This window comes from Prescottella equi (assembly GCF_002094305.1).
Lineage (GTDB): Bacteria > Actinomycetota > Actinomycetes > Mycobacteriales > Mycobacteriaceae > Prescottella > Prescottella equi.
Map to the genome: position 1 here is coordinate 1 of NZ_LWTX01000002.1, position 114,035 is coordinate 114,035.

107 protein-coding genes and 1 pseudogene (1 of these 108 running past the window's edge) are annotated in these 114,035 nt (G+C 68.3%); 45 read left to right on the forward strand and 63 right to left on the reverse strand.

Translation table 11 applies throughout. The features are described from left to right. Nucleotides 1–933: pseudogene (locus A6I89_RS05575) on the reverse strand (hypothetical protein); the annotation flags it as partial. Between the two features lie 239 nt (nt 934–1,172). On the opposite strand from A6I89_RS05575, the gene A6I89_RS24345 reads away from it, so the two are divergent. Then, entirely contained in the window at nt 1,173–1,451 is a 279-nt protein-coding gene (locus tag A6I89_RS24345) for a hypothetical protein (RefSeq protein ID WP_139811863.1), read from the forward strand. On the opposite strand, the gene A6I89_RS05580 is transcribed toward A6I89_RS24345, so the two are convergent. From A6I89_RS05580 to A6I89_RS05620, 9 genes are read right to left on the reverse strand one after another with little or no spacing between them, the layout of a single operon-like run. Beyond that, entirely contained in the window at nt 1,448–3,073 is a 1,626-nt protein-coding gene (locus A6I89_RS05580; RefSeq protein WP_022594797.1) for an acyl-CoA synthetase, read from the reverse strand. The genes A6I89_RS24345 and A6I89_RS05580 overlap by 4 nt on opposite strands. Nucleotides 3,074–3,102: 29 nt before the next feature. After that, on the reverse strand, nt 3,103–4,365 hold the full coding sequence (locus A6I89_RS05585; RefSeq protein ID WP_022594795.1) for a hypothetical protein: 1,263 nt from the start codon (nt 4,363–4,365) through the stop codon (nt 3,103–3,105). Continuing rightward, nucleotides 4,359–4,910, reverse strand: coding sequence for a Cif family virulence factor (locus tag A6I89_RS05590; protein WP_022594794.1), 552 nt, complete (start codon nt 4,908–4,910; stop codon nt 4,359–4,361). Before A6I89_RS05590 ends, A6I89_RS05585 begins: the two co-directional genes overlap by 7 nt. 49 nt (nt 4,911–4,959) lie before the next feature. Further along, nucleotides 4,960–5,154 carry a ferredoxin gene (locus A6I89_RS05595; RefSeq protein ID WP_044990670.1) on the reverse strand — a complete coding sequence of 65 codons (195 nt, stop codon included), beginning with the start codon at nt 5,152–5,154 and terminating at the stop codon, nt 4,960–4,962. A gap of 2 nt (nt 5,155–5,156) precedes the next feature. Next, the gene (locus tag A6I89_RS05600; protein ID WP_022594792.1) at nt 5,157–6,578 is read right to left on the reverse strand and encodes a cytochrome P450; all 1,422 of its coding nucleotides are present in this window, start codon (nt 6,576–6,578) and stop codon (nt 5,157–5,159) included. Continuing rightward, a complete protein-coding gene (locus A6I89_RS05605) occupies nt 6,575–7,375 on the reverse strand; it encodes an SDR family oxidoreductase (protein ID WP_005514544.1) in 801 nt (266 codons plus the stop codon). The genes A6I89_RS05600 and A6I89_RS05605 overlap by 4 nt, the downstream gene beginning before the upstream one ends. Then, a complete protein-coding gene (locus A6I89_RS05610) occupies nt 7,375–8,580 on the reverse strand; it encodes a cytochrome P450 (protein ID WP_005514545.1) in 1,206 nt (401 codons plus the stop codon). Before A6I89_RS05610 ends, A6I89_RS05605 begins: the two co-directional genes overlap by 1 nt. A gap of 4 nt (nt 8,581–8,584) precedes the next feature. Beyond that, nucleotides 8,585–9,145, reverse strand: a complete 561-nt coding sequence (locus A6I89_RS05615; RefSeq protein ID WP_022594791.1) for a TetR/AcrR family transcriptional regulator — start codon at nt 9,143–9,145, stop codon at nt 8,585–8,587. A gap of 50 nt (nt 9,146–9,195) precedes the next feature. Then, on the reverse strand, nt 9,196–10,053 hold the full coding sequence (locus A6I89_RS05620) for a mycofactocin-coupled SDR family oxidoreductase (protein WP_022594790.1): 858 nt from the start codon (nt 10,051–10,053) through the stop codon (nt 9,196–9,198). A gap of 119 nt (nt 10,054–10,172) precedes the next feature. On the opposite strand from A6I89_RS05620, the gene A6I89_RS05625 reads away from it, so the two are divergent. The 7 genes from A6I89_RS05625 to A6I89_RS05655 all read left to right on the forward strand — a co-directional run bounded on the left by A6I89_RS05625 (nt 10,173) and on the right by A6I89_RS05655 (nt 18,297). Continuing rightward, nucleotides 10,173–11,645: an aldehyde dehydrogenase gene (locus A6I89_RS05625; RefSeq protein ID WP_022594789.1), complete on the forward strand. Its 1,473-nt coding sequence runs from the start codon at nt 10,173–10,175 to the stop codon at nt 11,643–11,645. A 27-nt stretch (nt 11,646–11,672) separates the two neighbouring features. Next, nucleotides 11,673–12,422, forward strand: coding sequence for an SDR family oxidoreductase (locus A6I89_RS05630; protein ID WP_022594788.1), 750 nt, complete (start codon nt 11,673–11,675; stop codon nt 12,420–12,422). Further along, entirely contained in the window at nt 12,419–13,315 is an 897-nt protein-coding gene (locus A6I89_RS05635; RefSeq protein WP_013415345.1) for an NAD(P)-dependent oxidoreductase, read from the forward strand. The genes A6I89_RS05630 and A6I89_RS05635 overlap by 4 nt, the downstream gene beginning before the upstream one ends. Further along, a complete protein-coding gene (locus tag A6I89_RS05640) occupies nt 13,312–13,728 on the forward strand; it encodes a carboxymuconolactone decarboxylase family protein (RefSeq protein ID WP_005514551.1) in 417 nt (138 codons plus the stop codon). The genes A6I89_RS05635 and A6I89_RS05640 overlap by 4 nt, the downstream gene beginning before the upstream one ends. Before the next feature lie 83 nt (nt 13,729–13,811). Continuing rightward, nucleotides 13,812–15,293 carry an FAD-dependent oxidoreductase gene (locus tag A6I89_RS05645; RefSeq protein ID WP_005514552.1) on the forward strand — a complete coding sequence of 494 codons (1,482 nt, stop codon included), beginning with the start codon at nt 13,812–13,814 and terminating at the stop codon, nt 15,291–15,293. A 140-nt stretch (nt 15,294–15,433) separates the two neighbouring features. Then, nucleotides 15,434–17,116 (forward strand): oxalyl-CoA decarboxylase, encoded by a 1,683-nt coding sequence (gene oxc / locus A6I89_RS05650; protein ID WP_022594787.1) that lies wholly within the window; start codon nt 15,434–15,436, stop codon nt 17,114–17,116. Then, entirely contained in the window at nt 17,113–18,297 is a 1,185-nt protein-coding gene (locus tag A6I89_RS05655) for a CaiB/BaiF CoA transferase family protein (RefSeq protein WP_022594786.1), read from the forward strand. The genes oxc and A6I89_RS05655 overlap by 4 nt, the downstream gene beginning before the upstream one ends. 3 nt (nt 18,298–18,300) lie before the next feature. Here A6I89_RS05655 and A6I89_RS05660 read toward each other — a convergent pair whose 3' ends face one another. Beyond that, nucleotides 18,301–19,722, reverse strand: a complete 1,422-nt coding sequence (locus tag A6I89_RS05660) for a cellulase family glycosylhydrolase (RefSeq protein WP_044990668.1) — start codon at nt 19,720–19,722, stop codon at nt 18,301–18,303. 68 nt (nt 19,723–19,790) lie between these two features. On the opposite strand from A6I89_RS05660, the gene A6I89_RS05665 reads away from it, so the two are divergent. Further along, a complete protein-coding gene (locus A6I89_RS05665) occupies nt 19,791–20,372 on the forward strand; it encodes a hypothetical protein (protein WP_022594784.1) in 582 nt (193 codons plus the stop codon). Nucleotides 20,373–20,632: 260 nt separating this feature from the next. Continuing rightward, nucleotides 20,633–21,409 carry a histidine phosphatase family protein gene (locus tag A6I89_RS05670; protein ID WP_005514559.1) on the forward strand — a complete coding sequence of 259 codons (777 nt, stop codon included), beginning with the start codon at nt 20,633–20,635 and terminating at the stop codon, nt 21,407–21,409. Between the two features lie 92 nt (nt 21,410–21,501). Here A6I89_RS05670 and A6I89_RS05675 read toward each other — a convergent pair whose 3' ends face one another. Beyond that, nucleotides 21,502–21,729 (reverse strand): hypothetical protein, encoded by a 228-nt coding sequence (locus A6I89_RS05675; protein ID WP_139811864.1) that lies wholly within the window; start codon nt 21,727–21,729, stop codon nt 21,502–21,504. A gap of 208 nt (nt 21,730–21,937) precedes the next feature. On the opposite strand from A6I89_RS05675, the gene A6I89_RS05680 reads away from it, so the two are divergent. Continuing rightward, complete coding sequence (locus A6I89_RS05680; protein ID WP_022594781.1) at nt 21,938–22,636, forward strand: hypothetical protein; 699 nt, start codon at nt 21,938–21,940, stop codon at nt 22,634–22,636. Nucleotides 22,637–22,652: 16 nt separating this feature from the next. On the opposite strand, the gene A6I89_RS05685 is transcribed toward A6I89_RS05680, so the two are convergent. From A6I89_RS05685 to A6I89_RS05715, 7 genes are all read right to left on the reverse strand, one after another. Further along, nucleotides 22,653–23,627: an alpha/beta fold hydrolase gene (locus A6I89_RS05685; RefSeq protein ID WP_022594780.1), complete on the reverse strand. Its 975-nt coding sequence runs from the start codon at nt 23,625–23,627 to the stop codon at nt 22,653–22,655. A 19-nt stretch (nt 23,628–23,646) separates the two neighbouring features. Then, nucleotides 23,647–25,110 carry an MFS transporter gene (locus A6I89_RS05690; RefSeq protein ID WP_022594779.1) on the reverse strand — a complete coding sequence of 488 codons (1,464 nt, stop codon included), beginning with the start codon at nt 25,108–25,110 and terminating at the stop codon, nt 23,647–23,649. A gap of 67 nt (nt 25,111–25,177) precedes the next feature. Further along, nucleotides 25,178–26,257 (reverse strand): alcohol dehydrogenase catalytic domain-containing protein, encoded by a 1,080-nt coding sequence (locus A6I89_RS05695; protein WP_022594778.1) that lies wholly within the window; start codon nt 26,255–26,257, stop codon nt 25,178–25,180. A gap of 2 nt (nt 26,258–26,259) precedes the next feature. Then, complete coding sequence (locus tag A6I89_RS05700; protein WP_022594777.1) at nt 26,260–27,444, reverse strand: LLM class flavin-dependent oxidoreductase; 1,185 nt, start codon at nt 27,442–27,444, stop codon at nt 26,260–26,262. Nucleotides 27,445–27,722: 278 nt separating this feature from the next. Then, nucleotides 27,723–28,667: an alpha/beta hydrolase gene (locus A6I89_RS05705; protein WP_022594776.1), complete on the reverse strand. Its 945-nt coding sequence runs from the start codon at nt 28,665–28,667 to the stop codon at nt 27,723–27,725. Nucleotides 28,668–28,792: 125 nt separating this feature from the next. Continuing rightward, nucleotides 28,793–29,431 (reverse strand): TetR/AcrR family transcriptional regulator, encoded by a 639-nt coding sequence (locus A6I89_RS05710; protein WP_022594775.1) that lies wholly within the window; start codon nt 29,429–29,431, stop codon nt 28,793–28,795. A 59-nt stretch (nt 29,432–29,490) separates the two neighbouring features. After that, a complete protein-coding gene (locus A6I89_RS05715; RefSeq protein WP_022594774.1) occupies nt 29,491–31,425 on the reverse strand; it encodes a flavin-containing monooxygenase in 1,935 nt (644 codons plus the stop codon). Between the two features lie 233 nt (nt 31,426–31,658). Between A6I89_RS05715 and A6I89_RS05720 the strand changes: the two genes are divergently transcribed. Both A6I89_RS05720 and A6I89_RS05725 read left to right on the forward strand, forming a co-directional pair. Continuing rightward, entirely contained in the window at nt 31,659–32,594 is a 936-nt protein-coding gene (locus A6I89_RS05720) for an SDR family NAD(P)-dependent oxidoreductase (protein WP_022594773.1), read from the forward strand. A gap of 27 nt (nt 32,595–32,621) precedes the next feature. Then, a complete protein-coding gene (locus tag A6I89_RS05725; RefSeq protein WP_022594772.1) occupies nt 32,622–33,548 on the forward strand; it encodes an alpha/beta hydrolase in 927 nt (308 codons plus the stop codon). A 3-nt stretch (nt 33,549–33,551) separates the two neighbouring features. On the opposite strand, the gene A6I89_RS05730 is transcribed toward A6I89_RS05725, so the two are convergent. Next, nucleotides 33,552–34,148 carry a TetR/AcrR family transcriptional regulator gene (locus A6I89_RS05730; RefSeq protein ID WP_022594771.1) on the reverse strand — a complete coding sequence of 199 codons (597 nt, stop codon included), beginning with the start codon at nt 34,146–34,148 and terminating at the stop codon, nt 33,552–33,554. 56 nt (nt 34,149–34,204) lie between these two features. Here A6I89_RS05730 and A6I89_RS05735 point away from each other — a divergent pair, with 56 nt between their 5' ends. Further along, nucleotides 34,205–35,326 carry a winged helix DNA-binding domain-containing protein gene (locus A6I89_RS05735; protein ID WP_022594770.1) on the forward strand — a complete coding sequence of 374 codons (1,122 nt, stop codon included), beginning with the start codon at nt 34,205–34,207 and terminating at the stop codon, nt 35,324–35,326. A 9-nt stretch (nt 35,327–35,335) separates the two neighbouring features. On the opposite strand, the gene A6I89_RS05740 is transcribed toward A6I89_RS05735, so the two are convergent. From A6I89_RS05740 to A6I89_RS05760, 5 genes are all read right to left on the reverse strand, one after another. After that, nucleotides 35,336–35,989 (reverse strand): hypothetical protein, encoded by a 654-nt coding sequence (locus tag A6I89_RS05740; RefSeq protein WP_005514573.1) that lies wholly within the window; start codon nt 35,987–35,989, stop codon nt 35,336–35,338. Then, nucleotides 35,977–37,716, reverse strand: coding sequence for an FAD-dependent oxidoreductase (locus A6I89_RS05745; protein ID WP_022594769.1), 1,740 nt, complete (start codon nt 37,714–37,716; stop codon nt 35,977–35,979). Before A6I89_RS05745 ends, A6I89_RS05740 begins: the two co-directional genes overlap by 13 nt. Beyond that, on the reverse strand, nt 37,713–39,239 hold the full coding sequence (locus tag A6I89_RS05750; RefSeq protein WP_022594768.1) for a flavin-containing monooxygenase: 1,527 nt from the start codon (nt 39,237–39,239) through the stop codon (nt 37,713–37,715). Before A6I89_RS05750 ends, A6I89_RS05745 begins: the two co-directional genes overlap by 4 nt. Continuing rightward, a complete protein-coding gene (locus A6I89_RS05755; protein WP_041674028.1) occupies nt 39,236–39,811 on the reverse strand; it encodes a TetR/AcrR family transcriptional regulator in 576 nt (191 codons plus the stop codon). Before A6I89_RS05755 ends, A6I89_RS05750 begins: the two co-directional genes overlap by 4 nt. Before the next feature lie 117 nt (nt 39,812–39,928). Continuing rightward, a complete protein-coding gene (locus tag A6I89_RS05760) occupies nt 39,929–40,690 on the reverse strand; it encodes a CPBP family intramembrane glutamic endopeptidase (protein ID WP_005514577.1) in 762 nt (253 codons plus the stop codon). 233 nt (nt 40,691–40,923) lie between these two features. On the opposite strand from A6I89_RS05760, the gene A6I89_RS05765 reads away from it, so the two are divergent. Continuing rightward, nucleotides 40,924–42,621 carry a fumarate hydratase gene (locus tag A6I89_RS05765; protein WP_022594766.1) on the forward strand — a complete coding sequence of 566 codons (1,698 nt, stop codon included), beginning with the start codon at nt 40,924–40,926 and terminating at the stop codon, nt 42,619–42,621. Between the two features lie 160 nt (nt 42,622–42,781). Further along, nucleotides 42,782–43,795 (forward strand): alcohol dehydrogenase catalytic domain-containing protein, encoded by a 1,014-nt coding sequence (locus A6I89_RS05770; RefSeq protein ID WP_005514579.1) that lies wholly within the window; start codon nt 42,782–42,784, stop codon nt 43,793–43,795. A 15-nt stretch (nt 43,796–43,810) separates the two neighbouring features. Here the strand turns inward: A6I89_RS05770 and A6I89_RS05775 are convergent, their stop codons facing one another. From A6I89_RS05775 to A6I89_RS05790, 4 genes are all read right to left on the reverse strand, one after another. Further along, on the reverse strand, nt 43,811–44,404 hold the full coding sequence (locus A6I89_RS05775; protein WP_044990685.1) for a TlpA disulfide reductase family protein: 594 nt from the start codon (nt 44,402–44,404) through the stop codon (nt 43,811–43,813). 60 nt (nt 44,405–44,464) lie between these two features. Then, a complete protein-coding gene (locus A6I89_RS05780; RefSeq protein WP_005514581.1) occupies nt 44,465–45,067 on the reverse strand; it encodes a methyltransferase family protein in 603 nt (200 codons plus the stop codon). Nucleotides 45,068–45,140: 73 nt separating this feature from the next. Then, nucleotides 45,141–45,710 carry a mismatch-specific DNA-glycosylase gene (locus tag A6I89_RS05785; protein ID WP_022594764.1) on the reverse strand — a complete coding sequence of 190 codons (570 nt, stop codon included), beginning with the start codon at nt 45,708–45,710 and terminating at the stop codon, nt 45,141–45,143. Nucleotides 45,711–45,750: 40 nt separating this feature from the next. Then, nucleotides 45,751–46,227, reverse strand: coding sequence for a VOC family protein (locus A6I89_RS05790; protein WP_022594763.1), 477 nt, complete (start codon nt 46,225–46,227; stop codon nt 45,751–45,753). 190 nt (nt 46,228–46,417) lie between these two features. Here A6I89_RS05790 and A6I89_RS05795 point away from each other — a divergent pair, with 190 nt between their 5' ends. Together A6I89_RS05795 and A6I89_RS05800 are read left to right on the forward strand one after the other, a co-directional pair. Continuing rightward, complete coding sequence (locus A6I89_RS05795; RefSeq protein WP_005514586.1) at nt 46,418–47,338, forward strand: SDR family oxidoreductase; 921 nt, start codon at nt 46,418–46,420, stop codon at nt 47,336–47,338. Nucleotides 47,339–47,359: 21 nt separating this feature from the next. Then, nucleotides 47,360–47,839, forward strand: coding sequence for an SRPBCC family protein (locus tag A6I89_RS05800; RefSeq protein ID WP_022594762.1), 480 nt, complete (start codon nt 47,360–47,362; stop codon nt 47,837–47,839). Nucleotides 47,840–48,126: 287 nt separating this feature from the next. Here A6I89_RS05800 and A6I89_RS05805 read toward each other — a convergent pair whose 3' ends face one another. Further along, entirely contained in the window at nt 48,127–49,323 is a 1,197-nt protein-coding gene (locus tag A6I89_RS05805) for an RtcB family protein (protein ID WP_022594761.1), read from the reverse strand. Nucleotides 49,324–49,491: 168 nt separating this feature from the next. Here A6I89_RS05805 and A6I89_RS05810 point away from each other — a divergent pair, with 168 nt between their 5' ends. Continuing rightward, nucleotides 49,492–50,382: a carboxymuconolactone decarboxylase family protein gene (locus A6I89_RS05810; RefSeq protein WP_022594760.1), complete on the forward strand. Its 891-nt coding sequence runs from the start codon at nt 49,492–49,494 to the stop codon at nt 50,380–50,382. A 10-nt stretch (nt 50,383–50,392) separates the two neighbouring features. Here the strand turns inward: A6I89_RS05810 and A6I89_RS05815 are convergent, their stop codons facing one another. The 5 genes from A6I89_RS05815 to A6I89_RS05835 form a co-directional block, all read right to left on the reverse strand. Beyond that, complete coding sequence (locus A6I89_RS05815) at nt 50,393–50,881, reverse strand: FBP domain-containing protein (RefSeq protein WP_022594759.1); 489 nt, start codon at nt 50,879–50,881, stop codon at nt 50,393–50,395. A gap of 84 nt (nt 50,882–50,965) precedes the next feature. Next, the gene (locus A6I89_RS05820) at nt 50,966–52,063 is read right to left on the reverse strand and encodes an LLM class flavin-dependent oxidoreductase (RefSeq protein WP_005514593.1); all 1,098 of its coding nucleotides are present in this window, start codon (nt 52,061–52,063) and stop codon (nt 50,966–50,968) included. Continuing rightward, nucleotides 52,060–52,794 carry an ABC transporter ATP-binding protein gene (locus A6I89_RS05825; protein ID WP_005514594.1) on the reverse strand — a complete coding sequence of 245 codons (735 nt, stop codon included), beginning with the start codon at nt 52,792–52,794 and terminating at the stop codon, nt 52,060–52,062. Before A6I89_RS05825 ends, A6I89_RS05820 begins: the two co-directional genes overlap by 4 nt. After that, complete coding sequence (locus A6I89_RS05830) at nt 52,767–53,609, reverse strand: ABC transporter permease (RefSeq protein WP_005514595.1); 843 nt, start codon at nt 53,607–53,609, stop codon at nt 52,767–52,769. The genes A6I89_RS05825 and A6I89_RS05830 overlap by 28 nt, the downstream gene beginning before the upstream one ends. Continuing rightward, nucleotides 53,606–54,616: an ABC transporter substrate-binding protein gene (locus tag A6I89_RS05835; RefSeq protein ID WP_022594757.1), complete on the reverse strand. Its 1,011-nt coding sequence runs from the start codon at nt 54,614–54,616 to the stop codon at nt 53,606–53,608. Before A6I89_RS05835 ends, A6I89_RS05830 begins: the two co-directional genes overlap by 4 nt. Before the next feature lie 363 nt (nt 54,617–54,979). Between A6I89_RS05835 and A6I89_RS05840 the strand changes: the two genes are divergently transcribed. The 3 genes from A6I89_RS05840 to A6I89_RS05850 all read left to right on the forward strand — a co-directional run bounded on the left by A6I89_RS05840 (nt 54,980) and on the right by A6I89_RS05850 (nt 57,547). Further along, entirely contained in the window at nt 54,980–55,249 is a 270-nt protein-coding gene (locus A6I89_RS05840; protein ID WP_005514598.1) for a GlsB/YeaQ/YmgE family stress response membrane protein, read from the forward strand. Nucleotides 55,250–55,388: 139 nt separating this feature from the next. Next, nucleotides 55,389–56,459, forward strand: coding sequence for a GmrSD restriction endonuclease domain-containing protein (locus A6I89_RS05845; protein ID WP_022594756.1), 1,071 nt, complete (start codon nt 55,389–55,391; stop codon nt 56,457–56,459). A gap of 89 nt (nt 56,460–56,548) precedes the next feature. Next, the gene (locus A6I89_RS05850; RefSeq protein ID WP_044990661.1) at nt 56,549–57,547 is read left to right on the forward strand and encodes a pseudouridine synthase; all 999 of its coding nucleotides are present in this window, start codon (nt 56,549–56,551) and stop codon (nt 57,545–57,547) included. Here A6I89_RS05850 and A6I89_RS05855 read toward each other — a convergent pair. The 3 genes from A6I89_RS05855 to A6I89_RS05865 all read right to left on the reverse strand — a co-directional run bounded on the left by A6I89_RS05855 (nt 57,483) and on the right by A6I89_RS05865 (nt 61,022). Beyond that, nucleotides 57,483–58,895 carry an FAD-dependent oxidoreductase gene (locus tag A6I89_RS05855; protein WP_022594754.1) on the reverse strand — a complete coding sequence of 471 codons (1,413 nt, stop codon included), beginning with the start codon at nt 58,893–58,895 and terminating at the stop codon, nt 57,483–57,485. The two genes, A6I89_RS05850 and A6I89_RS05855, sit on opposite strands and share 65 nt — an antisense overlap. Nucleotides 58,896–58,907: 12 nt before the next feature. Next, complete coding sequence (locus A6I89_RS05860) at nt 58,908–59,795, reverse strand: AurF N-oxygenase family protein (protein ID WP_005514603.1); 888 nt, start codon at nt 59,793–59,795, stop codon at nt 58,908–58,910. Between the two features lie 240 nt (nt 59,796–60,035). Next, complete coding sequence (locus A6I89_RS05865; RefSeq protein WP_044990683.1) at nt 60,036–61,022, reverse strand: glycoside hydrolase family 43 protein; 987 nt, start codon at nt 61,020–61,022, stop codon at nt 60,036–60,038. A 450-nt stretch (nt 61,023–61,472) separates the two neighbouring features. Here A6I89_RS05865 and A6I89_RS24790 point away from each other — a divergent pair, with 450 nt between their 5' ends. After that, nucleotides 61,473–61,880, forward strand: a complete 408-nt coding sequence (locus A6I89_RS24790; protein ID WP_080668376.1) for a hypothetical protein — start codon at nt 61,473–61,475, stop codon at nt 61,878–61,880. 390 nt (nt 61,881–62,270) lie between these two features. Next, entirely contained in the window at nt 62,271–63,062 is a 792-nt protein-coding gene (locus tag A6I89_RS05875) for a hypothetical protein (protein WP_022594751.1), read from the forward strand. Between the two features lie 156 nt (nt 63,063–63,218). Here A6I89_RS05875 and ychF read toward each other — a convergent pair whose 3' ends face one another. The 6 genes from ychF to A6I89_RS05905 form a co-directional block, all read right to left on the reverse strand. After that, on the reverse strand, nt 63,219–64,298 hold the full coding sequence (ychF, locus tag A6I89_RS05880; protein ID WP_005514607.1) for a redox-regulated ATPase YchF: 1,080 nt from the start codon (nt 64,296–64,298) through the stop codon (nt 63,219–63,221). 73 nt (nt 64,299–64,371) lie between these two features. Beyond that, nucleotides 64,372–64,776, reverse strand: a complete 405-nt coding sequence (locus A6I89_RS05885; protein ID WP_022594750.1) for a CD225/dispanin family protein — start codon at nt 64,774–64,776, stop codon at nt 64,372–64,374. Nucleotides 64,777–64,842: 66 nt separating this feature from the next. Continuing rightward, nucleotides 64,843–65,430, reverse strand: a complete 588-nt coding sequence (locus tag A6I89_RS05890; RefSeq protein ID WP_044990681.1) for a class I SAM-dependent DNA methyltransferase — start codon at nt 65,428–65,430, stop codon at nt 64,843–64,845. A gap of 83 nt (nt 65,431–65,513) precedes the next feature. Beyond that, nucleotides 65,514–67,133: an MDR family MFS transporter gene (locus tag A6I89_RS05895; protein WP_462362598.1), complete on the reverse strand. Its 1,620-nt coding sequence runs from the start codon at nt 67,131–67,133 to the stop codon at nt 65,514–65,516. A 127-nt stretch (nt 67,134–67,260) separates the two neighbouring features. Next, complete coding sequence (locus A6I89_RS05900) at nt 67,261–67,716, reverse strand: MarR family winged helix-turn-helix transcriptional regulator (RefSeq protein WP_005514612.1); 456 nt, start codon at nt 67,714–67,716, stop codon at nt 67,261–67,263. Nucleotides 67,717–67,793: 77 nt separating this feature from the next. Then, nucleotides 67,794–68,225 carry a MarR family winged helix-turn-helix transcriptional regulator gene (locus A6I89_RS05905; protein WP_005514613.1) on the reverse strand — a complete coding sequence of 144 codons (432 nt, stop codon included), beginning with the start codon at nt 68,223–68,225 and terminating at the stop codon, nt 67,794–67,796. A 98-nt stretch (nt 68,226–68,323) separates the two neighbouring features. On the opposite strand from A6I89_RS05905, the gene A6I89_RS05910 reads away from it, so the two are divergent. Next, entirely contained in the window at nt 68,324–69,901 is a 1,578-nt protein-coding gene (locus A6I89_RS05910; RefSeq protein ID WP_022594747.1) for an FMN-binding glutamate synthase family protein, read from the forward strand. 28 nt (nt 69,902–69,929) lie between these two features. Here A6I89_RS05910 and A6I89_RS05915 read toward each other — a convergent pair whose 3' ends face one another. Next, complete coding sequence (locus tag A6I89_RS05915) at nt 69,930–70,427, reverse strand: hypothetical protein (protein WP_005514615.1); 498 nt, start codon at nt 70,425–70,427, stop codon at nt 69,930–69,932. Between the two features lie 142 nt (nt 70,428–70,569). Between A6I89_RS05915 and A6I89_RS05920 the strand changes: the two genes are divergently transcribed. Then, a complete protein-coding gene (locus A6I89_RS05920; protein WP_013415306.1) occupies nt 70,570–71,811 on the forward strand; it encodes an AI-2E family transporter in 1,242 nt (413 codons plus the stop codon). Here the strand turns inward: A6I89_RS05920 and A6I89_RS05925 are convergent. Together A6I89_RS05925 and A6I89_RS05930 are read right to left on the reverse strand one after the other, a co-directional pair. Beyond that, nucleotides 71,808–74,789, reverse strand: coding sequence for an AAA family ATPase (locus tag A6I89_RS05925; RefSeq protein ID WP_084978810.1), 2,982 nt, complete (start codon nt 74,787–74,789; stop codon nt 71,808–71,810). The genes A6I89_RS05920 and A6I89_RS05925 overlap by 4 nt on opposite strands. Continuing rightward, nucleotides 74,786–75,979 carry a metallophosphoesterase family protein gene (locus A6I89_RS05930; protein ID WP_013415304.1) on the reverse strand — a complete coding sequence of 398 codons (1,194 nt, stop codon included), beginning with the start codon at nt 75,977–75,979 and terminating at the stop codon, nt 74,786–74,788. Before A6I89_RS05930 ends, A6I89_RS05925 begins: the two co-directional genes overlap by 4 nt. 116 nt (nt 75,980–76,095) lie before the next feature. On the opposite strand from A6I89_RS05930, the gene A6I89_RS05935 reads away from it, so the two are divergent. Beyond that, nucleotides 76,096–77,019: a DUF6542 domain-containing protein gene (locus A6I89_RS05935; protein WP_172504517.1), complete on the forward strand. Its 924-nt coding sequence runs from the start codon at nt 76,096–76,098 to the stop codon at nt 77,017–77,019. A 12-nt stretch (nt 77,020–77,031) separates the two neighbouring features. Here the strand turns inward: A6I89_RS05935 and A6I89_RS05940 are convergent, their stop codons facing one another. After that, nucleotides 77,032–78,036, reverse strand: a complete 1,005-nt coding sequence (locus tag A6I89_RS05940) for a 4-hydroxy-3-methylbut-2-enyl diphosphate reductase (protein WP_005514623.1) — start codon at nt 78,034–78,036, stop codon at nt 77,032–77,034. A 119-nt stretch (nt 78,037–78,155) separates the two neighbouring features. On the opposite strand from A6I89_RS05940, the gene A6I89_RS05945 reads away from it, so the two are divergent. The 3 genes from A6I89_RS05945 to A6I89_RS05955 are packed head-to-tail and all read left to right on the forward strand — an operon-like array spanning nt 78,156 to nt 80,238. Continuing rightward, nucleotides 78,156–78,758, forward strand: a complete 603-nt coding sequence (locus A6I89_RS05945) for a lipid droplet-associated protein (RefSeq protein ID WP_022594744.1) — start codon at nt 78,156–78,158, stop codon at nt 78,756–78,758. Then, nucleotides 78,755–80,011 (forward strand): exodeoxyribonuclease VII large subunit, encoded by a 1,257-nt coding sequence (gene xseA / locus A6I89_RS05950; protein ID WP_044990654.1) that lies wholly within the window; start codon nt 78,755–78,757, stop codon nt 80,009–80,011. The genes A6I89_RS05945 and xseA overlap by 4 nt, the downstream gene beginning before the upstream one ends. Then, complete coding sequence (locus A6I89_RS05955) at nt 80,008–80,238, forward strand: exodeoxyribonuclease VII small subunit (protein ID WP_005514626.1); 231 nt, start codon at nt 80,008–80,010, stop codon at nt 80,236–80,238. The genes xseA and A6I89_RS05955 overlap by 4 nt, the downstream gene beginning before the upstream one ends. A gap of 19 nt (nt 80,239–80,257) precedes the next feature. Here the strand turns inward: A6I89_RS05955 and A6I89_RS05960 are convergent, their stop codons facing one another. Beyond that, on the reverse strand, nt 80,258–80,824 hold the full coding sequence (locus tag A6I89_RS05960) for a DUF4245 domain-containing protein (protein ID WP_013415300.1): 567 nt from the start codon (nt 80,822–80,824) through the stop codon (nt 80,258–80,260). Nucleotides 80,825–81,003: 179 nt separating this feature from the next. On the opposite strand from A6I89_RS05960, the gene glpX reads away from it, so the two are divergent. The 4 genes from glpX (at nt 81,004) to A6I89_RS05980 (ending at nt 84,470) form a co-directional block, all read left to right on the forward strand. Beyond that, entirely contained in the window at nt 81,004–82,044 is a 1,041-nt protein-coding gene (glpX, locus tag A6I89_RS05965) for a class II fructose-bisphosphatase (protein WP_005514628.1), read from the forward strand. A 93-nt stretch (nt 82,045–82,137) separates the two neighbouring features. Beyond that, nucleotides 82,138–83,544, forward strand: coding sequence for a class II fumarate hydratase (locus tag A6I89_RS05970; RefSeq protein WP_022594742.1), 1,407 nt, complete (start codon nt 82,138–82,140; stop codon nt 83,542–83,544). 28 nt (nt 83,545–83,572) lie between these two features. Continuing rightward, on the forward strand, nt 83,573–83,995 hold the full coding sequence (locus tag A6I89_RS05975; protein WP_022594741.1) for a limonene-1,2-epoxide hydrolase family protein: 423 nt from the start codon (nt 83,573–83,575) through the stop codon (nt 83,993–83,995). A 64-nt stretch (nt 83,996–84,059) separates the two neighbouring features. Next, nucleotides 84,060–84,470 (forward strand): carboxymuconolactone decarboxylase family protein, encoded by a 411-nt coding sequence (locus tag A6I89_RS05980; RefSeq protein ID WP_022594740.1) that lies wholly within the window; start codon nt 84,060–84,062, stop codon nt 84,468–84,470. Here A6I89_RS05980 and kstD read toward each other — a convergent pair. Beyond that, nucleotides 84,457–86,160, reverse strand: coding sequence for a 3-oxosteroid 1-dehydrogenase (kstD, locus tag A6I89_RS05985; protein ID WP_044990679.1), 1,704 nt, complete (start codon nt 86,158–86,160; stop codon nt 84,457–84,459). The two genes, A6I89_RS05980 and kstD, sit on opposite strands and share 14 nt — an antisense overlap. Before the next feature lie 377 nt (nt 86,161–86,537). Then, nucleotides 86,538–87,845, reverse strand: coding sequence for a PhoH family protein (locus tag A6I89_RS05990; protein WP_005514633.1), 1,308 nt, complete (start codon nt 87,843–87,845; stop codon nt 86,538–86,540). A gap of 297 nt (nt 87,846–88,142) precedes the next feature. On the opposite strand from A6I89_RS05990, the gene A6I89_RS05995 reads away from it, so the two are divergent. Beyond that, nucleotides 88,143–88,757, forward strand: coding sequence for a nucleoside/nucleotide kinase family protein (locus tag A6I89_RS05995; RefSeq protein ID WP_005514634.1), 615 nt, complete (start codon nt 88,143–88,145; stop codon nt 88,755–88,757). Nucleotides 88,758–88,808: 51 nt separating this feature from the next. On the opposite strand, the gene glyA is transcribed toward A6I89_RS05995, so the two are convergent. Both glyA and A6I89_RS06005 read right to left on the reverse strand, forming a co-directional pair. Beyond that, the gene (glyA, locus tag A6I89_RS06000; RefSeq protein WP_005514635.1) at nt 88,809–90,119 is read right to left on the reverse strand and encodes a serine hydroxymethyltransferase; all 1,311 of its coding nucleotides are present in this window, start codon (nt 90,117–90,119) and stop codon (nt 88,809–88,811) included. 42 nt (nt 90,120–90,161) lie between these two features. Continuing rightward, the gene (locus tag A6I89_RS06005) at nt 90,162–91,406 is read right to left on the reverse strand and encodes a hypothetical protein (RefSeq protein WP_022594738.1); all 1,245 of its coding nucleotides are present in this window, start codon (nt 91,404–91,406) and stop codon (nt 90,162–90,164) included. Nucleotides 91,407–91,589: 183 nt separating this feature from the next. Between A6I89_RS06005 and coaA the strand changes: the two genes are divergently transcribed. After that, nucleotides 91,590–92,522, forward strand: coding sequence for a type I pantothenate kinase (gene coaA / locus A6I89_RS06010; RefSeq protein ID WP_005514637.1), 933 nt, complete (start codon nt 91,590–91,592; stop codon nt 92,520–92,522). 48 nt (nt 92,523–92,570) lie between these two features. Here coaA and A6I89_RS06015 read toward each other — a convergent pair whose 3' ends face one another. Together A6I89_RS06015 and A6I89_RS06020 are read right to left on the reverse strand one after the other, a co-directional pair. After that, nucleotides 92,571–93,710 (reverse strand): EstA family serine hydrolase, encoded by a 1,140-nt coding sequence (locus A6I89_RS06015; protein ID WP_022594737.1) that lies wholly within the window; start codon nt 93,708–93,710, stop codon nt 92,571–92,573. Continuing rightward, nucleotides 93,707–95,041 carry a flavin-containing monooxygenase gene (locus A6I89_RS06020; RefSeq protein WP_022594736.1) on the reverse strand — a complete coding sequence of 445 codons (1,335 nt, stop codon included), beginning with the start codon at nt 95,039–95,041 and terminating at the stop codon, nt 93,707–93,709. The genes A6I89_RS06015 and A6I89_RS06020 overlap by 4 nt, the downstream gene beginning before the upstream one ends. Nucleotides 95,042–95,187: 146 nt before the next feature. On the opposite strand from A6I89_RS06020, the gene A6I89_RS06025 reads away from it, so the two are divergent. Further along, nucleotides 95,188–95,817: a TetR/AcrR family transcriptional regulator gene (locus A6I89_RS06025; RefSeq protein WP_005514641.1), complete on the forward strand. Its 630-nt coding sequence runs from the start codon at nt 95,188–95,190 to the stop codon at nt 95,815–95,817. 33 nt (nt 95,818–95,850) lie between these two features. Here A6I89_RS06025 and A6I89_RS06030 read toward each other — a convergent pair whose 3' ends face one another. Beyond that, nucleotides 95,851–96,618, reverse strand: a complete 768-nt coding sequence (locus tag A6I89_RS06030; RefSeq protein ID WP_005514642.1) for an isoprenyl transferase — start codon at nt 96,616–96,618, stop codon at nt 95,851–95,853. A gap of 177 nt (nt 96,619–96,795) precedes the next feature. Here A6I89_RS06030 and trhA point away from each other — a divergent pair, with 177 nt between their 5' ends. The 5 genes from trhA (at nt 96,796) to A6I89_RS24570 (ending at nt 102,159) form a co-directional block, all read left to right on the forward strand. Then, nucleotides 96,796–97,464 carry a PAQR family membrane homeostasis protein TrhA gene (gene trhA, locus A6I89_RS06035; RefSeq protein ID WP_022594734.1) on the forward strand — a complete coding sequence of 223 codons (669 nt, stop codon included), beginning with the start codon at nt 96,796–96,798 and terminating at the stop codon, nt 97,462–97,464. Nucleotides 97,465–97,541: 77 nt separating this feature from the next. Next, entirely contained in the window at nt 97,542–99,059 is a 1,518-nt protein-coding gene (locus A6I89_RS06040; protein WP_022594732.1) for a wax ester/triacylglycerol synthase domain-containing protein, read from the forward strand. Between the two features lie 125 nt (nt 99,060–99,184). Next, nucleotides 99,185–99,379 carry a hypothetical protein gene (locus A6I89_RS24350; RefSeq protein WP_022594730.1) on the forward strand — a complete coding sequence of 65 codons (195 nt, stop codon included), beginning with the start codon at nt 99,185–99,187 and terminating at the stop codon, nt 99,377–99,379. A 393-nt stretch (nt 99,380–99,772) separates the two neighbouring features. Further along, a complete protein-coding gene (locus tag A6I89_RS06045; RefSeq protein WP_022594728.1) occupies nt 99,773–100,804 on the forward strand; it encodes an alpha/beta hydrolase in 1,032 nt (343 codons plus the stop codon). Nucleotides 100,805–102,012: 1,208 nt separating this feature from the next. Further along, nucleotides 102,013–102,159, forward strand: a complete 147-nt coding sequence (locus tag A6I89_RS24570; protein ID WP_005514648.1) for a hypothetical protein — start codon at nt 102,013–102,015, stop codon at nt 102,157–102,159. A 48-nt stretch (nt 102,160–102,207) separates the two neighbouring features. Here the strand turns inward: A6I89_RS24570 and A6I89_RS06050 are convergent, their stop codons facing one another. Genes A6I89_RS06050 through mca form a run of 3 tightly spaced genes read right to left on the reverse strand, consistent with a single transcriptional unit; the run spans nt 102,208 to nt 105,454 of the window. Further along, nucleotides 102,208–104,232 carry a thioredoxin domain-containing protein gene (locus A6I89_RS06050; RefSeq protein ID WP_022594724.1) on the reverse strand — a complete coding sequence of 675 codons (2,025 nt, stop codon included), beginning with the start codon at nt 104,230–104,232 and terminating at the stop codon, nt 102,208–102,210. Nucleotides 104,233–104,240: 8 nt separating this feature from the next. Continuing rightward, complete coding sequence (locus A6I89_RS06055) at nt 104,241–104,576, reverse strand: hypothetical protein (protein WP_005514650.1); 336 nt, start codon at nt 104,574–104,576, stop codon at nt 104,241–104,243. Beyond that, nucleotides 104,576–105,454: a mycothiol conjugate amidase Mca gene (mca, locus tag A6I89_RS06060; RefSeq protein WP_005514651.1), complete on the reverse strand. Its 879-nt coding sequence runs from the start codon at nt 105,452–105,454 to the stop codon at nt 104,576–104,578. The genes A6I89_RS06055 and mca overlap by 1 nt, the downstream gene beginning before the upstream one ends. A gap of 206 nt (nt 105,455–105,660) precedes the next feature. On the opposite strand from mca, the gene A6I89_RS06065 reads away from it, so the two are divergent. Beyond that, complete coding sequence (locus A6I89_RS06065; RefSeq protein ID WP_005514652.1) at nt 105,661–106,086, forward strand: DUF4307 domain-containing protein; 426 nt, start codon at nt 105,661–105,663, stop codon at nt 106,084–106,086. A 246-nt stretch (nt 106,087–106,332) separates the two neighbouring features. Continuing rightward, nucleotides 106,333–106,827 (forward strand): transcription elongation factor GreA, encoded by a 495-nt coding sequence (gene greA / locus A6I89_RS06070; protein WP_005514653.1) that lies wholly within the window; start codon nt 106,333–106,335, stop codon nt 106,825–106,827. 71 nt (nt 106,828–106,898) lie between these two features. On the opposite strand, the gene A6I89_RS06075 is transcribed toward greA, so the two are convergent. From A6I89_RS06075 to A6I89_RS06090, 4 genes are all read right to left on the reverse strand, one after another. Next, nucleotides 106,899–108,770 carry an SEC-C domain-containing protein gene (locus tag A6I89_RS06075; RefSeq protein WP_022594722.1) on the reverse strand — a complete coding sequence of 624 codons (1,872 nt, stop codon included), beginning with the start codon at nt 108,768–108,770 and terminating at the stop codon, nt 106,899–106,901. A gap of 9 nt (nt 108,771–108,779) precedes the next feature. Next, a complete protein-coding gene (locus A6I89_RS06080; RefSeq protein WP_080668374.1) occupies nt 108,780–110,144 on the reverse strand; it encodes a C40 family peptidase in 1,365 nt (454 codons plus the stop codon). 162 nt (nt 110,145–110,306) lie between these two features. Continuing rightward, nucleotides 110,307–111,461, reverse strand: a complete 1,155-nt coding sequence (locus A6I89_RS06085) for a cystathionine gamma-synthase (protein ID WP_013415280.1) — start codon at nt 111,459–111,461, stop codon at nt 110,307–110,309. A gap of 125 nt (nt 111,462–111,586) precedes the next feature. Further along, complete coding sequence (locus A6I89_RS06090; protein ID WP_013415279.1) at nt 111,587–112,969, reverse strand: cystathionine beta-synthase; 1,383 nt, start codon at nt 112,967–112,969, stop codon at nt 111,587–111,589. 140 nt (nt 112,970–113,109) lie between these two features. Here A6I89_RS06090 and A6I89_RS06095 point away from each other — a divergent pair, with 140 nt between their 5' ends. Next, nucleotides 113,110–114,035, forward strand: partial view of an SGNH/GDSL hydrolase family protein gene (locus A6I89_RS06095; protein WP_022594718.1) — the 5' portion only. It continues 52 nt past the right edge of the window; 926 of the gene's 978 nt are visible here — the first part of the coding sequence; it begins with the start codon at nt 113,110–113,112; the stop codon falls past the right edge of the window.

Consider the following 114,035-nt stretch of genomic DNA (forward strand, 5'->3'; position numbering starts at 1 on the left):
ACTACCGACAACCGGCAGAGCCAAACTCCCGAACGGAAGCGCCAAACTCCCCAGCGCAGCCTCACCCAAGCTGCCCGGATCCAGGTCGCCGCTGCCCGCGGCGAGATCGCCACTTCCGGCAGGTAGGTCCACGCTCCCCGGGGCCAACTCGGCCAAGCTGCCCAAGTCGAGGGTCGGCTCGGCGCTGCCGGCGGGCAGTCCCAGGCTGCCGAGTGCCAGGTCCGCGAGGCTTCCGAGGTCGACTCCGCCGTCGCCGGAGCTGCCCAGCGCCAGCTGCGCCAAAGCGGCCAGGTCGAGGTTGCCGCTTCCCGAGCCCAGATCAGCGAGGCTTCCGGCATCGCCGCTCCCGGAGGCGTCGCTGCCGGTATCGGCGCTACCGCCCCCGACCTCCCCGGCGCTGCCTGCGGTCAGGTCACCGATGACACCGAGTCCTAGTTCGAGGCTGCCCGCGCCCGGAGCCGCTCCGGCACTGCCGGCTCCCGAGTCGCTTCCGGTGTCGCCCAGGCTGCCGGCATCCGCCTCGCCGAGGCTGCCGACGCCGAGTTCGGGCATCGCATCCGTCACGCTCCCGGCGTCGATCCCGCCGCCGAGGCTGCCTGTGCCCAGATTCGCGAGGCTGCCCAACGCGGTCTGTGCGAGGTTCGCCAAGTCGAGGTTACCGGCGCTGCCCGCGTCGACGCCCCCGTTGGCGCCTCCGGGCCCCGCGGCGCTACCGAAGCCGGCGTCACCGTTCCCGCCGATGCTCCTGCCCAGACCCGAGAGTCCGCCGTTTGCGCCGCCGTTCGCGCTGCTCCCGAGTCCGTTCTGGGGAGCGGGCTGGGCCTCGCCGACCGCCGGCGTGGCAATCGTCAAAGCCCCGACTGCGGTGGCCGCGACCATGATCCGGCTCTTCATCCGCAGTGTTCTCGAGTTGCGGGCTCTGTGGGTAGACATCGTTCCTCATCCTCCTCGATCGGCATGCCAGCGACGCACAACAAACACCCACCGCATGAAGACAGAAAACAGGTGAAGAAACGCCCCCCGAAAAATCCGTCAGACCCCCATCTGAACGGATAGCAAACCCCCAGCCACATGCATACAGGCGTGATGAAGATAGCATCTCGAACTTATATCGAAAGCCATCCCTTTCCACGGATCCGAGCAGATTCGATTCGCATTACTAACCAAAGATCGTGGCGCACGAGGCCCATCTGCAGCTTTCCATCCCGATGCGCCGCGCACCGAAGGAGATTTCACCCCGACGTTCACCCTACGACCGTCGACTCGCGGCAGACCCGCAGGAAGACGCGCATTTTCCCTGTAACGGCCGCGCCTCGAAATACGATAACGCGCGCCCGAAAGCGTATTCGGCGGCGACGGTTCTGCTGCCGGCATCCATTTCCGAGCTCCGACAGCCGCGCGGTTACTGCACAGATGGCGGTATTTCTCCGGCCGCCGGCGCCGACGTCTAATCGATCCGGTACGCGTGCGCGTGTGCGCCCGCGTGCCCCTTGGCCCAGCCATAGTCCGGCTTGCCACTCGGGGTGCGCAGCACCTCGTCGGCGATCCAGTAGGTTCGCGGGATCTTGTAACCGGCGAGCCGGCTTCGGGTGTGCTTCTCCACGGACTCGAAGTCCGGGTCGACGCCGTCGCGCACCCGGACGACCGTGGCCACGCGACTGCCCCAACGGTCGTCGGGTACGCCGATGACGATCGCGTCGTAGATGTCGGGGTGCGACTTGACGACGGCCTCGACTTCCTCCGCGAACACCTTCTCGCCGCCGGTGTTGACGACCATGTTTCCGCGCCCCAACAGCGTGATCGATCCGTCGTCCTCAATTCGCGCACGGTCGCCCGTGACCACCGCGCGCTGCCCGTCGACGACGCGGAAGATCTCGGCCGATCTGACTGGGTCGTTGTAGTACCCGACGGGGACGTTGCCCAGTTTCGCCAACCAGCCTTCGGCTCCGGAACCCGGTACGAGGATGCGGTTCTCGTCGTCGACGACAACCGAGTACTTGTTCGCACCGACCTTCGGTCCACCGTGCTGCTCGAACCCCTTGGTTGCGAATCCGATTCCGCCGAAGCCGGTTTCGGACGATCCGACCGAGTCGGAGATCATCAGGTTCGGCATCACCTCGAAGAAGGCATCCTTGACCGCGGCGGAGAACAGCGCTGCGCCGGACGCGAGCACGGCCAGGCTGGACGTGTCCCCCTCCTGTTCGCGATAGGCCTCGACGAGGGGCCGTCCCATCGCGTCGCCGGTGATGACCATGACCTGCGGCCGGTGTTCGGCTACGACCGCCCAGACACGGCCCGGATCGAACTTCGGTTCCATGATGACGGTGTTGCCGGAGAAGAACGCCGTGAAGGTCGGCATCATCGCCGACGTGTGGATCAACGGCGGCAGCATCACCCAGCGCATCGCCTCGCCCGCTGCCACCCCTGCCCGGGACTGCTGGAACTCGTCGAGGATCGGTTCGCCCGTGTAGAAGTCCAGTCCCCCGCCCAGAACCCGCCAGATGTCCTCGTGGCGCCACACCACGCCCTTCGGTCGACCGGTGGTTCCACCGGTGTAGAAGATGTAGTGATCGTCGGGGCTGCGCTTCCCGAAGCCGCGCTCTGCACTTCCCGACGCGAGCGCGTCCCGGTATTCGACAGCCCCGGTGACCTCGCACTCGTCGCCGCAGGCCAGGACATCGGGAACCGAGACGAGGTGCCGGATGCGCGGAAGTTCGGGCAGCACCTCGGCGATCCGGTCGGCGAATCCCTGGTGGAACACCAGCCCCTCGAGGTCGGCATTGTCGTACAGATACCGCAGTTCGTCGGAGGTGTATCGGTAGTTCACCGTCACCGGAACGGCCCGGAGTTTGAAAGACGCGATGATCGAGACCATCGTCTCGATCGAGTTGTGCATGTGGACTCCGATGTGGGCGCCCACGCCGAAACCCGCTCCCGCGAGGTGGTGCGCGAGCCGGTTCGCTCGCTCGTCCAGTTCTCGGTAGGTGACCTGCTCGTCGCCGACGATCATGGCGAGGCGGTCCGGCATCGCATCCACCGAATGCTCGAACAAGTCAGCGAACGTGTAGGCCATGCGAAGATCCCCTTGTCTGGGTCGGTCGATCAGATCACATAGAGCGGCAACGGAATTCCACGGTCCTCGAACGCGAAGGCGGCACCGGTGCTCACCTTGGTGATCACGACCTCGACGCATTCGGGCGCGGGGTCGGTGGTGACGTCGACGGTGACGTGCAGCCCGGCGGCGCCGTCACCGACGACCCGTACGGTGAAGCGCGGATTGACCCCGCGTACCAGGGCCTGCAGCGCTTCGAGGTGCTCGGCATCGATCAGCGTGGGCCAGCCACCGTCGACGTCCACGAGCCCGGTCCGTCGAATCACGAGCTCCAGTTGCTGTCCGTCGAAACGAATTTCGCTGTCCACGTACTGCGTGGGGTTCAGCAGTGGGTGCAGTGCCAGCACGGTCGCGAGGCCTTCGAGGTCGTCCGGCAGACCGAGCGCGTCGCGAATTCGTTGCGCGGTGACGCCGGCGATGCCGGTGAGCTGTTTGCGGGTGATCTCGCGGGTCTTGTCCTCGTCCGCGCGCTTGCGGACCGCGATCAGGAAGCCGAGGGCGAGCAGGTGTTGCTGCAGGCACACCTCCTCGGCGATCCGCACGAGAGCGGACTGCGAGAAGTCCTGGAACCGCAGGTCGGCGAGCAACGGTCCCGCGTAGTCGTGGTTGCCGTCGCCGCCGTTGTCGATCGGGCTGAGTTCGACCGTGTTGGCGGCGGTTCGGCCGATCTGCTCGGTGTGCGGCTGCATCGTCGGCGGGACGTGCTTCTCGTCGATGACGACGGTCCACGCGCAGTGCGGGTGACGGTCCGCCGGTCGGCGCGGGGGACGATGGATCGGACGGACCTGCGCGTGCGCATTGGTGGCCAGTGCCGTGGCGTCGAATGTGGGGTCCTCGATGTCGTGGCACATCGCGGTCACGTACTCGTCGCCCAGCGGTTCGACGTCCATCAGCGCACCACAGTGGTCGAGCCAGAACTCGCCGTGCTGCGGATCGTCGACCCGGAAGCGGAAGTCCATGAATTGCGGCGGCGCCCCGATGTCGAGCTGCAGGCCCTTGAAGATGGTGACGACGTCGTCGCCCTCGTAGCGCAATGCACGCTGCATGCGCCGGGTGTACCAGGGACTCGCCGCCTGCCATTCCTCGATCGCGACCTGAGCCATGCCCTCCCGCCCGAATTCGACGATCAGGTGGGCCATCCCGGATCGGTCGATCAACTGGCCGCACAGCAGCAGTTCCGGCACCAGTGCCGCCAGGTCCGTCCGCGACAGCGCCGCGAACGAGGGTGACCGCTGCGCCTCGGTGCTCACCACAGCGGGACCGGCGCCTGGCCGACCGGGTACCAGCCCGGCAGCTTCTCTCCGGAGATCGAGCGCTGGATGCGGGACTGCATACCCGTCGACAGCGCATTGTTCTGAATCATCTCCATGAACAGTGCCGAGACATTGCCGAAGTCGAAGAAGTCACGCTGCCAGGACCACTGGAAGTTCCCGCCGTACCGGAACCAGCTGCCACCGACGCCGTACACCGCATAGTTGGTGCCGTCCGGACGCGCCGCGTCGGAGATCTGCTTCCACAGCCCGATCACGTTGCCACTGCGCTCGTCGATCACGAACTCCTGGTAGGGATACTCCCAACCCTCGAGCCCCTGCATCTCCAGTCCGAGCGCGACGTCGCGGATCTCGTCACGCCCCACTGCCATGAAGTCCTGCTTGGGGCCGTAGTTCCAGCCGTAGGTGGCGTCCTCGGTATAGAAGTCCGCCAGCGGCTTCCAGTCGCCGGCCGCCTCGGCCTTCTTGTTGGCGTCCACCCAGCGCTGGACCATCTCGTCCAGTTCGCCACGGTCGAATCCGGTCATGTCGTCGTCTCCTTCGATGGTTCTGGTGTGGTGCGTGCGCGAAACGCCGTCAGTCCTCGACGATCCGCAGGGCTTGCGTCGGGCAGTACCGGACCGCGCTCTCGACGTCGGCCCGCAACGGCTCCGGCGGATTCGCTTCGAGGACGGTGACCTTGCCGCGCTTGGGCACGGTGAACACGTCGGGTGCCTCCATCTCGCATGCGGCGTGCCCTTGGCAGAGATCGAGATCAGCTTCGACGCGCATCGTCAGGCCTCACTGGGGTGGGCGACCGGGCACCCAGTCGGAGCCGCTGCCGCCGCTCCGACGGACGCCGCCCGGACGGTGCGCCGGCGATAGCGGACGCGGCACGGCTGCTGCAACTGCACCACCATCTTGCTGTGGTCGTTGCGGTACGAGTCCGCCGGCTGCGCCATCTCGAACTCGAAGTCGCGCAGCAGGATCGAGAAGATCGCCTTCAGCTGCATCTGCGCGAACGCCGCCCCGACACAACGGTGACGACCCGCACCGAAGGGGATCCACGTCCAACGGTTCGCGGTGTCCTCCTGGTTGGGGTCGATGTACCGACCCGGGTGGAAGGAGTCGGGTTCGGGGAAGTCCTCCGGGATCCGGTTCGAGATCGCCGGCGTGGCCGCCACCAGGTTGCCCTCGTGGATCGAGAACCCGCCCACCTCGAAGTCGCCGCGGGCGACCCGGAGCAGGATGATCAGCGGCGGATGCAGCCGGAGGGTTTCCTTGATCACGGCCTCGAGGACCGGGATCTGCCGCAGCGCATGGAAACTGATGTCGGCACCGTCGGCATACAGCTCGTCCAGTTCGGCGGTGACCTGCTGCATCGTGTCCGGATGCCGCAGTAGCTCGATGAGCGACCACGCCGCGGTGCCGGACGTGGTGTGGTGGCCGGCGAACATCATCGAGATGAAGATTCCGGTGATCTCGTCCGCGCTGAAGCGCAGGTTGCCCTCGTCGTCCCTGATCGAGACCAGGACGTCGAGCATGTCGCGATCCTCCTTGCCCCGGGGAGGATTGGCGACGCGCCCGTTCATGATGCCCTGGACGAGCTCGACGAGGGCGACGCGAGCGGCGTCGCGGCGACGAAAACTCTCGATCGGCGCGTACGGGTCGACGAAGGCGATCGCGTCGGTGCCCTGTTCGAGTTCGTGGTAGAGCTTGGCGAACCGGTCGTCGAGTTCGTCTCGGAACTTCTTGCCGATCAGGCACGCCGAGGACGTGTAGATCGTCAGTTCGGCGAAGAACTCGAGCAGATCGATCTCGCCCTCGTCTCCCCACCGGGACACCATGTCCTCGACCTCGCCGCCGATCGTCGTCGCATGACCCCGCATCTGTTCGCCGCGCAGTGCGGAGTTGTGCAGCATCTCCGACCGGCGCTCGGGGCTCGCGTCGAACACCACGCCCTCGCCGAAGATCGGCTTCATGAACGGGTAGGCGGCCTGCTGGTCCAGATCCTCGTCGGAGGAGCGGAAGAAGAACTCGTTGGCCTCGGCCCCGGTCAAGAGCACCACGTCGCGATCGACCAACCGGAACACCCCGACGTCGCCGCACTCCTCGCGCACGCGGCGCATCAGGGCGATCGGGTCGGTGCGCAGTTCCTCGAGGTGTCCGTGTTCGTGGAGTCCTCCGGACACGCGGGGCGGATCGGGCAGGGTCATTTCGACTCCTCGGAACTTGGAAGGGGCGCGAGCGGCGCCTCGGGCTGGACTTCGATGAGGACGAGGTGGACACCGCGCGGGGCGCCCACCACCGCGACGACGGCGTTCGCCATGTCCGATGCGCGCAGCATGTATCCGTGGCGGGCGAAACCCCACTTGCCCCACAGCTCGGCGACGGGCGCGAGGATCTCGGGAGTGGAGTTCATGCCCATGCCCGTGAAGGTGGGACCGGGCCGCACGATCGAGGCTCGAATTCCGGTTCCCTCGAGTTCCATTCGCATTTGGCGCCCCATCGCCTCGAGGCCGGCCTTGGCGGCGTCGTACGCACCCATCATCGGGCGTTGGCGGTCGGCGCAATCCGAGCCGATGAGCACGAAGTCGCCGCGGCGGCGTTCACGCATCCCGGGTAGGACGCGGTGTGCGAGCCGCTGCGCGCCGACGAGGTGCACGTCGATCTGCTTGGCGAAGCTGGCCGGGTCCATCTGGTCGGCGGCACCGAACTCGAGGTCGCCCGCACCGGAGACGACGATCTCGGCGGGGCCCAGGGCCTCCTCGGCGGCCGTGACGAACGCGTCCACCGAGGCGTCGTCGGTGACGTCGAGGAAGTGGGCGAACGCCTCTCCCCCGTTGCTGCGGATCTTGTCCGCGATCGCCTCCGTCTCCGCGACCCGGCGGGCACCGAGCGCGACCGGGTGCCCCAGGTCGGCGAGCGCGTATGCGACCGCCTCGCCGATTCCGGACGACGCGCCGCTGACCAAGGTCGGCCTGCGGGTGGGGTTGGGTTCGAAACGGGGCATCAGCGCACCTGCACCTTCATCGGCAGGGCCGCGAAGCCCCGCACGTTCGTGGAATGGACACGTTCGATTCCGGACTCGTCGACCTCGAAATGCCTCACGCTCTTGGCGAATTCGGCGAGGGCGATGTTCGCCTCGAGCCGGGCGAGGTGTGCGCCGAGGCAGAAGTGCACACCGCCACCGAAGCTGACGAGTTTGTTGGTCGAGTCCCGGCCGATCCGGTAGCGGTCGCCGTCCTCGAACACGTCCTCGTCGCGGTTCGCGGAACCGATCAGCAGCAGCATCTTCTCTCCTGCCGGAACCGTCTGCCCGTAGTACTCGAGATCCACGGCGGTGGTGCGGGCGACGATCTGGCTCGAAGTGTCGAATCGCAGCGTCTCCTCGACCCAATCCGTCACCCGCGCCGGGTCGTTCAGCACCTGCGCGACCTGATCGGGATTGTGGGCGCCCCAGTACGCCGCGTTGCCGAGCAGCTTGGTCGTAGTCTCGTTGCCGGCGACCACCATCAGGAACAGGAACCCGAGAACCTCCTGGTCCGACAGCTTGTCGCCGTCGATCTCGGCGTCGAGCAACGCCGACGTCAGGTCCTCGGTACGCGAGCGTCGACGCTGCTCGATCATCTCCTTGTAGTAGGTCATAAGGCTCAGCGACGCCTCGACCGACGCCGGCGGCACGTCGAGGACGCCGTCCTCCCGGTGAACCACCAGGTCCGCGAGCCGTCGAAGTTCCGCGCGGTCGGCCTCCGGCACGCCCATCAGTTCGGAGATGACGTCCATCGGGAGCTTGCCCGCAACCTCGGCGATCCAGTCGAATTCACCGGCTTCCAGAGCCGGCTCGAGGTACTGACGGGTGAGTTCGAGGATCCGCCCGTCGAGCTCGGCCACACGGCGCGGAGTGAATCCGCGGGAAACCAACTGGCGCAGGCGTGCGTGCCGCGGGTCGTCCATCGCGAGGAAGGACATCACCAGGTGCGCGTGCGGCCCGTACGCGGCAGGGTCGAGGGAGACCCCGTTGGCACTCGACAGCCGGGTGCTGTCCCGAAAGGCACGCAGCACGTCGGAGTGACGCGACAGCGCCCAGAATCCGATCTCCGGATTGTGGTAGAGCGGGGACTCGTCGCGCAGCCGGGCGTAGATCGGGTACGGGTCGTCGTGGAAGTCGTAGTCGTAGGGATTGAAGACCACCGGGTCGACCAGCGCTTCGGTCATGTGATCACTCCAGAATCATTGTGGCGGAACGCTCCAACTGACCGGCGAGGCCTTGGTAGGAGCCGTACCCGATGCCGGCCCGGAGCAGCGCTCCGGCGTACAGGAGGTCGAGGGTCTCGAGAAGTTCGGGATCGGCGGGCTTCCCCAGCGCCTCTTCGAGGCGGCCGCGGATGTCGATGCCGATTCGCACCCGCAAGTGCTCGACGTCGGGGTCGCTCCCGAGGAGTGCGTTGGTGACGGCGCTCGACAAGCCGGGCTCGTCGGCGAGCAGGAGGGCGATGCCGCGCAGCACCGCTACGACGCGACCGGTCCGGTCGAGCCCGTCGGACTCCGGCCGCGGTGACTGCGAGAGCCGGCGCCAGAAGACCTCGGCCACCAGGTGTTCCTTGGACGAGAAGTACGTGTAAGCGGTGGCGGGCCCGACGCCGGCCCGCGAGGCGACCGCGCGAACGGTGAGACCGGCGAAATCCTCCTGCCGCAGCACCTGCACTGCGGACTCGCACAGTCGGTCGACGGTATCGGCCTGCTTCGGCGTAAGGCGCCGGCGCGTGGACTCGAAACTCATACTAGACACATGTCCGGACACTACTACAGTTTCCTGTCTGTCGGCAGAGATCAGAGGCCGATCTTCATGCCGGCTCCGGCGTCGATCCTCAGTTGCTGCCCGGTGACGTAACGCGATTCGTCGGAGGCCAGGTACACCACGGCGTGCGAGATGTCCTCCGGCTCGACCCACGGGATCGGCATGGCCTGCATGTACGGGAAGGTCACCGCAGCATCCTCCGCAGTGGGGTTCTCGAGGTCGGGCCGGAAGGTCTTGTACATGGGCGTGCTCTGCAGCATGTCGGTGTTGCAGTTGGTCGGGTGGATCGCATTGACCCGGATCGAATCGGGACCGAGAGTCAGCGCCAGCGAGTTCGTGTAGGTCTGGATCATCTTCTTGGCCAACCCGTATCCGTCGCCGCCGGGCCCCTGGAGCGCCTGCTGACCGTTGAAGCCGGTCTGCGGCACCAGTCCCGCGACCGACCCGATCGCGATCACCGAGGCGCCCTCCCCCAGGTACGGCAGCGCCGCGTGCACGGTGTTGACGACGCCCACGAAGTCGACGTCGAACGCGTCGACGAACGCCTGCGCCGGCAAATGCTTGCCGAGCGGACAGATACCCGCGTTGGCCACCACGACATCGAGGCGGCCCAATTGCGCGACGGCGTCGGCCAGGCACACCTCGAGCGCTGCCCGATCCCGGACGTCCACCTCGGCCGCGACGATCCTGCCGCCGGCCTTCTCGACGAGCCGCGCGGTCTCGTCCAGATCCGCCCCGGTCGCCAGCGGGTACTCGTTGGTTCCGATGTCGGCACAGACGTCGAAAGCGATCACGTCGGCGCCCTCCTCCGCCAGCCGAACCGCATGACTGCGCCCCTGACCGCGGGCGGCACCGGTGACCAGGACAACTTTCCCGGCAACTCTCCCCATGACTGCTCCCTTGCACTACTGCAATGGATTCCGAATGACATTCCATCGGAACGGCATTGCTGGCGACATTTGTTCGTACTATAGTCCAGACACCTGTCCAGTCAGAAAGGTTCTGCGCAATGACGCTTCGACCGACCGACAGCTCCGCGCTCCTGATCGACGGCAAACTGGTTCCCGGTTCGGGCGGCGTGTTCGAGGTGCTCGCGCCCGCCACCGAGGAGGTGGTGGGCCACGCGGCAGAGGGCACGGCCGCCGACATGGACGCGGCGATCGCGGCGGCCCGCCGGGCCTTCGACGAGACGTCCTGGTCGCGCGATCACAGTTTCCGCGCACGGTGTCTGCGTCAGCTGCGCGATGCCCTGCAGTCGCACATCGAGGAGCTGCGCGAGATCACGATCGCCGAGGTGGGCGCACCCCGCATGCTCACCGCCGGGCCGCAGCTCGAGGGCCCGATCGCGGATCTCGGCTACTTCGCCGACCTCGCCGAGTCGTACGCTTGGGAGTCCGATCTGGGCGTCGCGGCGCCGATGGGTATCAGAACGCGGCGCCGGGTCCTCAAAGAGGGCGTCGGCGTCGTCGGAGCGGTCACGCCCTGGAACTTTCCGCACCAGATCAACTTCGCGAAGCTCGGGCCCGCGCTCGCGGCCGGCAACACCGTCGTCCTCAAGCCGGCTCCCGATACACCCTGGTGCGCGGCATTGGTCGGCAAGGTCATCGCGGAGGAGACCGACATCCCGGCGGGCGTCGTCAACATCGTCACCTCGACCGACCATCGGCTCGGCGCGCAGCTCGCCGAGGATCCACGCGTCGACCTGATCTCCTTCACCGGCTCCACCGCGACCGGCAAAGCCGTCATGACCGCGGCCGCACAATCACTGAAGAAGGTGTTCCTCGAGCTGGGCGGGAAGTCCGCGTTCGTCGTCCTGGACGACGCCGACCTCGCCGCCGCCTGCGCGATCGCCGCGTTCACGGTGTGCACCCATGCCGGTCAGGGGTGCGCGATCACGACCCGCCTGCTGGTGCCCCGCGAACGCTACGACGAGGCCGTCACGGCCACCGCCCGCACGATGGCGGGGATCCGGCCCGGCGACCCCGACGAACGCGGAACCGTCTGCGGCCCATTGATCTCCGCCCGTCAGCGTGCACGCGTCGAGAGCTACCTGAAGCTCGCGGTGGAGGAGGGCGGGACGATCGTCGTGGGCGGCGGACGGCCCGCCGAGCACGAGCGTGGCTTCTTCGTCGAACCCACCCTGATCTCGGGTCTCGACAACTCGTCCCGCGTCGCCCAGGAGGAGATCTTCGGGCCGGTACTGGTAATCCTCCCCCACGACGGCGACGACGACGCGATTCGCATCGCGAACGACTCGCCCTACGGCCTCTCCGGATCCGTGTGGGGCACCGATCCCGATCGCGTCCGGCATGTCGTGGAGGGCGTCCGCACCGGAACGCTCGCCGTCAACGGAGGCGTCTGGTACGCGGCGGATGCACCGTTCGGCGGCTACAAGCAGTCCGGAATCGGCCGGGAGATGGGCGTGGCCGGCTTCGAGGAGTACCTGGAGACCAAGCTCGTCGCGGAACCCGCTACCGCTTAGCCGAATTCGACGACAGGAGACATGCAGATGGGACGTTTCGACGGACGCACCGCCATTGTCACCGGCGCCGCCCAGGGCATCGGCGAGGGGTATGCCCGGGCACTTGCCGCCGAAGGCGCCGACGTGGTCGTCGCCGATCTCAACCGTGAGCTGGGCGAGACGGTCGCCAAACAGATCACCTCCGACGGCGGTTCCGCCGTCTTCAAGGAAGTCGATGTGGCCGAACCGGACTCGGCCCTGGATCTGGCGTCGTTCACGATCGAGAGGTTCGGCCGCATCGACCACCTCGTGAACAACGCGGCGATCTACGGCGGCATGAAACTCGACTCGCTGCTCACGGTGCCGTGGCACTACTACAAGAAATTCATGAGCGTCAACATGGACGGTGCGCTCAACGTGTGTCGGGCCGTCGTGCCGCACATGCGCGAGGGCGGCGGGTCGATCGTCAACCAGTCGTCCACCGCCGCGTGGGTGTACTCCAACTTCTACGGTCTGGCGAAGGTCGGGATCAACGGCCTCACCCAGCAGCTCGCGTTCGAACTCGGCTGGTCGAACATCCGGATCAACGCGATCGCCCCGGGCCCGATCGACACCGAGGCCACCCGGACGGTCACGCCCGGCAACATCGTCGCCGATATGGTGAAGCGGATTCCCCTGCAGCGCATGGGCACTCCCGAGGACCTGGTCGGCATGTGCCTGTTCCTGCTGTCCGACGAGGCGAGCTGGATCACCGGCCAGATCTTCAACGTGGACGGCGGGCAGGTGATCCGGTCGTGAGCGAACCCACCCGCGCGGTCGGCTACATCGGTCTGGGGAACATGGGCGCCCCGATGGCCACCCGACTGCTCGAACGTCCGGGCACGCTGGTCGTGTGCGACGCCCGCGCCGAGGCCGTCGAACCGTTCACGACGGCGGGCGCGACCGCGGTGTCGACGCCGGCGCAGGTCGCCGATCGCGCGTCGGTCATCTCGGTGACCGTCCTCGACGACGGCCAGGTCCGCGACGTCGTCGCCGGACCGGACGGCATCCTGTCCACGGCCCGGCCCGGCACGGTGATCGCGGTGCACTCCACGATCAGCGACACGACGGCGACCGAACTGGCCGCAACCTGCAGGGCCAAGGGGGTCGACCTGATTGACGCACCGGTCAGCGGCGGAGCGCCGGGAGCACAGCAGGGCCGGCTCGCCGTCATGGTCGGAGGCAGCGACGAGGCATTCGAGGCGGTCCGCGAACCGTTCGGCTACTTCGCCGAGCTGGTGGTCCATGCCGGGCCGGTGGGCGCCGGAACCCGGATGAAGCTGGCGCGCAACCTACTCCACTTCGTGTCGTTCACCGCGGCGTGCGAGGCGGCGCGCCTGGCCGAGGCAGCCGGCATCGACATCCGCAAGCTCGGCAAGGTGGTCCGCCACACCGACGCGATCACCGGGGGCGCGGGGGCGATCATGCTCCGCGACACGACCGCTCCGGTCGCGGACGACGACCCGTGGTTCTCGATCCTGTCCCACGTCCGCAACCTCGGGGAGAAGGATCTCGCGCTGGCGCTCGATCTGGGCGACCGGTTCGACGTCGACCTGCCCCTCGGCGCCCGGGCCCTCGCCGGCCTCGGCCCCGGACTCGGTGTCGGGACTGGAACGGTCGCCGACCGCGCCCACCACAAGGAGAACGCATGACCGACCACAACGGCGACGCCACCACGTCGGAACGACGCAAGCGCGGCGTCGCGATGATGAACCAGGTGTACGGCTGGGAGATGCCGTCGGACGTGCCGGGCGACTTCTTCGCCGTCACCGCCGACCACCTGTTCGCCGACATCTGGACGCGTCCGGGCCTGAGCCTGCGCGATCGGCGCCTGCTGCTGCTCGGAGCGATCGCGGCGCAAGGGCAGACCGATGTCGCGAAGATCCAGATCAACGCCGCGCTGGGCAACGAGGAGTTGACCGAACAGCAGATCGAGGAGGCCGCGATCTTCCTCTGCCACTACGTCGGCTGGCCGTTGGGCACCGGACTGAACAACGCGCTGATCGCGGTCAAGGCCGATCGTCGTAAGGCCGCGCGCGCCGCGGAGAAGCAGCGCTCCGAGTAGTCCGCCCGATTCGGGCACGCCGGCCGCCCGATACGCTACTGATTTATAGAACACGTTCTACCCAGTCGAAAGGATCCACCCACATGTCACAGCCGGTGTCCGGGGCCACCCCGGTCCGTCCCCTGTCCGCCGAGAGCATCGACGTCTGGGACTACGAGGCCGATGTCGTGATCGCGGGCTACGGTATCGCCGGCGTCAGCGCCGCGGTCGAGGCTGCCCGCGCCGGCGCCGAGGTCCTCGTACTCGAGCGGGCCGGCGGGTGGGGCGGTGCGGCCTCGTTGGCGGGCGGATTCATCTACATGGGTGGCGGCACCCCGCTGCAGAAGGCACTCGGGTTCGAGGACACCCCCGAGAACATGAAGACGTTCATGATGGCGGCACTCGGGCCCGGCGCCGACGAAGCGAAGATCACCGAATACTGCGAGGGCAGCGTCGACCACTACAACTGGCTGGTCGACTGCGGCGTCCCGTTCAAGGAGAGCTTCTACGGACAGCCCGGCTGGGAGACTCCGTTCGACGACGGCCTGATGTACTCGGGCGGCGAGAACTCGGCGCCGTTCAACACGATTGCCACACCCGCCCCGCGCGGCCACATCCCGCAGATGGCGGACAAGAAGGTGGGCGAGAAGGGCGGCGGCTACATGCTCATGAAGCCGCTGGTCGAGACGGCCGAGAAACTCGGGGTGCAAGCCCAGTACGACATGCGGGTCCAGACCCTGGTCACCGATGCCACCGGCCGCGTCGTCGGCGTGCAGGCCAAGCAGTACGGCAAGGACGTGGTGGTGCGCGCCCGCAAGGGCGTCGTGCTCGCCACCGGTAGCTTCGCTTACAACAAGGACATGGTCGAGGCGTTTGCGCCCCGCCTCATCGGACGTCCCGGCGCCGCGATCGAGGAGCACGACGGCCGGTCGATCCGGATGGCGCAGGCCCTCGGCGCCGACCTGGCGCACATGGACGCTACCGAGGTCGCCTTCTTCGGTGATCCGCAGATGATGGTCCGCGGCATCCTGGTCAACGGTCGCGGTCAGCGCTATGTCAACGAGGACACCTATCCGGGACGGATCGGTCAGCTCACGCTGCTGCAGAACGACAATCAGGCGTACCTGATCATCGACGAGGACGCGTACGAGGAGGCGAAGACTACGCCGAGTTCGACGCCGTTCTTCCGCTTCCAGCCCAAGTGGGTGGCCGAGACCGTCGAGGAACTCGAGGCCGAGATGGGGCTGCCGGAGGGCACACTGCAGGCGACGGTCGAGGTCTACAACAAACATGCCGCGAACGGGCAGGATCCGGTGCTCGGGAAGAAGCCCGAGTGGGTCAAGCCGATCGGCTCGCCGGTCGCAGCACTGGACCTGCGCAACTTCACCGCCGGATTCACGCTGGGTGGTCTGCGCACCAACACTGCCTCGGAGGTGCTGCACGTGTCGGGCGATCCGATTCCCGGCCTCTTCGCGGCCGGTCGCTGCACCGCCGGCGTCTGCGCATGGGGCTACGCGTCGGGCACCTCGCTCGGCGACGGCAGCTTCTTCGGTCGTCGCGCCGGCATCAGCGCCGCGAAGGGCTGAGCGTGAACTGACACTGCGGACATGCCGGATCATTCGGTCCGGCATGTCGGCAGCTGCTGACCCAGGCCGTTCGAAGGTGGATACTCGGAGAAGACCGGGCCCCCGTACGGGGCCGAGTCCAGCCGTTCGGGGATGCACCCATGACCGACGTCGAGACTGTCGACGGAAACGAACTCGTCGTCGACGCGCTCGAAAATGTCGGGGTCACAACGATCTACGGCGTCGTGGGGATACCGGTCACCGATCTCGCCCGGACCGCGCAGGCCCGCGGCATCCGCTACCTCGGGTTCCGCAACGAGCAGGCCGCCGGGCACGCGGCCGCCGCGGCGGGATTCCTCACCGGCCGGCCCGGCGTCTGTCTCACGGTGTCCGCGCCAGGATTCCTCAACGGGCTCGTTGCGCTCGCGAACGCCACCACCGACTGTTTCCCGATGATCCAGATCAGCGGGTCCAGCGAGCGATCGATCGTCGATCTACAGCAGGGCGACTACGAGGAGCTCGACCAACTCGCCACCGCCCGGCCGTTCGCGAAGGCCGCGTACCGGGTCGACTCCCCTGAACTCATCGGGATCGGCATCGGCCGGGCCTTTCGCGCCGCGGTGTCCGGACGCCCGGGCGGGGTGTACCTCGACCTGCCGGCCCGGGTGCTGGCCGCGACCGCGCCCCGCACGCCACGTCCACCGTTGGTCGATCCCGCGCCGCGCCAATTGCCCGCGCCCGAGTCGGTCGAGCGGGCAGTTGCGCTCCTCGAACGCGCCGAGCGTCCCCTGATCCTGCTCGGCAAGGGTGCCGCGTATGCCCGCGCCGACAAGGAGATTCGCGCGTTCGTCGAGGCAACCGGAGCCCCGTTCCTTCCGATGTCGATGGCCAAGGGGCTGCTGCCCGACGACCACCCGCAGTCCGCGGCCGCGGCCCGGTCGCTGGTGCTCCGGAGCGCGGATGTGGTCACTCTCGTCGGCGCACGCCTCAACTGGATGCTCGAGCACGGCCGCCCGCCGCAGTGGGCGCCCGATGCAGGGTTCGTCCAACTCGACATCTGTCCCACCGAGTTCGACAGCAACCGGCCGATCGCCGCCCCGGTCGCCGGTGACATCGCGTCCTCGATGACGGCGTTGCTGGCGGCGTTGCGCCCCGGCGCGGTCGCGCCTGCGTCGCAGTGGCTCGACGAGATCGCCGCGAAGAAGCAGGCGAACGCCACGAAGATGGAGGCGCGCCTGCACGCCCACGCGCATCCGATGAACTTCGCGACCGCGCTCGGTGCCGTGCGCGACGCCCTGGCCGCGCGACCGGACGTGATCGTGGTCAGCGAGGGCGCGAACACCCTCGACAACGCACGCAACATCATTCCGATCCACCGGCCGCGCCACCGCCTGGACACCGGGACGTGGGGCGTGATGGGCGTGGGTCTCGGATACGCGATCGCGGCAGCCGTCGAGACCGGGTCGCCGGTGGTCGCGATCGAGGGCGACAGCGCGTTCGGGTTCAGCGGCATGGAGATCGAGACGATCTGCCGGTACCGACTGCCCGTCGTCGTGCTCGTGTTCAACAACGGCGGCGTGTACCGGGGCGACGAGACCAACACGCACTCGGCCGATCCGGCGCCGACGGTGCTGCTGCACTCGAGCCGGTACGACACGCTGATCGAGGCGTTCGGCGGCGTCGGGTACCACGCGGAGACGCCCGACGAGGTGGCCGCGGCGGTGCGGTCGGCACTGGCGTCGAGTGAGCCCGCACTCGTCGACTGCGTGATCGACCCGGCCGACGGCACCGAGAGCGGCCACCTGCAGAAGCTGAACCGTCCGGCGCACGAGGAGGAACCATGACCGAACACGACCCCGGCGGACATCTCGACCCCACCAAACCGCAGGCGCTCGAGGGCATCACGGTCGTCGACTTCACCCACGTGCTCGCCGGACCGACCTGCACGCGGATGCTCGCCGACGCGGGTGCCCGGGTCATCAAGATCGAGCGCCCCGGGATCGGCGACGACACCCGGCAGATGGGCCCGTTCGCCGACGACGGCGGCTCGGAGTACTACCGGCTGGCGAACGTCGGCAAGGAGAGCATCGCGCTGAACCTGAAGGACGCCGACGACATGGCGTTGGTGCGCTCGATGATCAAGCACGCCGACGTGGTGGTGGAGAACTTCCGCCCGGGCGTGATGGCGCATCTCGGTCTCGCGCCGGACGACCTGGTTGCCGAGCATCCGCGACTGATCGTCTGTTCGATCTCCGGGTTCGGCCAGTACGGGCCGATGCATCAGGAATCGGCCTACGACACCGTGATCCAGGCGCTGTCGGGGATCATGGACGCCACCGGATGGCCGGACGGCCCGGCCACCCGGGTGGGCACCTCGATCTCGGACATCACCGCCGGCATCATGGGGTACTGCGGAATCCTCACCGCCCTCGTCGCCCGGGATCGGACGGGGCGCGGCACCACAGTGGACATCGCGATGCTCGACAGCACGTTCTCGTTGATGGAGCACGGGCTCATGGATGCCCTCGGCCCCCGGGTACGCCCCACTCGTCTGGGGAACCGGCACCCGTTCATGTATCCGTTCGACACGTTCGAGTGCAGCGACCGCCCGATCGCGATCGCGGTCGGCAACGACCACCTCTTCGAACTCATGTGCGGCGCAATGGGCCTCACCCACCTACCCGAGGACACCCGGTTCGCCACCAACGTCGACCGCTGCGCCAACCACACCGACCTCAAGACCGCGATGGAGGATGTGTTGCGCACCGACACCGGCGAGGCGTGGCGGGGCCGCCTCATCGAGGCCGGTGTGCCGGTCGGAATCGTCCTCAACGTCGACGACACCCGCAAACTCGACCAGATCGCGGTCCGCGGAATGATCAAGAACGTGGGCGGGTTCGACGTTCCGGGCACACCGCTGAAGTTCGGGACATGGGATTCGCTCGGGGCGACGATCCCGTCACCCGAACTCGACGACTGCGGCGACATGCTGCGCACGGAGTTCGCGCCGCGCCCCGATGCGTGACGGTCAGCCGCGCGGTGTGACGGTGACCGTGACCTCCTGCCGGGTGGCCGGCGCGCGCAAGGTCAGGATTCGGGTCTCGGGATTCCAGTTTGCAACGTGCGCACCGTCGACGTCGGGACCGTCCGGGAAGGTCCGCACCGGCAGGTACACCTCGGTGGGTGCAGTGATCGACAGGTTCGGCACATAGGAGAATTCGAGGCGGTCCGCGTCGGCCGCCCATCGGACGGGTTGCCCGGCGATCGCCCGCGGGTACGGCTCGTCCAGCGTCGCAACCAGATTCCGCTCGGTGCCGTCCTCCTCGTACGGACCCCAGGGCCCGGGGTCCCGCGACCAGTAGGAGACACCGGCACCCATCTCGCGGGCGGTGTCGTAGATCCGGTTCACGTAGTCCAGGGCACCGGGCAGTGTGGTGTCGAGTCCGAACTCTCCCAAAATGATCGGCACGTTCCCGAGTTCTGCCGCGGTGCGCAGGACGTTGCCGCGCCACGCGTCGATCGTCGCGTCCACCTGGGTCCGGGAACTGCCGGTATATCCGCCGCCGAGATCCATCGGCAGCGGGTAGATGTGCGGGCAGTACGCGACGCGCTGCTCGCCGTCACGGGCGTCGTCGATGGGGCGCAGTCCGCTGGGCGTGCCCCAGTTGGTGCCCATCGCCTGCGGGGCGACGCACACCCAGGTGTCCTGGTCGACTTCGCGGATCGCGTCGGACGTCTTCTGGTACAGCGCCGTCAGCGGCCCGGCCTCGAACGCCGGCCCCTGCAGGGTGCCGCCGTACGGCTCGTTCATCAGGTCGTACGCGACCACCGCGGGGTTGCCGGCGAAACGTTCGGCGACCGCGCGCCACGCGTTCGCGTAGTGGTCGGTGAGTTCCGGATGCTTGCCGGTGGTGTTCCAGAAGTTGTCGAACGCCCGGATCACGCCGGGCTCGAGGTAGTACATCTCCCACATGTCGTTGTCGCCCACGGGCAGCCCGTCCAGGTACGTCGCCCACGCCGGCGCTCCGTTGCCGTTCTGTCCGCTCGGGGTGATGGCGCTCGAGTACAGGTCCTGGTGCATGTCGAGCATGACGCTGTAGCCGCGTTCGGCGTACCAGTCGACGCGTTCGGCGACGCGGTCCAGATACTCCTGGCTGTACACACCGGGTTCGGGTTCCACCGACCGCCACGAGATGAGGAACCGCACGAAGTTGGTGCCCATGTCGGTGTGCTCGCGGTCGAGGTCCGCCTCGGTGAACGTCGGCATGCCGTCCGGCGTGCTCTTGGCGCTCGATGCGGTGTTGAAGCCGTTGAGGATCAGCGCACGGCCGGCGTCGTCGGTGAGGTATGCGGTCGACGGTGCCGGGTCTGCCCGGAGCGCGGCACCGATGCCCCCGGCGAGGACCAGTGCCCCGACGGCCGCCAAGGACAGCACCCTCACACGTCCCACCGCTCCACCACTCACTTTCGCACGCAAAACCTGGACGATCGTCCTACTTACTGGGCTAATGTTGCGCCATGTCTGTCCAGTCCGGGGCGTTTTCGGCAAGGCCGCTGATCCAGCGGATCGCGGCGGGTCCGTGGCCCGCGACCGCGACGCTCGTCCTCGCGTCGATCCTGTTCGGCACGTGGTCGATCACCGGCCGGGTCCTCACGTTCACCCCGGAGTTGCTGATCCCCAGCGCGATCGGGTTGCCGTTCGGGATCCCGCCGCTGCGCCTGTTCCCGTTGGGCGACACCACGTGGACGTTCTGGTTCGTCGACGTCGTCGCCGCCCTCGTGATGATCGCGACGGCCTGGTTCCGGTTGTCCGCGAGCCGGCGCCGCCCGTTCCTCGCCGGCCTGCTCGCCACCATGCTCGGTGTCGCGGTCGGCAACCTCGTGCGCATCGTGTATCTCAGCTTCGAGACCCATCAGGGCCTCGGAACGTATGCCCTCGCAGTCATTCTCGGCCTGGTCGTCTCCGCGCTGTGGGGCGCCGCCGTCGGGATTGTCGTCGGGCTGGCGCACCTGCTCGACGACCGGCTCCGACGTCCCGTCGAACCGGTGCCGGCGAAGACTCGCGCTGCGGGGCGTCGCGTCAGGGCCGGATCGCGCTGAGCCGGAGCGTCACCGACCATCAGTCGGTACGACATGGGGGTGATCGACCGGACCGTCCGGGGCGTCCGCAGCCGCCAATCGCATCGGCCGCACCATCCGCTGATTCACCTGATGCGCCGCAGACTCACGCGCGCGGTCCGGCGTACGCGGGCTCCCATTGGATGGGAGACCCCGTAGTCGGTCCCGACCACGAGCTGCTTCTGTGATCTTCGACACCCCGCAATTCGGTCCTTCGGCACACCTGAAGTGGGGTCCCCCCGATGAAAGGCTTTCTCACCATGCGAATCCGACCTCTCCGGCTGTCCGTTGCGGTGATGGCGACCGCGGTCGCGGCCACAACCGCTGCCACCGGCGTCGCGTCCGCCGACATCTCCTTCGGAAGTCTCGGAGGCAGCTTCGGCAGCAGTTTCGGCAGCAGCGACGGCGATATGGTCATCACCCTGGTGCGCCACGCCGAGTCCGCCGGCAACCTCTCCGGACTGGTCGATACCAAGGTGCCCGGACCCGATCTGACGCCACGTGGCCGGACGCAGGCCGACAATCTGGCCGTCCAGCTGGCCGACCAGAATTTCGACTGCGGCTTCGCGTCCAACATGGTGCGTACCGCGCAGACTGCGGCACCGACCGTCGCCGAGCACGACCTGAGCCTCGACATTCAGCCCGGTTTCCGGGAGATCGAGGCAGGCGACTACGAGGGCACCCCGGAGGCCGAGGCGCTGTCCGGTTATCTGCAGGCGCCGATCAAGTGGCTCTCCGGCGACCTGAACGCACGGATTCCAGGCTCCATCGACGGCAACGAGTTCGACGACCGATTCGATGAGGCACTGCTCGATGTGCAGCGCCGCGGCTGCACCAACCCGGTGATCTTCTCGCACGGCGGCACGATCATGTTCTGGTCCATGATGAACGCCGACAACGCCGACATGAGCAAGCTCGGCACCGATCCGATGCGTAACGGCGGCCACGTCACCCTCGAAGGCAGCCCGCAGAAGGGCTGGACGATCGTCGACTGGGTCGGCCACCCGGACCTCGGCTGATTCACCCCTTCCGCGCCCCGGTCGTCATCGACACAATCGATGGCACCGGGGCGCAGTCGTATCCCGGCCGGGTGTGCCGCCTCGCCTCGCGGTCAGCGGCTGTCGAGGACGTCGAGCAGCAGCCGCAACACCTCGACCTCCTCACGCAGTTTGCCGACACCGTGAGCGGTGATCCGGATCCAGGAACGGACGCGACGACCGGTGTACTCGCGGTGCACCTCGACGCAACCGGCCCCGAGCACCAGAAGGTTCGGCGCGCCGAACGAGCAGTCGGAGCGCCACATGACGTATGACCCCGCGGTGTGAGAGCGTCTCGACATGGGCAGAACCAACACCTGGCCGGTGCTCGACCGCGGGACGCGACTGTGGTGAAGGACAGTTGGCCGCCGCATCGATCTCGAAGGTGACCACGCGTGGCTGGCCGCGCCGGTCTCCGGGCGCGGCGCCGTCGCCGACCGTTGGCTCCCCGCCGAGGCCGAACGCATCGGCGGTCGAATCGACCGCGACCCCGACCCGTGGTCCGGGCTATTGCCCAGTCTGGACGCTCTGGCCGGTCCCGGCTTCGATCCGGCAGCGGTGCATCCGGCGCTCCGAGACTTCTACGAACACACCTCGGCGTGGCGAATGGACGCGTGGACGAAGTGGTCTCGCGGATTCGCCGGACCGGGGGCCGTGATCGAGTCGCTGTACGGCAAACGCCTGCAGCAACTCGCGCTACCCGTGGATGCACTGGCCGTCGCGCACGGCGTCGACAGCGAGATCGTGCGGATCGTCGGACCGGACGGCACGCACGCCGGGTCGGCGTGGCTCCGTACTCTGCGCAAGACCGGTGACTACATGTTCAGCGGTTACTACCGGGTCGGCCGGCTTCCCGGTCACGATCAGCCCAGCGTCCACGTCAGCTTCCCGCTCGAGCAGGGCAACGTGCAGGTGTATCTCCGCCCGTCGAACGGGCCCGGCGGCGCGATGACGCTGTCGTCACCGCCCGGGCCGTTCGGCGACGACGGTGCGTACGTCATGGTGATCGACGATGGACGGACGTATGCCGCCCGCGTGCCGGTGCACGAGGAATTCCGGCTCTACGTCGACGACGAGGGCATCGCCCGGACGGACCATGTCCTGAAGCTGTGGGGCGCCACGGCTGTTCGCCTGCACTACCGCCTGGTTCCGGTCCCCGACGCGCACTCGATCTCGGCTGCCGCCCGTGCAGCAGCCGAGATCGACTGAACGGCATCCACTACGGTCAGAAGTGCCGGTTGAGCCACTCGACGAGAATCTCGTTGGTGCCCTGTGGATCCTCGAGTTGCGTCCAGTGCCCGGTATCGATCATGCGGCGCTCGAAGGTCTCGAAGTACTGCAGCAGGTTGTCGGTGAGCATCGGATGGCAGATCGGGTCGTGTCGCGCCGCGACCAGCAGCGCGGGAACCCCGACCTTGGGCACGACGCCGTCCGGGAACAGTTCGGTGTGCACCTCCCAGTTGCGGATGATGCTGTGGTACCAGCTCAGTCCTCCACCGAAGCCGGTGCGCGCATAGGATTCCGCGTAGTAGCGCAGCTCTTGCGTGTCGAGGACGACCTCGCCCGGCCACGTCGACTCGTCGTCGGCGAGCCAGTGGATGTAGCTCATCGACTCGGGATCGTGCGTCCCGGAGCGGGACAGGTTGGTCCCCGACCCGGTGTCGCGCCGCATGAAGAACCGGAAGGTGCGCTCGGCGTCCTTGTCGAGGAGTTCCTCACATTCGGGAGTCTGGAAGTGCGCCACGTAGTTTCGCGGGCCGTACGCCTGCTCGTACTTCTCGATCGGGTTCTCGCGCGAGTACCCGAACGGCGTGTTGAGCGTGATGACACCCGCCACGGAGTCGGGCTGCAGGTAGGGCATCATCCACGACACCATGCCACCGAAGTCGTGACCCACCACGACGGCCTTCTCGTAACCGGCGTCGGCGACGAGTGCGGCGACGTCGGCGGTGGTCTCGGCGATGCTGTAGGCGCGGCGGTCGGCGGGGCCGGACGACTGTCCATAGCCCCGCATGTCCGGGGCCATGACGTGGAACCCGGCGTCGGCGATGGGTTGCAGCTGGTGCCGCCACGAAGCGGCCAGCTCGGGAAATCCGTGGCACAGCACGACACACACGTCGCGGGTGTCGTGCTCGGGGATCGCCTCGAAGACGGCGAGGCGGGCGCCGTCCGTGTCGACGAATCTCGGCTCGGGAAGCATGTCTACAAGTCCTTTCGGGTCAGTGAGTGTGCGAGGCAACGGCTCGCTCGTTACGCGGGATCGCGAGCGAGACCAGCGCGCCGATCGCAGCGGCGCCCGCCGCAACCAGGAACGCACTGCGGAAGCCGGCGGACTCGTACGCGACGCCGTGGCCGTCGGTGGCCACGACGTAGTGCGCGAGCACCGTGAATCCGACGGTGGAGATCAGCGTCCCGGCCAGTGTCTGGGCGACGCCGACGAAGTTGGATCCGACGGCGCGCTCGGTCTCGGGGAGGGCGAGCAGCGCGAGGTTCGGGACGGCCGCGTAGATCATGCAGCCGAGGCCGAACACCACCCACGCGAGCACTATCACCGCCGGGACGGTCGGCACCGCCGACAGCACCGCGGCCGCGGTCGCGATGAACACCGCACCGAACACCAGGTGGTTGTGGAAACCGATCCGCTTGGCGGTGGCGCCGACGATGAATCCGCTTGCGACGATCATCAACTGGCCCGGCAGTAGCCAGCCGGCCATCTCCGTCGCAGACAAACCGAACCCGTACGAGGTGCTCTCGGGGGCCTGCAGCAGCATCGGCGTGAGGCTTGCGAGCAGCGTCGTGGCGCCGTATGCGATGCCGCCGCCGATGAGTGTGTACCGCAGGGCCGGCTTCGCGATGAGGTCGAGACGGATCAGTGGCTCGTCGGTGCGGCGCTCCCACCACACCCAGACGGCGAAGCCGACGAGCGCGACCGCGACACACGTGATCGTGCGACCGTCGGTCAGTCCCCACTCCTTGCCGCGCGATAGCCCGACCATGATGACGAACATGCTCGCCGCCAGCAGCACCGCACCGAGCCAGTCGATGCGCGCGTGCGACCGGATCGGCGTCTCCGGCACGAAAAAGAACGTCAGCAGCGCACCGATCGCGCAGAAGCCGAACGCGAACCAGAACACCGACCGGACGCCGAGATGGTCGATGAGTACACCGGCGACGAGCAGCGCCCCGACACCGACGGCGCCGACGCCGGTGTTCGCGATGCTGATCGAGATGGGTTGCAACCGCGCTGGGAACGTGTCGCGAATGAGCGTGTACCCCAAGGCGAGGCAGGCGAAGCCGGCGCCCGACAGGAAGCGCCCCGCAACCAGCACCGGGAAGATCGGTGCGGTCGCGGAGATCAGGGCGCCGAGCGCACCGATCGCCGCGGTGACGACGAGCATCTTCTTCTTGCCGTACAGATCGGCGAGCTTGCCGATGATGGGCGACGCGACCGCGCCCGACAGTGTGAAGGCCGTCATCACCCACACGACCTGCGTGGTCTGGAACTCCGCCGCGACCTTGGGCAGCGTGGGTGCGAACAGTGAGAATCCCAGCGCCGACTGCTCGGTGAGCAGCAGCAGAATCAGAAGGGCGCGCACCCAGTACCGGGTGGGCCGCTCGATCGTGTCCGTCGACGCCGGGCCGACGCGTTGTTCATCCGGTCCGTCGTTGGTCCGCAAAGACATGGAAACCTCGCTCGAATGAGTAGGGACAGAACTGGATCGAAGTCCGCACGTGAAGTGCGGTCGGGGCTCACGCCGAGCCGACGCCCCGCGGCAGGACCATGATCTTGACGTGGTCGTCCGGCGCCCGGAGAGCATCGAATGCGGACGCGACCCCGCCGAGATCCACCCTGCCGGTGATGATCGCGTCGGCGTCGATCTCTCCGGAAGCGAGGCGTTGGAGCACGATCTCGTAGCCGCGCTCGGTGGGGCCGTGCCCGAAGTTGATCGCGATCCGGCGCAGTTGGCCGATGACCGGGATGATCGTCTCGTCGGCGAACGGTGCGGCCAGGACCTGGATCCGGGAGTCGTAGGGCAGGTTCCGCAGGAGCATGTCGAGCATCCCCTGGCGTCCGCTGCATTCGTAGGCGATGAGGATTCCCCCGCCGCCGCGCTCCGGGTCGTTGTGGCCGCCGGCGACCATGCGGTTCCACACCTCGATCGGATCGTCCTCGGACGGGTCGACCACGACGTCCGCGCCCATCCTCAGGGCGAGTTCCCGACGCTTCGGTGAGGGCTCGGACGCGATCACGGTGTGGGCGCCGCGCGCCTTGGCCGCGACGATCGCGCCGAGACCGATCGTGCCGCAGCCCAGCACGAGAGCCGAGTCCAGGTCGGTCAACCCGGAACGTTGCATGTGCAGTTCGCCGACGTGCAGCGGTTCCGCGAGGGCGGCGTGCTCGAACGACAACCCGTCCGGGATGCGGCGCACCCACACCGCGTCGACGAGGATCTGATCACCGAACCCGCCGTGGTACGTGTTCGAGTACCCGATGATCTTCGGGATGCCCGTGGAGGTGTCGGTGACGATCCCGAGTCCCGCCACTCGATCACCGACCGCGAAACCGGTGACGCCCGCGCCGATTTCGGCGACGACGCCGGCGTACTCGTGGCCGAGCACCACCGGACGATCGTGGTCGAACGTGGCGAGGGGGTAACGTGCGGCGTCGACGACGTCGACGAAGCGGCACGGGTCCTTCGACACGCTCAGGTCGCTGCCGCAGATGCCGCAGGCCATGACGTCGATCCGCAGCTGCCCGGGCCCGGGAGCGGGAAGGTCGGCAACGTCGGCGAGCGTGAACTCGCCCCGATGGAACTGGACGGCGCGCATGTTCAGGCCCCCGTCTGCGCGGGCGCGCCGTAGTAGTCGGCGCTCGCCTTCTGGAGAGCCCCCACCAGGTTGCCGATGAGGTACTCGCGGTTGTCCTCGGCGAACTGCAGACTCGCCTGCCGCCGGACGTTGCGCCGACGGAAGTGCGGGACGACCTCGGAGGCGAACAGTTCGTAACTGCGCTTGGTGTCCTCCCAATTCGCCATGTCGACGTGCAGGATGAGCATGGTCCCGAAGCCGCCGGTCTTCTCGATGAGTCGCTCGATCTGCGCGATCGCCTGGTCCGGAGTGCCGATGATCGCCTGACCGAACTCACCCAGCGAATCGTGGCGCCAGTGGTCGATGACGCCCTGCGGGGTCTCGCCCCACTCGGGGTAGCGGCCGTTCTGGCGGTTCGCGTAGTAGGCCATCGACTGGATGCGGCGGCTCACGGCGCGCTCGGCGTCGGCTTGGGTCTCGGCGAGGAACATCGGATTCACGACGCGCCACGTGGACCGATCCGCGGTGTGCCCGTGCTCGGCCGACACCTTCTCGTAGATTGCCCAGTTCCGGTCGAGCGCATCGAAACCGGACGGCGAGCTGGCCGCCAGCGACAGCAGCGACAGTCCGTTCGTGCCGGCCAGCACGGACCCGTTGGGTGAGATCGTCGACGCCGTGACGACCTCGATGCCCGCGGGATCGTATGTGGGCAACTGCGCGCGGGCGTCCCGCAGCGTGAACCAGTCCGTTTCCATGTTCACGATCTCGCCGCGGATCAGCGGCAGGATCGCCTCGAGTGCCTCGCCCTGTCGTCGCCGCTGCTCGCTGGGATCGATGCCCATCATGTGCGCATCCAGCGGGATTTTTCCCGGCCCGGTCCCGAAGATGACGCGCCCGCGAGTCTGCAGGTCGAGCTGCATGATCCGGTCGACGGTGATCAGCGGGTGGTGGTAAGGCAGCGAGACGACGCCGGTGCCGAACCGGATTCGTTCCGTCCGCTCGGCGGCCGCGGCGATGAACACTTCCGGCGACGGCACGATCTCAGCGCCCGTCGAGTGGTGCTCCCCCATCCAGGCTTCCTCGAATCCCAGGTGATCGAGGTGCTCCATCAGGTCGATGTCACGCCGCAACTGAAGAGCCGGATCGGCGTCGAGGGGGTGGAACGGTGCCAGGAAAGCTCCGAATCTGATCGAGTCCGGTGTCCACATGTCGTCTCCTGCCTCGGTGATGCGTCGAACTTCTCGACGTCCGAGGTCTATCAAAGATTTGAAACAGGTATTCGAATTCTTGCGAATCGGAGTTCACGCCTCCCACTCAGCGGGAGATTTCGACACCCTCGACGACCACGGCCGGAACCGGCGAATACGCCTGTGACGGTGCAGCTTCGAACATCACGCCAGCTGAACCCCGGACCGAGAACAGGGAAGCCCGCACCCCGATCACGGATGATCGAGGTGCGGGCTTCCTTCCCGACGGCCGACCGGAGTCAGTCCGGTTCCGCGAGTGCCGTCTTCAGTCCGAGATGCATATCCTCACGCGTTCGATCGGAGACCGAGAACCCTGCAAAGCCGTTGGATCCGTGGAACGTCCCGGGCCGGTGATGCAGTTCGACTGGCACACCGGCACGCAGCAGCCGGAGCGCGTACTCGATGGCCTCGTCGCGCAGGGGGTCCAGTTCGTTCGCTGAGATCCACGCCGGAGGCAGTCCCGCGACGTCCTCGGCGCGCGCCGCTGCGGCGTAGGGCGGGGTCTGCCCCGATCGATCGCCCAGATAGAAGTCCCACCCCAGAACCGCCTGCCCATGGGTCCACAGCGGCGTGTCCCTGAACTCGCGTATGGACGCGGTCTCCATGCGGTCGTCGAGCATCGGGTTGTCCAGCACCTGGTAGACGAGTCGCGGACCGTTCTCGTCACGCACCCGCAGCGCGAGGGCCGCCGCGAGCCCGGCACCGGCGCTGACACCTCCGACGGCAAGTCGTGCCGGATCGACTCCGAGTTCGTCGCCGTGAGCCGCTACCCAGGTCAGCGCTGCGCAGCAGTCGTCGAGTCCTGCCGGATACGGATGCTCGGGCGCCAGACGGTACTCCACGCTGACGACGACGCACCCCACCACGTCCGCGATCTCGACGCAGGCACGCTCGGATGCCTCGATCTCGCCGAAGACGTAGCCGCCGCCGTGGAACCACACGAGCGCCCCTACCTCGGACGAGGACCCGCCCGGAGCGTAGATCCGCACCGGCACGTCCGGCGCACCGGCCGGCCCCGGGACGAGACGGTCGACCACCGTCATGCCCGGCGGTCGCCGCACCGCCGCGGCCAGTTCGGCCGCACGGACCCGCTGACGCTCGCGGAAGGCCGCGGGCTCGGCGATGTCCACCCGTGGGAGCGCGGGGACCAGGGGACGGAGTTCGGGGTGGATGCGGTCGATCAACGCAGGCTCCTGGCGGGCTCGGAACGGCACATGATCAGCAGTGACGCTGTCGGACCAGGATATGGAGGCACGTTTTCGACGGAAACGGGTGCGCCCACCGAGCGGGACGGCGCCGCCCGGGACCGTCACGTCAGCATGCGCTCCGCACCGCCGACGACGAAGGCCACGAGGTCCTCGTAGAATTCCGCCAGTTCGTCACCGTCGCGACGCGCCGCCTCGCCGGTCCACTCGTCCACCCGGCTGAGGGACTGCAGGAAGCTCATGACCGCGATGGGCCACCGCTGGTCGATCCGCTCGGGCGGTGTGTCGGGCAGCGCCCGCCGAACCTGTTCGCGCAACCGCAAGGACAACTCGTCCTGCCCCGTCGCGGTGACGGCGGGACGATTCTCGCGCGACACCTGTACGACGATCTTGATCCAGCGGACGCCTCGAACCCTTTGTTCCAGAAGCAGTTCCAGGTACGGGTCGGTGAGGGCTCGGACCACGTCCGCGAGGTCGGGCCGCGACGGGCACGACGCCAGCTTCTCGACGCGTACGGAGATCGCATCGGACACCCGCGTGCCGACATCCAGGAGCACCGCGGACAGGAGGTCTTCCTTGGAACCGAAGTGGTAGTGGACGGCGGCCGGCCCCTGGCCTGCCGCCGCGGTGACCGCACGCACCGACACCGCGTCCACTCCCTGCGCAGCGAAGAGCTTCTCGGCTGTCGCGATCAGGCGGGTCCGGGTGGCGTCACCCTGTCGATTCGGCATCGTGCGGGCCATGCGGTGAGCGTAGCCGACCTGCGAGAGCCGCCGTCACGAGCGGGAATCCGGGGATTCGACTAGAAGCGGAGCACGAAGTGCTCCTCGATCGGCGTGCGATGCTGCTGCCACACATCCACCAGCCGCCACGGGCTCGCGACGATCACGCGTCCGCTGTCGTTGCGGTAGTAGGTGTGGGCGCTGGGCGTGTGCCGCCACACGGTGTTCTCCATCGCCCGGTCGATCTCGTCGACGTACTCCTCGTAGGCCTCCCGGGTGGGTTCGAGCGACCGAGCGCCACGCTCGGCCAACAGATGCAGGCATTCCGTGAAGTAGTGCACTGCGACCTCGATACCGAAGTTGTTTCCGGCGCCGTGACTAGGGTTCGTGTTCGGTGCCGACGTGACGAACAGATTCGGAAAGCCCGGGACGGTCCCCCCGCGGTACGCCCGCGGGTTGCCCGACCATTCGTCGACGAGCGCACGCCCGTCACGACCACGAATGTCCATGGTGGACAGGAAGTCCAGATGAAAGCCCGTCGCGTACACGATGACGTCCACCTCCACGAGGGCGCCGTCCGGTGTCACGATGCCCTCGGGCACGATCCGGGCGGGCTCGGTCACGAGTACGTCGACGTGGTCGCGCGTGAGCGCCGCATAGTAGCCGCCCGGGTCGCGGATGATGCGCTTGCCGAACGGCGCGAAGTCGGGCGTCACCTTCGCGGCCAGGTCCGACCCGGCACCGAAGGTGCGGTCGATGTATGCGAGGCAGTCCTGCAGCAACATGTCGTTGGCGCGGGAGATCGACAGGTGCGTCGGCGCCCATTCCGGGTCGACGATCACCACCGGGTAGGCGCTGTCCGCGGACCCCCAGAAGGCTTTGAGCCGCAGCCAGTTCGCATAGAACGGGACGTGCCGGGACAGCCACCGGTGGTGTGCCGGGACAGCGTCGCTGTCACGCTTACGCGGCGCTACCCAGTGGGGTTGGCGCTGGAACAGCGTCAGATGTGCGACGTCGTCGACGATGGAGTCGACGATCTGCGCAGACGTGCAGCCGGCCCCGATCACCGCAACCCGCTTGCCGGTCAGGTCGAGTTCAGGATCCCACTCCCCCGAGTGGACGCTGACGCCCGCGAAGGAGTCCCGTCCCTCGACCCGTGGGAACTGCGGCCGGTTGAGATAACCGAGCGCGGTCACCACCGTCGCCGCGTGCGTCACCGATACGGTGCCGTCCGCAGCGCGCGCATGGACGGCCCACCGGTGCTCCGTCTCGTTCCAGACGAGCGACTCGACCGTGGTCCCGAAGCGGGTGTGGCGGCGTATCCCGTGCTTGTCGACGACCGCCTGCAGGTAGGCCTGATACTCGCCGCCCTTCGGGTAGTAGCTGGTCCAGTCCGAATTCAGCTCGGAGGACAACGAGTAGTACGACGACGGAGTGTCGACCCCGACGCCGGGGTACGTCTGGACGAGCCACGTGCCGCCGAGCTCGTCGTTGCGTTCGAGAATTTCGTACGAAACACCTTCCCGTTCCGCGGCCATCGCAGCCGCGATTCCGGCGAGCCCACCTCCGACGATTGCGACGTCCAGGGTGCGAGGCAGCGGCACGGTGCGCGGCAGCACCGGCTGCGCCGGGTGGAATCCTCCCTGCTCGAGGAGCATGGGCAGGAACTCGTCGCCGGGCGCCACCCCGAGCGCCAGCGGAACGAGCCGGGCGAAGAGTTCCGGGTCGTCCGGCGCGAGGCCGGGTGCCTTGCCGACGGCCAGCGCCACAGTCAGCTCCGCGACGATCGCGGCGGCCGTGGCGTGGTCGGTGACGCCGGCCATCTCGGGCGCATCCGGTACGTGGGAGATCGCGCCTTCGTACCGATCGAGTACGCCGGTGTCCCCCGTGACCTGTGCCAGCACCGCCAGCAGCACGGCCGGGTCGGCCGACCGCAGCCGGTCCGCGAGGGCTCCGGCATCGGCGGGCGAGCAGTCGTCGTCCGTAGCGGCGGGAGCGGCGGTGCTGGATGTCATCGAAATCTCCTTGCAGGACGGGTGGTCCGGGGCGGAACTCGCACAGCGCCCGCGCGATCCGGCTCGGTGACGTTCCTCGGGACAGTAGGCCACGGCAACCCGCCTGTCCATACCTTCATCCCGTTTACCAGACTCTCAGTCTGGTTTTTTGCTCGAATGTCTACCCTCGGGCCGTTTCGTCGGCTACCGTCCGATCCGTACCCCTCCGAGCCCAGCGAAAGGCGTTGCCGGCCATGAATGAACTTCGATTCGACGGACAGGTTGCACTCGTCACCGGCGTGTCCACCTTCGGGCTGGGCCTCACGTACGCGCGCACGCTCGCCGCGCGGGGTTGCGCGGTGGTGGTCAACGACCTCGGGCGCGATTGGGCCGGCGGCTCCAACGCCCCCGGAACCGACGAGGCCGTGCGCCTGATCGAGAGCGACGGCGGGACGGCGACGGGCGTGACCGGTGACGTCGTGACCGAGGCGGATCGCATCGTGCAGGCCGCGGTGGACACCTTCGGTCACCTGGACATCGTCGTCAACAACGCCGGAGCCGGCGGTGACTTCGATACCTTGGTGGACGTGCACCTGCGCGGCGCGCACCGCGTCACCGACGCCGCCTGGCCGCACCTGTCCGCCTCGGGCAACGGACGGATCCTCAACATCTCGTCGAACGGAAGCTACGGCGCCCCCGCGATGCCCGGTTACGCGGCCGCGAAGGGCGCGATCCTCTCCTTGACGCGAACGCAGGCGATTCTCGGGAAGCGAATCGGTGTGCGCTCCAACGCGATCCTCCCCGCGGCCTGGACCCGTTCAACCGCCGGCATCGAGCAGCCCGGATTCGGGGAGTTCCTGCAGGCGCACTTCCCACCCGAGGCGGTCGCGGCGTTCGCCGCGTATCTCCTGCACGCCGACACCACACTCACCGGCGAGGTATTCGCGGTGGGCGGCGGGCTGGTCTCCCGGGTGGTGCAGGCCGAGACACCGGGTGCCCTCACCGACGAACACACCCCGGAAGCGTGGTCCGCGCTCATCGACGAGGTGATGACGCCGGGGACCATGACCGTATCGAAATCGCTGTGGTCACAGCTCGATTCGTTCGTCTCCCGCATGGATCCCCGGACCCGCGCCGACTGGGAAGCAGTCAAGGTCGCCCCCGACGTCGACGGCAAGGTCACGGCCTGAATTTCCGGATCCGAGAGGACAACGCCCATGCTCGAGCTCGACCCCGACGTCGCCGCCTACCTCGGCACCCGTGAGGACTGGGTACCGATGCACGTGGCAGGCGTGCAGGCTGCCCGCACCGCCTTCGAGTCGCTGCCGCAGCGACCGGGCCCGGACATGCACCGGGTCGAGGACCGCGTCGTCGACGGCCCGCACGGACCGCTCCGCCTGCGGATCTACCACCCGGTCGACGCACCGGACCTGCCCGCGCTCGTGTACTTCCACGGGGGCGGTCTCGTCATCGGCAGCATCGACAGCTTCGATCGGCTCGCCCGTCTCCTGGCCGTGGCGTCGGGCGCAGTCGTGGTGAGCGTCGACTACCGGCTCGCTCCGGAACACCCTTACCCAGTGGCTACCGACGAGGCGTACTTCGCGACGCAGTGGGTGGCCGGCAACGCCGCCGGCCTCGGTATCGACGGAGATCGGATCGCGGTCGCCGGCGACAGCGCCGGCGCGACCCTCGCCGCCGGGGTGACCTTGCAGACCCGCGACGAGGGCGGGGCGCCGCTGGCGTTCCAGTTGCACATCTACGCGGGCATCGACCGCGACGACACCAGACCGTCGGTGCTCGAGTTCGCGGACGGCCCGATCATCACCGCCGGCGACTTCGCGTGGACGAAGAACCTGTATCTCGGTGACGATCCCAGCCGGGACCACCCGTACGGGGTGCCGAGCCTGGCAGCGGACCTGACGGTTCCGCCGGCGGCGATCGTGGTCACGGCGTCGCACGATCCCAGCCGCGACGGCGCCGAGGAATACGCACACCGCCTCCGGGACGCAGGGGTCCAGACCGCCGTTCTGCGGTATCCCGGTGTGGCGCACGGCTTCCTGATGCATGCCGATCTCCATGCCCGGGCGCGGCTGGCGCTCGCCGAGATCGGCGGCATCATGCGGGCCAAGTTCACGTACGGCTGAGCGCTACTCCGACCGCAGTGCCGCGCACCAGACGTCGGTGAGCGTGTCGATCGCGCCGTCGCGATCGACACGCCACCCGCGCACCATCCACGTGTTGAGGAACAGCTCGAGCCCACTGATGAGCAACAGCGCGCGCCGCTCGACGTCGGCGGCGTCGAACCGCCTCCACAACACAGTGTTCGCAGTGAGCGCCGCGACGAAGCGGCGGTGGTAGCCGAGGTAGAAGTCGTCGAACCGGACCACCCCGGCCGACTGGACGCGGAGCCTGTCTCCGCTCGCCTCCCACGCCTCGACGACGCGCCCCACCCAGGCACGGATCGTCGGTCGCGACCAGTCGTCCAAACCACCGAAATCGCGGTACAGCGCCTCGGCGCGGTCCCAGACCTCGACGACGATCTCGTGGGCGATGGCGTCCTTGCTCGGAAAGTACGAGTACAGCGTGGCACGGCTCGCGCCGGCCGCCTTGGCGATGTCGTCGATGGTCGTCTCGCGAAATCCCCGCTCGCCGATCAGCCGCGCTGCGGTGTCCAGCAGGTGTGCCCGGCTCCGCTGCTTCTGTAACGCGCGCAGGGACGGCTTCTCGCCGGGTTCGGTTTCCATACTCGCAGTCTAGTGTCCGTGCGCGTTTGTCCGAGACCGCCCTTACACTCACCGCTATGACCGTGGAAGTGACCCGCGCGCAGGTGCTCTCGTACCGGTGGCATGTCCAGCAACTCGATCGTCCCCCCGGTTCCGCGCAGAACCCCACCGACTGCGACCTTCTCGATCTCGGGATCCAGAACACCGGTCCCGACGGCGCGGCGTGGGCGCTCCACCTGCGGGGCACGCCGCCGGGCACCTCGGACGACCTCGCACTCGCCTGGACACTGCGCGGAGCACCACACCGGTACCGGCGCGCGGACCTGTCGGCGGTCGCGGTCGCCACCGCTCCACTGTCCGACGCGGACGCCGCCAAGCGCATCTTCGACGCCAACCGTCCGCTGAAGGCCGCGGGGATACCGACCTTCGACGCGCTTCGGACGGTGGCTGCCGAGATGCGCGACATCGTCCGGCAGCCCACCGTGAAGGGCGAGATGTCGTCGGCACTCACGGCGCGAATGGACGAGCCCTACCTGCGCTTCTGCCGTCCGTGCAATGCGACGCACATGTACGAGATGCCGTTTCGGCTCGCGGCGCTGCAGGCCGGTCTGGAACTGCGGCCCGAGACCTCACCGCCGGTGCTCGAACGGATCCCCGGATGGCGGGGCAAGCCTTACGCACGCACCGCCGCGGAGGCCGACGCCCGCTTCGACGTGATCCGCGGCTACCTGCGGTTCTTCGGTCCGACCGATCCCAAGGCAACCGCGTCGTACATCGACGCCCCGGTGAAGGACGTCAAGGCGCACTGGCCGTCCGACGTCACCGAAGTGTCGGTCGACGGCACCCCGAGGTGGATCCTGACCGAAAGCCTCGATGCGCTCCTCGGGCCGCCCGCCGACGCTTCGGTTCGCCTACTCGGGCCGTTCGACCCGTACCTGCAACTGAAGGATCGCGAACTACTCGTACCCGATGAGGACAATCGAAAAGCGCTGTGGCCCACGCTCGGCCGCCCCGGCGCCGTCGCCGTCGGTGGCGAGATCGTCGGCCTGTGGCGGCCGCGCACTTCGGGGAAGAAGCTGTCAGTGGAGGTGACCGCGTGGGAGAAACTGCCGGCGCGGACCAAGGCCGCGATCGAGGAGCAGGCCGACACGCTGGCTGCGTTCCGCGGTCAGTCTGCCGGCGCCGTGACGGTGCTGTGAATCGCCCCGTCACCCGCGCGTCACGCGTGCCGGTCCGGTGCTCATCACGCCGGATTCGATGACGATCCCAGGGTGCGGCCCCGGCCGCATCCACTGTCCGAGCGTGGGGCCGGTGGCGTCCACCGCGACCCGCGCACCACGGAACCTTCCGCGCAGCCGTGCGCGAGCCCGTGCGACACCGCCGTCCGGCAACGGCTGCGCGAACCCGAGCGCACCCACGATCGGTAACGAGGGCCCGAATGATCGCGCTGTGGTCCGCACTTCCCAACCGTCGGCGCTCGCGGTGAACGTGCCCGTGACATCCCCGTCGAAAGTGGCGAGCACCTTCGGCAGATGCCAGTGCTCTCGTCCGCCGTGGACCGACGGTTCGGAGTCGACTGCGATGAACGGGACCGCCATCGACGGAAGGACACCGGCGCGAAGGGACGGCGCACGGAGAACGGGACTGGCAAGGATCTCGCGGTACGGACCGACCGGCGACTCGAGGTAGTCGACCATCATCGCGAGTGTGACGGGCAGTGCGCGGCCCCCCGGCCCGAACGATGCCGCTTCGGGCGTCGCGCGATGCCACCACAGGGTGGCCCGGACCTTCGCCGGCCACGGCGGCGGCGGACTGATCGGCCAGTCCTGCCGGAGGTGTTCGCTCTCAGTCACGCTCCACACGGACGTTCCCCTCTCTCGTGGCGATCCCCGGCTGCGGACGAATGGCTCACCGGGGACACGGGCAGACGCAGCGCGCCCGGCGCCTCCGGCGGCACGGTGGGGTGCGCCGGGACAACCGGCGCGACCGCCTCGTACGGCGCGTCGAGGTCGGGACGAGAGTCGTTCTCGCCCTTGTTGGGCCACAGAGCCATCGCACGTTCGGCCTGCGCGGTGATCGTCAGCGACGGGTTGACGCCGAGGTTCGCGCTGACGACCGAACCGTCCACGACGTGGAGCCCCTCGTGCCCGTACGCCCGCAGGTACGGGTCGACCACGCCGGTCGCGGCACTGTCCCCGATGGTGCAACCGCCGAGGAAGTGCGCCGTCATCGGGATGTTCACCAGATCGAGCAGTGACCCGCCCGCGTCGCCCCCGATCCGCTCGGCCACGCGGCGGATGACCTCGTGCCCCACCGGGATCCACTCGGGTGGTGGCGCCCCCGGACCCGGACGGCTGGTGAGTCTGCGCCGGCCGAACAGACCCTTCTTGCCGGCGAGCTCGAGCGAGTTGTCGTCGGTCTGCATGACCAGTGCGATCACCGTGCGCTCGGACCAGTGCCGCACCGACAGCGTCCGCAGGAAGGCGCCCGGGTTCCGCAGCGCCACTCCCACTGCCCTCAGCGGTCGGGGCACGCGTCCGCCACCGTCGGTGAGAAGCGCCTGCAGCAACCCGATCACGTTGCTGCCCTTGCCGTATCGAACGGGCTCGATATGGGTGTGATCGTCGGGATGGAACGAGGACGTGATGGCCACCCCGTGCGTGAAGTCCACCGACCGCGTTCTCGCGGCCGCAGCGAGCACCGCTTCCGAATTCGTCCGCACCACGGCGCCCAGTCGGGGCGACAGCTTCGGAAGTAGGCCACGATCGCGCATGGACAACAGCAGTCGGGCGGTCCCGTAGGTGCCTGCGGCGACGACGACCTGGTCGGCGGTGAACGTGGCGCGCGGTCTCCGAATCCCGCCCGTGACGCGGCCGGTGACCGTGTAGCCACCGCCGGCGCGCGGGCGCACCTCCTCCACCGTGGTCATGGGGTGGATGGTCGCTCCGGCGCGTTCGGCGAGGTACAGGTAGTTCTTCACGAGGGTGTTCTTGGCTCCGACGCGGCACCCGGTCATGCAGCTTCCGCACTCTGTGCAACCGGTCCGGTCCGGGCCGGCACCGCCGAAGAAGGGGTCCGGGACACGTGCGCCGGGTTCACCGAAGAACACCCCTACCGGCGTGGATGAGAACGTCTGCCCGACGCCCAGTTCCTCTGCGACCGAACGCATCACCTCGTCGGCGGCGGTGAAGGTCGGGTTCTCCCGGACGCCGAGCATTCGTTCGGCCTGCTCGTAGTAGGGCGCGAGTTCACGCTCCCAATCGGTGATGTGACCCCACGGGGATTCGCGGAAGAATGCGGCCGGAGGCCGGTAGAGCGTGTTGGCGTAGTTGAGGGACCCACCACCCACACCGGCACCGGCCATCACGAGGACGTCCGGAAGCAGATGCATCCGTTGCACGCCGTAGCAGCCGAGCCACGGCGCCCACAGGTACCGCCGCAGCCGCCACGACGTCTGCGGCAGTTCGTCGTCCGCGAAGCGCCGTCCGGCCTCCAGGACACCGACGCGATACCCCTTCTCGGTGAGGCGCAGGGCGGCGACGCTCCCGCCGAAGCCCGAACCGATCACCACCACGTCGTAGTGCGTCATGCGCGCGCCCCCGTGTCCTCGGTCGCCCGGCGGCCCTCGCCCGCGGTGGTCAGTCGGTAGTTCTCCCGGTCGAACCGCCTCGTGCGCCTGCGGAACCGCCACGTGTACGTGGGCCACATCACCGAGTTGCGTCCGCTGGCGTCCAGGTACCAGCTGTCGCAGCCACCGGCGTTCCAGACGGTGCGCGCCAGCTGCGGATCCAGTCCGTCGTTGTAGCGCCGCTGCGCGTCCCCGGTGACCTCGACGGTCGCGGCCCGTTCGTCCCGCATCACCCGCAGTGCGTCGGCGATGTAGGTGGCCTGCGACTCGAGCATGTACACGATCGAGCTGTGTCCGAGGTTGGTGTTGGGCCCGTACATGAGGAACAGATTCGGGAACCCGTGCACCGTCGTGCCGAGATGCGCCGACGGGCTCCCCGACCAATGTTCGGCCAGCGTGCGACCGTCCGCTCCCCGGACGTGCCGCGCGACGGGCGGCTCGGTGGGGGTGAAGCCGGTGGCGAAGATGATTGCGTCGACCGGATACTCGTTGCCCGCGTCGTCGAACACTGCGGTCTCGGTGACAGCGGTCAGGCCCGACGACACCACGGTCACGTCGCGGCGCGTGAGTGTCCGCAGCCAGTCGTTGGAGAGCAGAATCCGCTTGCACGTGATGGTGAACGCCGGCGTCAACGCGGCTCGCAGGCCGTCGTCCGGCACCTGCGCGCGCAGATACGCCTCGGCGCGACGCTGGAACAAGCGCAGTAGCCAGAGTTGGTGCGCCATACCGACGACGTAGCCCTCCTTCTGGGCGTACACCGCGCCGCGCACGAGCTTCTGGGTGGACGGGAACGCGCGGAACAGGGCGCGTTCGATGCGCGAGACGGCGCGGTCGTGCTTGGGCAGCACCCACGACGCCGTCCGCTGGAACAACGTGAGGTGCTCGACCCGATCGACGATCTCGGGAACGAACTGGATCGCCGACGCCCCCGTACCGATCACCGCGACCCTCTTTCCGGCGAGGTCGTAGCCGTGGTCCCACGTCGCCGAGTGGAAGGTTGTACCGGTGAAGGATTCGACGCCCGGCACGTCCGGAAGCTTCGGCGCGGAGAGCGCGCCCGTGGCGGCGACGAGAACGGTCGCGGTGAGATCCCCCCGCCCGGTGCGGACCCGCCACTGCCTGCCGTGGGCATCCCAATGCGCTTCCACCAGTTCACATCCGGTCACCGTCCGGTCGGCCACACCGGTCTGATCGGCCACGCGCCGCAGGTAGGCGTGGATCTCGGGCTGCTTGCCGTAGGCGTATCGCCAGTCCGGCTCCGGAGCGAACGAGTAGGAGTACAGGGCGCTGGGTACGTCGCAGGCGCAGCCCGGGTAGGTGTTGTCCCGCCAGGTGCCGCCGACGTCGTCGGCACGCTCGATCACGAGTAGGTCCGCCGCGGGGTCCTCGCGGAGAAGGGTGGCGGCGAGGCCGATACCGCCGAAGCCTGCACCCACGATCAGGGTGTGGACGTGAGCGGGCAGGGTGGTCCGTCCGGTTTTCACTGCGTCACCATCGCTTTCCAGACGGGCAGCAGACGATCACGCAACTGCCGGTCGGCTTCGGGAGTGCGGAACAGGGCGGAGACCGCCAGCCCCCTGGCGATCTCGATACTGAGATCGACGGCGTCCGCGCTCATGCGGTCGCCGACGATCTCGGCGAATCCGAGACGCAGCGCGTCTCCGACCTTGCGCTCGAGCGGAATCATCGCTTCGTGCAGGCCGGGATCGGTGCGGGCGGCGACCCAGAGTTCGAGGGCCGCATAGAAGAGCGGGCCGGTGAACGCCTCGCAGAGCGTCTCGAGCCCGCGGTCGGGATCGGGGCGTGAACGCAGCAGCTCGGCCAGGCGCCTGTCCACCAGATGGCCGACCGCGGCCACGACCAGCGATTCCTTGGTGGGGAACTGGTGCAGCTGGGCGCCCCGCGACACTCCGGCGCGCTTCGTCACGGCCTGACTGCTGGTGCCGGCGTAGCCCACCTCCACGAGCAGTTCGATGGTGGCGTCGAGGAGCTTTCCGCGGGTCGCGGCACTGCGTTCTGCCTGCGTGCGAGAAGTAGTTGCTGTGCCTTGGGTCACATGTCGGACATTATCGGGAAACTTACAAACAGTCCAGACTGTCGGCAAATCTGGTGGCACAGAAGACGGACGGCTCGCTCCGCCGGGGCGGAACGAGCCGTCGAAACCAGGGCCGGGTCAGGCCAGGGAGGCGTGCCAGACGAGAGCGGCAGCGAGTGCGCCGATGCCGTTGAGCGACCAGTGCAACGCGATCGGGGCGAGCAGGCTGCCACTGCGACTACGGAGCCATGTGAAGACGAATCCGGCCGCGGCGGTGGCAGCGACCGCGCCGGCGATGCCGAGGATCTGCCCCATCAGCCCGCCGCCGAGGATCCCGGTGAGACCGCGATTGCCCGTCGTGAGTCCCAGCGACGAGGCGATGTGCCACAGCCCGAAGAGCAGCGATCCGGCAGCGAAGACACCACGTGCCCCGGAGACACGCGACAGGGTGCCCTGCAGCACGCCACGGAACGCGAGCTCCTCGGGGATCACGGTCTGCAGCGGAATGACGATCATCGAGGCGATGAGGGCGCCGGAGACGGTCGCGTAGCGATCCGCCATGAAGAACTGCCGGGTGAACGGCAGCGCGATGCCGACAGCCACGACGGCGAGCACCAACCCCACACACGCGAGCGCATAGACCGTGCCCTTGCGCCAGTGTCGCGGCGACAACCCCAGTTCCGCCCAGCCGAGTCCGCGACGACGGGTGAGCCCGACCAGGACGACCGCGGCGATCGGAACCGTCGCGATACTCGCCCAGACCGTGGTGAAGTGCGCGACCAGATTGGTCGAGACCAGGACGGCGACGACGACGACGACATCCAGCCAGGCGTGCGCGGCGCGGATGCGGTGAATGCCCGTGGTCGACACGGTGTCGGCGTTGGCTGTAGCGATGTTCATACGGTGAGGGGCCCCGTCCGTCCGATCTACCCGATACCGACAGACGACATACCGTTATCTGCCCGTTATCCAATTCAGCGTACGCCCTCCACTGCTGCGCGGCCGGTGAGCTTTCGCACACTGCACTGGGACTACCCCCGATTCGACGTGTTCACACGCTGCCCCGATTCGGAGCGGCGAATGCCCGCCGTTAGCCTGGAACCGAACTCAACAGCCCGTGTTCAGGAGAAACGATGCCGGAATTCCTCTACGAGGACCTGCTGCCGATCGGTGAAGACCCCACCGAGTACCGGCTGCTCACCACCGAGGGCGTGTCGACCGTCGAAGGACCGGACGGCCGCACGTTCCTGAAGGTCGAACCAGAGGCCCTGCGGCTGCTCACCGAGACCGCACTGCACGACATCTCGCACTACCTGCGCACGGACCACCTGAAGCAGGTCGCGAGCATCCTCGACGATCCCGAGGCGTCGGGCAACGACAAGTTCGTCGCGTTGGACCTCCTGAAGAACGCCAACATCTCCGCCGCGGGCGTGCTGCCGATGTGCCAGGACACCGGCACCGCGATCGTCATGGGCAAGCGCGGCCAGCAGGTGCTCACTCCGGGCGACGACGAGGAGTCGATCGCCCGTGGCGTGTACGACGCCTACACCAAGCTGAACCTGCGCTACTCGCAGAACGCTCCCATCACCATGTGGGAGGAGAAGAACACGGGCAACAACCTGCCCGCGCAGATCGAGCTGTACGCGGATACCGCGAAGGGCCACGAGAACTCCTACAAGTTCCTGTTCATGGCCAAGGGCGGCGGATCGGCCAACAAGTCGTACCTGTACCAGGAGACGAAGGCCATCCTGAACCCGGACTCGATGATGCAGTTCCTCGAGGCCAAAATCCGTTCGCTGGGCACTGCGGCCTGCCCGCCGTACCACCTGGCGATCGTCGTCGGCGGCACCTCCGCCGAGTTCGCGCTCAAGACAGCCAAGTACGCGTCCGCGCACTACCTGGACGAGCTGCCCACCGAGGGCGCAATCACCGGGCGCGGCTTCCGTGACCACGAGCTCGAGAAGAAGGTCTTCGAGCTCACCCAGAAGATCGGCATCGGCGCACAGTTCGGCGGCAAGTACTTCTGCCACGACGTCCGCGTCATCCGTCTCCCCCGCCACGGCGCCTCGCTGCCCGTCGCGATCGCCGTCTCGTGCTCGGCCGACCGCCAGGCCAAGGCGAAGATCACCCCCGAGGGCGTCTTCCTCGAGCAGCTCGAGTTCAACCCGGGCCAGTTCCTTCCCGAGGTCACCGACACCCAGCTCGACACGGAAACCGACGGCGTCTCGGGTACCGGCAAGGGTGCCGCGGTCAAGATCGACCTCACCCGCCCGATGCCGGAGATCCTGGCCGAGCTGTCCAAGCACCCGGTCAAGACCCGTCTGTCGCTGACAGGCCCGCTGGTCGTCGCGCGCGACATCGCGCACGCGAAGATCAAGGAGCGCCTGGACGCCGGCGAGGAGATGCCGCAGTACCTCAAGGATCACCCGGTGTACTACGCCGGACCGGCCAAGACCCCGGACGGGATGGCGTCGGGCTCCTTCGGACCCACCACCGCGGGCCGGATGGACTCGTACGTCGAACAGTTCCAGGCTGCGGGCGGATCGATGATCATGCTCGCCAAGGGCAACCGGTCCAAGCAGGTCACCGACGCGTGCAACACGCACGGCGGCTTCTACCTCGGCTCGATCGGCGGCCCGGCGGCACGTCTGGCGCTGGACTGCATCAAGAACGTCGAGATCGTCGAGTACGAAGAGCTCGGCATGGAGGCGGTCTGGAAGATCGACGTCGAAGATTTCCCGGCGTTCATCGTCGTCGACGACAAGGGCAACGATTTCTTCGCCCACACCGGCGAAGTCACGCTGACGATCGGCAAGCGCCCCGGCCTGTGAGCTGACGGCCGTCCCGAATACCGAAGGCCCGGTAGAGCATTCGCTCTACCGGGCCTTTCGTCGTTTTTGCCGCGTGCGCCGCGGGCCCTTGCCACGGTCCGTCCCTGCGGGTTTGACTGGAACACGGACCGCCGACCGCCACACCCGGAGCGAGGTGCCGATGCCGACACATCGAGCAGTACACGTCCAGTCCCCCGGTGAACCACTGACACTCGCCGACGTCGAGACGACGCACCCCGATCGCGACCACGTCCGCATCGCGGTCGCCGCATGCGGCGTCTGCGGTACCGATCACGGGTTCGTCAACGGCGGATTCCCCGGAATGTCCTGGCCACTGACTCCCGGACACGAGATCGCCGGGACTGTAGCCGAACTCGGCGACGGCGTCGACGAGTTCGCGGTCGGCGACCGGGTGGCGGTCGGCTGGTTCGGCGGCCACTGCAACGAGTGCGTCCCGTGCCGGAAGGGCACCTTCATCCACTGCGAGCGGATGCAGGTACCCAGCTGGCAGTATCCCGGCGGCTACGCCGAGTCGGTGACGGCGCCGGCCAACGCGCTCGCCCGGATCCCGGAGGGCCTCACGTTCGCGGAGGCCGCACCGATGAGCTGCGCCGGGGTCACGACGTTCGACGCGCTACGCAAGACTCGGGCGCGGCCCGGTGACCGCGTCGCCGTCCTGGGCGTCGGCGGACTCGGACACCTCGGAGTCCAGTTCGCCCGCGCGATGGGATTCGAGACGGTCGCCATCGCACGCGGCTCCGAAAAGCGGGACGACGCACGCCGGTTCGGCGCCCACCATTATGTGGATTCCACAGCCGGCGACGTCGCTGCGGCCTTGCAGTCCCTCGGGGGCGTGTCGGCGATTCTGGCGACCGCCGCGAACTCGAAGGCCATGGCCGACACGATCGGCGGACTGACCCCGCTGGGCGAACTGGTCGTCGTGGGTGTCACGCCCGACCCACTGCCGATCAGCCCGATGCAGCTGATCACGCCCGGCGTCAGCGTGACCGGACACCCGTCGGGCACCGCTCGCGACGTCGAGGAGACGATGCAGTTCGCGGTCCTGACCGGCGTGCGTGCTCAGATCGAGGAGCGCCCGCTCGCCGAGGCCGCGGACGCGTACGCCGCAATGGACGAAGGACGCGCGCGGTATCGCATGGTGCTCACGATGTGACCGCGCCCGCCCGCGTCATTCGGCCGCGATCCGCTCGACCACGGGCTGGAGGTCCACGTCGAGCAGCTCGCGCAGGAACACCGCGGCGACGCGGTGCTGCCGGTCGAGGACGATCGTCGACGGGATGACACTCGTCGGGTACTTTCCGCCGAGCGCCAGCAGTGAGCGCATCGGCGGGTCGTAGATCGACGGGTAGGTGAGCCCGAAGTCGACCGCGAAGTCCTGGGCCTTGTCCCGCTGGGGATCTCGTACGTTGATCCCGAGGAACTGCACACCGCTCCCCCTGGTCGCCTGGTAGACGCGTTCGAGGTCGTCCGCCTCGGCGCGGCACGGCGCGCACCACTGACCCCACAGGTTGATCACCACAACCTGCCCGGGGAAGTCCGCGACGCCGACCTGCTGATCGGTGATCAGTTCCGGGCCCGCGAGGTTCCCGATCGTTCCTCTCGATTCGGGCGGGTCGTAGAAGATGTCCATCTGACCGCCGGGCGCGACGAAGTCGAACGTCCCGCCCTGTGCGACGGCGTCCGTCCCGGTGGCGCATCCCGACAGCAGCATCGCGACCAGCCCCGCAGCAGCGATCGCCCGACCGTTTCTCCATCCCGGCATCCACACGACACCCAACCTACTACCTATGTACGTAGATAGTAGATGCGGCCCCGCCGAGCATCACAGTACGAAGGGGATCAATCGTCGTGTGCGGTGCATGTACTGCCGGTACGGGTCGCCCAGCCCCTCGACGAGCACCCGCTCCTCGTGCGGGATGCGCACGACGTACGCAGCCGCCAGACCCAGTACGGTCAGCGGCGCAAGCCAATTCGTGTAGGCGACAGTGAACCCGAGCGCACAGATCAGCGCACCCGTGTACGAAGGATGCCGGATCCGGCGGTAGAGGCCGGTGTCCACGACGTGCTGCCCCTCCACGGTCTGGACCTGGAACGTGAACGAGGCACCGAGTTCGTGAACGGCCCGCAGGCGCAGCACCTGGCCCGCAGCGGCCACCGCGATGCCCGCCCCGAAGAGCCACCAGGCGCCGTCGGTGATCACGGTCGCCGACACCAGCACGCCGACCGTCGCACCGCCGACGTACGCCACCAACAGGCCCAGTCCCACGGCCGCCCCGGTCCAGCCGTCCCGGTGGGACCCGGCGCCCGGGTGCGTCCGGCCGATCCACAGTTCGGACAGCACGACGGCGAGGAAGGCGACGGCCAGGATCGCTGCCGCGACCGGATCCGACGCGAAGAGCGGGAGTGCCGCACCGTTGTCCGCCACCCTTCGAGTGTGCCGCGTCCACGGCCGTCGCACGGCCGGAACGAGAGGGCCGAGCGGGCGACCGGGCGCGTAGTCAGTCCGACACGACGCCCGCGTCGACCGCGGCGGCCCGGTACGCCCGGGCGAGGGAGTCCACGGTGTCGTGCGCGTTGAGACCGCTCGGATTCGGCACCACCCACAGCGCGGCGCCCTTGAAACCCTCGGGCTGACGTCCTGCCACCGCCTTCCGCATTCCGAAAGCTGTGCGGTACGCGGTGATCCCGGCTACCGCCACCACCCGCGGTCGCACCCGGGCAACCGTCTCACGCAGGCGGACACCGCCCGTCTGCAGCTCCTCTGCGGTGAGCTCGTCGGCGCGGGCGGTCGCACGGTGGGCGATGTTCGTTATCCCGATCCCGCGGGCTACGAGCAGGCTGCGGTCCTCGTCGGACATGCCGGTGGTGGGGTCGATGGGGCGGTCGACGATGCCGGCCCGCAGCAACGCCGGGTAGAAACGGTTCCCGGGCCGGGCGAAGTGCGCGCCGGTGGCCGCGGTCCACAGGCCCGGGTTGATGCCCACGAAGAGCAGCCGGCAGCCTGGGCCGATCAGGTCCGGCACCTCCGCGTCCCGGAAGGCCTCGAGTTGGTCGCGCGTGAATCCCATGACGCACAGCGAACCTCACCGACCAGGCGCGGCCAAACCGTCAGGGGTTCTCGTACGCCTCACGAATGACGTCGATGTCGAGCTTGCGCATCTGCATCATCGCCTGTGTCGCGCGCTGCGCGGCTGCCGGGTCCGGTCCGCCGATATACGACGCCAGGGTCTCCGGGACGATCTGCCACGACACGCCCCACCGGTCCTTCAACCAGCCGCACCGGCTCTCCTGGCCGCCGTCGGCGGTCAACCGGTTCCAGTACTCGTCGACCTCGGCCTGGTCGGCGCAGCTCACCTGAAACGACACAGCCTCGGTGAACGGGAACTCCGGCCCGCCGTTGAGAGCGGTGAACTTCTGGCCGTTCAGCTCGAACTCCACCGTCAACGCCAGCCCCTCCGGCCGGTGCATGCCCGGCCCGTACCGGGAGATGTTCAGAATCCTGGAGTTCTCGAACAGCGAGACGTAGAAGGTCGCGGCCTCCTCGCCTTCGGTGTCGAACCACAGGCACGGGGTGATCGTCTGCATGGTCGAGATCCTTCCGGTCGTCGTGTTCCGCATCGTGTTCGGTGGGATAGACCGCGACCGCGCCGAGAACTCATCGGCCGGCGGTCGCGAGCGTACGACGAAGCGGTGACATCCGGCCGGTAGTCGGCTCCACCGGCGGTAGATTGGGACGCGAACGAACCCGCGTGTCGCCGATCGCCGAGGGGGTTCCATGTATCAGGTTCCCGACATCACGGGCCGGTACGTCGTCGTCACCGGCGCCAACAGCGGCATCGGCAAGGAAGCCACCCGGCGGCTGGCCGCGGCGGGCGCACACGTCGTGATGGCCGTGCGGACACCCGCCAGGGGCGAGTCGGCGTGCGCCGAGATCATGCACGAGAACCCCGACGCGCAACTCGAGATCCGCCGGATCGACCTGGCCGACCTCGGCTCCGTGCGGGAGTTCGCCGCCGGTCTCCTCGACGACGGTCGACCGCTCGATCTGCTGATCAACAATGCCGGCGTCATGTCGCCGCCGCGCAGGTTCGAGACGGTGGACGGGTTCGAGCTGCAGTTCGGCTCCAATTTCCTCGGCCCGTTCGCCCTCACCAACCTGCTGCTACCCCTACTGCTGGACGCCGCCATGCCGCGGGTCGCGACGATGACGAGCGGCACGGCGCACTACGGCCGGATCAACTTTCGGGACCTGCAGTCGCGGCACCGGTACAGCCCGGCATTGAGCTACGCGCAGTCCAAGCTCGCCGATATGCTCATGGCGCAACAGTTGGCACGGGTGGCCGACGAACTCGGCTGGCACCTGCTGAGCACCTACGCTCACCCCGGTTACACCCGAACCAATCTCCAGACCGCCGGTGCGAGCCTCGGGCGCGAGCGGCCCCGCCACGGCATGTTCTCCGGCAACGACCGCACAATGCTGCCGTCGCAGGACGTCCGTGCGGGCGTCGAGCCGATCCTGTTCGCCGCGACCAGCCCTGACGCCGTCCAGGGCGGCTACTACGGACCGGGTGGCCGGATGGCACTCGTCGGGCCCACCCGGCGGTACGACCCACCTCGCAGCTCCCGGGGCGAGGATCTGGCGCCGTCGCTCTGGGCGGTGGCCGAAAAGCTCACCGACACGACACTTCCCCTGTGAGCAGACACCGACGGAGGATCGATGACCGACCGGACAGAAACCGCCACAGTTGCCACCACGGGTGACCGAGGCGTGCACATCGAACGCGTAGTCGGGGCGCCACGCGACCGCGTGTGGGCCGCCTACACCGAACCGGATCTCATCGCCAGGTGGTGGGGGCGCGGCAACCGGCTCGACGTCGAGAAGTGGGAACTGGGGCGCGGTGGGCATTGGCGCTTCGTCGAACACCACGAGGGCGGTGCGGCCGGATTCGAGGGGCGATTCCGGGAGGTGACGCCGGGTGAGCGCATCATCTGGTCGTTCGAGTGGGACGGCATGCCGACCCACGTCTCGGTCGAGACGATCGAGTTCGTCGATCTCGGTGACGGCCGCACCAAGCTGGTGATGGATTCGATGTTCATGACGCCCGAGGACCGCGACGGCATGATGCAGTCCGGCATGGAGGCGGGTATGAACGCGAGCTTCGCCGCCCTCGACGCGTTGCTCGCGCAACCCTCCTGACCCACCGCGCGCGACTGCTGGACGATCGTCCAGATCACTTTCCGCAAAACGCCGTGGTCCGGGCCGACCCTCGGCTATATTTCGGGCGCATAACGACCTTGTCGACCGGTCTCGCCCTGGAAAGGCCCACGATGAACCTCAACCTCGTCTCGCTGTTCCCGTTTCTGATCGGACCGATCGGCAACCTCCTGAATTTCGGCAGCACCCTCGATTTCAGCTGAGCGCGACACCCGTTCGCGGCGACACCCCGGGACAGATCCCGGGGTGTCGCTGCTTCCACGGACCGATCAGGTGCCCTTCACGTTGAGGATCTGCCGCAGCGTGTGCCGGACCTCCACGAGATCTCGAGCGTCGTCCATGACGACGTCGATGTCCTTGTAGGCGTCCGGGATCTCGTCGATCCACTCGGCGCCGTGCCGGTACTCGATCCCCTTCATCCGGTCGGCCAGGTCCGCCACGGTGAACCGCTTGCGGGCCTGCGTCCGGGAGAATCGACGGCCGGCGCCGTGCGGGGCGGAGCACAGCCCGCGCGCATCGCCCTTTCCCCGGACCACGTAGGACCGGGTGCCCATCGACCCCGGAATGACCGCGTCCACGCCCTCGTGCGCGTCCACCGCCCCCTTGCGGGTGAGCCACACCGTCTCTCCGTAGTGCTCTTCCTGCTCGGTGTAGTTGTGGTGACAGTTGATCCGCTCTTCCTCCACCACCGGCGCGCCGATCCACTCGCCGAACACTTCGGCGAACCGATCCATCATTTCCGCGCGGTTCAGCAGCGCGAACCGCTGCGCCCAACGCAGTTCCCGGATGTACGCCCAGAACTCGGGCGCACCCTCCGCCAGGTAGGCGAGATCCCGGTTGGGCAACCCGATGTGCCATGTCCGGCAGAGCTTCTGGGCGATCGCGATGTGCTTCTGTGCAATCTTGTTCCCCACCCCACGACTACCGGAGTGCAGGAACAACCAGACCCGATCCTCCTCGTCGAGGCACAGTTCGATGAAGTGGTTGCCGCCGCCCAGCGAACCCAACTGCTCACGCCACTTCGGGGAGTGCGACAGATCGACGCCGTCGCGCGCCGCCCGCTCCTCGAGTTCGGCGATCTTGGGCTCCGCGAACCACTTCCCGAGCGACGCGGTCAGGTTGTAATTGCCCGGAGACAGCGGGATCGCGCGCTCGACACCCAGGCGCAGCGTATGCAGCGTTCGTCCCGCACCGCCGCCACGCTCGATGTCGACCAGGCCGAACTGCGTTCGCGCGGCGATCATTCCGCATCCGATGTCGACACCGACCGCCGCCGGGATCACTGCTCCGCGGGTGGGAATCACCGTTCCCACCGCCGAACCTTTGCCGAAGTGCGCGTCCGGCATCAGTGCAATGTGCGGGTACACGAACGGCATGGACGCGGTCTCCCGCGCCTGCGCGAGGGTTCCGTCGTCGATGTGGCTGGCGAAGTTCACGAGGTTGTGGTCGTGCTCGGTGGGGCTCACTGTCCTGCTCCGGTCGGGGACGAACGACACGGGGATCGCCCACGCCGCTGTCCGATCAATTGTTCGATATTCCAACCGTAGAGCGATTTCGGGACAGGGCAAGCGAATTACCCTCCGGCAGCGTTCAATGGACCGCGGCGGACAACACATGCGAGGACGGTGACAGACATGACCGAGCACGACGACTGGGCACACCACAGCGGGGCTTCTGCCCTGCGCCACTTCGCTCCCGAGGTGGCGTCGACGCTCGATCGCATCGTCGCGACCGCTCCCACCGATCTCGCCGCCGGCACCCGAGTGGTGTGCGCGCGGACCCTGTCACTTCCGCCGCTGCCGGCGCCCGCACGGATCGCCGACGACCTCACCGGTGCCTCGCTGGAGTTCGCCGAGCAATTCTCGGTGGACGTGTCGATGATCGACGATGCCCAGCGTGCCTCGTTGACCACCGCGATCGGTGCGGACACCGGCAGATTCGTCCAATTGCTGTACGTCGCCGACTGGGTGCCGCGGGCGCGGGCCGGCCTCGACGCGCTGTTCTCGGCGTCCGAACCGGGGTGGACGGTCCCCGTCGAGTGGGACACCGCCGGCGAACCGTGGCCGCTGATCCAGCGCACCCTCGTCGAGATCGCACGGGTACGTGAACTGGACCCGGTGACCACCGAGGTGGTGCGCCTCTATCAGGCCCGGCAGCACAATTGTCGTCTGTGCAAGTCGCTGCGCAATCGGACCGCGATGATGGCCGGCGGCCGCGAGGAACTGTACGACGAGATCGACGACTTCCGGCGCAGCGGGTTGTCGCCGCGGCACAAGGCTGCGCTCGAGTTCGCCGACGCCTTGATCTGGCAGCCCGCTCGCATCGATCCGCAGGTGGTGGCCGACGTCCGCACGCACTTCTCCCCCGCCGAGGCCGTCGAGCTCGTGATCGATCTGCTGCGTAACGCGTGCAACAAGATCGCGGTGTCGACGGGAACGGACGGCGCGAACGTCGCCGAGGGGATCGAGGTCTACGACGTCAATCCCGACGGCAGCGTCGACTTCGGTCTGGCGCTACCCGGCTGATCCCGCGCCGTCAGGTGTAGAGGCGATCGACGAACGCGTCGATGTTGGCCCGCACACGCTCGGTCTTCTCCTCCGGGCTGAGGTCCTCGCGGTACCGGCTGCCCAGCGCGGGCTTCTTCCGGCCGCGCGCGTACAGCGGGCAGGCCAGGTCGATGCACATGTAGATGCCCACCGAGTTGCCCGCGCGTCCCGACTCGCCGACCTTGTTCGCTGTCATGAGCGCGATACCACCGCGGGTGTGGGTGGTGAGGCAGATCGCGCACATCTGGGATTTGCCGGAACCGTTGGGTTCGAACCGCATGGCGACACCGACCGGGCCGTCCGCCCGGGGCACGACCAGGTAGCCGCGCCCCGGGAAAGCCGGGTCCGTCCAGCCGAGGAAGTCCAGGTCATCCCAGGGCCGATCGTCCAGGTCGCGCGGAGCGGGCAGGCGCTTGGCGTCCCCTTTGGAACAGTTGACGAACGACGCCCTCAGGTCGCCTTCGGTGATCGGATCCACGGGCCGACTCCTTCGATCGTTCGGGCGGCTAACTGCCGCCACGATACGACCGGTGCCGCGGACGGACAAACGGTTTTCCGGACGTCACGCGACGTGCAGCAGCCCCCGCCTGGACAGGATCGGCCGCACCCCCTCCGCGAACCAGTACGCCTCCTCGATGTGCGGCTGGCCCGAGAGCACGAAGTGCTCGACGCCCACCGCCGCGTACTCCTGGATCAACGACGCCACCTCTTCGTGGCTGCCGACCAGCGCGGTGCCGGCACCACCACGAACCAGGCCGAAGCCCGCCCACAGCCCCGGATACACCTCGAGGTTCCGCAGGTCCGCGCTGAGTCCGAGCTGGCGCCGCTGTCCCTCGGACTCACTCTGTGCCAGCCGGGCCCTGGCCAGCTCGATCTGGGCGGGACTGATCCGGCCGACGAGCTTGTCGGCCTCGGCCCACGCCTCCTCGGTCGTGTCCCGCGCGATCACGTGGGCGCGGATGCCGAAGCTCAGCGTCCGCCCGTGAGCGGCGGCGCGGCGGCGCACGTCGTCGATCAGTGCCCCCACCTTCGCCGGCGGCTCCGTCCAGGTGAGGTACGTGTCGACATGCTTCGCCGCGACGTCGAGCGCCGGTTCACTGGCGCCGCCGAAGAAGACCCCCGGCGCTGGGGACGGCGTCGGGAACGCCGCCGCGCCCTCGACCGTGTAGTACTTGCCGGAGAAGTCGTACGGCGCACTGCCCCACGCCCCGCGCACGATGTCGAGGAACTCACCCGTCCGCTCGTACCGCTCCTCCTTGGAGTGGAAGTCACCGAAGCGGCGCTGCTCCTCGGCATCACCGCCGGTGACGATGTTGAGCAGCAGACGACCTCCCGACAGCTGCTGGAACGCGGCCGCCTGCTGTGCCGCCAGCGTCGGGGTGATCAGACCGGGCCGAAATGCGACCAGGAACTTCAGGTTCCGTGTCTCCCGGATGAGTGCGGCCGTGGTGATCCAGGCGTCGGGGCACCACGATCCGGTGGGCGTGAGCACCGCCTCGAATCCGAGCTGTTCGGCGGTCTTCGCCACGAGCGTCAGATAGTCGAGCGACGCCGGACGGAACTCGGATGCCCGTCCCGACGCCTCCCGGGGTTCGAGTGCGCCGATCACCTCCCGCCCGTCCCCGTTCGTGGGCAGATACCAGTGGAAGTGCAGGGTCATGCCGAAATCCCTTCGAGAACACCGAGATGGGCGAGTACTTGTTTGCGGAGGGCGACGACCTCCGGGTGCGCGCGTTGTCGTGGACGCGGCGCCGTCACGGACACGTCGTGCGCGATCCGTCCGCCGTCGAGAACGAGCACCCGGTCGGCGAGCAGGACCGCCTCCTCCACGTCGTGGGTGACGAGCAGGACGGCGAATCCGTGTCGCCGCCACAGGCGGATGAGCAACTCGTAGGCCGTGATCCGGGTGAGCGCGTCGAGCGCGCCGAACGGCTCGTCGAGCAGCAGCAGGTCCGGCTCACGGACCAGCGCGCGGGCCAGCGAGACCCGCTGCGCCTCGCCCCCGGAGAGGGTGAGCGGCCAGGCGTCGACCCGGTGCCCGAGGTTCACCTCGCCGAGTGCCTCGATCGCCCGCCGCTTGCCGTCGCCGTCGGGCAGTCCGAGGGAGACGTTGCGGTGCACCCGCTTCCACGGCAACAGACGCGGCTCCTGGAACGCGACGGCGACCGAGCCGTCCACGGCGATGCGCCCCTCGTGGCCGCGGTCCAATCCCGCGACCGTGCGCAGCAGTGTCGACTTGCCCGACCCACTCCGTCCCACGAGCGCGACGATCTCGCCGCGGCGCAGCGTCAGGTCGATGCCGTCGAGCACCACGTCCGATCCGAACACCCGCCGCACGCCGCGGGCGGTGACGACGTCGTCGCTCACGCGCCCTGGTACGTCTTGCGCCATGTCAGCAGCCTTCCCTCCAGGGCCCGCACGATCGCGTCGGTCGCGAGACCGAGGAACGCGTAGACGAGCAGACCGAAGATGACGATGTCGATGCGGAAATAGATGCGGGCGTTGTTGATCAGGTAGCCGAGGCCCGCGTCGGCGTTGATCTGTTCGGCGACGATGAGCGCGAGCCACGCGACGCCGAGCGACATCCGCAGTCCGGTCAGTGCCTGCGGCAGCGCACCGGGCAGGACCACGTGGAGTGCCAGCTGGAATTTGTTCAGCCCGAGGGTCTCCGCCGCCTCGATCAGTTTGCCGTCGATGCTCCGGATGCCGGCGAACAGATTGAGGTAGAGCGGGAACAGCACGCCGAGTGCCACCAGGAACACCTTGGGCTGCTCACCGATGCCGAACCAGATGATGAACAGGGGGATCAGCCCCAGGAAGGGCACTGTTCGCAGCATCTGGATCGGGGGGTCGATCGCGAGTTCCACGATCCGGGAGAACCCGGCCAGCACACCGAGGAGCACGGCGACCAGGATTCCGAGCACGGCGCCGAGCAGGACCCGCTGCAGTGAGACGGCCAGTGCATCCTGCAGGCTGCCGTCGGACCACAGTTCCGCGGCGGCGGCGACCACCTGCGCGGGCGATGCGAGTGTCTTGTCCGAGACGATCCCGGCGCTGCTGAGCACCTGCCACAGCACCAACAGCACCAGCGGGGAGATCAGGCGGAGCACAGGCGTCCACGAACGCCGCGGCTGTTGCGGGCGACCCGGGGCGGTGGAGTCCGTCGCTGCGGCCTCCGGCAGACCCTTCGCCAGTACGGCGGTCATTTCGCGCCCGCCTGGATCTGCGCATTGAACCGGGCGTCGAACCAGTCACCGGCGACCGGTGCCTGCTTCACGAGTCCCGCAGCGGTGAACAAGTCGATCAGCTTCTGCTGCTTCGCGATCCGCTGGTCGTCGATGGGAACGTACGAACCCTTGGACGTGTCGAACGACGCCGCGGCGACATCCTCCGGCAGCTTGGTCAGCTTCGCGAAGATCGGCACCCATGCCTCGGGATGCGCGTCCGCCCACACCTGCGCGCGGGCCAGTCGTTCGAAGAAGTCGGCCAGCGCCGCCGACTTCTTCGGATCGGCCAGGGCCTCCGAGGCAGCCGAGAAGTACGACTGTCCGGTGGTCACCTCACGGCCGTCCGCGATGATCTTGGCGCCGGCGGTGTTCTTGCCGATCGTGGCGTAGGGATTCCATACCGCCCACGCGTCGACCTGGCCGGCCGTGAAAGCGCTCAAGGCGTCGGCGGGACCGAGGAACTGGAACTGGAAGTCCGAGACCGGCAACTTGGCCTGATCGAGAAGTCCGAGTACGAGACCGTGCGAGCTCGAGCCCTGCGTGACCGCGATCTTCTTGCCCTTCAGGTCCGCGATGGACGAGGCCGTCGAGTTCGCGGGTACGAGCAGGAAGTCGTTGGCCCCGGTCCGTGCCTGCACCGCCACGATGCGTCCGGAGTTGCCGTTCGCCTGTGCGAACACCGGAGGCACGTCACCCGTGCCACCCGCATCGATCTTGTTGGCGCCCAAAGCCTCCAACAGCGGCGGACCGGCCTCGAACGTCGACCACTCGATCTTGTAGTCGAGCCCGTCGAGCGCGCCGGCGGCCTCGAGCAGCGACTGCGTGCTCTTGACCTGGTCACCGATACGCAGGGTGACGTCGGACTGCGGGTCACCCGCGGTGTCCGACGCCTCGGATGCGCCGGAACTGCTGCAGGCCCCGATCGTGAGGGCCACGACCGCCGTCACGGCGGTCAGAACGAAACGTGCTCGCGTCGAACGACGCATGAAGACCTCCGATGAGTACGTGAGGAGTGCGCGAGAAACCCGGGCCGACTCGGGACGACCGGCGGGTGCGGAGAATCGGCCTGGCGTGGATACGCGACCGGTGAGATCAACAGGAACGCGGACAGGGCACACACGCGCAGCAGGCCGAGAAGGCGTGCCGGCGGGCCAGGAGGTCGACGCTGCCGTGGGTCATGCCGAGAATCCTCGGAGAGGCCGGTGCGACCGTCAACGGATGCGAGCGGGACGCCCCCACGCTTTCCGTCGCTGTGCAGGGAGTTCAAGGTTTTCGATCACCCGACGTCGATCCGCTCGGGATACGGCATATTCGGGACAGGCAGGTCACCGAACTGCCATACTCCGGCCATGCTGATCATCGGGATCATCCTGTTCGGACTGCTCGTCGGCGCCGTCGCCCAGCTGATCGTCGGCAAGTCCAAGTCGGGCATCGACTGGGGTCTGGCCTGCGCCGCGGGAGTCGGCGGCTCGTTCGTCGGCGGTCTGGTCATCAGCCTGTTCGCCGGTGACGGCCTCGCACTGCGTCCCAGCGGCATCATCGGCTCGCTCGCGGGCGCGATCATCGTCACCGCTGCCTGGTCGTGGTGGAAGTCGCGCCCGGCGGCGGAGACCAGCTGAGACTCACTCCGCCACAGCACCACCCGCGGGCTGATCGTTTTGGTAGACATTGCCATTCGTGCCCATATCGGACATCACGCGACAACTCCCACCCACGTCGATGCGTGACGCCGACCCCTGCTCCGCCGAAGGAACAATCGTGCCCGCTCCCCTCCACCTGAAATCGTGTCGGCCGCTGCCGTTCGCCCACCGCGTGCGTTCGACGCTTCTCGGCGCTGCCGTCGCCGCCACCGTCGCCGCATCACTGGCCGCCTGCGGGAGTAGCGACTCCGCCGGGAACACGCTGACGGTGCCGAGCGCTTCACCGTCGACGACGACTCCTGCAGCAAAGTCGACGACGCGCGCCGCCACCCCCGTGGCTGCAATGACCTCCGATGCCGCGACAACAGCCCTCGCCGCACTCGAGACGTTGCCGGTGAAAGGCCGGGCACCCAAGACCGGCTACGACCGAGCGCTTTTCGGTCAGGCGTGGTCCGACGACGTGACCGTCGCCGGTGGCCACAACGGCTGCGACACTCGCAACGACATCCTGCGTCGCGATCTGGTCGATATCACCGTCAAACCCGGATCGAACAACTGCACGGTCCTGACGGGAACCCTCGACGACGTGTACACGGGCAGGACCATCGAGTTCGTTCGGGGAGAGGGCACGTCGAACGCCGTGCAGGTCGATCACGTCGTCGCGTTGTCCGACGCCTGGCAGAAGGGTGCCCAGCAGCTGGACGAGACGGCCCGCCGCAACCTGGCGAACGACCCGCGCAATCTCCAGGCCGTCGACGGTCCCACCAATGGGCAGAAGGGCGACGGAGACGCTGCGACGTGGCTGCCACCGAACAAGGCTTACCGCTGCACGTACGTGTCCCGGCAGGTCGAGGTGAAAGCCGCGTACGGGCTGTGGGTGACCCAGGCCGAGAAGGACGCGATCGCCCGGGTTCTCGGCGACTGCGGCGCGGCTCCCCTCGGAGCCACCTCGGCGCGTGCACTGCCGTCGACCACTCCGACGCCGCCCGCGCCGCCGGTCACCGCCGCCGTCCGACAGCAGGCACCGGAACCGGCGCCCGCGGTGGCGCCCGTGGCACCCCGCGCCGAGACCGTGTACTACGCCAACTGCGCTGCGGCCCGGGCGGCCGGCGCCGCCCCGATCTACGCCGGGCAGCCCGGTTACAGCAGCAAGCTCGACCGCGACAACGACGGGATCGCCTGCGAGTAGCGTCGAACCGGACGCCGCCCACGTGAGGCACCAGCCTCGCACTGGGCTGATGCCCCGGCCCACCGCGATACCGGGCCCGCGCCGGTGGGATGATGGGGCACGTGCCGATGCCCTCACCGCTGCCCGTCCGGAACGGGGTCGGACCGACGCGACTGCGCGTCCCGACGTCCGGGCCGTGGGCGACGATCGCCGAGTACGTCGTGGCGCGGTTCGACCACATGGACGCCGACGACCTGCACCGCCGGTTCGACGCCGGCGAGATCGTGGGCCCGGGCGGGGTCCCGATCCGACGCGGCACGAGGCTCGGCGAGCACGTGTTCATCTGGTACTACCGCGACTTGCCCACGGAGGAACCAATCCCCTTCCGTGAGGAGATCGTCCACGTCGACGACGACCTCGTCGTGATCGACAAGCCGCACTTCCTGCCGACCACCCCGGGTGGGCGATACCTGCGCGAGTCGGCGCTGGTGCGGTTGCGCACGCGCCTGGACAATCCGGATCTGACACCGATCCATCGACTCGACCGCGCGACCGCCGGGCTGGTGATGTTCTCGGCTCGCCCCGCAACACGCGGCGCCTACCAGTCCCTGTTCGAGAAGCGTCGAGTCACGAAGGTGTACGAAGCCGTCTCGGCTCTACCGCCCGCCTGGAAGCCGGATGCCCCGGCGCTGGGCGGACACCCCGTGCCCGTGCTGTACCGCAACCACATCGAGGCCCGGCGCGGCGAGCTCCGCGTCGCCGTCGACCCGTCGCGGCCCCCGAACTCCGAGACGCTGATCGAGGTGCACGGAACCGGCGTGAGCGCGTCGGGCCGGACTGTGCTGCATACGATCCTGCGTCCGCACACCGGACGCATGCATCAGCTGCGGGTGCACCTGGCGGCGCTCGGCGCCGGAATCCTCGGCGACAGCTGGTACCCGGACCTCCTGCCCGAGGAGCCGGACGATCATTCCCTCCCGCTCCAATTGCTCGCGCGGGAGCTGGAATTCACGGATCCGCTGTACGGTGCGCCTCGGCGGTTCGTCACCGGGCGGACATTGAGCGAGGCGCCTGTGTCCGCGAGCGCAGATCCGCAGCGAGCTGGCTGACGGTCTCGGCCGCACACCCTCGGTTGTCACCGACACCGCCGGACGCGCCTCGTTTAGCCCAGCCGACCACGTACAGTCCGTCGAGCGGCTCGCCGGTCTCGTGGGAGATCACCTGTCCTCGACGGTTGGGGACGACGCCGCCGGCGCCCAGCGGGACGCCGTCGATCGCTTTGGTGGTGAAGCCGATGGCGCAGATCGCGGAGTGTGCGTAAAAGGTCCGTCCCGCGGTCGTGGTGACCGCGACGGCACCGGGCTCGGTCTTCACGAGGTCGGCCGCGTCCTGTCCGAACGACAGGACGATTCGCAGGGGGCGGTCGCCGGCCGGAGGGTCGGGCGATTCGCCCACGTCGATCGCGGGCAGGTGCGACAACGCGCGGAGCAGCGGTCTGTCGGCGTCGGCGGGCGGCGCGCTACCGCCTCGGTCGATCAGCACCTCGGTGTCCTCGAGGTGGAGCAGCTCGTGGAACGCGGACGCCGTGAAGGCTGCGCCGTCGGGCGCCGACCGGGACAGGATCACCAGTTCTCGGACCCGATCGTTCGCGGGCACCCGGTGACGGGTCTTCGCGACCCACCGGGCGACGTCGAAGGCGACGTTGCCCGCTCCGATCACGATGCACCTGGGTCCGGCGGGCGCGGGCGGCTGGTGTGGGCCGCAGTTCTCGGCGACCAGAATGTCGATGGCCTGGTGGATCCCGTCGCCGGCGCCGCCGGCGCCGATTCGGCGCGGCTGGGAGGCACCGCAGGCGAGGACCACGGCGTCGTAGCCCTTCCACAGCTCGTCGATCGAGATATCTACGCCCACTTCGGTTTCGGTCACGACCGTGACGCGGTCGTCACCGAAGGGCACGTCGAAGAGCTGGATCATGTCACGCACGCCGACGTGGTCCGGGGACACACCCCGGTACAACAGGCCCCCGACGGTGTCGTATTGCTCGTAGACGGTGACGCGGATCGACGACGACCGCTGCAGGAGTTCCCGGACGGTGTACATCGCGGCCGCACCCGCCCCGACGACGGCGACGTCGAGCCGGTCGTCCGGGCCGGTCAGCGGCAGCTCGAGGACGAGGCGGGACCGGGTGCGCGTCGCCGCGGACGCCTGCGCGAAGAATTCCCTGTTACGCGCGGCGTACGGGAGCTCGGCCGGGGTCAGCACGTGCTCCGATTTGACGGCCGACGCCGGGCAGGCGTCGACACAGGCGGTGCAGTCGATACACGAGTCGGGGTCGATGTAGAGCGTCTCGGTGGACGCGAAGCCGTCCTCGCCGGGCGCGGGGTGGATGCAGTTCTGTGGACACACCCGCACGCACGACGCGTCCTTGCAGCAATGCCCCAGGATGACGTGGGCCACGACGACTCCTAGTCAGAGAAGATGCGACTTGCGGTAGATCCATCGAGCGCCGGAATTCAGCAGCCCTTCTCGGCTCAGGAACTCGACGAACGGCTCCGCGGCCCTCCGGAACATCATCCGATGGTGTTCGTTCCCATCGATGTTCGCTTTCACGACATCCCAGTCGAGGCCGAGATCCTCGTACACCCGGCGGTTGATCAGACTCCGCGCGATCAGGTGCATACCGGCCGCGATGATCAGGGTGCTGACGAACCGCCGGAATCGGGTGCGCCCCACCAGTCGGTCGCGGATCTTCCTACGCGCGAACGCCATGTGCCTGGACTCTTCGACGACGTGGATGTAGGCGGCCCGGCGGATGGGCGCAGCGACGTCGTCGCTGTTCATCCAGTCGCGTTGCATGACGTCGAACACCTCTTCGCCGGCGAGCACGATCCCGTACGCGACCTCGTCCCAGGCGAGGTGACGGAACAGCCAACCGAAGAAGTCGAGCATGCGGTCGCGCGGATAGAAGTGGGACCCGATGCTCTCGATGGCGTTGGCGAACATCAACGAGTGCAGGTTCTCGTCGGCGCATTCGTTGAGGAGGAACTTGACGTCGGATCGCCCCGGATCGGCGCTGTGACTCGCCCGCAGCAGGGCCACCTGCAGGCCCACCTCGAGCCAGATGCCGATGCCCAGGAAATGTGCGACCTCGCACCGGGTGAGCCGCACGCGCTCCGTCTCGGACATGCTGTCCCACAGCGGGGTCCCGTAGAGCGGTGACCACTGCGGGGTCATGCCGTGTCGGTCGTCGTCTCCGGGTTCGGGCGCGTAGACCAGCGGACTTCTCGAGTCGAACGACAGCCGCTGGGCGGATTCCAGAAGAGTCCGGAACAGTGCATCGCTTTCGGAAGCTGTCATTCCGTCCCATTCCTCCGATCACCGTGTCGCGGTGGACACAGGGGTGCCCGGACTTCCACTCGTACGGCATGGAACCACACGTTCGGCGCGCTGTCGCGCCGGAGCGGCGCCTCGAACCCGACCGATCCTCGCCGACGGCAGTCGCCGAGCGAGCGTAACCCCGATCACACCGAGACCGGCGCACGCGCGGCCGGTGCAGACACGGCGGATCAGGGATTCATCGCTGCGCCGCCGCCTGCCTCATGCGGGCTCGCGCATCACACCGAAGTGGCGCACACTCCCGGACAGACCCGGGATTTCGCGCAACGGGGACCAACTGACCAGCCCGTCCGCGCTGTCGGAGTAGAGGTACTTGCCCTCGGTGTAGGCGTCGAGGTAGATCCGCCAGACCCCGTCCGGCAGCTGGACGACGGTGGGGCCCTCCACCAGCGTCCCCCAGTTTCCCGGCGGGACGAAGGAGTAGGGGCCCGTCGCCGACGGGGCGACGGCGTGCTCGACCACCTTGGTCGCCTCGTTCTTGGTGAACGCATGGTAGGTCGATCCCACCTTGACCACGGTGGTGTCGATGTGGTCGGCTCCGATCCCGGCGAGCGGCACGGGCAGACTCCACTGCCGGAGCGAGGGTTCCAACGCCGTCAGCAGATACGGCACGAATCCCCCGCCGGTCGACATCGACAGGATGACGTTCACACGGTCACCGTCCACGAACCATTCGGGCGCCCACGCCTTCGTAGTGAACGGGGACAGCGACGGTCCGTCTGCCGAGCCGGCCGACCCGGACGAGCCCGGCGGGCTCGCCGACCCCGTGCCGTCGCCCGTCCCCGGCATCAATGCGCAACAGAACGGAACCGGTAGGTCACCCATGTGCGTCCAGTTGACGCGGTCACTGCTGCGTGCGAACCCGATGCTCGCGCCGCCGCCGTTCGTGTACGTGATGTAGTACAGCCCATCGGAGTTCCGGAAGATGCTCGGGTCCCGCACGAGCCCGGCCGGGGGCCGGTATGCCGCCGGCCGGACCATCTCGAACTGGGTGCCGTCCCCCGACTCGAACACATCCATGTCCTGGGCGCTGGTGTTGCTGAACGCCACCATGGTGTATCGCCACTCCGACGGCGGCGCAGCCCCGCCGGCCCCCGATGCCGCGACCAACAGGCCTGCGACACAGAGCATCACCATCGGTACGGCGAGAAGGCTTCGCTTGGCGAGCGTCACCTCTGCAGCATCCATGACAGCAGTCGCGCCCCGTCGCGCTTCGCCCACAGGGATTGGCAGATCGTTACCGACGGCGTTCCGGCGCCGCGGCGCCCGAACGAGCGCGGCGCCGCCCATTCCCTCTCGACTCGTCCGGGCCCGTCCGCGAGCCTTCGGATTGGGAAATCCTTTGCTACAGACTGTATCCCGACATTCTTCCCAATATGACGTAGTCCGCCAACCGAGCAAGCTCTACTCATGCTCATGGCCCCGCCCAATGGATGTATCGGCAAGCCGCAGCGTAAGGGTCCGGCGCAGAACGTCCCGAAGTACGCTGACACCGTAGCGGTCGGGGCAGGTTCCACATCGGAGGTCCATGCCATGCGCCGTGCGCCTTGCCCTCGACTCGCCATCGTCGGCGCAGTCTCGTCCGTAGTCGCGCTCGGCGCCCTCGGGGCACCCGCGATAGTGTCCGCGGACCCCCAGGTGACGACGGCGGAGTTTTCGGTCCCAGTCGGGTTCGCCACAGCCTGCACGCTCACCGTCTGGGTCTGTGTGCCCAATCTGACTATCGTCACGCCGTCGGCAACCACTGGCGCACCCGGCGAGGTCACCTTCACTGCGCAAGTCACGCTGCGGGGTTACTCCTGCCCCGATCTGTCGGTCAGATGGCTGAACCTGGCTACGGGCGCCTCGGGAACGACCGCGCTTCGACGAGTGCCGGTCGACTACAGTCGCCCAGTCGCAGCGGACGAATGGTGCCGTTACGCCCCTGTCCTGGCGACCACCGGCGGAGGAACCCTGGTCGCGACGGCCGACGCCGGTTCGGTCGTCACACCGGGAGGTTTTCAGGTTCTGGTCAATCCTGGATTCGGGACCTTCAACGTTCCATGACTCACCCGCGGCATCGTGGCGAGACCCGCGTCCGTCGCTTCCATAACCTGGCTCGACTCCGCCACGACGCACGGTTCACCTGAAAGCCGCCGAGGCTGCGACGTCGAACGGAGCCGGGGCCGCGTGCAACGACCTTGCATACCGGTCGTCCTGTCCTGTGTTGATTCCTATCGCCCGATTGGTTACGGTCGACCAAGTCGTTCAACAGTTCAACCACATGAATTGTGGCGGCGATCCTGTACCTGCGGGGGGTTACAGGGGGGGGAAGTCCACCAGTTCACGAAGCGGTGGCCCTTGCACATCACAAGACAGCCCCACGCAGGGCCCATTTCGGCTGCCCTGCCGTGGGGACAAACCGAACCCAGATACTCCCATGAGGTGAGTGAATTCATGTCCCAGAAGACTTTCCGCGTCGGAACTACGGCAGCAATCATCGGTGCCGCCGCCCTCATCATCCCCGCAGTCGCCGGCGCCGCACCCGCAGGCTCTCTCGGCTCGAGCGAAGCCCCCGAGGGGTTCGCTTGTTCCGCCCTCTCCACCGAGGCAACCCCGAACGGCTGGGGAATCCCGTTCGACGACGAGGTAGAGCAGGTCGCCTATTACACCGAGGATTCAGTCCTCGACGACGACGGATCGCTCGAGCTCGAGGTCGAGGGACCTGAAGATCGCTCGGTCAGCTACCACTCCGCCGGCGGCATCAAGCTCGCCGACGCGATTGCTCACGAGATCGGCTTCTCCGAGCGCGCAGCGCACCCGACCGCGTCGTTCCAGCTGCGACTGACCGGAACTACCGACAATGAGCGGTTCGAGAATGGCTTCACCACGCTTGTGTGGGTGCCGGACGCTGAAGCCGAAGACACTTCCGAGGGCGGCGTCCACGCCAACCTGCAGGACGGCAAGTGGTGGAGCACCTCCAACATCGCCGACGCGCACAACCGTGAACTCGTCCCGCTCGAGGACATCGCGGCTGCGAACCAGGATGCCGTCGTGGACCACTACGGCGTGAGCATCGGCACCGGCTCCGAGGCGACCTCGACCCTGGTCGACGCCGTCAAGTTCAACGGCTGCACGACCAACTTCGCGAAGAACGATCCGGCGCCGACAGGTTCGCTCGGGTCGCTCGGGTCGCTCGGGTCGCTCGACATCTTCGGCTCCCTGTCGACCGGTTCGCTCGGTTCCTGACCCGCCCGCCCGCGACGCAGCGTGAGCGCCCAAGCGGGCGTCCGATAACTTTGGCCCCCACCCAGTGAAGGGTGGGGGCCAAAGTCATGCCGATGATCCGACGGGTTCCACTCCAGACTGAGTGGAAGCCGAGATTAGCCCCCCCGACCAGGGCTTCTAGACGTTGAAGCGGAACTCCACGACGTCGCCGTCCTGCATGATGTAGTCCTTGCCCTCCATGCGCACTTTGCCGGCGGACTTGGCGGCATTCATGGAGCCGGCCTCGACGAGGTCGTCGAAGGAGACGATCTCGGCCTTGATGAAGCCGCGCTCGAAGTCGGTGTGGATGACGCCGGCTGCCTGCGGGGCGGTGTCGCCCTTGTGGATCGTCCAGGCGCGCGCTTCCTTCGGGCCGGCCGTGAGGTACGTCTGCAGGCCGAGGGTGTGGAAGCCGGTGCGGGCGAGGGCGTGCAGGCCGGGCTCGGACTGGCCGATGGAGTCGAGCATCTCCTGGCGGTCGTCCTCGTCGAGCTCGAGCAGCTCGTGCTCCACCTTGGCGTCGAGGAAGACTGCGTCGGCCGGGGCCACGGAGTCACGCAGCTCGGCGACCTTGGCCTCGTCGGTGAGCACCGACTCGTCCGCGTTGAAGACGTACAGGAACGGCTTGGTGGTGAGCAGGTGCAGCTCGCGCAGCAGCGAGAAGTCCAGCTTGTCCTTGGCGGAGAACAGGGTCTTGCCCTCGTTGAGGATCTCCTGCGCCTTGAGCGCCTCCTCGTGCTGGGGCTTGAGTTCCTTGTTCTTCTTCGCCTCCTTCTCGAGGCGCGGCAGCGCCTTCTCGAGGGACTGCATGTCGGCGATCACGAGCTCGGTCTCGATGACCTCGATGTCCGACGCCGGGTCGACACGGCCGTCGACGTGCACGACGTCGTCGTCCGCGAACACGCGGACCACCTGGCAGATGGCGTCCGCCTCACGGATGTTGGCGAGGAACTTGTTGCCCAGGCCCGCGCCCTCGGAGGCACCCTTGACGATGCCGGCGATGTCGACGAACGACACGGTCGCCGGGAGGATGCGCTCGGAACCGAAGATCTCCGCGAGCTTGTTCAGCCGCGGATCCGGCAGCTCCACCAGGCCGACGTTGGGCTCGATCGTGGCGAACGGGTAGTTCGCGGCGAGCACGTCGTTCTTGGTCAGCGCGTTGAAAAGGGTCGACTTGCCGACGTTGGGGAGGCCGACGATTCCGAGGGTAAGGCTCACGGTATAGGGATTCTACGGCGTCGCGGCGCGGGCGCGGAGGTCGGCCGCGCCTGCGTCCGACCGCCGCCGCCCGTCACCGGTAGTAAGTACTGCCGGAACTGACGTCGTTGGCGGCCACAGCAAAGACGATGATCATGAAGATCACATACAGCACCACGAGGCCGACGAAGATGCCCAGCGCGATCTTGCCGAGCGTCTTGACCCGCTCCGACGCGTACTGCGCGCCCTGATAGTCGCCCATCGACCACTTCGGGAAGATCGAGTGCAGATGGTTGAACGCGGCGAAGGCGAGCGGCCAGAAGAAGATGATCGACGCGACGGCCCATCCGGCGTTCGACGCGGGCGGCTGCGGCTGTCCCCCGTACTGTCCGGGCACCGGACCGCCCGGATACTGCGGCGCCGCCGGATACGGCTGCTGCGGGTAGGCCGGTGCGCCGTACTGCTCGGACGGCCCGGTGTTGTAGGTCGGCTCGGACATGGGATCCCCCCTGGGTCTGACGAACGTTTCTGTCGGCAGAGACCGTAGCCCAAACCGACATGTCGGTTACAGGTCAGGTTTGCGGGCCACCGTGACGGCCCACCCGGCGCGGTCGTGCCACGGCCGCAGGTCCCACGTCGAGAAGCGGTGCTCGCGCACCAGGCCGACGGCGGCGAGATCGGCGTCGAACTCGTCGACCGTGTACTCGTAGTCGGTCGCGAACCCGGTCACGAAGATCCCGCCCGGCACGAGGTGGTGGGCGATGCGCCCCAGCACCTGCCGTTCAGTGCCGCGGGCGACGAAGATCAGCACGTTTCCGGCCGCGACGACCGCATCGAACCGCTCCCCCGGCAGATCCAGCGTTGCGAGGTCGGCCTCGTGCACGGTGAGGGCGGGCTTCTTGCGCGCCTCCGCGACCAGCACCGGGTCCAGGTCGACGGCGGTCACGTGGTGTCCCCGGCGGGCGAGTTCGGCGCCGAGTCGTCCTGTGCCGCAACCGGCGTCGAGCACCCGGGCGTCGCGCGGCAACATCGCGTCGACCGCGCGCGCTTCGCCGTGCAGGTCGGTCCCGTCGGCTTCGAGGCGATCGAAGCGCGCGATGTACTCGCGGGAGTCGGATGCGGATCGTTCACGCTGCCATCGGGTGTCGGCCATGCCGTCCACGATAGGTGCCACACGAAAGCGGGCCGGGTGTGCGTCGTCGACGCCCACCCGGCCCGTTGTCCTGTTGCGGTGCGCTACCTGCGACTCTTCTCGGCCGGCTCCGCCGGAACCGGGTCGACCAGCACCGGGTCGCCCTGGACGATCTCGGCCAGTTCGGCGTCGATGTCCTCGCCGGACGCTTCGGCCCGACGCTGCTCGTCGGCGCTGAAGGTGCGGAGCGCAACCTCCTTGATGAAGAAGATCGCGGCCAGGCTGAGCAGCGAGACGATGCCCGAGATCAGGAAGATCCGTGCGGTCGCGTCGCCGTAGGCGCCGCGGACGATGTCCGCGATCGGGCCCGGCAGTTCCTTGAGGTTGGACAGGCCGGCGCCCGATCCGCCCGCCTGGGTCATGTCCACCCCTGCGGCCGTCAGACCCTTGATCGTCAGGTCGGAGACGTGGCTGGAGAGGACCGCGCCGAGGACGGAGACGCCGGCCGCGCCGCCGAGCGAGCGGAAGAACGAGACCACCGAACTGGCCGACCCCAGATCGGACGGGCTCACGGTGTTCTGCACCGCCAACACCAGGTTCTGCATGGTCAGACCCATGCCGACGCCGAGGACGAACAGGAACACCCCGAGCACACCCATGTTGGTGGCGTGGTCGATCGTCGAGAGCAGGAAGAACCCGACCGTCATCATGATCGCGCCGCCGAGGATGAAGCCCTTCCAGCGGCCGAACTTGGTGATCAGCGCACCGGAGACCGCCGAGGACACCATCGATCCGATGACCATGGGCAGCGTCAGCAGTCCGGCCGCCGTCGGCGAGTAGCCGCGGGCGATCTGGAAGTACTGGCCCAGGAACACCGCGCCACCGAAGAGGGCGATGCCGACCGCGACGCTCGCGAGGGTCGCCAGCGCGGTGGTGCGGTCCTTGAACAGGCGCAGCGGAATGATCGGATCCTTGGCCTTGGTCTCGGTGAAGATCGCGAGCGCCAGCAGCGCCACGCCGAGCGCGACGAGACCGAAGGAGACGCCCGACGCCCAGTCGAAGTTCTTGCCCGCCAGCGTCACCCAGATCAGCAGCGTGCTGACACCGGATGCGATGAACAGGGCGCCCATGTAGTCGATGGCGACGTTCTTGCGCACGACCGGAAGGTTGAGGGTGCGCTGGATGACGAACAGCGCGATCACCGCGAGCGGGACGCCGACGAAGAACGTCCAGCGCCAGCCCAGCCAGCTGGTGTCGACGATGAGGCCACCGATCAGCGGGCCGGCCACGGTCGCGATCGACATGACGCCGGCCATCGGGCCCTGGTAGCGGCCGCGCTCACGCGGACTGAACATCGTTGCGATGACGATGACGACCAGCGCTTGCAGGCCGCCGAGACCCAGCCCCTGGACGGCGCGAGCGCCGATGAGCATGGCCACCGACTGCGACAGGCCGGCGAGCACGGAGCCGACCGTGAAGATCACCAGCGCCAGCTGGACCAGCATCTTCTTGCTGACCATGTCCGAGAACTTGCCCCAGATCGGCGTGGTCGCGGTGGAGGCCAGCAGGGTCGCGGTGACGACCCAGGTGTACTGGTCCTGCGTGCCGTGCAGATCGGTGATGATCGTCGGCAACGCGTTGGAGACGATCGTCGACGACAGGAAAGCGACGAACATGCCGAGGAGCAGACCCACCAGTGCCTGGATGCGCTGCGGATGGGTCATCGGCGCGTCCGCCGCCAGATCAGGCTTCCCGGTGTCCCGGGTCACGGATGTACTCATGCAGAAACCTCACGAATTCTTCGAGTGAGCTCGAAAACGATTACTTGGTAAAGGAATTGACGATGCGGCGTCAGAGCGCCGAAACCCGGTCCCGAAACGACGCCTTCAGGTGCGTCAGCCCGTCCACGAGCTGCTGCACCTCGTCGTCCGTCCAATCGGAGATCGAGTGGAGCAACCATTCACGCTGACGCGACCGGTACCGCTCGAGAATCGCTTCGCCCGCGGCGGTGAGCGCCGGCAGCGTGGCTCGCCTATCGGCCGGATCGGGAATCCGCGTCAGATACCCGAGTTCCTCCGCATGGGCGATGTGCCGACTCAACGTCGACGGGGTGATCCGCATCCGGTCGGCCAGCGCATTGCACCGGCTCCCCTCGGCCGCCCCGACGAGCGACAACAGTGCACCCAGAGGTTCGGTGAGGAGATCGCCGTCGGATTCGCGCGCGAGGTGCGCGTTGAGTTCACGCCCCCGACGGATGACGTCCCGCAGGAGCCCGATCAGGGTCTCCGCCGTAGTCGCCTCGGCCATCACACCTCCCCAACTAGTTGCGTCATGCAACCATACGTCAGATGGTTGCATCGCGCAACTAATATTCGGAGGCTGGATCAGGCGGTGCTCTCCCCGAGCCGGTGGAGCAGCATCGTGAGCTGCTTGACGTCGGCGGGGTCCCACCGGGACAGCCGCTCGTGCCACTGTGCGATGACGGCCTGACGCTGCGCGGTCAGCCGTTCGCGTCCGGAGTCCGTGAGAACCACCAGCCGGGCGCGCGCATCCTGCGGGTCGGGGCGGCGCTCCACCAGCCCCAGCCGAACCAGCGCATCGATCTGCCGCGTCAACGTCGACTTCTCCAAGCCGAGTTCGCACACCAATGCCGACATGGGCACCGCGTCGGTGCGGGTGAGGATCGCCAGGAGCGGGTAGCAGGCCGGATCGAGCTTGGGGTCGATCTGCCGGGCGCGTTCGCGTGACTGGATCCGGCCACGCCGCCACATGTCGACCAGTTCGGCCTCCAGGTCGGTGATCGGATCCGACTCCATGCGCGCACGCACCCTTCTCTTCGGCCGGCGTCGGCGGACACACCGACGCCGCAATGCCCGTCAGGGTACGGCCCGGCGTTTCGGCCTACCATCGCCGCATGGCTCGTTGGTCGATCGTCGTCGGTGTCTGGGCACTCGCGCTGGCCGCCGGTGTCACTGTCGCGACGGAGTCTCGGTGGTGGCTGATCGTCGCCCTTCCCCTGTTCGCGCTCGCCGTCACGGGGACCTGGGATCTCACGCAGCGACGCCACAACGTGTTGCGCAACTATCCGATCCTCGGCCATGCCCGGTTCCTGCTCGAACGCATCCGCCCCGAGATACAGCAGTACTTCGTCGAATCCCAAACCGACGGAACGCCGTTCGATCGGGAGACGCGAGATCTGGTGTACGAGCGTGCGAAAGGAACGCTCGACGAGGAACCGTTCGGCACCGAGCGGGACGTGCACGCGGTCGGCTACGAGTTCATGACGCACTCGTTGCGCGCCCGCCTCGCGCCGGCCGAAACCCCGACCGTGCGGCTCGGTGGCCCCGACTGCACCCGCCCGTACGACATCGCACTGCTCAACGTCTCCGCCATGAGCTTCGGGTCGCTGTCCGCGAACGCGATCGAGGCCCTCAACGCGGGTGCCGCACGCGGCGGCTTCGCGCACGACACCGGTGAGGGCGGCATCAGCCGCTACCACCGCAAGCACGGTGGCGACCTCATCTGGGAGATCGCGTCCGGCTACTTCGGGTGCCGCACCCCCGACGGGAACTTCGACCCCGACCAGCTCGCCGCCAAGGCGTCCGACGACCAGGTGAAGGCGATCTCCGTCAAACTGTCACAGGGCGCCAAGCCCGGCTTCGGCGGAGTCCTGCCCGGCGCCAAGGTCACCGCCGAGATCGCGGAGGCGCGCGGTGTGCCGATCGGCGAGACCGTCACGTCACCACCCGCGCACCGGGCGTTCGGCACACCCGTCGAACTGATCGACTTCGTCACCCGGCTCCGGCAGCTGGCGGGCGGCAAACCCGTCGGATTCAAACTGTGCGTCGGCTCGCGCGTCGAGTTCCTCGCGATCTGCAAGGCCATGCTCGAACGGGACGTCACGCCCGACTTCGTCATCGTCGACGGTGCGGAGGGCGGCACCGGGGCCGGGCCGGTCGAGTTCGAGGACCACATGGGCATGCCGCTCACCGAGGGGCTGATCATCGTCCACAACGCACTCGTCGGCGCGGGGCTGCGCGACCGCGTGAAGATCGGAGCGTCGGGCAAGGTCGCGAGCGGCGCGGACATCGTCAAACGCATCATCCAGGGCGCCGACTTCACCCTCGCCGCCCGCGCGATGATGTTCGCGGTCGGCTGCATCCAGGCGCAGAAGTGCCACACGAACCGGTGCCCCGTGGGCGTCACGACCCAGGATCCGGCCCGCACGCGGGCCCTGGACGTCCCCGACAAGACTGCGCGCGTCGCGCGGTTCCAGCAGGCCACCGTTGCGAGCGCCAAGCAGATGGTCGCCTCGATGGGCCTCGACAGCTTCGCCGAGCTGACGCCATCGATGCTCAACCGGCGCATCGACGGCGTGACCACCCGCACATACGCCGAGCTCTACGAGTGGCTCGAGCCGGGCGCACTCCTCGACCACGCGCCAGCCGATTGGCGGCGCGACTGGCAGGCCGCCGACGCCGCGCGGTTCTGACCGGCCACGCGGTTCCGCCCGGCCGGCGCTACGGGCAGGCCGGACGCACCAGCTGCAGGATCCGGTCCACCTGATCGTCCGTCGGGACCGTCCCGTCGTTCGCGGCGGTCTCCTTGACCTTCGCCGACAACTGCTCGTCGCTCGCACCCGAGTCGATCGCGGTGCACGTCTCCTTGACGATCGATTCGATCGACTCGTCGTCGCGGTCGCTCGACAGATTCGGGTACGCGGTCCGGAACGCGGCCACGAAGGTCGTCAGCTTGGCGTTGTCCCACGCCCCGCCGATCCCCGACACCGCACTCGAGGCCGTCGCCTGGATGCTCGACACCAGGCCCGACGCCGTCGCCTGGATGCTCGACTTGAGGGCCTCCCCAGGGCCGGTCTCGGGTGTGGACGTGACCGCCGAACTGATCCTCTCCTTGGTCTCCTCGGATGTGCCGTTGTCGTTCGAGCACGCTCCGAGCCCGAGCACGACGGCCGTTGCGGTGACGATCGCTGCGGTGAGTCTCCCGTTGATTCTCGTCATGCGCCGGATACTACGGACGCCCCGAACACCGAATGTCGGCTTTTACCGGCCCGTGACCGGATCGATTACTCGCGCCGTTCCGTAGAGAAATGCGTAGATTCGACAGGTCACTGTCACCAGCCTGTGGAAGGACCCTCACCCTGTGAGCCTGAAGAAGACCGCCCTGCCCACCGAGCGACCGCGGCTGCGTGAGCGCGGCGAGGTGATCAGCGCCGGCGGGTTGTGGTTGGCAAAGTGGTCGTTGTGCCTCGCCGCGATCGCGATCGGCGCGTTGGTCGTCGGCTGGATCCTGCAGAAGCTGTGGGTGATCGCGCTCCCGGTGATGCTGGCGATCGTCGTGAGTACCGTGCTGTGGCCGCCCACGCGCGCTCTCACCAAGCGCGGAGTGCCGCCGGCCGGTGCGGCATCCATCACCCTGCTCATCTTCTTCGCCCTCTTCGGCGGCGTCGTGGCTCTCATCGTGCCGTCGGTCGTCGACCAAGCCCCCGAACTGGCGAACAAGGCCACACAGGGCATCCAGCAGGTGCAGGACTGGTTGAAGGGGCCTCCGGTCAACCTGCAGGACGACCAGATCGACACGGCCGTCCACGCCATCACGTCGAAGCTGCAGGAATCCGGCACCGCGATCGCGTCGGGCGTCTTCACCGGCGTCACCACGGCCGGGTCGATGGTCGTCACCCTCTTCCTCGTGCTGATCCTGGCCTTCTTCTTCGTCAAGGACGGCCCGCGCTTCATCCCGTGGCTCCACGGAGTCAGCGGCGGCCGCGCCGGACGGCACCTCGAAGAGGTCCTCGGGCGGATGTGGGACACCCTCGGCGGGTTCATCCGCACGCAGGCCCTCGTCAGCCTCATCGACGCGGTCTTCATCGGCGCGGGACTGCTGATCCTCGGGGTGCCACTCGCCCCCGTCCTCGCGATCCTGACGTTCATCGGCGGCTTCGTTCCGATCGTCGGCGCGTTCGTCGCCGGCGCCCTCGCCGTCCTGGTCGCCTTGGTGGCGAACGGCCTCACCACCGCGCTGATCGTGCTCGCCATCATCATCGCGGTCCAGCAGATCGAAGGAAATGTCCTTCAGCCGGTGCTGCAGAGCAAGAGCATGAAGCTGCACGCCGTGGTGGTGCTGCTCGCCGTCACCGCCGGCAGCTCGCTGTTCGGCATCGTCGGCGCGTTCCTCGCCGTCCCGGTCGCAGCGGTGGGCGCGGTGGTGATCCGCTACCTCGGCGAGCAGATCGACGAACGGCTCCAGGAGGACGCCCTGCTGGACGCCGCCGACGCGACGGCCGGCGGCGCCGTCACCCCCCTGATCGGCGAGCCCACCACCGACGAGCCCAGCCCGATCGCCGAACCTGCGCCGAACCCCAACCTGCCGGGGCCGACGATCTAGCCGGCAATCATCTCCAACGTGGACCCGGTCCGGCCGCGCAACACGTGCAGCCGGCTCGGGATCCGCTGGCGCATCTCGTCCACATGGCTGACGATGCCGACCACGCGCCCGCCCGCCCGCAACTCGTCGAGCACGCCCATCACCAGGTCCAGGGTGTCGGCGTCCAGCGTGCCGAACCCCTCGTCGATGAACATCGTGTCGAGCACGACGCCACCCGATTCGGCGGCCACGACGTCCGCGAGCCCGAGCGCGAGCGCCAGGGATGCGAGGAACGACTCGCCGCCCGACAGGGTCTTCGCGGAGCGGACCACGCCGGTGTAGTCGTCGCGGATGTCGAGCCCGAGTCCCCCGCGGCGGCCGTGGGAGCCCGCCTCGTCCGAGTGCACGAACTCGTATCGGCCGGCGGACATGCGGCGCAGCCGCACCGACGCCGACAGCGCGACCTCCTCGAGCCGCGAGGCCAACACGTACGAGCGCAGCGACATCTTGCGTGAGTTCTGGCCGCGTCCGGCGACGACGTCGGCCAGCCCGGCCAGTTCCTCGTGTTCGGCGAGGACCGGCCCGAGCGCGGTCAGGGTCGCTTCCAACTGGTCGATGTAGTGCTCGAGGTTACGTCGGCGGTTCTCCGCCTCGTCGGCCGCACTCGCGGCCGCCTCGACGGCCCGCGCCGCCTCCCGCTCGGCTGCCTCCGGGGCGGTCAGGTCGACTGGCTCCAGACCGTCTATCGCGACGACGTCCGGCTCGGCGAGCACCGCGCGAGCGGCCGCGAGCCGGTCCCGCGCCGCAGCCAGGGTGGCCTCGATCTCCGCGATTCGCTGCGTCGGGCGCACCGCTTCCAACGCGTCGGCAATCGAGGCGAACCCTGCATCGGAGGCGGTGGCGAGGGCGCGGCTCCGGGCGTCGTGCGCAGTGGCCTCGAGCGCGGCGGCCCGATCGCGGACGTCGAGCAGTTGCGCCGCACGCGTCGCGAGATCGTCGAACCGATCCCGCCGAGCCGGAACGCTCGCGTCGTTTCCTGCCGCGGCGACGAGCCGGGCACGCAACTCGGCCACCTGGGTCTCGGTGGCCTCGATCCGCACGCGGAGCGCGGCATGATCGGCGTCGAGCGACCGGGCCTGTTCCTCCAATCGGGATCCGCGCGAACGCAAGTCGTTCACCGCGGCGGTCGCCTGCGCGAGTCCGGCGGCCACCGTGCGGGTCTTCTCGACCTCGGCCAGCGCGGCGGCGTGGATCCGGCGCAGCTCGTCTCGGTCGCCCCCCTTCGTGCGCTGGGCCAACCGGTCGACGTGCCGCTCGGTCTCCGCCAGACGTTCCGTCTCGCGTTCGAGCACCGCCGCGGCCCGCTGTTCGGAGTCCCGGGCAGCCTCCTCGTCGTCCTTGGTGACCGTCGCGCCGCTCGGGAGCGCCGGCACGGGGTGCTCCACCGAGCCGCACACCACGCACTGCTCGCCGTCGACGAGCTGCCCCGCCAACTCCGCGGCCATGCCCGCGATGCGCTGCTCACGCAGGTCCAGCAACCGAGCGCGCGCGTCCTGGTGCGCGGTGCGCGCCCGCGCCACCGCGCCGCGTCGGGCGTCCAATGTCTCTGCCGCCGTGACGAGTTCCTCGGCGGCGGAAGCGGCGTCCGCAGCACGTACGGCGGCCTCCTCCGATCCCGGCAGGACGCTGTGCGCCTGCTCGGCCCGGCGCAACGTCTCCTCCGCCGCGGCCAGCTCTTGCGGTAACCGCGTCCGCTGGGAGGCGATCTGCTCGGCCTGTCGATCCAGATCGGCACTGCGGCGGCGCATCTCGTCCAGGTCGCGCTCGCCGCGCGTCATCGTGCGCGCCTCGCCGAGCAGCGCATCCAAGCGGACCACCTCGGCCGCCCAGTCCCGCTCCTGGGCGCGGATCGTCGCGCGATCCGCGTCCGACTGCGGCCACGAGAGCCGCGCCACCAGACCGGCACCGTCCTCGGACGCCGCCAGCTGCTCGGCTGCCGCGCGCGCCTGCCGGCGCGCCGCCTCGGCTGCACTCGTCGCGGAATCGGCTTCCGCCGAGGCGGATGCGACGGCCTCGGCTCGCACCGCGCGAGCCGCCTCGGCCGCCAGTGCCTCACGCTCGTCGGCGCGCTCGTCGAGTTCGACGATCGCCGCGCGCGCCGCGTCCCGGCGACGTTGCAGTTCGAGCCTCTGCCGAGCTCTCGTCGCCGCCGCGCGAGCCTTCTCGCCCACGGCCCGCGCGCGAACCAGGTCGGTCGCGGTCAGCTCCGCGGTCTCGATCGCCTGGTCGAGCAGGCGCCGCGCCCAGACCAGCGGCTCGCCGTCGGATCCTGCCTCGATCCCCGCTGCCGCCGACACCTTCGCCAGCGCCAGCTCGACCTGCTTGCGCTGCTCCACGACGCGCGCGTCACTCGCCCGCTTGCGGTCGACGAACCACTCCTCGACCGCCTTGAAACGCGTGGTGTCGAAAAGCTTCTCGAGCAGCTTGCCGCGATCTTCGTTGTCGGCGCGCAGGAACTTCGCGAACTCGCCCTGCGGCAGCAGCACGACCTGGAAGAACTGGTCGGCGGTCATCCCCAGCAGACGCTCGACCTCGCGGGCGATGTCCGGGATCCGGGACAGGTTCTCGCCGTCGCCGTCGAGCCACGCCAGAGTCGCCTTGGCGTTCTCGGTGATCGTGCCGGTGCCGCGCTTCTTGGCACGTTGGTATTCGGGGCTGCGCGTGATCCGGATCCGCCGGCCGCCGATCGTCGCCTCCAGCGTCACCGCCGGCACCGATCCCGCCGGTGCGTGGTCCGACACCAGACGCTTGCCCTCCCTGCGGGCACCGGGGACCGTTCCGTAGAGCGCGAAGGCAACCGCGTCCAGGATCGTCGTCTTGCCCGCGCCGGTCTGCCCGTGCAGCAGGAACAGTCCGTCCGCGCCGAGCTCGTCGAAGTCGACGGTGACGGTCTCGGCGAACGGACCGAACGCCGTCACCTGGAGATCGTGGAGTCTCACGCGGACGCCTCGGCAAGGTCGGCCGGGCCGCCTGTGCGCGTGGGCACCTCGGCCGCGGTGGCGCTCCGGAGCGCCTGCTCGAACAGCTGCACCTCGCCGGGCGTCGCGTCGCTGCGCACGTCGGTCAGGAAACCCTCCGCGATCTCGAGATCGGAACGCCCACGCACCCGGTCGCGATACCTCAGCTCCGGATTGCCTTCGGGGCGCTGCCATTCCATGTGCACCGCGTACGGGAATCGGGTTTGCAGGGCGCGCATGGCGTCCACCGGGCGCAGCGCGTCGGTGAGTACCGCCGACACGTAGTGGTCCTCGGCGGAATCGAACGCGGCGTCGCTCAGCAACTCGTCGAGGGTCCCGGTGAGCTGGCTGAGCCCGCGCACCACCGGCAGATCGAGCCGCTCGACCGTCGCGAGACCGGCCGCGTCGACGTCCACCAGCCACACCGCCTTGCGATGGGAACGCTCGCCGAACGAATACGGTAGGGGCGATCCGCTGTAGCGGACGTTCTCCGCGAGTGTCTGCGGCGAGTGCAGGTGCCCGAGCGCGACGTAGTCGACCCCGTCGAACGCCGACGCCGACACCGTCTCCACACCGCCGACCGAGATCGAGCGCTCCGAACCCGTGGCCTCGCCACCCACCACGAAGGCGTGCGCCAGCAGCACCGAGCGCAACCCGGGCGCACCCGCGCGACGCTCGTCGAGATCGGCTCGGATCCTCGCCATCGCGACGTCGAGGATCTCCGCGTGCGACCGTGCCTGCGGCACACCCAACTCGGTCCGTGTGATCTCGGGCTCGAGGTACGGGATGCCGTAGAACGCGACCGGACCGTGGTCGTCGTCGAGCACGACCGGGACGTCGAGCGCCGACACACGGGTCATCAGATGCAGTCCGCCGGCTGCGGCGAAGGCCGCGCCGGCGCCCAGCCGCACCGGCGAATCGTGGTTGCCCGACGTCGCGACGATCACCGCACCGGCCGCCCGGATGGCCTCGAACCCGCGGTTGCAGACCGCGACCGCGTCGGCACTGGGGATCGACCGGTCGTACACGTCCCCCGGTACCACCACCACGTCGACGCCGCGCTGCGCGACGACGGCCGCGATCGCATCGAGTACCCGCGTCTGGTCGGCCAACAGGTCGACACCGTGGAAGGTGCGCCCGATGTGCCAGTCGGACGTGTGGAGGATCCTCATGCGCAAGCACGCTAGAGCACCCGTCCGACAGCGCGGGGCCCGACCGTGGGCGATTTCCCGGCCTCCGACGGCGGCGCCATCGAGGCAGCCGGGCGATAACCGACTACTCTCGAGGTGTGTCCGCAACCCAACGCGCTCGATCCGGGGTGCCCCTCGACCAACGTTCCGCACTGCCCACCGTTCCCGGCATACCCGCATGGGGCGCCGTGGCCGTGGCCGCCGGAGCCACCTTCCTCGGGTTCGCCTTCGACGCCGTCTCGGGCAGCGAACTGACGTCGGCCTTCTCCGCCATGTACTTCCTCGGGTGTGTCCTGGCCGTGCTCGCGGTCCGCAAGCGCGGCCTGTTCACCGCTGTCGTGCAGCCGCCGTTGCTGCTGTTCGTCGCCGTCCCGCTGGGTGCGCAGTTCCTCACCGACGGCGCGGGCACGGGCCTCAAGGACATGGCGATCAATGTCGCCTACCCGCTGGTCAACCGGTTTCCGTTGATGCTCGCGGCAACCGTCGTCGTGGGACTGATCGCGGCAGCGCGGGTCTTCCTCGTCCAGTCTCGTCCGAGCGCGCCGGCCCGCCCGCGGGACCGCCGCGCCGAGGCTCGTCCGGCCCGCGCCCGTCGCGCACGCAACGACCGCACCGCCACCCGCGACGACCGCACCACCGTCTTCGACCCGGTCACCGACGACCGTCGCGCACCCACCCGTGCGGCGCGTCCGTCCCGGCCCGCGGCGGAACCCGCCACCGCTCACATTCCGGCCGGCTCGCCCGGGAACCCCTACCCGGGGCGAGAGGGTCGCGCCTACGAGGACACACCCCCTCGCCGCGACTACGGCCGACGCGAACCGCTCCGCAGTGAGAGCGGACCCCGCGAGAGCGCCCGGCGTGATCCGATTCCTCGCAGTCCCCGCCGCGAAGCCGCCTACCGGGACCCCGTCCAGCGTGATCCGGTCGCGGCCCGTCCGCGGCGAACCGCCGAGGTACCGGCGCATCCGATCCCGGAGGTTCGCTACCGCGACCGCTCGGATCAGCCCCCGTTCGAGGGCTGATCCGGCGGGTTTCTAGCTGCGCGCCGCGCGCAGTTCGCGGGGAAGCGCGAAGACCAGGGTCTCGTTGGCGGTGGTGACCGACTGCACGTCCGCGAAACCATGTTCGGCCAGTAGGTCGATGACCCCGCGGACCAGGATCTCCGGCACCGACGCACCGGAGGTGATGCCCACCGTCCGGACCCCCTCGAGCCACGCGAGGTCCACCTCGCGGGCGAAGTCGACGAGGTGCGCAGCCCGGGCGCCCGCCCCCAATGCGACCTCGACGAGGCGCACCGAGTTCGACGAGTTCCGCGAGCCGACCACGATGACGAGATCGCACTCGGGCGCCATCGCCTTCACGGCGACCTGACGGTTCTGGGTGGCGTAGCAGATGTCGTCGCTCGGCGGATCCTGCAGCTTCGGGAACTTCTCCCGCAGGCGCTCCACGGTCTCCATCGTCTCGTCGACCGACAGCGTCGTCTGCGAGAGCCAGATCACCTTGTCCTCGTCGCGGACCGTGATCGCATCCACCGAGTCGGGGCCGTCGACGATCTGCACGTGCTCGGGCGCCTCGCCCGCGGTGCCCTCGACCTCTTCGTGGCCCTCGTGGCCGATGAGCAGGATGTCGTAGTCGTCGCGGGCGAACCGCTTCGCCTCCTGGTGCACCTTCGTCACCAGCGGGCACGTCGCGTCGATGGTGTGCAGGCTCCGCTCGGCGGCCGCGGTGTGCACGGCCGGCGACACCCCGTGCGCGGAGAACACGAGGACCGAGTTCTCGGGTACCTCGTCGGTCTCGTCGACGAAGACGACGCCGCGTTCGGCGAGCGTGTCCACGACGTGCCGGTTGTGCACGATCTCCTTGCGGACGTAGATCGGCGCCCCATGCTTCTCGAGTGCCTTCTCGACGGTCTCGACGGCGCGATCGACGCCCGCGCAGTAGCCGCGCGGCTCCGCGAGGAGGACCCGCTTTCCGCCGCCGGCCGCATCCGCGCCGGCCGATCGTGCGATACCCAGATTGAGAGGAACTGCCGATGACATGCCCCCAGCCTACGGGGCACCCAGCCGACGGACCGCCGAGCACGGACTCGTGCGCCGGACAGCAGGGCCTTCGGCGCCGTCGGCTACCAAATGGCGCGCCCGTGAGGCAGGCTGTGACCATGATTCGTCCCCCGTTCATGGCGCGCGTCGCCGCCGGAGTAGCCATCACGGCGTACGAAGAGGCGCTCAAGCTGCCGTCCACGGCCATGACGCTGCCGATGACCGCGGTCAGTCAGGTGTTGCAGACCACGATGCGGGTACAGCAGTCGATGACCGCGCTCGCCATCAAGGGTGACCGCGCCTTCTGCCTTCTCGACCGCACCGAGGAAGAACCCGAATGGGCCGTCTTCGACGAGGACCGCGCCGACTTCGACACCGACGGTGAAACGGACGTCGACGATTCCGACGGCGCCGAGGACGCCGAGCGCCGCTCGGCTCCCGGCCGATTCGCCCTCTACTCGATGACGCCCGGCGAGGACGAGACGCCGGCCACGTCGGCACCGGCGGAGGAGTCGGCACCCGCCACCGGGCACGTGCCGGTTCCGGAGATCGCCGAGGAACTCGACTACGCCGCACTCACGCTGGCTCAGCTGCGCTCGCGACTGCGGTCGCTGTCGGTCGACGACCTGACGGCACTGCTCGAATACGAGGAGCGGACGGCGGCCCGGGCACCGTTCCAGACGATGCTCGCCAACCGCATCACCTCCGCCCGCGCCAAGTGACCTCCGCGCGCCCCGCATCCGGCGGCCCGTCCCCCAGTTCGCCCGAGCAACCGTGGCCCGTGCGGACCGTTTCCACCAAGGTCGCACAGTGGATCGACCGGCTCGGCAGCGTCTGGGTGGAGGGTCAGATCACTCAGATCAACGCCCGACCGGGGACCCGGACGGCGTTCCTCGTGCTGCGCGATCCGTCCGTGGACATGTCGCTGTCGGTGACGTGTTCGCCGCAACTGCTGCGCGATGCGCCGGTCCCCCTCACCGAGGGCAGCCGTGTCGTGATGTTCGGCAAGCTGTCGTTCTGGACCGGCCGCGGGTCCGTATCGCTGCGAGTCACCGAGATCCGGGCCGTCGGTATCGGCGAACTGCTCGCCCGGATCGAACGCCTGCGGGCGCTGCTCGCGGCGGAGGGTCTGTTCGATCCACGGCTCAAGCGGCCGCTGCCCTTCCTGCCCGGCACCATCGGGTTGATCACCGGGCGGGCCAGCGCCGCCGAGCACGATGTGCTGAGTGTCGCGCAGCGGAGGTGGCCGGCGGTGCGCTTCGAGGTCCGCAACACCGCGGTGCAGGGCCCGACGGCGGTCCCGCAGATCATCGAGGCGCTCGAGGAGCTCGACCGCGATCCCGGTGTCGACGTCATCATCCTCGCTCGCGGCGGCGGCAGCGTCGAGGACCTGCTGCCGTTCTCCGACGAGACGCTGTGCCGCGCGATCGTCGCGTGCACGACGCCGGTGGTCAGCGCGATCGGTCACGAGCCCGACAGCCCGCTGAGCGATCACGTCGCCGACCTCCGCGCCGCAACCCCGACCGACGCCGCCAAGCGTGTCGTGCCCGACGCGGTGGCCGAGCAGGCCCTGGTCTCCGAACTGCGGGGACGGGCCGGCGCCGCCCTGCGGAACTGGGTGGCCCGGGAATCGCATCTCGTCGCGCAGTTGCGCAGCCGACCGGTGCTCGCCGATCCACTGTCCGGGATCGACCGTCGGGCCGAGGAGGTGGAACGGCTCCGCGACACCGCGCGCCGGGACGTCACCCGCACGATCGACGCGGAGGCCACCGCCGTCGAGCACCTGCGGGCGCGGCTGGCCACGCTCGGTCCCGCCGCGACCCTCGCCCGCGGTTACGCGGTGGTGCAGCGCGTGTACGGCGACACCGAACCCGAGGTGCTGCGTTCGGTCGACGACGCGCCACCCGGCACGCAGATTCGAGTCAGATTGGCCGACGGCGCCGTGCGCGCCGCCGTGATGGGAAGAGAATCATGAGCAACACCGATGTGGCCGAACTCGGATACGAGGCGGCACGGGACGAGCTGGTCGTCGTCGTGAAGACCCTCGAGCTGGGCGGCCTGGACCTGGACGAGTCGCTCGCGCTGTGGGAACGCGGCGAGGCGCTCGCCAAGCGGTGCGAGGAGCACCTCGCGGGCGCTCGCAAGCGCGTCGAGGATGCCCTCGCGCACGCCGACGACGTAGACGAGGACGACGCCGAGTGACGACTCGGCGCCGACGGTCCTAGGGCTGCAACGGTGCCACGTCGATCGCGGCCGCGAGCTGCTTGAAGTCCTCCGCCGGTGCCGGTCCGGTGATGAGGACACGGGCGTCGCCGAAGTCCGAGACCCAGATCGCCTCGGAGTCGCCGTCGTCGAACACGTCCCACTGCCGGCTGCCGATCCGCTCGGTGCCGCTCTGGATCCGGGTGTCGCCCGCCACGAACGGGACCAGCGTCTCCACCGTCGCGTCGCTCTGGGTGAGCTGGATGTACCGACCGACCTCGGTGATGAACCCGATGTTGCTCGAGTCGCCGCCGCCGTCACCCGAGACGATGCTGCGGCTGCCCGAGTTCGGCTGCCAGCCCTCGGGGATCTCCGGCTTGCGGATCGGGAAGCCGAGCTCGCGCGAGTCGTACTTGAAGGCCGCGTCCGCGTCGAAGCTGGGGACCGGACCGGGCTTCGGACCACCCGGGCTGAACGAGCACTGACTCGCCACGCCCGCGATCAGCAGACACGCGACCACGAGCGGGATCAGGGACCACATCATGTCGTGGCCGTTCTGCAGGATGCGGGGCTTCTTGTCGGGCACGGTGTCCAGTATTCCTGTTCCCGGCTCCGGGTGGCCCAGCAGGCCACGCATCGTCGGGTAATGAAAGAATCATCCTCGAGATTCGTCCACCGAATCGACGGCCCGACCGCACCGCGGTCGACCGCCCCGAAGTGTCGGCCACCACATTGCGCCGACCTTGACTGCAGGAGGCACTGCCCATGACGGCCAGCACCCCATCGAGTCGCCGCGAGGCCCCGGACCGCAACCTCGCTCTCGAGCTGGTACGCGTCACAGAGGCCGCCGCCATGGCTGCCGGCCGTTGGGTCGGACGGGGCGACAAGGAGGGCGGCGACGGTGCCGCCGTCGACGCCATGCGGCACATGGTGAGCTCGGTCTCGATGCAGGGCGTCGTCGTCATCGGTGAGGGCGAGAAGGACGAAGCCCCCATGCTGTACAACGGCGAAGAGGTCGGCAACGGCGACGGCCCGCTGTGCGACGTCGCGGTCGACCCCATCGACGGCACGACGCTGATGAGCAAGGGCGCCCCCGGCTCCATCGCGGTGCTCGCGGTCGCCGAGCGCGGCGCGATGTTCGACCCGTCCGCCGTGTTCTACATGGACAAGATCGCCGTCGGCCCCGAGGCCGCCGACGTCATCGACCTGGCTGCCGGTGTCGCGGAGAACATCCGTCGCGTCGCGAAGGCCAAGAATCGCGCGGTGTCCGACACCACGGTCACGATCCTGGACCGTCCGCGGCACGCCGACATCATCCGCGAGATCCGCGAGACGGGCGCCCGCATCCGGCTGATCTCCGACGGCGACGTCGCCGGCGCCATCGCGACGGCCCGCCCCGATTCGGGTGTCGACATGCTGCTGGGTATCGGCGGCACCCCCGAGGGCATCATCGCCGCGGCCGCACTGCGGTGCATGGGTGGAGCCCTGCAGGGCAAGCTCGCCCCGAAGGACGAAGCCGAGCGGCAGAAGGCCCTCGACGCCGGCCACGACCTGGACCGCGTCCTGCGCACCGAGGAGCTCGTCACCGGCGAGAACATCTTCTTCTGCGCCACGGGTGTCACCGACGGCGACCTGCTCAAGGGTGTGCGCTACTACGGCGGCGGCGCGACGACGCAGTCGATCGTCATGCGCAGCAAGTCCGGCACCGTCCGCATGATCGAGGCGTACCACCGCCTCGAGAAGCTGCACGAGTTCTCGTCGATCAACTTCGACGGCGTCGACGGCGCACAGCCCCCGATGCCGTGATGTAGGCGCTCCGCGCCTGTGCGCACTTTTGGTAGCTCCGACCACCGAAAGTGCGCACGGGCGGCGCAGCCGCCCGGGTGGCAAGCTGGATGCATGAGCGACAGCAGCGATCCGCAGTTCCGTATCGAACACGACACGATGGGCGAGGTCCGCGTCCCGGTCGACGCGCTGTGGCGCGCCCAGACGCAACGCGCCGTCGAGAACTTCCCGATCTCCGGCCGCGGCCTCGAGCGCGCCCAGATTCGCGCCATGGGGCTGCTGAAAGCCGCTTGCGCACAGGTCAACAAGGACCTCGGACTGCTCGATCCGGACAAGGCCGACGCAATCATCGCCGCCGCGAACGAGATCGCCGACGGCCGCCACGACGACCAGTTCCCGATCGACGTGTTCCAGACCGGATCCGGGACGAGTTCGAACATGAACGCCAACGAGGTGATCGCGAGTCTGGCGGCGAAGGCCGGTGTCACGGTTCACCCCAACGACGACGTGAACATGTCGCAGTCGTCGAACGACACGTTCCCGACGGCCACGCACGTCGCCGCGACGGAGGCCGCCGTCAAGGATCTGGTTCCCGCTCTCGACCACCTGCGGCTCGCCCTGTTCGACAAGGCGGCACAGTGGAAGACGGTGGTCAAGTCCGGGCGCACGCACCTGATGGATGCCGTCCCGGTCACGCTCGGTCAGGAGTTCGGTGGCTACGCGCACCAGATCGAGGCCGGTATCGAACGGGTCCTCGCGACGCTCCCCCGCCTCGGCGAGCTGCCCATCGGCGGCACCGCGGTCGGAACGGGCCTCAACGCGCCGGACGGCTTCGGGCCCCGGGTCGTCACGGAGCTGGTCCGCACCACGGGATTGGACGCACTCTCCCCCGCTCGCAACAGTTTCGAGGCGCAGGCCGTGCGCGACGGACTGGTGGAGGCGTCCGGTGCGCTGCGCACCGTCGCCGTCTCACTGACGAAGATCGCCAACGACGTCCGGTGGATGGGCTCGGGCCCGCTGACCGGTCTCGGCGAGATCCGGTTGCCGGACCTGCAGCCCGGCAGTTCGATCATGCCCGGCAAGGTCAATCCTGTTCTGCCCGAGGCGGTCACACAGGTCGCAGCGCAGGTGGTCGGCAACGACGCCGCTGTCGCGTGGGGCGGCGCGGCCGGCGCGTTCGAGCTGAACGTGTACATCCCGGTGATGGCGCGCAACCTGCTGGAGTCGTTCCGTCTGCTCGCCAACGTCTCCCGACTGTTCGCCGATCGCTGCATCACCGGCCTCGAAGCGAACGAGGAGCACCTGCGCACGCTCGCCGAGTCGTCGCCGTCGATCGTCACCCCGCTCAACTCCGCGATCGGCTACGAGGAGGCCGCCGCGGTCGCGAAACAGGCACTGAAGGAGAAGAAGACGATTCGGCAGACCGTGATCGATCGCGGACTGATCGGCGACGGACTCACCGAGGCCGAACTCGACCGTCGCCTGGACGTTCTCGCCATGACCAGGGCGGACGACGAGTAGCCCCACGACGATTCACCAGGAGTGCACCGTGGAAAACCGACCGGACGCAGCAGTACAGGTAGTCGAGGACTTCTTCGCGGCCCTCACCGACATGGACGTCGACCGCGCGGTCGAGTACCTCACCCCGGACATCGTGTGGCAGAACACGACACTCCCGACATTGCGCGGACAGTCCGCGGTCCGGCGGGCACTCGCTTTCGCGAACAAGCCGACTCGGCGTTTCGAGGCGGTGATGCAGAACATCGCGAGCGACGGCGACGCTGTCCTCACCGAACGTATCGACACGCTGTTCGTCGGCCCGCTGCGCTCGACGTTCTGGGTGTGCGGAACCTTCGAGTTGCGCGACGGCCGGATCGCGGTCTGGCGGGACCGCTTCAGCTGGGGCAACGTGGCTGTGGGCACCGTCACCGCGACGGCCCGCGCACTCCGGGGTGGTGACCGACGCGGGTAGGCTCCCTGACCGTGCGGTACCGGCGATACGTGCCGCGAGATCCTCACACAGGAAGCCGACGGCGATGACCGAACAGCAGAACTCCTCCCCCGCATTCGAGGCCGGCCTCGATATCCGCACCGAGGTGATGGGCGCCGACTTCGTCGAGAGGGCTTTCGAGCGCACACGCGGCACCGATTCCGAGGACATTCAGGAGTTCATCACCGAACACGTCTGGGGATCGGTGTGGACCCGCCCCGGATTGGACCGCCGCAGCCGCAGCCTGATCAACCTCGGCATGCTCATCGCGCTGCGCGCCGAGAACGAACTACGCGGCCACGTCCGGGGTGCCCTCCGGAACGGGCTCACCCGCACCGAGATCGTCGAGACCGTGATCCATGCGAGCGCCTACTGCGGCGCTCCCGCCGGGCTCGCCGCGATGCGCGTCGTGCAGGAGGTTCTCGAAGCCGAGTTGGGTCCGCTCAGCGAGGACTGAGCGGACGCCCCGCCTTGGCGGCGATGTCCAGTGCCGCAAGATAACCGAACACCAGCGCCGGCCCGATGGTGGCGCCGGGCCCGGCGTAGGTGTGACCCATCACGGGGGCGCTGGTGTTGCCCGCCGCGTACAGCCCCTCGATCACCGAACCGTCCTCGCGCAGCGCCCGCCCGTCCACGTCGGTGACTATCCCGCCCTTCGTCCCGAGATCGCCGGGCACCATCTGCGCGGCGTAGAACGGCGCCTTGGTGAGTTCCCCGAGGCTCGGGTTGGGCTTGTTCGTGATGTCGCCGTAGTAGTGGTCGTAGCGGCTCTCACCGCGATGGAAGTCCTCGTCGGTTCCGCTGCGCGCGAAGCCGTTGAACCGCTCCACGGTCGCCGCGAGCGCGTCGGCGGGGACGCCGATCTTGCCGGCGAGTTCCTCGATGCTCGACGCCTTCACGATCGCGCCGCTCTCGAGCCACTTCCGCGGCAGCGGGCTGCGCGCGGTGACGCCCGCGAAGAGGTAGCGGTCCCGGTAGGTCTGGTCGAATATCAGCCATGCCGGAAGGTTTTCGCCGGGACCTTCGCCCTGACCGAACTCGCCGCCGTACATGCGGTGCGTCGCCTCCACGTACGGGAGCGACTCGTTCATGAACCGCTCGCCCCGGTCGTTGACCATGATGCTGCGCGGCAGCGACCGTTCGGCGAGCGCGAACCACGGCCCCTTGGGCAGCGGGATGGACGGCGCCCACCACGCGTCGTCCATGAAATCGATTGCGGCACCGACCTTCAGTCCCGCGTTTATGCCGTCCCCGGTGTTGCTCGGGGCACCGATCGTCCATTCCGAACCGATCGGCGCACGTTGGTACTTCTTTCGCATCTCGTCGTTGGCGTCGAAACCACCGCACGCGAGGACGACGCCGTACTCCACCCTGAGTGTGCTTTTGCCGCTCCCGGTTTCGACGACGACCCCGGTCACGCGCCCGTCCTCGACGAGGAGGTCGACCAGGCCGGTGTTCAGCCGCACCGGGACCCCGGCCCCGCGCACACCGAGCATGAGTTCGGCCATGAGGGCTCCACCCATCCCGATGAGCTTCTGCCGCCGCGCTTTCGCGACGAACGTCCGCATCCCGACCCTGATCATCCGGACCGGTCCGCGCCAGTGCCGCAGTCCGGTACTGAGCCAGCGATAGTCGGACTGCTTGACCACGACGTTGAGCGGAGCCTTGCTGTACGGCGGGTGCAGCGTGGCGAGGTCGTCACCCAGCGCCCGCGCGTCGAACGGTTTGGGCTCGCACGAGCGCCCCGTCGACAGTCCGCCGGGCGCCTCCGGGTAGTAGTCGGAGTAGTTCTTCACCCACTCGAGCTTCAGCGGCGAGTGGTCGACGAGGAACTGCAGCGCCTCGGGACCGCGGTCGATGTAGGTGTCGATACGGGCCGGGTCGACGCCGGGACCGATGATGCTGTGCAGGTAGCGGCGGGCCGCCTCGACGTCGTCGGCGGGGGCTTCACGCTTCAACACCGAGTTGCCGGGGATCCAGACGCCACCACCGGACCGAGACGTGGAACCGCCCCAGTACCGGGACTTCTCGACGATGACCACCTTCAGCCCCTGGTGCGCAGCCGTGATCGCGGCGGCCATACCGGCGCCTCCGGCACCCACCACCACGACGTCGAACTGCTCGTCCTGACCCGTGTTCTGCTCCATGACCACCCCTCGGTACGCGACGACGAACCACTGCGGCAAATCTAGAACACGTTTCAATATTGAACAACGATTTGAGGGTGGAACCGGCCGCACGCTGGCGCGACCCGGCTGGGCGATCCGGTTCGTGGGGTGAAATCATGGATGAAATGCCCGTTGTCGTCCGGTTTCGGTTTCTCCCGTGACCACTGTGGCGGCTAGCGTCTGAGTCGCTGCTTCTCCTCTGTCGAAGCAGCAGCGGCACTCGCCCACCCCCCGACGCGGGCGAGCGCTGCACCGCCGGGCGGTGGGTGCGGTCACGCCGGCCGCAGCCACCGTCCGGCCACCTCCCCCCTCGGAGGCCGTCCGGTGGCTGCGAATGCCCACCCCCGGTGGACTACTCAGGCGGGACCGAACTCCTCGAGCATCTCCGTCACCAGCGCGGCGATGGGCGAACGCTCACTGCGAGTGAGAGTCACATGCGCGAACAGCGGGTGCCCCTTGAGCTTCTCGATAACCGCGGCGACGCCGTCGTGCCGCCCGACCCGCAGGTTGTCCCGCTGCGCGACGTCGTGGGTGAGCACGACCCGCGATCCGGTGCCGAGCCGGGAGAGCACGGTGAGCAGAACGTTGCGCTCGAGGGACTGCGCCTCGTCCACGATCACGAAGGAGTCGTGTAGTGAGCGGCCACGAATGTGCGTGAGGGGCAGCACTTCCAGCATTCCGCGGCTGAGCACTTCCTCCATCACCTCGGGGCTGGCGAGGCCGTCGAGGGTGTCGAAGACGGCCTGCGCCCACGGGCCCATCTTCTCGCTCTCGCTGCCCGGCAGGTAGCCCAGTTCCTGACCCCCCACCGCGTACAGCGGACGGAAGACGACGATCTTGCGGTGGCTGCGCCGCTCCAGCACAGCCTCGAGTCCGGCCGTGAGCGCCAGCGCGGACTTACCGGTGCCCGCCTTGCCGCCGAGCGAGACGATCCCGATGCTCTCGTCGAGCAGCAGATCCAGCGCCACCCGCTGCTCCGCGGATCGGCCGTGCAGCCCGAATGCCTCCCGCTCACCACGAACCAACTGCACGCGCTTGTCCGGCGTGACGCGCCCCAGCGCACTGGACCGGCCACCGAGGAGCCGAATACCCGTGTGGCAGGGCAGTTCCCGCGCCTCGTCCAGGTCGACGACGCCCTCGGAGAACAACTGGTCGATGAACTCGGAGCTGACATCGATCTCCGTCATCCCGGTCCAGCCGGACGGGACCACGTCGTGTGCACGGAACTCGTCGGCCGGCAGACCCACCGCGCCGGCCTTGACCCGGAGCGGGATGTCCTTGCTGACCAGCACGACGTCCTTGCCTTCGGCAGCAAGGTTCAGAGCACAGGCCAGAATCCTGGAATCGTTGCTGTCCGTGCGGAATCCGACTGGGAGCACGGAAGGGTCCGTGTGGTTGAGTTCCACCTGGAGTGTGCCGTTCTCGGTGCCGATCGGCACCGGGCGGTCGAGACGACCGAACTCGAGACGGAGGTCGTCGAGCATCCGCAGCGCTTCGCGGGCGAACCATCCCAGCTCGTGATGGTGGCGCTTGTCCTCGAGTTCGCTGATCACGATCAGTGGCAGCACCACTTCGTGTTCGGCGAATCTACTGACGGCCCACGGGTCCGAGAGCAGGACCGAGGTGTCGAGGACGTAGGTGCGGACGGAGCTGATTGCGGTCACGTGAGGCTCCTCGTTCGTTCGCGTGGCACCCGCGCAAACCTGTTCGCTGGACCGGTCCGGGCCCGAGTGTCAGATGACACGAGGGCCGGGTGCCGGCCCCCTCGCACTGAATGTTCCAGTCACGATCAGGACCTCCCGTACAGACAACTTCGCCTGCTGTCTGTTACGCGCGACGCTACGCCCCCGGACCGATCGCCCAGTGCACGCGTCCGGCGTGTCGAGTGAAGTCGACGTGAACGGCAGCTCACGTGAAGATCCACCCGCCCCGGCCCGGTGCCGGTCCGCCACACTGGATCGATGATCGCCTTCCGCCCCGTCGCCCCGGACGGACTGATCGAACTGGTCGCTACTCGCGCCGCCTCCGCACCGGATGTCCGGGTGGTCGCGATCTCCGGCGCGGACGCGGCCGATCCGGTGGAGTTCGCCGAGCGGGTGGCCGCACGCCTGCGTCTTTCCGGGCGTCCCGCAGCGGTGGTGTCCTTGCACGACTACGTCCGGCCGGCATCGCTCCGGTTCGAGCACGGCCATCGCGACGACTACAGCTATCGCCACGGATGGTTCGACTATCCCGCGCTGCTGCGGGAGGTCGTGACGGCGCTCCGTGAGCGGCGGCAGTGGCTGCCCCGGCTGTGGGACGAGGCCGCCGACCGTTCGGCGCGGGCATCCGTCGTCGAGGCCGGCCCCGGCCAGGTGCTCCTGATCGCCGGCCCGATGCTGCACGGACGCGGCCTCGATCCCGATGTGGTCGTGCAACTGACGCTCTCCCGCGGCGCCCTCGAGCGCCGCACCCGGCCCGAGAATCTGTGGACGATCGATCCACTGCTCGCACACGACGCCGCGATCGACGCCCCGGCGGACATCGTGGTGCGCTACGACCACCCCGACCGCCCGGCGATATCGGCCGGGCCGTGAACACGACGACGGCCCGCACCCCATCGGGCACGGGCCGTCGTGGACCGAGTATCAGGCCTTGGGCAGCAGGCCCCAGTTCTCGAGGCCGTCGTACAGCGGGAAGTCCTGCGCCAGCTTGGAGACGCGGGCACGCAGCGCCGGGACGTCCGCGTCGGCGCCCTTGGCCAGCGCGGTCGCGATGATGTCGGCGACCTCCGTGAACTCGGCATCGCCGAAGCCACGGGTGGCCAGGGCCGGGGTGCCGATGCGCAGGCCCGACGGGTTCATCGGCGGGCGCGGGTCGAACGGCACGGCGTTGCGGTTGACGGTGATGCCGATCTCGTGGAGCAGATCCTCACCCTGCTGGCCGTCGAGCTGCGAGTGACGCAGGTCGACCAGCACCAGGTGGACGTCGGTGCCACCGGTGAGCACCGAGATTCCGTTGCCGGCGACGTCGGCGCCACCGAGACGCTCGGCGAGGATCTTCGAACCGGCCAGGGTGCGCTCCTGACGGGCCTTGAACTCCGGGGTGCCGGCGATCTTCATCGCGACGGCCTTCGCGGCGATCGCGTGCATGAGCGGGCCGCCCTGCTGGCCGGGGAACACCGAGGAGTTGAGCTTCTTCGCCCACTCCTTCTTCGCCAGGATCATGCCGGAGCGGGGGCCACCGAGGGTCTTGTGGACGGTGGTGGAGACGACGTCCGCATGCGGGACCGGCGACGGGTGCAGACCCGCGGCGACCAGACCGGCGAAGTGCGCCATGTCGACCCACAGCTTGGCGCCGATCTCGTCGGCGATCGAGCGGAACGCAGCGAAGTCGAGGTGACGCGGGTACGCGGACCAGCCGGCGATCAGGACCTGCGGCTTCTCCCGCAGCGCGGTCTCGCGGACCTGGTCCATGTCGACGACGTGGGTGTCCTCACGGACGCCGTAGGACGCGACCTCGTACAGCTTGCCGGAGAAGTTCAGCTTCATGCCGTGGGTGAGGTGACCGCCGTGCGCGAGGTCCATGCCCATCAGCTTCTCGCCCGGGTTCATCAGCGCCATCAGCACCGCGGCGTTGGCCTGCGCGCCGGCATGCGGCTGGACGTTCGCGAACTCCGCGCCGAAGACCTCCTTGGCACGACCCCGCGCCAGGTCCTCGACGACGTCGACGAACTCGCAGCCGCCGTAGTACCGGCGGCCCGGGTAGCCCTCGGCGTACTTGTTGGTGAGCACGCTGCCCTGGGCCTCGAGGACGGCGCGGGGAACGAAGTTCTCCGACGCGATCATCTCGAGGGTGTCACGCTGACGCGACAACTCACCCGCCATCGCGGTGGCGACCTCGGGGTCCAGTTCGGCGAGGGACGCGGTGTTCACGTCGGTGGCAGGCACAGCAGTCATCAGCGAATCTCCAGGCTGGATTGCGGAAGTATCCCCTCCAGTCTAAGGACGAGGCTGTTCGGTCCCCAAAGCGGCTCCACCGGCGGCCACCAGCTCGTCACGGAGCGCGCCTGGTGTGAGCGGCTCGTCGAGCAGCCGTCGGAACCGCTCGGAGCGCTCCGGGCCGACGGGCGCGCGGTCCAACCAGGCGCCGAGCAGCCGGTAGCCCTCGACGTACGTGCTGATGTAGGCCCGCCACAGCGGCGACGACAGGAACCGCAGGCTCTGCTTGGCCCGCTCGGGGCTCGACAGCGTCCAGCGCTGCAGGAACGCGGCGACGTCGTCCGCGTCGGCGCCACGATCGTGGAGCAGCAGCGCGGCGTCCTGACGCACCGACAGCAGCCCGGCCGACGCCGCGGACAGCTCCTCGGCCCGCTCTCCGTCGAACCGGAGCCCCAGGTCGGCGTAGATCTCCTGCGCCCAGCGTCCCCAGCCCTGACCCACGATGGACGCCAGCGCCAGGTCCGCGAGCCCCTCGGCCATGAGGCACTGCGGGGTGTTGACGACGAACAGCGTCTGTTCGAGCTGTCCGGCACCCACGAGGCCGGCCTCCTTGCGGCAGTGTTCGGTGTGGTGACCCGGGTAGGACTCGTGCGCGATCAACCGCGGCAGGTTCGACATGTGCTGATCGAGATCCGAGTTGATTGCGACCGTGGACCGGTAGCCGCCGAGGTAGTAGTTGAACCCGGACCACGGCTTGTCGCCGACGACCTCGTACTCCACCCGCTCGGTCTCGGGCAGCGTGTACTCGGCGCGCACCCGGTCCCGCAGCGCGCTGTCGAACGCGTCGACGCACTCGGCCAGCCGCTCCGGCGGGATGCGGTCGGCGGCGCGGTGCGCCTCCATCCGCTGGGCGAGGGTGCCCGGTCCCGGCAGGACGGCGTCCATCCGGCGGTGCGCTTCGCGGTAGGTGTCGGGGTCCGCGGGCTCGATCCGGACGTCGAAGTAGGCCGCGACCTCGTCGACGAAACCGATGTCGTCCCCGGCGAACTTGCGGGCCGAGCACTCGAGCGCAGTGAGGTGCGCGTCGAGGAAGCGCGTCCGTTCCACCGTGAACCCCGCTCCGGACAGTTCCGTCCGCAGTGCCCGGGCATCGACGGCGAGTCGGCGAGGATCCATCCGCGGCTCGTTCTCGACCTGGCGGCGCAGCGCCGGATCGCCGGTGTAGGCGTCGACGAACCCCTCTTCCAGGCGGTCGAACCGCAGGCCGAGCAGGAGATAGTCGCGCACCAATGCGTCCGGTTCCATGATGGGGACAGTAGTCCGTCACCTGTGGTTACAGCAGGCCGTCGCCCACGGTTTCCACCGTGAGGTGGACCCGGCGCAGCGGGCTCGTGTGGTTGCGAGCACAATTTGGCTCATGCACCTGCCTTCCCCCAGCACGCGCATGCGCCGATCTCAATCGAAGCCACTCTCCCGAGAGGTGCAGCGATGGCACGGGTGAGCGAATCCAGCCCCTACGTCGAGTTCGACCGCAAGCAGTGGCGCAAGCTCCGCAAGTCGACGCCACTCGTCCTCACCGAGGAAGAACTCGTCGGGCTCCGCGGCCTCGGAGAGCAGATCGACCTCGACGAGGTCGCCGAGGTCTATCTCCCGCTCGCACGTCTGATCCACCTGCAGGTCGCCGCCCGCCAGCGGCTGTTCGCCGCAACCGCAACGTTCCTCGGGGACAAGCACCCCGACCGTCAGGTGCCGTTCGTCATCGGTGTCGCCGGCAGCGTCGCGGTCGGCAAGTCGACCACCGCCCGGGTCCTGCAGGCGCTCCTCGCCCGCTGGGAGCACCACCCCCGCGTCGACCTCGTCACCACCGACGGGTTCCTCTACCCCACCGCCGAACTGACCCGCCGGGGCATGATGCACCGCAAAGGATTTCCGGAGAGCTACGACCGCCGCAAGCTGCTGCGGTTCGTGACCGAGGTCAAGTCGGGTGCCGAAGAAGTTGCAGCCCCGGTGTACTCGCACATCTCGTACGACGTCATTCCGGGCCAGTACCACCTCGTCCGGCAGCCGGACATCCTCATCATCGAGGGCCTCAACGTGCTGCAGACCGGCCCGCGGCTGATGGTCTCGGACCTGTTCGACTTCTCGATCTACGTCGACGCGCGCATCGAGGACATCGAGGCGTGGTACATCAAACGTTTTCTGGCGCTGCGGAAGACGTCGTTCGCGGATCCGAACGCCCACTTCCATCACTACGCGGCCCTGTCCGACGAACATGCGACGCTCGCGGCCGAGGACATCTGGAACTCGATCAACCGGCCGAACCTGGTCGAGAACATCCTCCCGACCCGCCCCCGCGCAACGCTGGTGCTGCGCAAGGACGCCGACCACACCATCAACCGCCTGCGCCTGCGCAAGCTCTGACGGCCCGGTGTCCTGTGCGTCCCCCTCCGGACGCACAGGACACCCGGGTCACAGCCCCGCGTACGCCTGCGCGACGTAACTCTCGGTGCGCGGTGCACCGAGGAGTTGCGGGGACATCTTGTTCATCACGTATGCGAAGGTCATCCGGCGGTCGAGGTCGTTGACGACGATCGAACCGCCGTACCCGGTCCACCAGCACACCCGCCCGTCGGGGATCGACGGATGGATCGCGGGCGCCGGCAGCGCGTATCCGAGGCCGAAACGCACTGCCGCGCCGAGCACCTGGTCGACGCCGTCGGACTGGATGTCGAAGATCCGGTCGATCGTCGCGGGACGCAGCAACTGCTCCCCCGACACCGTCCGGCCTCCGTGCGAAACGACTGATTGGACCAGTGCGACCGACCGCGCGTTCCCATGACCGTTCGCGCCACCGATCTCCGCGCTCCGCCACAACCTGCTCGACGTCTCCGGCACCGGGATCACCGGGTTCGCCATCGTCTTGACGAACACCCCGTCGGGCGGCAGTGCCGCATAGTCGAATCCGGAGGGCGGGGGCGCGATCAGCGGCGCGATCCTCGGATCGACGTCGGCAGGAACACCGATCAGATAGTCGCCGCCGCAGGCCGCCGCGACCTCCGTCGCGAAGAACTCGCCCAGACCGACCCCGGTGACGCGGCGGACCATTCCACCGACGAGGTGCCCGAAGTTCGTCGCGTGGTAGCCGGACGCCGTGCCGGGTTCCCACCAGGGTGCCTGCTCCGCGAGCAGGTCCTCCGCCCGGACGGCGTCGCAGATGTCGGCGAGGGACACCGGCTGCTGCCAACCGCTCACACCCGACGTGTGACCGAGGACGTGACGCACCAGCACCGCGCCCTTGCCGTTCGCCGCGAACTCCGGCCAGTAGCGGGCGACGGGCGCGTCCAGATCGAGTTGCCCACGATCGACCAGCAGCAACGCCGCGAGTGTCGTCATGGTCTTCGTCAGCGAGTACGTGTTGACGACAGTGTCCTTGACCCACGGGGTGCCCGTGTCGACGTCCGCGACACCGCCCCACAGGTCGACCACGGTCTCCCCCTCGGCTACCACACACACCGACGCCCCGACGTCGGTGCCGTCGTCGAGGTTGCGCTGCAACAGGTCCCGCAAACCCGAGAACGCGGGGTCGGCGAAGCCCTCGACGGCCGTCATCGCGCCCCCACCGGCGCCTGCTGTGCCCGCTTCTCGCCGGCCGCGATCTCCTTCTTCAAGTCCCGCACGTAGCGCGCGAAGTCGACCTGGATCGTGTGCCTCGGCGTCTGGTAGTACTGCGCGAGGCTGGCCGCGTCGTCGGCCCCGATGATGCGCCGCATCTCGTCGTCCGACGGCGGCACGTACGTGCCGGTGAGTACGCCGGCAACCAGCTTGCTCTGCTGCTCGGCGAGGTTGACGATCGTCGGCGACGCCTGCGCGAGGCCCATGAAGAACAGGTTGTCGACACCGGGCTGCATGATCCGTTTGAACAGCGGAAAGCGGTGCTGCGCATCCGGTTGCAGCGAGGGATCGTCGAAGAACGGAAAGCTCATGTTGTACCCTGTGGCGCACACGACGACATCGGCGGGGATCCGCCGTCCGTCGACGAGCCGGACGTGGTCGCCGTCGAGCGATTCGATCGCGGGAACGCACGTCAGGTCCCGGGATCCCGCCTTCGCCAGGAAGTCGATACTGACCGACGGGTGCGCACCGAGCGGCTCGTGGTCGGGCTCGGGTAGACCGTAGTCCTGCATCTGACCGAGCGACTTCTTGATCTTGCGCCGCGCGATGGCCAGCCCCAGTTTCTTCGGCATCCACGGAGGCATCATCATCTTGTCGGCCGGCTTGCCCTCGCGGTACTTGGTCAGCACCCAGACCCCGCGCCGGGCGGATACCCACACGTGCTTCGCGATCGACCGGTGCGACAGCTCCGACGCGATATCGAGCGCCGAGTTGCCCATACCGACGACCACGACGTTCTTGCCGCGCATGTCGATCGGGTCGAACACGTTGAGGTAGTCGTGACTGTGGATGATCGCCCCGTCGAAGGTGCCCGGATACTCGGGCATCCGCGGATCCCAGTGGTGTCCGTTGGCGACGACGAGGGCGTCGTACGTACGGGTCTCGCCGGTGTCGAGTGTGACGTCCCAGGTGCCGTCCGCGTTCCGCCGCGCCTTCTCGACCATCGTCTTGAACGTGATGGTCTCCCGCAGGCCGAACTTCTCGACGTAGTCACGGAAGTAGCCGTGCATCAGCGAGTGGTGCGGGAAGTGCGGCCAGTCCGCGGGAACCGGGAAGTCCTCGAACTGCAGCCGGGTCGACGACGTGTCGATGTGCAGGCTTTCGTAGCACGACGACATGCCGGTGGGGTTCTTGTAGTACCAGTTGCCGCCGACGTCGTCCGACGCCTCGAAGCAGTCGTACGGAATCCCGTGATCCTTGAGCCGCTTGGCCGTGGTGAAGCCGGAACAGCCGGCGCCGATGATGCACACCTTGGGCAGCTGGGGCATGGAAGCTCCCTTCCCACAATCGGATTGCAGCAGACAACTGAAAGGACGTGACGTACGTCATAGAACCGGATTCGCTGACATACTGTCAAGCGAATGTCGGCGGGGCGGAACCGGCAGTGTCCGTACGATCTGACCGGAGGTGTGCATTGAACGAGACCGGAGCAGCGCCAGTCAGGAAGCCGACACTGCGGGACGAGCAGAAGCGGCTGACGCGCCGACGCCTTCTCGACTGCGCGCGAGACCTGTTCGCCGCGAACGGCTACGCCGCAGTGAAGATCGAGGACATCGCGTCCGCAGCCGGCTGCAGCCGGGCCACGTTCTATCTGCACTTCACCGGCAAGACCGACATCTTGCGCAAGATCGGATCCGAGTCGATGGACCCACGCGCCGCGTCGGTCTACGCCGACCTCGACGACGTCCTCGGGACCGGGTCGCGGGCCGAGTTCACCCGCTGGGTCGAGCGCGCCATCGACTGGTTCGACCGCAATCGCGCGATCCTGCCCGCGTGGGACGAGGCCCTCGTCCTCGAGCCGGACTTCCGGGAACCTGCCCGGGAGGCCATCGCGGCACTACCGGACGCGATGCCGTCCTACCTCGCACGCTGGGGCAGCGCCCGGGAGCGCGAGGCGCGGGTCCGGATCGAACTCCTCGTCACGCAACTCGAACGGTTCTTCACCCGCTGGGCCGTGCAGGGCACGATCGAGATCCCCCGCGACCAGGCCGCGGAGGTCCTCACCGACATCTGGTACCCCGCCCTCACCCCGCCGGCGAGCTGACGACCGTCGGACGCCCCGCGCCGACGGCGGCGGCTACGTGCCGAAGCGTCGGTGCCGGGCGGCGTAGTCGCGCAGCGCGCGCAGGAAGTCGACGCGCCGGAACTCGGGCCAGTAGGCCTCGGTGAACCAGATCTCCGAGTACGCGCTCTGCCACAGCAGGAAGCCGGACAGCCGCTGCTCCCCCGACGTCCGGATCACCAGGTCCGGATCGGGCTGGCCCGACGTGTACAGGTGCCCGTCGATACCTTCGACGCTCATCGCCTTGACGAGGTCGTCGCCGGTCAGCCCTGCAGCCAGCTTGTCGCGCAGCAGGGACTGGACGGCGTCGGCGATCTCCTGCCGGCCGCCGTAGCCGACCGCGACGTTGACGTGGGTGCCCGTGCGGCCACGGGTGCCCTCGGCGGCTTCCCGCAGCCGCCGCGCCTGATCCTCCGGCAGCAGGTCGAGCGTGCCGACGATCTTCACACTCCAGTTCTTGCCCGGCCCGGAGATCTCCTCGACCACCTCGGTGATGATCTCGAGCAGCGTGTCGAGCTCCTCGGGCTCGCGCCGCAGGTTCTCGGTGGACAGCAGGTAGATGGTGGCCATCTCGATCCCGGCCGCGTCGCACCAGCGCAGCAGTTCCGCGATCTTGCGCGCGCCCATCCGATGACCATGGCTGACGTCGGTGAATCCGTTCTCACGCGCCCACCGGCGGTTGCCGTCGCACATCACCGCCACATGGCGCGGATGCTGTAAACCGTCGAGACGGCGCAGGAGCCGTCGCTCGTAGATGCTGTACAGCAGGCCGCGCAACTTCACCTGGACATCACCACGGGATCAAAGACTACGCCGCGAACCTGCGGTGCCCGCGCCGAGCACCCGAGTGTCGCGAATGCCTCAGTACCGACCCCCTTCCAGGTTACGGTACCGTAGGTTACTGTTGCGTAGCTTTTGCGGAGACTGTCCCATGGAGCGGAACGACAGACAGGGCACGACATGACGGCACTCGGACTCGACGACCTCCCGGTCAAGCCCCGCATGCGCGGGTGGATCCACGCGTGGTCACTCGTGGTCGCCATCCTCGCGAGCGCCGTCCTGGTATCGCTCGCCTTCACCGCCGAAGGGCCGCGCGCCGGAATCGCCACCCTCGTCTACGGCGTCACCGTCTGCGGCCTGTTCGCGGTGAGCACGACGTACCACCGGATCCACTGGCACACGGTTCGCGCGCGGACGTGGATGAAACGCGCCGACCACTCGATGATCTTCCTGTTCATCGCCGGCAGCTACACCCCGTTCGGACTGCTGGCACTGCCACCGCACACCGGCGCCGTCCTACTGACCGTCGTGTGGTGCGGCGCGCTTGCGGGCGTCGCACTGAAGATGCTCTGGCCCACCGCTCCTCGCTGGATCGGGGTCCCGCTGTATCTCCTGCTCGGCTGGGCGATCGTCCCGGTGGCCGGCGAACTCGTCGACCAGGCCGGCGTGGCACCGATGGTCCTGCTGGCCGTCGGCGGCGTCCTCTACAGCGCCGGCGCGGTCCTCTACGCCACCAAGTGGCCCAACCCGTGGCCGCAGACTTTCGGGCACCACGAGTTCTTCCACGCCGCAACAGCGGTCGCGGCTCTGTGCCACTTCGTCGCGGTCTGCCTGGTGGTGTTCGGGTAGGCCCGAGCAACGCAAAACGGACCCGCCGGGCGAGTCGGTCTGCCTACCCTGTTCTGATCCGACGCGGGAGGAACAGTGTGACAACGACCGAAGGCACGGTGGGTGACGTCACCCGACTGGCCCCACAGGATGCCGACTTCGTCTATCACGAGCGCGAGCACCACATCTCGAACTCGACGGGCATCTACCTCTTCGACACGACGGCCGAGACCACGTCGATCACACAGGCCGAGGCCATCGATTGGATGCGTCCGCGTCTCGGCTACAGCGGAGTGTTCACCCGCCGGCTCCGGCACGTACCGTTCGCTCTCGACTATCCCTGTTGGGTCCCCGACCCCACCCTCGACCTCTCGAAGCACGTGATCGTCGAACGCGTCGACGGCCCCGGATGGGATGCGCTGCGCCACCACATCGCGCGGTTCTCCGGCAAGCCGCTGGATCTCACCCGCCCGCCGTGGCAGTTGCATTTCCTCACCGACGTCACCGGCATCGACGGCCTGCCCGACCGCATGACGGTCGCGGTTCTGCGCTGCCACCACAGCTCCGGGGACGGTCTCGCGGCACGCGACCTGGCGTTGCGTATCTTCGGCCGCGCGGGCGATCACCCACCTGTTCCCCGACCGACGGCGAGGTGGTCCACGACCGCCGAATTCGTCCGCGCCGTCGGCCGATTGCCCCGGCAGTGGCGTGCCTTCCGCCGAGGACTCACCGAGTCCGGAGAAGGAGCACGCCGGGTTGCCGAGCAGATCCGATCCGGCGCGATCGCTCCGGCGCCTCCGCGGCGCCCCGCGACTCGCTTCAACACGGCCATCACCTCGGACCTCACTTTCGACGTCGTGAGCTTCTCACCGAGCGACATCCGCACCGTTCGATCCGCCGTCGAGGGCGCGACCTTCAACGACGTTCTGCTGGCGACGATTTCCGGCGCACTCGCCGGCTACCTCGCGGAGAAGGACGAGACACCGCCGAGTTCCCTCGCAGCACTGGTACCGATGTCGCTGCGCGGCACCCGTCCGGGGGTGGCGGACCATCCGGACGGGAACCGCGCGAACCACTTGGCGCTGATGGCGGTGGACCTCCATACGGACATCGACGACCCGATCCAGCGACTGCGCGCCATCCACACTTCGGTCCGCGCCGAGAAGAATCGGCACCGTAATCCCGACGTCCAGGCGGCCGCTTCGAGAATCGACACATCGCCTGCTTGGCTGCTGAGTCTCGTCATACGACTGCAGAACCTGCGCAATCGGTCCGACGACACTGTCGAAGCAGTCAACACGATGGTCAGCAACATCCCGTGGACCGGCGAGGACCTCGTCCTCGGAAATGCGCCCCTGGTGCGAAGCTTCGGCATTCTGGGAATCATCGACAGGGTCGGTTTGAGGCACCTGATCGTGTCCCATCACGACGACGAAATCGAGATCTCGTTCTGTGCCGACGCTGCAATGATGCCGGACACCGATCGCTACAAGGTTCTCCTCACGCAGTCATTCCGCGCACTGGTGGAATCTGCTGATCGCGCCGTGACCTCGGATATCGCCGGACGTTCCTCTGATTTGCGAGAAGTTTCGCGAAACCGACCCATCCGCCCGTGATCCGTTGTTACCGTTCAGTTCGGATCACAGGCAATCAGCCCGTGATGCGCGGAAACCGGTGTGTCATCCGAATCCCGTGTGCGGGATTCGGCGCCGGGTACACATAACGTCCTGAGGAGGCATAAATGGGTTCACTCGAAGGAGTTCTCGGAGCGATCTTGGGAAATGAAGGGCTCGGCTCGCTCATGGCTGACGGCCTGCTCCCGGCGTTCCTCGGTTCGGCTCAGACGAGCATCACGGAAGCGCTTGCCGCCCTTGGTGAACTCGTCAACATCGGTTTCGGCTCGATCGACAGCTTCTCGGCCGCCCCGACGCCGTAGTACTCCGTCAGTTCACGATCGAGCACCCTAGTCGGCTGGAGTTCGTTTCGCGCCCCAGCCCACACGGCCCGTCGATCACTCAGATCCGCGACATCTAAGGAGAATCATGGGATCCATCTACGAAGCCCTCGGAGTTGTGACCGGGAGCGTGAGTGCACAGATCACGAAGGGCATCAATGCCCTCTTCACGCTGAGCGGCTACCCCGGCGGAATGCCGAAGTAGCAAATCCGGACGCACCGCAATCGGGCCTCGCGCAATTGATTTGCGCGGGTCCCGTTTGCGTTTGGCGCCTCGGCCTACTCAGCCCTGGCACTCGTGCGCGCCCGCGCCCACCGACCTCGTGCACCGCAGGCTCGGCGCACCTGAACAGCCTGCCCCGAAGGACATCGAGAATGACGAGCCTCGGAACATTCCGACGACGCAGCACGTCCACCCACCTCCGTCGCGCCGCGTGCACCCTCGCCGCGACAACTGCATTGACCACGATGTCGGTTGCCGCCGCTCCGTTCTCACTCGCCGAGACACCATCTCAGAGCACCCGAGCGTCGATAGTCGAGACGATCGACGTCACCGATCGTCTCCTTCTCCTTCAGGTCACTTCAGCGGCCATGGGTCGCGACGTACCTGTGAACGTGATCGTGCCGGCGGACCGCTCCGAAGCGCGGGGTGTCTACTACCTGCTCGACGGCAACTCCGGTCAGGTCGACACCACCAACTGGCTCGATCCGCGCCGGGGAAATGCCGAAGAGTTCTTTGCGGACAAGAACGCCTACGTCGTCATGCCCGTCGGGGGAACAGGCAGCCTCTACTCCGACTGGGAGACCGAGCACCCGAAGTTCGGCAAGACGAAGTGGGAGACGTTCCTGACCGAGGAACTGCCCTCGGTCATCGATGCGCAGTTCGCTACCAATGGACGTAACGTGATCGGCGGAATCTCCTCCGGTGCGCAGGGCGCACTGATGTTGGCGTCGAGGACGCCCGACCTATACACCGGCGCAGTCGGTTACAGCGGTTGCTATCTCACCGAAGGCCCCGTCGGCCGTGCGCTCACCGATCTGGTCGTGCTCAACGGCATGGCCAACTCCGAGATGATGTGGGGTCCGGAGGGCAGCGAGGCATGGCGTGAGCACGACCTCTTCCGCAATGCGTCCGCCCTCGCAGGCAAGAAGATCTATCTCTCCTCCGGCAACGGCCTACCCGGACCACACGAATCACTGAATCACCAAGGCATCGCGCAGACCGTCATCGTGGGTGGACTTCTCGAAGCCGGCTCGAACCTGTGCACCGATCAACTTGCGCAGGCACTTCGGGACGCCAGTGTCGACGTCACCCGCAGCGCACAGCCCGTCGGCGTCCACGCGTGGCCGTACTGGCGCGACGAACTCGGCCGCTCGTGGCCCACCATCGAAGCAGCCCTCCGGTAGCGCTCGGTCGACGAAGCGGTCGTGCCCGCAACGACTTCGGGCACATGGACTCTTGCGGTCACCTTATCGCTGTCGAACGTTCGACCAGTTTACGAAACCGGAAGAAACGCCGCAGTTTCGACAGGACGAACCGACCGTTCGTTGCTACAGTTCGGTGCGTACGGGCAATTGCTCGTGCTGAACTCGGCACTCGCATTTCTGTCGGGACCCCGGCGGAGATGCGCGGCCGCACACTGTCGGGAGTAGAAAATGGGTTCCTTAGCGGACATCTTCGATTCCGTCCAGTCGATCGATCTGGCGGGCAGCACGGTCAAGGCCATCCTGGATTGGCTGGGTGGCATCGTCACGAGCAGTGGGGCCTGATTCGGCCTGAGCTCGACCGGCGAACTGTGCGTGATCGCGATGCGATCACGACCCGCTTCACATCAATCGACTACAGCGCCCTCAACGGGGGCCTGTAACAAATCCGGAGGTTGGAAATGAGCTCGCTCGCAGACCTGATCAAGATCCCCGTGATGAGCGTCGACGCCCTCGGTGTCGGCCTGCTCAATTCGTTCCGCAACTTGATCGATTACGCCGGCCTCGTCCTGAGCTGAGGTCGACGCCGATCGAGTACGTCGGCAGGACAGCTGGGGCCCGTGCAGATATGCACGGGCCCCAGCTGTTTCCGCTTTACGGGACTGTAGTGCGCACCCAGAACGGGATACCGGCCCCTGATCCGATGGACAAATACCGGCGGGAAATCGGCCGCGTTGACGAAAAGCCAGAAAACGTCAGAGACGACGCGCGAAGAACCGCCAAAGGTACGTGAGGGATTCGCGCCGCGGTCCGGTTTCACGAATATCTGAAATCGCCACAAAAGATACCAACCGATTGCTAGCGTCTCACCCGTCACGAGTCGGACGACTCGCGGACAGATCGCGCACCGCTCGAGCAGTGGGGCGCCCACCGCACTACGCAAGGAGACTCACATGGGATCGCTCGAAGGCCTGTTCGCCAATTCATCGGCCGCGCTCGAGGACCTGTTCGACACCATCACCGGCTCGGTCGAGGGCATCTTCGGCATCTTCGGCAGCTGAGCCTGATTCGGCATCGGGGCAGTCGGGTTCATTCCTGAACCTGCGGCGCCCTCGCTCCTCCACGGAGCACCCCACCATATTTCGCAGGCCCGGCTCACTCCCCGGCCCGCCCTGTCTTGGAGGTACACCATGGACTTCGGTTCTCTCACCGCCGCGATCGGCATCCCGTTCGGCAGTGCCGATCTCGTTCTCGCCGGCATCATCGACTCGGTCGACTACGTGCTGTCCGGTATCACTGCCGTCGCCGGCAACGTGCTGAGCAGCTTCGGCTCCTGAGCGACTGATTCGAGTTCGGCCCGTTCGGCATCGCCGAACGGGCCGAACTCATCTCTCGATCTGCGCGCGCAGATCCTCCGGGTCCGTCACCGGCCGATCACACACGAATCCCCGGCACACGTAGGCGGTGGGCGCCCCGTCGATCTGCGGCCGGTCCGCCAGCAGCGGCGTGGAATCCGCTCGCCCTGCCACCACCACAGCGCCGCCGGGCGCGAGAACCCGCGCCTGCATGGACAGCTCGGACGGCGCGTCCTCGGACACCGCGATCTGCAGGGGTCCGCGGACGAACGCCTCGGCGACGGCCAGCCAGTGCCCGGCGGATCGCGGTGCACGTTGCAGGGCCACCGAGGCACGATTCAGCGAGTCCGCGGCGGCCGCCGCGTACCTCGCCGACCGGTCCGCGGCCACCAGCGACGACGCCGTGAGCAGTGCCTCCGTCGTCACCGATGCCCCGGAGGGCGTCGCGCCGTCCAGCGGATCGCGGGGCCTGGCCACCAGCGTCTCGGCGTCGTCGGCGGTGTCGAACCAGCTTCCCGGCTCGTCGGGGTCGGCGAAGTGATCGATGGCAGTGTCCAGCAGTCCTGTTGCCGCCTCCAGCCACTCGGCCGCACCGGTTACCTGGTGCAGCGTCGACAATCCCGTCGCCAGGGCGCCGTAGTCCTCGAGAATCCCGGCCGGCTCCCCCACCGTCCCACCGAGCGACGCGCGCCGCAGCCGTCCGTCCACCAGGTGCGTCGACAGCACCATGTGCGCGCATTCCTCGGCGGCCTCGACCCAGTCGGCACGACCGAGCGCGGCCCCGGCCTCGGCGAGCGCGGTGATCGCCAGTCCGTTCCAGGCCGTGACGACCTTGTCGTCCCGCGCCGGCTGCGGACGCCGGGTTCGCGCGGCGAGTAGCCGTGAACGGATGTCGGCCAGCCGATCCGCGTCCAGCGGATCGGCGGGCAACTGCAGCACCGACGTGCCGCGCTCGAAGGTTCCGGTGTCGGTGACCGCGAACGTCTCGGCAGCCCACCGCCCGTCGTCGTCTCCGACGACGTCGGCGATCTGCTGCGCCGTCCACGCGTAGGTGAGGCCTTCCTCGCCGTCGGTGTCCGCGTCGAGTGCGGAGGCGAACGCCCCTGCCGCGGTGCGAAGGTCGCGCAGAAGGAAGTCGACGGTTTCCTCCGTCACGCGGCGTGCGAGCGCCGAACCGGTCCGACGGGCGAGGTGCGCATAGAACCGCACCAGCAAAGCGTTGTCGTAGAGCATCTTCTCGAAGTGCGGCACCACCCACTGGGTGTCCACCGAGTAGCGGGCGAAGCCGCCACCGAGCTGGTCGTAGATGCCCCCGCGGGCCATCGCCTCCGCGGTGCGCTCGACCGCCCGCAGGGTCGGTCCGGCCGACGTCCGCTCGTAGGACCGCAGCAGTCCTTCGAGCAGCATCGACGGCGGGAACTTGGGCGCCCCGCCGAACCCGCCGTGATCGCGGTCCTCGTCGCGCAGCACGTTCGCAACGGCACCCGACAGCAGCGGGACGTCGATCGGCGCCCCACCCGCGGGCAGGGCGCTGCTGCTGCGACGCAGCTCCGCCACCACAGACGCGGCTGCGTCGTCCACATCACCGCGACGACTCCGCCACGTGTCGGTGACTGCGTGGAGCAGCTGCACGAACGACGGCATCCCGCCGCGCGGTTCCCGCGGGTAGTACGTACCGCAGTAGAACGGCGCACCGTCCGGGGTGAGGAAGCACGTCATGGGCCAGCCGCCCTGGCCCGTCATCGCGACCGTGGCGTTCATGTAGACGGCGTCGAGGTCGGGCCGCTCCTCGCGGTCGACCTTGATGCACACGAAGTACTCGTTCATCACGGCCGCCGTCGCGTCGTCCTCGAACGACTCGTGCGCCATGACATGGCACCAGTGGCAGGCCGCATAGCCGATGGACAGCAGGACCGGCACGTCCCTCTCGCGCGCCCACGCCAGCGCGTCCGGTCCCCACTGGTGCCAGTGGACCGGGTTGTCGGCGTGCTGACGCAGATACGGGCTGGTCGCCTCGCCGAGCGTGTTGCGCTCACGTCCCCCCGGCGAAGTCACGACGCCCCCTAGCTCGCCGGCTTCGCAGGCGGGTCCTGCTCGGTCCGCGAATCCTGCGTCCTGTGCTCGGCCCTCTGCTTCGGCTCGGTGACCTCGGCGATCGTGGCGACCCCCAGATCGGTTCCCTCGTCCGCCGCCTGATCCGCCTCGGGGTGCTCGGGCTGGAACGTGTCCGGGAGCTTCTTGAGCTGCTTGTTCATCGAACGAATCAACAGGACCGTGCCGACCAGGAGCGCAACGACGAGCACCAGCCCGAGCGGTGACGCCTTGCCGAACTCGGGCCCCTGCGGGCTGCTCGGGGTGCTCGTGCCCTGGGCGAGGATCTCCCACGCCAACGTCGTCATCACTGCTTCTCATCCTTCACGATGCCCGCGAACAGGTCGTTCTCCGGTATTGCGGTGTGTACCCGGGTCTTGGCCAACTCGAACTCCTCGGTCGGCCAGATCTTCTGCTGGATGTCGAGCGGCACCGCGAAGAAGGACCCGTTGGGGTCGATCTGGGTCGCGTGGGCACGCAGCGCGTCGTCCCGCTGCGGGAAGTAGTCGCCGCACTCGATCTGCGTGGTGACCCGCGCCATGAGGTCACCCTGCTCGGTCTTCCACTTCTTCAACCACTCGGCCATCGGGAAGTCCTCGCCGCGTCGCTCGTACTCCTCCTGGAACTGGACCAGACGCTTCCGGATGAATCCGTGCGAGTAGTAGACCTTCTGCACCTCCCACGGCGCACCGGCGTCCGGGAACTGCTCCGGATCGGCGGCCGCGTCGTACGCGGCCATCGACACCTCGTGGCACTTGATGTGGTCCGGGTGCGGGTAGCCGCCGTTCTCGTCGTACGTGGTCATCACGTGCGGGCGGAACTCGCGGATCACCTTCACCAGCGCCTCGGTGGGCACCTCGAGAGGCTCGAGCGCAAAGCAACCCTCGGGCAGCGGCGGCTTGGGGTCGCCCTCCGGCAGTCCGGAGTCGACGAATCCGAGCCATGTCTGCCGCACCCCGAGGATGCGGGCGGCCTCGGCCATCTCCTCCTGCCGCACCTCGCTCATCCGCTCCCGGATGCCCGGCACGTCCATCGCCGGGTTGAGGATGTCGCCACGCTCACCACCGGTGAGGGTCACCACGAGAACCTCGTTGCCCTCCGCGGCGTAGCGAGCCATCGTCGCAGCGCCCTTGCTCGACTCGTCGTCGGGATGGGCATGAACGGCCATGAGTCGGAATCCGCTCACGTGTGTCTTCACCTCAGCTTCGCGTGTCACTGTCGTGGCGTGTCACCTGCAGTGTCCGACCGCTACCACTCGCGGGGCGCAGTCGTCCTTCCCCTATAGTTCCACCTGGCACATACGACCGTCTGTCGTACCCCCGCTACGCGCGGTAAACGGCGACTCCGACGGCCGCACACAGCCCCCTTGACCGACGGCGCGAGAGCAGAGTGATGAGCAGTACCCCCTCCCCGGATCGCTACGGAACCGCCCGACGCCGGTCGGGTCCGCTCCCCTGGGGCAAGCTGCTGCTCACCGGCCTCGTGGTGCTCGCCGGCATCGGAATCGCGTACATCGGCTACACCAAGTTCGCGGTCAAGGACGTCGAGGGCAAGCAGATCGCATTCGACATCGTCGACGACCGGACGATGAACATCCAGTTCACCGTGACGCGCGACAACCCATCCGAGCCCGCGGTCTGCATCATCCGGACCCGGTCCAAGGACGGCTCGGAGACCGGCCGCCGCGAGGTGTACGTCGCTCCGTCCGACTCGGACACCGTCGAGATCACCGCCCCCGTCTACGCATCCAAGCCGCCCGCTATGGGCGATCTGTACGGATGCAGTACGAACGTTCCGGACTACCTTCGCGCGGGCTGAGCGGACGGCCGATCGGCCGTTGTTCCGATCGGCCGAAAACCCTCATCGTGCTAAAATGAGTCGATACACGGTTCCACTCGGAGCCGTGTATTGCTGCATTGACGGCAGGACGAGTCTGCTCACGCGGTGGGCGTACCCGGGGGATTTCGCCACGGACTAGAGCCGGCCTGACCGTTGATCGTTGCTGTTCGCAGCGATCTGCCGAGGGAGTCCACCCGGACTTCGACTACAAGGGAGTGATCGAGAATGACCGAGACCCAGGTGACCTGGCTTACTCAGGAGTCTCACGACAGGCTCAAGAATGAGCTCGACCAGCTCATCGCCAATCGTCCGGTCATTGCCGCCGAGATCAACGAGCGTCGCGAAGAGGGCGACCTCAAGGAGAACGGTGGCTACCATGCTGCGCGCGAGGAGCAAGGCCAGCAGGAGGCGCGTATCCGCCAGCTGCAGGAGCTGCTGAACAACGCCAAGGTCGGCGAGGCGCCCACGCAGTCCGGCGTCGCGCTGCCCGGGTCCGTCGTCAAGGTCTACTACGACGGCGACGAGTCCGACACCGAGACGTTCCTGATCGCGACCCGTGAAGAGGGCGCCCGCGACAACAAGCTCGAGGTCTACTCCCCCAACTCGCCGCTCGGTGGAGCCCTGCTCAACGCCAAGGTCGGCGAGACCCGCGAGTACACCCTGCCCAACGGCAGCCTGATGAAGGTCACGCTCATCAGCGCGGAGCCGTACCACGGCTGATCCCGCCTCGAACGTCCCGAACCCCGGCCGAGCATCCGCTCGGACCGGGGTTCGGCTGTTCTCGGGACCGGTCAGTTCAGCACGTCGACGACGTCCTCGGATTCGACGTCGTCGGCCGTCAGCACGGCGAGGACCGCGTCCAGTCGGTCGGGGTCGACCTGTTCGACGCCGCCGAGGATCTGCGTCCGCTCACCGGTCGGCACGACGCGGGCGCACAGCAACTCCCCGACCGCGCGAGCCCCGTCGTCGACCGTGGCCGACTCGTCGGTGGCGAGATCCCGCAGCGTCGCGGTCGAACCGTCCACGGACACCACTTCGTGCACCGACCGCCGCACCCGCAGCCAGCGGTCGGCCAGTTCCCGTTCGTCCGCCGGCAGCAGGACCCCGCGCCGGGCGACGAACAGGCGGAACAGGCCGCCCTCGAACAGCGCGGTGTCGATCACGAGGGGCTCGTCGAACGCGCGGGCAACGGCGTCCTCGTCGTCCCAGTGCGCGGCCCGACGCTGCGCCAGCCCCAGAACCAGATCGAACAGCACCGTCGACTGCGCGTACAGCGTCGCCTTCTCGTACAGCCAGGAGGCACGGTCGTCGAGCGTGGCGTCGGCCTTGCCGAGGTGACACACCTTGTACTTGCGCCCCGACCCGCACCAGCACTTGTCGTTACGGCCGAGTTCGGGGTGCTCGGCGGGCGCGAAACGAGTCAGCACGTCGTACAGCCGTTCGTCCCGGCCGCCGTCGATCCGGCCCAGCAGTGACAGTCCCCGTTGTGCGTCGCCGCGGTCCGACGCGATCTGCGCCAGTTCGAACAGTGCCGGCGTCCACTCCTCGTCCATCGCCGCGGCGTCCGCGAAGTGGCGTTCGGCCTCGAGCACGTCGCCGAGGGTGTCCGCGGCCATCCCGGCCAGCCAGTGACCCGACGCCTTGGCTCGCCGCGGCCCCGCACCCACCACCGCCGACGCCGTCGTGTACAGCGCGGGGATGTAGTCGTCCTCGACCGCGTTGACCAGATCCAGCACCGCGGCAGCCGCCGCCGGATCCTCCAACCCCGCAACGGAGTCCGCGTCCTCGCACACCCGCGCCAGAACCTCCGGGAGATCGAGCTCGTCGTCGTGCACGATGCCGACCAGTTGAACGAACGACACCACCGCGCTCGCCTCGTCCGGGTGCAGCTCGTGCTCTCGCGCCACCATCGCGATGTGCGCGGCGAGGTGGTGTGCATCGAAATCGAAACCGCGCGCAGCGATGTAGTCGCCCTCGCACTCGTAGCCGGCGGCCTCGATCAGCTCGCCGAGCGGCATCGTCGGCGTGGCGCACAGGGCGTCGTCGTCCGCAAGCAGCTGCCAGGCAACGGTTTCCAGATTGTCCGCGTTGTCCGCGCCGACGATCCGGTCGAGCCGATCGGCCATGTCGGGTACGTCGGCCACATCACCGCCGGCCGACGACAATTCGAGCGATCCGCCGGCGCCGACCGTCACCGCGATCAGATCGACCGACGAAAATCCTTGCAGCGCTTCGGTTCCGAACAGCAGCACGGGCCCGTCCGGGAGGTCCTCGTCCGCGATCCCCAGCGCCGCCAGCTCGTCGGCGTCGTAGTCCGGGAAGAGAACACGGACCGATTCGTCGGCCCGTCCCAGCGCCGACATCACGACCGGGGCCAGGTCGGGGTCGGCGTGCAGCAACCCCGACTCGATCTCACCGCCCGACAGCCGGTGGGTGAACACCCGCCCCTCCAGCAGCGTGTCGAGGACCGCGTTGCGGCCGTCGGCGAGCAGCACCACCGAGGGATGGTCCAGCAGTTCGACGAACTCGGTCATCTCCGGCAGCGAGCCGTGCCCGGCGTCGACGAGCCGCTGCGCCCAGTCCTCGCCGGTCGACGGGCCGGAGGCACGCAGGTCCGCGATGGCAGCGGTGGTCAGGTCACGGGGATCGGGCGTCGCACTCACCTCGTGATTTTAGGCCAGTACGCGGCGCGCCTTCATTCCGTCGAAGACCGGGCCGACCTTCACCACTTCGCCGAAGGTCGGCGCGTGCACCATCATGCCGTTGCCCATGTAGATGCCGACGTGCCCGGGACCGCCGGCCTGCCAGTTGCCGAAGACCAGATCGCCGGGCTGCGCGGCGGCCATCGGAATCTCCGTTCCGACACCCCACTGGGTCTCCGACGTCCGCGGCAACACGACCTTGCCGCCACTGGCGGCGAAGATCGCATACGACGTGAGGCCCGAGCAGTCGAAACCGCCCGCCGTCGGACCGCTGATGTTGCCACCGCCCCACACGTACGGAAGGCCCAGGTACCGCATCGCGAGCTGGACGATCGCGCCACCGATACCGGTGGTCGGCAGGTTGATGTCGAGGTTGAAGTTCGCGAACGGCGAGAGCAACTGCTCGAACTGTCCCTCCGACGCCCGGATCTTCTGGATGTACGGGCCGCTCTGGTCGGCCGCGTCGTCGACGCCCGACGGGACCCCGCCGGCCTTGCGCACCGCGCGGGCGCCCGCGTTGAAGGCCGCCAACGCGAGGTCGAGGGTGTCGCCTTGGACGAGCCCCTCGTTCTTCCAGGCTTCGACCTGAGCGTAGTTGTCGCACAACATGTGTCCGGCCGCCATGACGGAGTCGGCGACGCCCAGGATGTCGGCGTTGCCGTCCCCGTCGGCGTCCTTGCCGTACTTGGCCCACTCACTCGGCATGAACTTGGCGGGTCCGCGCCCTCCTGCGAGCGACACCGGCGCCGTGGGGCCGTACCGGAAGTCGTTCTCCACGGAGAACAGGGCCGCGAGCGTGGGCGCCTTCACGCCGCCACAGATCTCGCCGGCCTGCCGCAGCCACGGGGCGAACACAGCGATCGCGCCGACCTGACCGAAATTCGCGGTGGGCAGGATCGCCGGCAGCGTCGGCAGCGTGAGACTACCGACGCCGGGCAGAGTGATCGCGGGAGCCGTGTCCGCAACCGCGACCGGAGCGGACACGACGGGAGCGGGAGCGGGAGCGGGCGCAGCCGCCACCGGCGGGGCCGGCTCGGGCGCAGCGGCTTCCGGCGTGGGGGCCTGTGTGGGGGACGCCTCCGGTACAGCAGGCTTCGGGGCTTCGAGAGCGGGGATGGCCCGCACGAGATCGCTGGCCGCCTGCTGCCGCATGTCCGGCGGGAGCAGCGCGACGATGCTGTTCACCGGCTCCACGAGCTGCGGCGCGGACTGCAGCGCGGCCGGTACCGGTTGTGTTTCGGGAGCCTGATCGGGAGTTGCATTCGCCACTGCCGGGAACGCGACACCTGTTACTGCTGCGACAGCCACGATGGCGGCTGCGGGCTCCCATGTCATACACCGCTCCTGGGGTCGTACTTGATCCGAGGACTCACGGTAACGGGCAAACCGACTGCCGGGGGTGGGATTCAGGAAACCCTCAGCGTTTCGCGCACTTGTCGTCGACCGGTGTTCACCGGACGCGACGACAAGTGCGCGAAACGCGGGGGTGGGGCCGGATCAGCCGAGCGCCTGCTCGACGTCGGCGAGCAGGTCGGCGGCGTCCTCGATGCCCACCGACAGACGCACCAGATCCTCGGGAACCTCGAGCGCGGACCCGGCCGTGGACGCATGCGTCATCGCGCCCGGGTGCTCGATCAACGACTCGACACCACCGAGCGACTCGGCGAGCGTGAAGATCTGTGTGCGCGCGCAGAAGTCGAGCGCGGCCTGCCGGCCGCCCTTCAGGCGCACCGAGATCATGCCGCCGAACCGGCGCATCTGCTTGGCCGCCACGGCATGCCCCGGATGTGACTCGAGGCCCGGGTAGATGACCTGAGCGATCGCGGAGTGCCCGGTCAGCAGGTCGACGATCTTCTCGGCGTTGTCGCTGTGCCGCTCCATACGCAGCGCGAGCGTCTTGATGCCACGCATCGTGAGGAAAGCGTCGAACGGACCCGGCACCGCGCCGGCGCCGTTCTGCAGGAACGCGAACTTGGTGTCGAGCTCCTCGTCGTTCGTCACGAGCGCACCACCGACGACGTCGGAGTGGCCACCGATGTACTTGGTCGTCGAGTGCAGCGCGATGTCGGCACCCAACTGCAGCGGCTGCTGCAGGTACGGCGAAGCGAACGTGTTGTCCACCACCAGCTTCGCGCCGGCGGCCTGCGCCACCTCGGAGATCGCCGCGATGTCACCGACGTTGAGCAGTGGGTTCGTCGGCGTCTCGACCCACACCAGCTTGGTGTTCGGCCGGATCGCGGCGCGAACGGCATCGACGTCGGACACCGCGGCCGGCGTGTACTCGATTCCCCACTGCGTGAAGACCTTGTCGATCAGTCGGAACGTGCCGCCGTAGGCGTCGTTCGGGATCACCAGGTGGTCGCCGGGGCGCAGCAGCGACCGCAGCACGCAGTCCGTCGCTGCCATACCCGAGCCGAACGCCCGGCCGAACGTGCCCGATTCGAGCGCCGCGAGGTTGGCTTCGAGCGGACGACGCGTCGGGTTGCCCGTGCGCGCGTACTCGAACCCGCCGCGCATGCCGCCGACACCGTCCTGCGCGAACGTGGAACTGGCGTAGATCGGGACGTTGACCGCACCGGTCTGCGGATCCGGCTCGTAACCGGCGTGAATGGCCCTGGTGGAGAAACCGCTGGAAATTCCCTGCTCACTCATGGCGCCCAGCCTAGCGACCGGCGACCGGGGGCCGTCGGTTCAGCCCGCGATCGTCTGCCCGACAGCCACCCGAAACGACGAGTTCCCGGTGGGCATCCACCGGGAACTCGTCGGGGTTCGGGCAATCAGGCTCCCGCGCTGAGGAACCCGAGCAGGTCGTGGCGGGTGATGACACCGACGGGCTTGCCGTCGTCGACGACCATGAGCGCGTCGGTCTCGCCGAGCGCCTTGGTGGCCGACGACACCGGCTCCTGTGCACCGATCAGCGGGAACGGCTTGCTCATGTGCTTCTCGACCGGATCGGCGAGTGCCGCGCGGCCCTCGAATACCGCGCTCAGCAGGTCGCGCTCGGACACGCTGCCCGCGACCTCGCCCGCCATGACCGGCGGTTCGGCGCCGACGACCGGCATCTGGGAGACGCCGTACTCGCGCAGGATCTCGATCGCGTCACGCAGCGTCTCGGACGGGTGCGTGTGGACCAGGTCGGGCAGTTCACCGGACTTGCCGCGCAGCACGTCCCCGACGGTGGGCTCGGTGGTGTCGCCGTCGAGCGGCGTGCGCAGGAAGCCGTACGACGCCATCCACTCGTCGTTGAAGATCTTCGACAGGTACCCGCGTCCGCCGTCGGGCAGCAGCACCACGACGACGGCGTCGGGATCACGCTTGGCCACCTCGAGCGCCGCGACTACGGCCATGCCGCACGAGCCGCCGACCAGCAGGCCCTCCTCGCGGGCCAGGCGCCGGGTCATCTCGAAGGAATCGGCGTCCGAGACGGCGATGATCTCGTCGGGCACGGACGGGTCGTAGGCGGAGGGCCAGAAGTCCTCGCCGACACCTTCGACCAGATACGGCCGACCGGTGCCACCCGAGTAGACCGAGCCCTCCGGGTCGGCGCCGATGATCTTGACCTTGCCGCCCGAGATCTCCTTGAGGTAGCGGCCGGTACCGGTGATGGTGCCGCCCGTACCGACGCCGGCGACGAAGTGCGTCACCTTGCCCTCGGTGTCCCGCCAGATCTCGGGCCCGGTGGTCTCGTAATGACTGTCCGGTCCGCCCGGATTCGCGTACTGGTTGGGCTTCCAGGCGCCCGGGATCTCCTTCACCAGACGGTCGGAGACGTTGTAGTAGCTGTCCGGGTGCTCGGGCGCCACCGCGGTGGGGCACACCACGACCTCGGCACCGTACGCCCGCAGGACGTTTCGCTTGTCCTCGCTGACCTTGTCGGGGCACACGAACACGCACTTGTAGCCGCGCTTCTGTGCCACCAGGGCCAGTCCGACGCCGGTGTTGCCGGACGTGGGCTCGACGATGGTGCCGCCGGGCTTCAGCTCGCCCGACGCCTCGGCGGCGTCGATCATCTTGACCGCGATGCGGTCCTTCGAGCTGCCACCCGGGTTGAGGTACTCGACCTTCGCCGCGACCAGGCCGGAATTCGCGCCGACGACCGAGGACAGCTTGACCAGAGGTGTGTTGCCGATGAGATCGACGACATGATCCGCGATGCGCATGCCCCCATGTTTCCAGATCGAATTCGGACACGTCTCGTGAAGGGGGCATTACCTGCGCCGACAGGTTCCCGGACACCGCTCCACCGAGGCGCGAGACGACTAGATTCAAAGGTCCGACACACTCGCGGAGGGTGAGTCCGATGGATCGGTGGCGGACGGCGGCGAGAGCGGGGACGGCTGCCCTGCTCGCGGGCTCCGGCGCGGGTACGGCGTCGTGGGCGGCGTACACGTACCTGGTGTGGCAGGCAGGGCTCGCGCGAGGACAGATCGTCCCCACCCGCCGGTGGCCCCCGCAGGCGGACGGCATCTACACGCCGGGGTCCGCGCAGCCGGAACGCTGGCGTCACGGCTCCGACGTCGACCTGCACCTGATGGTCTTCGGCGACTCGACCGCGGCTGGACTCGGCTGCGACGTCGCCGCAGAAGTTCCCGGCGTCCTGCTGGCCCGTGATCTCGCCGAGCGCACGGGAGCGCGGGTTCGACTGAGCACCAAGGCGATCTCGGGTGCCACGTCGCGCGGGCTGGTCGGCCAGGTCGACGCGATGTTCGTCGCGGGGCCCGCGCCCGACGCGGCAGTGATCATGATCGGCGCCAACGACGTCACGACCGGGATGTCGTTGCCCGGGTCCGCCCGTCGGCTGGGCCGCGTGGTGTCCCGCCTGCGTGACGCCGGTGTCGTCGTGGTCGTCGGTACGTGCCCCGACCTGGGGGTGATCACCGCGATCCCGCAGCCCCTGCGGGTGCTCGCCCACAGCTGGGGCATGCAGCTGGCGAGACTGCAGGCGGCGGCCACGCGGGCAGCCGGCGGGCACCCCGTCCCGCTCGGCCGTCTACTCGCGGCGCGCTTCCTGGAGGACCCTGCGCCGATGCTGTCCGACGACCGCTACCACCCGTCCGCCGCGGGCTATCGCCTGGCCGCGGATCGCCTGGCTCCGGCCCTGATGCGGGCTCTCGCTGAGTGGGACGGGCCTTCGTCACGCGGCGGGCCCGGACGCGCTCCCGAAATCGACCGGTTCCCGCAGGTTACGACGGCGACACCCCCCGCGAACGTGCTGTGGGAGCGGCT

Coding starts and splice junctions, on each gene's coding strand:
- kstD (WP_044990679.1), bottom strand. CDS start 86,160: ATGGAGCAGAACACGGGTCAGGACGAGCAGTTCGACGTCGTGGTGGTG.
- A6I89_RS05980 (WP_022594740.1), top strand. CDS start 84,060: ATGACCGAACAGCAGAACTCCTCCCCCGCATTCGAGGCCGGCCTCGAT.
- A6I89_RS05850 (WP_044990661.1), top strand. CDS start 56,549: ATGATGGGGCACGTGCCGATGCCCTCACCGCTGCCCGTCCGGAACGGG.
- A6I89_RS05685 (WP_022594780.1), bottom strand. CDS start 23,627: ATGCTTCCCGAGCCGAGATTCGTCGACACGGACGGCGCCCGCCTCGCC.
- A6I89_RS05615 (WP_022594791.1), bottom strand. CDS start 9,145: ATGAGTTTCGAGTCCACGCGCCGGCGCCTTACGCCGAAGCAGGCCGAT.
- A6I89_RS06090 (WP_013415279.1), bottom strand. CDS start 112,969: ATGCGCATCGCGGATCATGTCGTCGATCTCATCGGCAACACACCTCTG.
- A6I89_RS06020 (WP_022594736.1), bottom strand. CDS start 95,041: ATGCCCCAGCTGCCCAAGGTGTGCATCATCGGCGCCGGCTGTTCCGGC.
- A6I89_RS05655 (WP_022594786.1), top strand. CDS start 17,113: ATGACCGAACACGACCCCGGCGGACATCTCGACCCCACCAAACCGCAG.
- A6I89_RS05790 (WP_022594763.1), bottom strand. CDS start 46,227: ATGCAGACGATCACCCCGTGCCTGTGGTTCGACACCGAAGGCGAGGAG.
- A6I89_RS05970 (WP_022594742.1), top strand. CDS start 82,138: ATGAGCGACAGCAGCGATCCGCAGTTCCGTATCGAACACGACACGATG.
- A6I89_RS05625 (WP_022594789.1), top strand. CDS start 10,173: ATGACGCTTCGACCGACCGACAGCTCCGCGCTCCTGATCGACGGCAAA.
- A6I89_RS05900 (WP_005514612.1), bottom strand. CDS start 67,716: ATGGCCGAGGCGACTACGGCGGAGACCCTGATCGGGCTCCTGCGGGAC.
- A6I89_RS05875 (WP_022594751.1), top strand. CDS start 62,271: ATGTCCCAGAAGACTTTCCGCGTCGGAACTACGGCAGCAATCATCGGT.
- A6I89_RS05785 (WP_022594764.1), bottom strand. CDS start 45,710: ATGGGATTCACGCGCGACCAACTCGAGGCCTTCCGGGACGCGGAGGTG.
- A6I89_RS05735 (WP_022594770.1), top strand. CDS start 34,205: ATGACCGTGGAAGTGACCCGCGCGCAGGTGCTCTCGTACCGGTGGCAT.
- A6I89_RS05580 (WP_022594797.1), bottom strand. CDS start 3,073: ATGGCCTACACGTTCGCTGACTTGTTCGAGCATTCGGTGGATGCGATG.
- A6I89_RS05610 (WP_005514545.1), bottom strand. CDS start 8,580: ATGACCGAAGCGCTGGTCGACCCGGTGGTCTTCAATCCCTACGACTAC.
- A6I89_RS05770 (WP_005514579.1), top strand. CDS start 42,782: ATGCCGACACATCGAGCAGTACACGTCCAGTCCCCCGGTGAACCACTG.
- trhA (WP_022594734.1), top strand. CDS start 96,796: ATGACGGCACTCGGACTCGACGACCTCCCGGTCAAGCCCCGCATGCGC.
- A6I89_RS24350 (WP_022594730.1), top strand. CDS start 99,185: ATGGGTTCACTCGAAGGAGTTCTCGGAGCGATCTTGGGAAATGAAGGG.
- A6I89_RS06065 (WP_005514652.1), top strand. CDS start 105,661: ATGAGCAGTACCCCCTCCCCGGATCGCTACGGAACCGCCCGACGCCGG.
- A6I89_RS05940 (WP_005514623.1), bottom strand. CDS start 78,036: ATGTCATCGGCAGTTCCTCTCAATCTGGGTATCGCACGATCGGCCGGC.
- A6I89_RS05605 (WP_005514544.1), bottom strand. CDS start 7,375: ATGCCCCGTTTCGAACCCAACCCCACCCGCAGGCCGACCTTGGTCAGC.
- A6I89_RS05730 (WP_022594771.1), bottom strand. CDS start 34,148: ATGGAAACCGAACCCGGCGAGAAGCCGTCCCTGCGCGCGTTACAGAAG.
- A6I89_RS05995 (WP_005514634.1), top strand. CDS start 88,143: ATGATCGCCTTCCGCCCCGTCGCCCCGGACGGACTGATCGAACTGGTC.
- A6I89_RS05820 (WP_005514593.1), bottom strand. CDS start 52,063: ATGACCCTGCACTTCCACTGGTATCTGCCCACGAACGGGGACGGGCGG.
- A6I89_RS05945 (WP_022594744.1), top strand. CDS start 78,156: ATGATTCGTCCCCCGTTCATGGCGCGCGTCGCCGCCGGAGTAGCCATC.
- A6I89_RS05765 (WP_022594766.1), top strand. CDS start 40,924: ATGCCGGAATTCCTCTACGAGGACCTGCTGCCGATCGGTGAAGACCCC.
- A6I89_RS06085 (WP_013415280.1), bottom strand. CDS start 111,461: ATGAGTGAGCAGGGAATTTCCAGCGGTTTCTCCACCAGGGCCATTCAC.
- A6I89_RS05810 (WP_022594760.1), top strand. CDS start 49,492: ATGACCGAGCACGACGACTGGGCACACCACAGCGGGGCTTCTGCCCTG.
- A6I89_RS05715 (WP_022594774.1), bottom strand. CDS start 31,425: ATGACATCCAGCACCGCCGCTCCCGCCGCTACGGACGACGACTGCTCG.
- A6I89_RS05590 (WP_022594794.1), bottom strand. CDS start 4,910: ATGACCGGATTCGACCGTGGCGAACTGGACGAGATGGTCCAGCGCTGG.
- A6I89_RS05760 (WP_005514577.1), bottom strand. CDS start 40,690: ATGAACATCGCTACAGCCAACGCCGACACCGTGTCGACCACGGGCATT.
- A6I89_RS24570 (WP_005514648.1), top strand. CDS start 102,013: ATGGACTTCGGTTCTCTCACCGCCGCGATCGGCATCCCGTTCGGCAGT.
- A6I89_RS05665 (WP_022594784.1), top strand. CDS start 19,791: ATGTCTGTCCAGTCCGGGGCGTTTTCGGCAAGGCCGCTGATCCAGCGG.
- A6I89_RS05720 (WP_022594773.1), top strand. CDS start 31,659: ATGAATGAACTTCGATTCGACGGACAGGTTGCACTCGTCACCGGCGTG.
- greA (WP_005514653.1), top strand. CDS start 106,333: ATGACCGAGACCCAGGTGACCTGGCTTACTCAGGAGTCTCACGACAGG.
- A6I89_RS05865 (WP_044990683.1), bottom strand. CDS start 61,022: ATGGATGCTGCAGAGGTGACGCTCGCCAAGCGAAGCCTTCTCGCCGTA.
- A6I89_RS05835 (WP_022594757.1), bottom strand. CDS start 54,616: ATGCGTCGTTCGACGCGAGCACGTTTCGTTCTGACCGCCGTGACGGCG.
- A6I89_RS06045 (WP_022594728.1), top strand. CDS start 99,773: ATGACGAGCCTCGGAACATTCCGACGACGCAGCACGTCCACCCACCTC.
- A6I89_RS05860 (WP_005514603.1), bottom strand. CDS start 59,795: ATGACAGCTTCCGAAAGCGATGCACTGTTCCGGACTCTTCTGGAATCC.
- A6I89_RS05910 (WP_022594747.1), top strand. CDS start 68,324: ATGGCTCGTTGGTCGATCGTCGTCGGTGTCTGGGCACTCGCGCTGGCC.
- A6I89_RS05640 (WP_005514551.1), top strand. CDS start 13,312: ATGACCGACCACAACGGCGACGCCACCACGTCGGAACGACGCAAGCGC.
- A6I89_RS05670 (WP_005514559.1), top strand. CDS start 20,633: ATGAAAGGCTTTCTCACCATGCGAATCCGACCTCTCCGGCTGTCCGTT.
- A6I89_RS05600 (WP_022594792.1), bottom strand. CDS start 6,578: ATGACCCTGCCCGATCCGCCCCGCGTGTCCGGAGGACTCCACGAACAC.
- A6I89_RS05620 (WP_022594790.1), bottom strand. CDS start 10,053: ATGGGGAGAGTTGCCGGGAAAGTTGTCCTGGTCACCGGTGCCGCCCGC.
- A6I89_RS05930 (WP_013415304.1), bottom strand. CDS start 75,979: ATGAGGATCCTCCACACGTCCGACTGGCACATCGGGCGCACCTTCCAC.
- glpX (WP_005514628.1), top strand. CDS start 81,004: ATGACGGCCAGCACCCCATCGAGTCGCCGCGAGGCCCCGGACCGCAAC.
- A6I89_RS05725 (WP_022594772.1), top strand. CDS start 32,622: ATGCTCGAGCTCGACCCCGACGTCGCCGCCTACCTCGGCACCCGTGAG.
- A6I89_RS05830 (WP_005514595.1), bottom strand. CDS start 53,609: ATGACCGCCGTACTGGCGAAGGGTCTGCCGGAGGCCGCAGCGACGGAC.
- A6I89_RS05825 (WP_005514594.1), bottom strand. CDS start 52,794: ATGGCGCAAGACGTACCAGGGCGCGTGAGCGACGACGTCGTCACCGCC.
- A6I89_RS05795 (WP_005514586.1), top strand. CDS start 46,418: ATGTATCAGGTTCCCGACATCACGGGCCGGTACGTCGTCGTCACCGGC.
- A6I89_RS05895 (WP_462362598.1), bottom strand. CDS start 67,133: ATGACCCATCCGCAGCGCATCCAGGCACTGGTGGGTCTGCTCCTCGGC.
- A6I89_RS05775 (WP_044990685.1), bottom strand. CDS start 44,404: ATGCCGGGATGGAGAAACGGTCGGGCGATCGCTGCTGCGGGGCTGGTC.
- A6I89_RS06015 (WP_022594737.1), bottom strand. CDS start 93,710: ATGACGGCCGTCGAGGGCTTCGCCGACCCCGCGTTCTCGGGTTTGCGG.
- A6I89_RS05595 (WP_044990670.1), bottom strand. CDS start 5,154: ATGCGCGTCGAAGCTGATCTCGATCTCTGCCAAGGGCACGCCGCATGC.
- A6I89_RS05840 (WP_005514598.1), top strand. CDS start 54,980: ATGCTGATCATCGGGATCATCCTGTTCGGACTGCTCGTCGGCGCCGTC.
- coaA (WP_005514637.1), top strand. CDS start 91,590: ATGGCACGGGTGAGCGAATCCAGCCCCTACGTCGAGTTCGACCGCAAG.
- A6I89_RS05955 (WP_005514626.1), top strand. CDS start 80,008: ATGAGCAACACCGATGTGGCCGAACTCGGATACGAGGCGGCACGGGAC.
- A6I89_RS05675 (WP_139811864.1), bottom strand. CDS start 21,729: ATGTCGAGACGCTCTCACACCGCGGGGTCATACGTCATGTGGCGCTCC.
- A6I89_RS05885 (WP_022594750.1), bottom strand. CDS start 64,776: ATGTCCGAGCCGACCTACAACACCGGGCCGTCCGAGCAGTACGGCGCA.
- A6I89_RS05630 (WP_022594788.1), top strand. CDS start 11,673: ATGGGACGTTTCGACGGACGCACCGCCATTGTCACCGGCGCCGCCCAG.
- glyA (WP_005514635.1), bottom strand. CDS start 90,119: ATGACTGCTGTGCCTGCCACCGACGTGAACACCGCGTCCCTCGCCGAA.
- A6I89_RS05710 (WP_022594775.1), bottom strand. CDS start 29,431: ATGGCCCGCACGATGCCGAATCGACAGGGTGACGCCACCCGGACCCGC.
- A6I89_RS05745 (WP_022594769.1), bottom strand. CDS start 37,716: ATGACGCACTACGACGTGGTGGTGATCGGTTCGGGCTTCGGCGGGAGC.
- A6I89_RS05800 (WP_022594762.1), top strand. CDS start 47,360: ATGACCGACCGGACAGAAACCGCCACAGTTGCCACCACGGGTGACCGA.
- A6I89_RS05890 (WP_044990681.1), bottom strand. CDS start 65,430: ATGGCCGACACCCGATGGCAGCGTGAACGATCCGCATCCGACTCCCGC.
- A6I89_RS05905 (WP_005514613.1), bottom strand. CDS start 68,225: ATGGAGTCGGATCCGATCACCGACCTGGAGGCCGAACTGGTCGACATG.
- oxc (WP_022594787.1), top strand. CDS start 15,434: ATGACCGACGTCGAGACTGTCGACGGAAACGAACTCGTCGTCGACGCG.
- A6I89_RS05700 (WP_022594777.1), bottom strand. CDS start 27,444: ATGTGGACACCGGACTCGATCAGATTCGGAGCTTTCCTGGCACCGTTC.
- A6I89_RS05645 (WP_005514552.1), top strand. CDS start 13,812: ATGTCACAGCCGGTGTCCGGGGCCACCCCGGTCCGTCCCCTGTCCGCC.
- A6I89_RS06005 (WP_022594738.1), bottom strand. CDS start 91,406: ATGGAACCGGACGCATTGGTGCGCGACTATCTCCTGCTCGGCCTGCGG.
- A6I89_RS06080 (WP_080668374.1), bottom strand. CDS start 110,144: ATGACATGGGAGCCCGCAGCCGCCATCGTGGCTGTCGCAGCAGTAACA.
- A6I89_RS05690 (WP_022594779.1), bottom strand. CDS start 25,110: ATGTCTTTGCGGACCAACGACGGACCGGATGAACAACGCGTCGGCCCG.
- A6I89_RS06055 (WP_005514650.1), bottom strand. CDS start 104,576: ATGACGACGTTGGCGTGGGAGATCCTCGCCCAGGGCACGAGCACCCCG.
- A6I89_RS05695 (WP_022594778.1), bottom strand. CDS start 26,257: ATGCGCGCCGTCCAGTTCCATCGGGGCGAGTTCACGCTCGCCGACGTT.
- A6I89_RS05915 (WP_005514615.1), bottom strand. CDS start 70,427: ATGACGAGAATCAACGGGAGACTCACCGCAGCGATCGTCACCGCAACG.